We start from the raw sequence: 104,243 nt of genomic DNA, 5'->3' as shown, positions 1-104,243 counted from the left end.
CCAATGACAAGTCTTAGCTTTTATCTTTCTCTTTCTTCTGTTGAAAATAAATTTACATATTATTTAAAGAACTTTCCTTGTGCAAACATAGGATGACAAAAAGGAGCTTGTGGTTTTTTTATCTCGATAAATTAGAGCGTAATAAAGTAATTAAATTAATAATGAAACAATTTCTACTATTCACTATAAAAACAATAATTATATTCTTGCTATTAGCAGTCGTACTAGACGTACTATATACTTATGTTTTTTTACAATCTAAAAATCGCGGAAAGATAGAAACGGTTTTTAATTCTAAAGCTCAAAAATATGATGTAGTGATTTTAGGATCATCTCGCGCCAATAATCATTTTGTTACACCAATGTTTGAAGAGAAAGGATTAAAAGCATTTAATTACGGTATGAGTGGTGGACATTTATTTGAAGCTTCATTAATGCTCAAATTAATGATAGAAAGAAAATATGAAATTAAAAATCTCATTCTTGAAGCCGATTTAAACCTTGCCAACGATCATCAGGCCGAAGGAATTTCGGCTAAGTTTTTACCGTATATTCATAATTCAGATGTTGTAAAAAAGCATTTCGAATCTCAGGAAGATTTTAAAGAGTTATATTATATTCCGTTTTACAGGTATATAAAGTATGACAGTAAGATTGGTTTTAGAGAGACATTTTTTACTCTGATTCATAAAAAAACAAGTTTATTGGATAACCAGGGATATTATCCATTATTAAAACATAAAAAGGGTAATATGAAAAACAATATTGTCAATCTGAATCCTTTAGTTCATAATAAATATTACGAAGAAATTAAAGCAATTTGCAAAGCCAATAATATTAATTTTATTGCCGTAATGACTCCGATGTGTGAAAATGTCGTTGGCATGAATTATTTTGATAAAGTAAAAAAAGCCTATCCTGAAATCCATAATTACGAGAATGCCGTAGTGGAGAATAACTATTTTTCGTCTTGTGGTCACATGAATGATGAAGGAGCTAAATTTTTTACTGCTAGAATTCTAAAAGATTTTTTTTAAAGTACCGAATTTAGATTGTGGATATTTAATTCACAATTCACAATTCACAATTCACAATTTTATGAAAATAGCTTTTCTAACTCCGGAATATCCTCATCCAAGAACAGGAAATTCAGGAGGTATTGGTACCAGTATAAAGAATTTAGCAAAAGGCCTTTTGCAGCAAGGTTGTGAAATTAGAATTTTGGTTTATGCACAAAAAGAAGAGGCTGTTTTTGATGATGATGGAGTTATTATTCAGCAAATTCAAAATATAAAATTCAAAGGAATTTCCTGGTATTTGACTCGTAAAAAAATAGAAAGACTGATTAACCAACTATATAATGAAAAAAAAATAGATTTGGTGGAAGCTCCGGACTGGACAGGAATTACCTCTTTTATTCAGCCAAAAGATTGTCCGGTTATAATAAGACTAAATGGATCAGATACTTATTTTTGCGACTTAGATCAGAGATCTGTAAAGTGGAAAAATAAGTTTCATGAAAAGAGAGCGTTGCAAAAAGCAGATGCGTTATTGTCGGTAAGTCAGTTTACGGCAGACAAAACCAATGAAGTCTTTGGTCTGAAAAAAGATTTTACAATTATTCCGAACTCAATTGATGTGACTTCTTTTGAAAGAAATATAGAAATAGCAGAAGTAAATAATACAATTTTATATTTCGGAAGTCTGATTCGAAAAAAAGGGCTTTTAGAATTGCCTTTGATTTTTAATGAGGTTATTGAAAAGAATCCAAATGCCAAATTAATTTTAGTGGGCAAAGATGTACCTGACATTGTTTCTGGTTCAAAATCTACTTGGAAAATGATGAAATCTTTGTTTACTGAACAAGCTTTATTGAATGTAAACTATTTAGGAAGTGTTCCTTATCACGAAATTCAGAAATACATTAACGAAGCAATAGTTTGTGTATTCCCTTCTTTTGCCGAAGCCTTACCTGTTTCCTGGATTGAGGCAATGGCAATGCAAAAAGCAATTGTGGCTTCTAATATTGGTTGGGCAACTGATGTGATTGATGATACAGTGAATGGTTTTTTGGTTAATCCAAAAGAGCATAAAGAATATGCAGCTGCAATTTTGAAGTTACTTGCTGATGAAAGTTTAAGAGAAGAAATGGGAAAAGCAGCACGACAAAAAGTGATAAACAAATTTTCTATAGCCATGGTAGCAAAACAGAGTTTGGATTTTTATAAACGAATACAGAAGTAAATTGTGATTGTAATCTATCATTCCGAAGCTAAAATTAAAGAAGTACTAAAAGATAGAAATCAAAGAATTGATTTTGGTTCTCAGTGGAGCCTTGCAAAAGGGATGTGTACTATTGCGAAACAGTTTCCAACTGAAAAAATAGTATGGTGTCATATAGATTTAAAACAAAATTTGAATTTTTCAAAATTTGAAGCCATTTTTCACCATAATCAATTAATGCTTTCGTTTAATCCTGATGTATCTTCTTTTTTAGGGAAAAAGATAGGATATGTAGAAGAATCGCTTTGTATTTCAGTCAATAAAAAAGTGACCTATCCTACCTGGCAAATGAGTAGTGCGGTAGGAGTAATTCATGCTTCGGTAATTATAGCCTTAAAAGAGCAAATACCATTAGATACAGATTTTGACTACTATTTGAATTCTATTGCTAAACTGGCAATGCCATTAGGGTTAATTTGTTATTCAGAACCTCAGTTACTATTGGGTACAGTTCATTGGGCATCTCCTAAAACTAATATGTTTGGCCTTTTTAAATTTGTAAAACAGCATTATAAAACCGTATGGGTATTTTTATTGGGTTTAAATTTGGCGATATACGAACGTAAATGGATGGTTTTTCCTTTTTTCTATGCCTTGTTTTTTAAAAGGAGAAAAGCAGTTATAGAATTCAATTCGCAATCAATTTCTTCTTCGAAAGCGGTAGTAGATAAAGGAACTATAGATGTGATTATACCTACTATAGGGCGTAAGCAATATTTGTATGATGTATTGTGCGATTTACGATCTCAAACACAGTTGCCTGAAAAAGTGATTATTGTAGAACAGAATCCAATTTTTGGAAGTACATCTGAATTGGATTATCTTACAACAGAATCTTGGCCATTCGAAATAAAAGCAATTTTTACACAGCAGCCAGGTGCTTGTAATGCCAGAAATTTGGCATTGGCAGAAGTAACAAGCGAATGGGTATTTTTGGCGGATGATGATATTAGAATTGAAAAAGATTTTAATTGTAAAGTATTGGAAGTGATAAATAGAATGGGAGCTGAAGCAGTTTCTATTTGTTGTACTCAAAAAGAAGAAGAGCCTAAATATAAAAATATTTTTCAATGGGGGAGTTTTGGGTCTGGTTGTAGTTTTTTGAAACGAAAAATTCTAAAAGAATGTAAATTCAATATGAGGTATGAATTTGGCTATGGTGAAGACAGCGACTTTGGAATGCAATTACGCAATCAGGGTATTGATGTTTTATATATTCCAGAGCCTCAGATTCGACATCTTAAAGCACTTATGGGAGGTTTTAGAACCAAACCTGTGCTACAATGGCACCATGAAAGTGTTCAGCCTAAGCCTTCACCTACTGTGATGTTATATCAGTTATTGCATCAAACTCAGGAACAGCGATTAGGTTATAAAACCACCTTGTTTTTTAAATATTACAGTAAACAAAATATTAAAAATCCATTGAAGTATTTAAGTTATTTTAAAAAGCAATGGAAACAAAGTGTGTTCTGGGCTAATAAATTGAATGAAAAAGCATAAAAAGTTAGTTCTATTAAACAAAATTATCTTTAAAACTAGATGAATACTATTATTATAAAAAAACTATCTATTGTAATTCCAGCTTTTAATGAAGGCAGAACTATTCATAAGATTTTAAATAAAATTAAAACGGTTGAATTGCTAAATGGTATCGAAAAAGAGATCATTATTATTAATGATTGTAGTAGTGATGATACTTCGTTACAAATCAAGAAGTATATTTGTGAAAATAAGAATCTAAATATTTTGTATTTGGAACATCAGGTTAATAAAGGAAAAGGAGCGGCTTTACACACGGGAATTAAAAATGCAACAGGTGATGTAATCGTAATTCAAGATGCCGATTTAGAATATGATCCTAATGAATATAATTTACTTTTAAAACCAATTATTGATAGTCATGCTGATGTGGTGTATGGAAGTCGATTTATGGGAGGGAATGCACATCGCATTTTGTTTTTTTGGCATAGTATAGGAAATAAAATTTTAACGTTTTTAAGTAATATGTTGACTAATCTCAATTTGACTGATATGGAAACTTGTTATAAAATGTTTAAATCAGATATTATTCAACCATTGGATTTAAAAGAAAAAAGATTTGGTTTTGAGCCAGAAGTTACGGCAAAAATAGCTAGAATTCCGGGTATAAGAATTTATGAAGTGGGGATTAGTTACTATGGTCGAACATTTGAAGAAGGAAAAAAAATTGGTTGGAAAGATGGTTTTAGAGCTTTGTATTGTATAATGAAATATAATTTATTTGTTAAGTGAATAAAATAGTAACCAATAAGTGTATTTATTTTTTGATCGTATTAGGACTAATTTTAGTCAAGTTTTATTATTTGTATTTGTCAAATTTAAATCACAATTACTCTAATGAAGTTGCTTATGGTGCCGGATCAGATGCATCACACTATTTAGTAATTGGAAAAAATATTGCTGACTTTAATGTATATTCAGATACAAATTCAGCAATTGTTTCTGAATCTGCCACTTGGCGTCCACCGTTTTGGCCTTTCATACTATCTCTATTTTTAAGAATTACAACAAGCCCTCTAGCCATAATTATTATTAAATCAATTTTAGAAGCATTTCTTTTGGGGTATATTTTGCTTAAATTTAAAAAAGATACAGCTGTTAATTTTCTTTGTCTGCTTCCCTTTTGTTTACTTTTTATTGAACCTCAGTATCTTAAATATTCGATAGCATTTTTATCAGAAAGTTTAACGGCTATATTGATTTTAATATTGACTATTTTTTTTATTTCAACAAACAATGCAAAAAGGTGTCATATTGCGATCCCTTTTTTGTTAGCACTTATTGTTTTATGTCATCCTGTTTCAGCTTTTTTTGTGGGTTCGTTAGGATTAATTTATTTCATTTACAATTTTAATTTTAATAGAAATAAAGTGATTTTTCATTGCTTATTATTTTTGTTTATTTTGTTATCATGGCCTTGCCGTAATGCAATTACTTTTAGGAAGGGATTTTATTTAACGGCTTCACAAGGTACTACATTAGCTAAGGGATGGAATGAAAAAGTAGCTGCTGAATTTACTAACTCCAAAGGAGATTTAGCTGATGAAGGTTTAAATTTGAAATATGTTGACCCTAAATTAATAGAAAGGTCTCAAAATAGTGTTTTAGATTTGAGTCATTTATACACTATAGGAACTAAAAAATTTATAAATGGAATTGGTGCTGCTGAAATAATGAAAATTGCTTTAAAAAAACTAAAATCAAATTTTAATCCTTTTCCAGAAAGTCCAAAGCCGGGAGTTTTAGAAACATTATCTATTGGTTTTAGAATTATTTACCTGTTTGTTTTTATCCAAATGATTGTTAGATTTTGTCGAAAAAGAAAAATAGATTTTAATACGATTAATGATCGAATTTATTTAGTAGTTCTGGCTATTTTTATGGGGCAATCAATAATGGCAGTTTATATTTACACTGGTTTAAGATTTAATACGATTTATTCACTTTCGCTACTTTTTTGTTTTCTTTATTTGAACACAGATTTTTTGAGGAATAGACTAAATAAGAAACAAATACATAGTAAGAAATGAAATTCTCTTTAATCGTTTGCACCTACATGCGTCCGGAATCATTGTTACAATTATTACAATCGGTTCAAAAACAATCATTATATCCTGATGAGATTTTGATTATAGATGGTTCAACTAATAAGGAAACGGAAAAGGTTTTAAATCAAAATCAGTTTCAAAGTCTAAAATACTTTTTGGTTGATAGTAATCATCGCGGATTGACAAGACAAAGAAATTTTGGAATTTCAAAAGTTGTCGAATCTTCAGAAGTAGTTTGTTTTTTAGATGATGACACGGTATTGGAATCGGATTATTTTAAGAATTTATTAAGTACATATAAAATTTTTCCTGACGCTCTGGGAGTAGGAGGTTATATCTATAATGAAGTGAAATGGGGAAAAGTAGAACCTAATTATATTCCAAATAGTAATGAATTCTATTTTGATGGATGGAAACGTAAAGACGGAAGCCGTTTTGTGTTACGGAAAAAATTAGGCTTAGATAGTAATTGTCCTCCTGGATATTCCTCAGCGTATTCTCACGGAAGAAGTGTTGGTTTCCTTCCTCCAAGTGGAAAAATATATGAAGTAGAACAACTAATGGGAGGGGTTTCGTCTTTTAAGAAATCAGTTTTCGAAAATTTTTCATTTTCGACTTATTTTGAAGGTTATGGCTTATATGAAGATGCTGATTTTACATTAAGACTTGCAAAAACAGGAAAACTATATTTAAATACAAGAGCAAAAATAAGTCATTTTCACGAAAGTTCAGGAAGACCTAATCAATACCATTATGGTAAAATGGTAGTTCGAAATGGCTGGTATGTATGGAGAGTGAAAAATCCGAATCCTGTATTTATAGACAAATTAAAATGGCATGCGATAACGATACTGTTAACAGCTATCCGATTTTCCAATGTCTTAACAACTAAAAATAGAAAAGAAGCTTTTACTGAGGCACTAGGTCGATTTGTAGGTTGGTGGAGTTTGGTTTTTGATAAACCTAAAAAAGTATAAGTTATGAATACAAAAACAAAAGTATACATCTATGGACTTTGTAACGTTTTTTATGATGGGTATTATATTTTAGGATTAAAAGCAGTCTATGGTAATTTTGAATTTAATATTTCTAAATTTCCTAATTTCAATCAAGGTACTTTTGCTGTTATTATCGAAGATAATAATGAATTGAAAAATATAATTATAGATTCTAGAGATTCAAATGAAATTGATACTAATTGGCTGGAGTGGTGTGATATTTATGGAAAAATAAATTACAATAAAGAAAAATTATTTGTAACTAATGAAAATAAAATTATAGCTATTGGGCCAAGTTTTGGAATAAAAATTTGGGATCTCTTTTATACTTTGTATTATTTAATTTTAAATTTTTTTAGATTTAAAAATACAATCTCAAATAAAAAAGAATTTATTGCAAATTATTGGCGGCAGTATAAAAGATTTAGGATAGACTGTTACACTCCATCCATTTCTTCTGAAAACGGAGTTTTTTTTATAAGTAGTATTTGGAAAAAAGAAGAGGTAACAAATAAAAATCGAGCACTATTTATTGAATGCTGTAAAAGTAATTTGAATATTAATTTTGAAGGAGGCTTTGCAGCAAGGACGGATGGTGATAACTTAGGATTTGAAAAGTATGTATATTCAAAGAAGATACATCTTAAACTTTATATTAAGAAAATAAAAAATTCAGCTTTTGTTTTTAATACACCAGCTGTTTTAAATTGTCACGGTTGGAAATTAGCTGAATATTTAGCTTTAGGTAAAGCTATTATTTCGACTTCTCATATTAATACATTGCCAAATGATTTAATTAATGGCAAACATTTAATTTATGCTGATAGTGCTAATAAGATTAAATTAGCTACTGAGGAATTAATTATGGATAGGAATCTAAAATTTAAACTAGAGTTTAATAGTAGAAAATATTTTGAGAAATATTTGGCTCCAAGAGTTGTTGTTCAAAAATTAATTGAAGACAAAAACTAAAATAAATGTTAGTCTGTTGCATCATGACAATTGAGGGGGCTATTTGAAAAAAGTATTGATTTTACGGATAACTCTTTTTTAACAACAGAAAATATTTTGATGAATGCTTAAGAAATTTTCTACCTTTTAGGGAGAGGGAAAGAAAAATTTAAACATGTTCTTAGTGCAAGAATAAAAAGATTTTCAAAATTAAAATAAAAAATCCCGCTCTACAGCGGGATTTTCAAAAAATAAAAACAATAATTAAACAATGTCTATCAGGTTAAGGACATTGTAGTGTCCACTACGCAATGGATACTGGATTCCATTAACTTCCTGGTAAAATTCAACCAATAGCAAATAAAGCTGAAAACCACTGCCTGTCGGTACAGTAGTAGGAGTCAATGTAACACTAATGGCTGTATTGTCAAGTGCAATAATGTTTTCAGGACTATAGCTGTTTGCAAAAAGTCCCGTTTCAAAATCCAGATGAACCACACCACAGCGCAAACTCACATGCGTAGCACCCTCAGGAAAAAGAAGCTGTTGGTCAGGAACAAAATTAGCAATGTTAATAACCCCTGTTGCAGTATCTAGCGTATACGGCGCATGCAATACAGCAGCGAGAGAGGCTTTAACATTAAAATCAAAACCTTTTAAAAGTGCTTTTCCTTCCGGAGTATTCAATCCATTAACTACCTGCCGTTTTCCTCGCCTTGAGGTACTGTCTAAGTCCTTAATCTTATTCAGTAATTGTAGCATTCGGCTTGACAATTTTGAATCTTTAGCCCGGTTTAGCAAAATCCCAATAGAATCCCGTAACAACTTACCTGATTTGGCATTAGAGCTAAATTCCATAAGGTTTTCTCTTGTTCTGACAAAAGCTGGATCAGTCATAATCCTTTTTTTACTAACACCTCCTTTGGTTCTTACCATGTAACCTCCTTGAGATTTGTAGAAAGTTAAGCCATCCAGAGTACCTTCTAACTTGATAAAACTGCTTAGTTTACCCATAATAAAATGTTTTTAGAATTAATAAGTACCGAAAGTAGAACAGAGTTTTTTGATAATCAAAGTATTGGTGCTGTTGGCGCGAAATAGCAAACATTTAATTCTTTTGGTTTAAAAAAACGAAAAGAAGCAGTTAATACTCTTGAGTATTGATAATAATAAAAATGTGATTAAGTGTGATTTTGTATAATTAGTACTGAAAACATAGCTTTTGCATCAATAATTAGGGGAGAAGATATCCCATAGATACTCCATAGATACTCCATACATAACCGTAATAAAGCATATCTTATAACAAACAGCATAAAAAAGACAAACAACCAGAGACTAAGAGCTTGTTTTAAAAAGAAAAATTTCTTTACCCCGCTCTCTATAAAGTTGGAAAAGATTCTTGAAAATTCATCAAAATTACACTCTTTAGGTGTTGGGGAAGTTAATTTGGATGAATTTTAAACAAGCCCTAAAAAGAAATTAAATTCTGAATTAGAATTGAATATGGTAAAGATATTAGGTTGATTATGAGTTGTTAAAAAGAATTAGTTTTCAAATAGACTAAACCATTTTTAGGAAAATATTTATAATTATTCAAAAAATAATTTTACATTTGTAAGTAAAGTAGTCGATTGTTGAATAATTAAAATATTTGTTATGATAAGAATTGTAATTTATCCCAGTGATATTATGGCGCTTACTAATAAAAGTAATAGTTATGCGCGAAAAGAAATCCAACGTATTAAAAAAGCTCTAAATAAGCTGGAGCATCAAAAAGTAACAATCAAAGAATACTGTGAATACTATGCATTTGATCTCAATGAAGTAACTACTTTATTAGATAAATTCGAAAGAAAATAGAGTATGCCATAACTTATAACCCATCCCGATAGCTATCGGGACTCATATCTATTTTATAACTATATTTGTTAGGCTAAAAAAAGCGAATAAATCAAGTTAATGAAATTTATAATTGTTACACATGTACCTCATTTTGTAGAACAAGATCAATATTTTGGCTATGCTCCTTATGTTCGGGAAATGAATATTTGGTTGAAATATAATGATGAAGTAACCATTGTAGCTCCTGTATCAAAATCGACAAAATCCCCCATTGATTTAGCTTACCGGCATCATAAAATTAATTTTAAAAAAGTTCCTAATTTTAGTTTTACAGGCTTAAATGATAGTTTACTGTCATTGTTTAAATTACCACTATTGTTTTGTAAAATAGCTTGGGCAATGAAACAAGCAGATCATATCCATTTACGTTGTCCTGGAAATATGGGATTGCTAGGATGTATCATTCAGATATTTTTTCCTTCCAAAACAAAGACAGCAAAATATGCAGGCAATTGGGATCCAAAAAGCAATCAGCCTTGGACATACAAATTACAAAAATACATTTTGAATAACACCTTCTTAACCCGTAATATGCAGGTTTTAGTCTATGGCAATTGGGAAAATCAGTCTAAAAACATCAGACATTTTTTTACTGCAACGTATTCGGAAGCAGATAAAATTAATATCCAAAAAACAATAAATTCTAGTGTCAAAATAAAGTTCGTTTTTGTAGGGGGTTTAGTCGAAGGAAAAAATCCAATGTATGCTATCCAATTTGTTGAAAAATTACTTCAACTAAATAAAAATGTATCTTTGGATTTGTATGGAGATGGAGTCCTTAAAGTGACTTTAGAAAAATATATCGAAACAAATAATCTAAAAGATAATGTTGTTTTGCATGGAAATAAAAATCAGGAAGTGGTAAAAAAAGCCTATCAGCAAGGTCATTTTGTTATGCTGCCATCTAAGAGCGAAGGCTGGCCAAAAGCCATTGCCGAAGGCATGTTTTGGGGATGCGTTCCTGTGGCTACCAAAGTTTCCTGCGTACCTTATATGTTAGATTTTGGCAATCGTGGCCTTTTATTACAGATGGATATAGATAAAGATACTATAACAATTAATGAGTTAATTGAGAACTCAGTTAATTTTGAAAAGAAAAGCGTGGCGGCATCAAACTGGTCTCAAAACTATACTTTAGAATATTTTGAAAGTGAAATTCAAAAATTATTGCAATGAGAATTGTACAACTAATAGATTCTCTGGAAGCAGGTGGAGCCGAACGTATGGCGGTGAATTATGCTAATGTACTTGCTAACCAACTTGAATTTTCAGGATTGATAGCTACTCGAAAAGAAGGACTATTAAAAGAGCAGTTAGTTGAAAAAGTAGATTATCTGTTTTTAAATAAAAAAAAGCTGGTAGATTTTAAGGCTGTTTTTAAACTTAGAAAATACGTCCGTAAGCATAAAGTTCAAATTATTCAGGCTCATAGTTCTTCTTTCTTTTTAGCTGTATTGGTCAAATTAACTTTACCGGGTTTGAAAATAATTTGGCATGATCATTATGGAAATAGAATTCATGAAACTAAAAAAAAACATTACACACTATTTTTAGCTTCTTTTTTCTTTTCAGCTTGTTTCGCTGTAAATCTGGAATTACAAACATGGATTCTTAAAAATTTAAAAGCTGCAAAAGTATTTTTTATACCTAATTTTACAATAGAGAGTAATAGTATTGTTAATAAAACATATCTAAAGGGTGAGATAAATAAAAGAATTATTTGTTTAGCTAATTTAAAGAATCCTAAAAATCATATTACAATACTTAAAGCTTTTAATAATACTAAATTGAATGATTTTTCATGGTCTTTACATTTTGTAGGTAAAATTTATAAAGATGATTATTTTTACCAATTAAAGTCTTTTATAGATGAAAACGATTTGGAAGAAAGTGTATTCTTTTATGATTCAATAGAGGATATTTCATTTGTATTATCTCAGGCGAGTATTGGAGTTTTGGCTTCAAAATATGAAGGTTTTCCTGTTTCCCTGCTAGAATATGGTAATGCTGGCTTAGCAACAATTAGTACGGATGTTGGATTCTGTTCTTCGATGATTAAGGATGGATATAATGGATTACTATTCAATCCTGAAGATTCAGAAGTATTAAAAGAACATTTTTTAAAATTAGCTTTTAATGATGAGTTACAAAAAAAAGTAGGAATGAATTTAAAAGCAGATGTTTTAAAGCAATACTCTTATGTTGAAATTATAAAAGTGATCATTACAAAGTATAATTATATTATAAATGAATAAATCGGAAATCAATTATGTAAATCTGGCGCTACTACATGTGGGTATAGCGCTAATTCTTTTTTACATTCCTTTTTTGTCTAAGGTTTATGCTGTATTAATTGCTGTTTTTGGATTTTATTATGTTGTTAGTAATGATAATAGAAATAATGAGGTGCTTTATGTTTCAGCATATTTAGTGGGAGCTGAGGTTTTTTTGAGGATGACAGGAGGAAATTTGAATAATGAATACATTAAGGTGATGGTTTCATTGTTGATGTTGTTAGGCTTTGTTTTAAGCGGTTTTTCGAAAGCGAATATAGTGTATTGGTTATTTCTTATGTTATTATTACCGGCTGTTTTTATTACAATGACTACACAGGATCTTAATTTAGAAATTAAAAAAGCGATTGTATTTAATATTTCAGGACCAGTGTGTTTAGGTTTGTGTGCTTTGTATTGTTATAAAAGAGTTGTGATTTATACTCAAATGCAAAATATGGTTGTTCTTTTAGGCTTACCTATCATTGCTACTTTAACATATTTGGTTCTCTATAGTCCAAGTGTTCGTGAAGTGATAACTGGTACGCAATCAAGCTTTGCAACTTCAGGAGGTTTTGGGCCTAACCAGGTATCTACTATTTTAGGATTAGGAATGTTTGTGTTTTTTAGCCAGCTGGTTTTGATGTCGAAATCAAAAGTAATAATGATACTAAATGGTTTTCTTTTAGTACTAACCAGTTATAGAGCTATTGTAACTTTTTCTCGTGGTGGTGTAATTACAGGTTTTGCAATGATTATATTAGTGCTTATTACAGCTTATCTGTTAACTAATAATTCAGGAAAGAGAAAATTAAAATGGATTATTGTTCTAAGTGGTATTCTTGGTATGAGTATTTGGGGATATTCTGTTATCCAAACCAGAGGATTGATTACTAAAAGATACGCTAATCAAAACGCAGCTGGACAAGTTAAACAAGATCGTTTAGGAGGACGTGAAATAATAATGGGAACAGAATTAGAACTTTTTACAGAAAATCCTGTGTTAGGAGTTGGTATCGGTATGGGGAAATCTTACAGGGAACAAATGCTGGGCCAGGAAGTAGCATCGCATAATGAAATTACAAGGCTGCTAGCGGAACACGGAATGTTTGGTATTTGTATTCTGCTAATTTTAATTATTACGCCTCTTATTTTGTTTTTTTATAATTATCAAAATGTATATCTTTTATCTTTTTATGCCTTTTGGTTATTGACAATTAATCATGCGGCTATGCGAACAGCTGCTCCGGCTTTTGTATATGCGTTAACACTATTAAATATAAGAGTCAAACCAATTCACAAAGAGGAATCAGCTTAAACTTATATGAATTTAAACCTGTTGAAAGCGTGTCCAGAGCCTCTGGGTAGTTTGTGAAATTCTATAAAAAAATCTTTTTTTAAATTCATTCGGGTTGTCTTTTTTCGGGATAAGAGCTATATTGCCAAAAAAAGCAGCATGTCCAAAAGCAAAATCCATTTTGAGATTTCTGAGAGAAAAATGATGCTACATTTAGTAGATGTTCTCAGTATTGTTACAACATTGTATGTAGTGGGCTGCTTTTTTGAGTTAGATTATTTAAAAGCTTCGGTCTCTAATATTGTTTATCTGACGGTTCTGGTACTTTATTTAAAAGTTATTGGAACGATTTTCGAACTTTATAATCTTCAGGTTGCCAGTAATGAATTTCAGGTCTCCAGAAGTTGTATTCTTACCGTAACTACGACAGTTTTAGCTTATTTTTTGACACCAATTTATGCGCCAGAATTACCTTCAAATCGGCTTCAGATTTTAACTTTCTTATTGGTAGTTTTCTTTTCATTGGTATTATGGAGGGTTTTTTATGTGCGGTTTTTGGCTTCAAATCGTTTTCATCAAAATGTTTTACTAATTTGTGAAGAAGAACAATTAGACGAACTTATTTCTGGTTTAGCTAATATCGATCCTCATTATAAAATCACAGCTTATGTGAATGATTTTAAAAGTAAAGCAGTAGAGAATTTGTTTTATGCTAATATTGAGCGTGTTGTTTCTTCTGATTTAGTGACTTATGTCAAAGAAAGGTATATTACTGAAATTGTTGTTGCTTCTCAAAAAACCGAAAGTATTACTACCGAATTATACCAACAATTATTAAAATTGTTGGAGTCAGGAAAAGTTATTCGGGAATATTCACAGGTATATGAAGCTAAAACCCAACGCATACCAATGCAATATGTAGAGCGGGATTTTTATCTTTTTTTTCCTTTCAGTAGTAATAATCAAAATAGGTTGTATTTGGCTATTGTGAGAGTGTTAGAAATTGTTCTTTCGATTATTGGTTTACTGATCACTTTGGTTTTAATTCCTTTTATCTTTTTAGTAAATGCTTTCGCCAATAAAGGAAGTTTATTCTATACTCAGGAACGCGTTGGTAAAGACGGAGCGGTATTTAATATTTTGAAATTTCGAACAATGATTGCAAATGCCGAAAAAGAAAATGCTCAGTTTGCAACTGCTCAGGATAATAGAATTACGGCTTTTGGAAAATTCATGAGAAAAACGAGAATGGATGAGTTTCCTCAGTTTGTCAATATTTTAAAAGGAGAAATGGCCGTAATAGGCCCGCGTCCGGAAAGACCTTTTTTTGTAAAAGAAATTGCCGAAAGAATGCCTTTTTATGAAACCAGACACGTTATAAAACCAGGACTTACTGGCTGGGCACAGGTAAATTACAGCTACGGAGAATCTATTGAAGAAAGTCTGATAAAATTACAATACGACTTGTATTATATCAAACACCGAAGCTTTTATCTGGATTTTAATATCACATTAAAAACTATAACAACCATTTTATTTTATAGGGGACAATAAGTTTTTTAAATTATTTTCGGAATCGTTTTTTTACTTTTTAATGTCAATTGAATTAAAAAATATGCTGATGTTAATAGCAAAGGAAGCACGATGAATAAATGTGCTTTGTTGACTAAAATAACCAAATAAATTAGAAGAGTAAAAAGATTGAATACAGCTAATTTATAGATCCAGTTTTTATTGTTTTTAGCATAGAAAAAACATAGAATTAACAATGTAGGATTAAATAAAAGTACATTGTAATTGTTAGCTAATTCTAAATGATTAGAATAAAATCCCATGAAAATAAAAAACAATCCTAATATTCCAAACAAAGAAAAATAAGCAATATGTAAGCTTTTTTTATTCCATGCTACTAATACAGCAATCACAATCAAATAAGAATAAATAGTATTCCACCAGGAGTTAGCTTGTATGGGTTCAAAATGAAGGATAGTAGTATTTTTTGGAGCTAATGGCTGATTCTTATATTGCGTTAAGCTTAGGTTTTTTTGCAATTCTGATGGAAGAAAAATTTTATTTGCCAGAGCATCTACTTTTGTTCCAAAGATGATACTCGTTCCTAATTTTTCGTAGAAATGATTGTCAAAATAAGGGAATAAAATACTTCTATAGCTTAAATCAGTGTCAATTTTCTTTGTGATAACAGTACTTCCTAAAGTTTTATTGATAATGTCAACTATCATTGTAGTACAGTTTCTGTCAATAAATTTATAGGTATAATGACTATCTCCAGATGCTAGTGAAGTATTTAAATTTTCGAAAAGCTGTTGTTTTAATTCAAGAGGAATGTTCAGTTCTTGTTCATCAACAGAACGATTTTCATAGGTGTATTGGCTAATAAAATCAGTATAAGGATGTACAACTGCAAAGTATTGCAAATCGCCTTTAGCAAATTTGGCAACAAAATTAGGAGTACTAAAATCGAATGCTCCATAATTATAAACGGCATCAACAAAATTAGTACTGTCTTTAATTCGGATGGCAGTATGACCAAAAAGTGAATAAGACTCATTCCCAACACCACAGGTAATTACGCTTACTGTAGCATCTTTCGATAACTGAATATTTTGTGCCCAAAAAGAACCGAAAAAACTAAGAAAGAATACAAGAAATATTGTTTTTTTCGAAAGGAAAATAGATGTCATAATTGATGTCTTTGCAATTTTTTTTCAAAAGTATCATTTTTTCATGAGCTAATTTCTTTCTTTTAAATTATAATTAATAAAACAATCTGTTGAAAATTGGTCTTCAGGAAAAGCGGACACATTCAGTTATTATATTAAATTTGCGAAGCCATTCTAAAAGAAAATCAAAAAATGAATATTAAGAAACATATCCCAAACAGCATTACGTTACTGAATCTTTTTTGTGGTTGTATTGCCCTAGTTTTTGTGAGTAATAAAGATTTTGAAACGGCCTTTTTCTTTGTGTTTTTAGGGATTTTCTTTGACTTTTTTGATGGTTTTTTTGCCCGATTATTCAAAGTTACGGGCGAATTAGGGTTGCAGCTGGATTCATTGGCAGATATGGTGACTAGTGGCGTAGTTCCGGGTTATGTGATGTATTTTCTATTAGCGAATAGTCAACAGGAAATTTCAAGTCATCTGTATTTTCCTTTTTTAGGATTTATTATCACTTTGGGTTCTTGTTATCGTTTGGCATTCTTCAATATTGATACACGACAATCTGAATCTTTTATTGGTTTACCCACTCCGGCCAACTCTTTATTCATGCTAAGTTTACCTTTAGTAATACAATATTCTGATTCTATAGTGGTTTTCGAAATCTTAACCAGTCAGTCGGTTTTGTTATTGATTACGGGTTTTAGTGCTTATATTTTAAATGCCGAAATTCCTTTATTCTCTTTAAAAATAAAGAAGTTTACATTGAAAGATAATGTACTTCAAATCGTTTTTTTAACGCTTTCAGTTTTGTTATTAGTATTTTTTCAATACGCCGGAGTGCCATTGGTAATTATCAGTTATGTATTGTTGTCGGTTATTAATAATAGGTTTTCGTTAGATGGCAAAACAAAATAATCGACGCAAGACAACTACATATCGAAAGCCAAAAAAGAAAGCTTCAACTTTTCGAAAAAAGCTAATCAAGAATGCAATTTTAGTTTTTTTTATTTTGCTGTTCTTTGGAATTACGTATCATTACAGAGACGGATTGGCTTATTATTTTAGCTTCAAAACCGATAAACTTTTAGATAAAGAAGCTCGTGAAAAACGCCTTTCGGATGTACGGAATTTTCAGGTTTTAGAAAAAAATGAATCGAAAGCCATAGGAATTGATGTTTCTGAATATCAGGGTGAAGTGGAGTGGGATGAGGTAGAAACGCTGGATGGTGATTACCAATTGTCATTTGTTTTTATTCGTGCTACGGTGGGAAACGACCGATTGGATAAGCGATTTAAGGAAAATTGGCGTAATGCCAAAGAGAATAAAATCATTCGTGGTGCTTATCATTATTATCGTCCTAATGAGAATTCGATAGAACAAGCGGAACTTTTTATAAAAACCGTTCGTTTAGAGCAAGGTGATTTGCCTCCTGTTTTGGATATTGAAAGATTACCCGAAAACCAATCTGTTGAGCGTTTAAAAATTGGGCTGAGACGCTGGTTAACCAAAGTTGAAGAGCATTATCAGGTGAAACCGATAATTTATACCGGAGAGCGTTATTATGATGATTTTTTAAAAGAAGAATTTTCAGATTATCTTTTTTGGATAGCCAATTATAATTTTTATCGTGAAAAAATGAAAGAAGATTGGCTCTTTTGGCAATTTACCGAAAAAGCTTCTGTTTCAGGAATAAAAGGAAATGTGGATGTCAATATCTTTAATGGCGATTTACAGCAATTACAATTTATTACCAAAGAATAATTATTTTATCTTTTGAATTATTATTGAAAACAAAGCAAGGAATAATAAGATTCCAATTAAAGTAAGCACCGATTTTGGGTTGGCGAAATTAGTTGTAAATCCCATCCAGGCCTCTTTTTTAGGAGGGAAAATGCGTTTGTCTTTTGGGTTGTAATAGAATATTCCATAAATCCAATTTTTAGGATCTTTAGACCATCTATCTAAGGTTTCTTTGCTTGGGTTATTTGGATCTTCCATTTTTATAAGTGTTAGTTTAAAAATGATTTACCCAAATAACGTAATTTTTTTCCTAAAATTCTAATTTCTTTTTTCTTAATTCGAAATTTTGTCCTAAATAAACTCTACGTACCATTTCGTCTTCTACTAATTCTTCAGGTTTTCCGGCTTTAAGAATTCCACCTTCAAACATTAAATAAGTTTTATCAGTAATGGCTAAAGTTTCCTGAACGTTGTGGTCTGTAATAAGGATTCCGATGTTTTTGTTTTTTAGCTGAGCCACAATTCTTTGGATGTCCTCAACAGCTACCGGGTCAACTCCTGCAAAAGGTTCGTCAAGCAAAATAAATTTCGGATCAGTAGCTAAACAACGTGCAATTTCAGTTCTACGACGTTCTCCTCCTGAAAGCAAATCTCCTCGGTTGGTTCGAATGTGTTCCAAACTAAATTCGGCAATCAAACTTTCCATTTTTGCAATTTGAGCTTCTTTCGAAAGTTTGGTCAATTGCAAAACACTCAAAATGTTATCTTCAATACTCAATTTTCTAAATACCGAAGCTTCCTGAGCCAAATAACCGATACCTTGTTGTGCTCTTTTGTACATTGGGAAATGAGTAATGTCAGTATCGTCAAGATAAATAGTTCCTGAATTTGGTTTTACTAATCCAACGATCATGTAGAAAGAAGTTGTTTTTCCGGCTCCGTTTGGACCTAATAAACCAACAATTTCTCCTTGATTTACTTCTACCGAAATGCCTTTTACAACACTTCTTCCTTTGTAGGTTTTAATTAAATTATCGGCTCTTAAAATCATCAGGTGTTCAGTTATTTGAATATTTGTTGATTGGATTATTAAACAAATTAACGAATTACCAAATAAACAAATAGTGAGATTAACAATTAATTATTCTTTTTCGATTTTCTTTGTTGTTTCTTTTTCTGCTGCTACTTCTTTTTTAGCTACAAAAACAGCAATAAAAATACTGGCTTCATAAATTAATAACATCGGAATGGCAACAATAGTCTGGCTCACAACATCTGGTGGAGTTACAATTGCAGCTACGATTAATACAATTACAATGGCGTATTTACGGTAAGTTCTTAAAAAGTTAGCTGTTACAAGTCCAAGTTTTGTTAAGAAATAAATGATTATCGGTAATTCGAAAAATAATCCACTGGCAAGTACAGAAGTTTTTACCATTCCGATATAAGAATCTAAGGTGAATTGGTTAAGAACCATGTCACTAACTGTAAAAGTTGCCACGAAGTTAACTGACATGGGTACAACTACAAAGTAGCCAAAAATAACTCCTAAAAAGAATAATAGCGAAGAGAAAAAGATGAAAACTTTAGCATTCTTTTTTTCGTTTGTATAAAGCGCAGGGCTAATAAATTTCCAAACTTCCCATAAAATATAAGGGAAACTCAGAATAAAACCAAAGAGTAAACATATCCAGATAAATACATTTACCTGTCCTTCCATTTCGGTATTTTGGATAATAAAAGGCATTTCGGTAATACAGATACTATCGGCAAAACCAAGGCTGTGTGATAATTCGCAGAAATAAACGTAGGTAAAAAAAGTTGGCCGGGTAGGACCAAAAATTACTACGTCAAATAAATAATCACTAATAAAATAAGTTAATATTGCTGTTATAACAACTGCTATGCTGCTTCGAACTAATAACCATCTTAAATCTTCAAGATGATCTAGAAACGACATTTCGTTTATGTTTTTTTTTGCCATTATAGGATTCCTTCTTTTAATATATCATGTAGGTGTAGAACACCTTTGTATTCGTTGTTGTCAATGACTATAAGTTGTGTAATAGAATGATTTTCTAATATTTGTAATGCATCAATTGCCATCATTTCAGATTGCACTGATTTTGGATTTTTAGTCATGATATCTTTGGCAGACAAATCAGTAAAAGTATCTCTGTCGTTTAACATTCTACGTATATCTCCATCGGTAATAATTCCAACCACTTCATTGTTTTCTATTACGGCTGTTACACCCAGTCTTTTTTCAGATATTTCGAAAATAACTTTTTTAATTGGAGTGTCAGGACTTACTGTTGGTTTTTGGCTGTGCTCAATCATATCTTTTACTCGCAGTAAAAGTTTTTTGCCTAAAGCGCCTCCGGGATGGTATTTAGCAAAATCTTCGGCTTTAAAATCACGCATTTCCATTAAACAAATAGCAAGTGCATCGCCCATTACTAACTGCGCAGTAGTGCTGTTTGTAGGAGCTAGATTGATTGGGCAGGCTTCGGCATCTACTGTGGTATTTAAAACACAATCAGAACCCTGAGCTAAGAACGAACTGCTGTTTCCGCTGATTCCAATTAATGGATTTCCATCTCTTTTTAATAAAGGAACAAGCGCTTTAATTTCAGGGCTGTTTCCACTTTTTGAAATACAAATGATTACATCGTCTTTTTGAATCATTCCTAAATCGCCATGAATAGCCTCGGCAGCATGAAGAAACATAGACGGTGTCCCAGTAGAATTGAAAGTAGCAACCATTTTTTGTCCAATAATTGCGCTTTTTCCAATTCCGGTAACTACTAATCGGCCTTTGGATTGAAAGATAATTTCTACGGCTTTTGAAAAGTTGTCATCCAGATAATCAATTAATTTTACAATTGCCTCACTTTCAGATAATATGGTTTTCTTGGCAATTGCCAATATATTTTCTTTGGATACCAAAACAGATAGGTTTAAAATTTGTGTGTATAAAAGAAATGTGTATCTTTATGTAATGCAAATTTATACAAAATACCAGATAATAAAGAATGAATTCAAACGAAATTGATATCCATAAAGAATTAAAGAAATATTTTGGCTTTAGTCAATTTAAGGGATTACAAGAGCAGGTGATTACAAGCTTAATGAATAAGCAAAATACATTTGTGATAATGCCTACAGGTGGAGGGAAATCATTGTGTTATCAACTACCTGCTTTAATTCAGGAAGGAACTGCAGTAGTAGTTTCGCCATTAATTGCTTTAATGAAAAATCAGGTTGATGCTATAAGGAGTTTGTCTTCAGAAAATGGTATTGCCCATGTTTTAAATTCTTCACTAACCAAAACAGAAACGGCTCAGGTAAAAAAAGACATTACTTCAGGATTAACGAAGTTATTGTATGTTGCTCCCGAATCGTTAACGAAAGAAGAGAATATCAATTTCTTAAAAAGTGTTACTATTTCATTTGTTGCTATCGATGAAGCGCATTGTATCTCTGAATGGGGACATGATTTTAGACCGGAATATAGAAATCTAAAAAACATTATAAAACAGCTGGGTAATGTTCCTGTTATAGGACTTACTGCTACAGCAACGCCAAAAGTACAGGAAGACATTCTTAAAAATTTAGAAATGTCGAATGCTGTAACTTTTAAAGCTTCGTTCAACAGACCTAATTTGTATTACGAAGTACGTACAAAAACTAAAAACGTAGAATCAGATATTATTCGATTTATTAAGCAACATAAAGGAAAATCAGGTGTAATTTACTGTTTAAGCCGAAAAAAGGTGGAGGCTGTTGCCGAAGTTTTACAGGTAAACGGAATCAGCGCTGTTCCTTATCACGCAGGTTTAGATGCTAAAACCCGAGCCAAACATCAGGATATGTTCCTGATGGAAGATGTAGAAGTGGTTGTTGCGACGATTGCTTTTGGTATGGGAATAGACAAACCGGATGTTCGTTTTGTAATTCATCATGATATTCCTAAATCGTTAGAAAGTTATTATCAGGAAACAGGTCGTGCTGGTCGTGATGGAGGCGAAGGACATTGTTTAGCTTATTACTCCTATAAAGATGTAGAGAAATTAGAAAAATTCATGTCGGGCAAACCGGTGGCTGAACAGGAAATTGGTTTTGCTTTGTTGCAGGAAGTGGTGGCTTATGCAGAAACTTCGATGTCCAGACGTAAATTTTTACTGCATTATTTTGGTGAAGAATTCGATAGCGAAACTGGGGAAGGAGCTGATATGGATGATAATGTTCGAAATCCAAAAACCAAAGTCGAAGCCAAAGATGAGGTTGTCAAATTACTGGAAGTAGTTCGTGATACCAAACATTTATATAAGTCCAAAGAAATCGTTTTTACTTTAATAGGTCGTGTCAATGCGGTAATAAAAGCGCATAGAACTGATTCGCAATCTTTCTTTGGTTGTGGAGTAGCCCATGACGAAAAATACTGGATGGCATTGTTAAGACAAGTTTTGGTAGAAGGTTTTTTGTCAAAAGATATTGAGACTTACGGAATTGTAAAAATTACTCAAAAAGGATTAGATTTTATTGCTAATCCAACTTCGTTTATGATGTCTGAAGATCATGAATATAGTGATGCCGATGATGAGGCAATTGTAACTGCTGCAAAATCATCTGTTACTGCTGATGAAGCTTTGATGGAAATGCTACGTGATTTACGTAAAAAAGTAGCTAAAAAATTAGGTGTTCCTCCGTTTGTGGTTTTTCAGGAGCCTTCTCTTGAAGATATGGCGTTGAAATATCCAATTTCGCAAGCAGAATTGATTAATATTCATGGAGTAGGTGAAGGAAAAGCTAAGAAATATGGAGCTGAATTTATCGCATTAATCAATAGGTATGTTGAGGATAATGATATTATCAGACCAGATGATTTGGTGGTGAAATCTACCGGAACAAATTCGGCTAATAAATTGTATATCATTCAAAACATTGATAGAAAGTTATCTCTTGAGGATATTGCTAAGGCAAAAGGATTAACAATGGACGCTTTGATAAAAGAGATGGAGCAAATTGTTTATTCAGGTACTAAGCTGAATATCAAATATTGGATTGACGATATGCTTGACGAAGATCAACAGGAAGAAATTCATGATTATTTTATGGAATCAAAAACCGATAAAATAGAAGAAGCTTTAAAAGAATTTGAAGGCGATTATGATATCGATGAATTGCGCTTGATGCGTATTAAATTTATTAGCGAAGTAGCAAACTAAAGTTAAATCTCAATATTTTAAATTCCAAATTCCATATTATTTTACGTAATTGGAATTTGGAATTTTTTTATTGAAATTTACTCAGTATAAAGTACGCCACGATGTGGTTTCAAAGCATCTCTTACCTGAATCATGTGTTCGTCAGTTACTACCATAAAAGCGATAGCCTGCATTTCGCCCTGAATTTCAAATCCGGTGATGTTTAATGGTAATTTTTCAATAGCGATATATTCTTTTAGGTGAATTTCGTGATGCTCGGCTGTTTTTGCCGAAGCCGGACCACGAAAATCCCAAATCAATTTTATTTTTCTAGACATTTTTATAGGTACAAAGTTTCTAATAAAAACAAAGGTACAAAGTCTTTCTTAATGGGGCTAAGTTTCTGAGAAACTAAGGTGCAGAGTTTTTTTCTGTAAAGAAACACTGCGGTGTGTTTTTACGGCAAGCTTTGTGATGGAAATCTGTTTAGATCTGTCTTAATCTGCGTGCAAATTTTTTAGTAAAGATAAAATCTCATTTCAAAATAGTACTTTTGCATGTTCTTTTCATAGAAAGAAAAGCTAATAGAATAAAAACGAAAAAATGCCAAAAGAACTTTTACTTCAGGTAACGCCCGAAATTGCAGCTAATGAATTATTGCTTAAAGATTATTTGTCTAAACAGATAAAAGTTGCTTCAGCAGAAATTCAGCATGTTTCAATTTTAAAACGTTCGATTGATGCGCGTCAAAAAGCGATAAAAATCAATTTGAAAGTACTTATTTATCTAAAAGGAGAAGTTTTTCAGGAAAATATATTGCAGCTTCCGGATTATCCTAATGTAACAAATGCTCAGGAAGTGATTGTTGTTGGGGCCGGTCCAGCCGGGCTTTTTGCAGCTTTGCAATTGATAGAATTAGGTTTGAAACCAATACTTATTGAGCGAGGAAAAGATGTTCGTGGTCGTCGTCGTGATTTAAAAGCAATTAACCGAGATCATATTGTTGATGAAGATTCGAATTATTGTTTTGGTGAAGGCGGAGCAGGAACTTATTCGGATGGGAAATTATATACACGCTCTAAAAAAAGAGGTGATGTTAACCGAATTTTAGAATTATTAGTAGCTTATGGTGCAACTCTTGATATTCTGGTTGATGCACATCCGCATATTGGTACAAATAAATTACCTAAAATTATCGAAGACATTCGTGAAAAAATAAAAGAATGTGGTGGTCAGGTTTTGTTTGAAACCAGAGTGATTGATATTTTGATAAAAAATAATGAAGTCGAAGGAATTGTGACTCAAAACGGAGATAGAATTCTCGCTAATAAATTAATTTTAGCAACAGGGCATTCTGCCAGAGATATTTTCGAATTATTAGACAGAAAAAAAATATTAATAGAGGCTAAACCATTTGCTTTAGGTGTTCGTGCCGAGCATCCACAGTCTTTAATTGATAGTATTCAATACAGTTGCGATTATCGTGGCGAATTGTTGCCACCCGCGCCTTACAGTATTGTGAAGCAGGTAGCAGGAAGAGGAATGTATTCTTTTTGTATGTGTCCTGGAGGTGTTATTGCACCTTGTGCTACGAGTCCTGGCGAAGTGGTTACTAATGGCTGGTCGCCTTCTAAAAGAGATCAGGTTACGGCCAATTCAGGGATTGTAGTCGAATTGAAATTAGAAGATTTTAAACCTTTTGCTAAGTTTGGAGCTTTGGCAGGAATGGAATTTCAAAAAAGTATTGAACAAAAAGCATGGCATTTGGCAGGGAAAACTCAAAAAGTTCCGGCTCAAAAAATGATTGATTTTACGCAGTCTAAAGTTTCTAAAGAAATTCCCAAAACTTCTTATGTTCCAGGAACGACTTCGATAGAATTAGGACAGGTTTTTCCTGGTTTTTTAACCCAGATTTTACGTCAGGGATTTACTGAGTTTGGAAAATCGATGCGAGGTTATTTAACAAATGAAGCGATACTTCATGCTCCAGAATCCAGAACATCATCGCCAGTGCGAATTCCGAGAGATGGAATCACATTAGAACATTTGCAAATAAAAGGTTTATATCCTTGTGGGGAAGGAGCAGGATATGCAGGTGGAATTATTTCGGCAGCAATTGATGGTGAAAAATGTGCTTTAATGGTTGGTGAAGCCTTAAATAAAAAGCCCCGAATTATAACTTAATTCGAGGCTTGGGAATTATTTTTTCTTTTTCAAACGGTCTTTAAAAACCTTTTCAAATTTTTCCAGTTTGGGTTGGATTACTAATCTGCAATAAGGTTTGTTTTTGTTGTATTCGTAATAATCCTGATGCTCATCTTCCGCTTCGTAAAAGCGGGTAAAAGGTTCGACTTTGGTAACAATTGGACTATTGTAAACCTTATTTGCATTCAAAGTGTTAATGATATCTTGAGCGGTTTTTCTTTGTTGTTCGTTTCTGTAAAAAATAACCGAACGATATTGTGTGCCAACATCAGCTCCCTGACGATTCAACGTTGTGGGATCATGAACGGTAAAAAATACTTTTAGAACTTCATCTAAGTTGGTAATATTTTTGTCGAAAGTAATTTGAACAACTTCAGCATGCCCTGTTTTTCCTGTGCAAACGGCTTCATAAGTTGGATTAGCGACTTTTCCTCCGGAAAAACCTGAAACTACAGTTTTTACTCCTGTAAGATTTTCGTAAATAGCTTCAATACACCAGTAACAACCGCCTCCAAGAGTTATGGTTTCCAGATTAGAATTGCTTTTCTTGGAATTATTTTGCCCTACAGCGCTTAATGAAAGCGAGAGTAAAAGGGTTAATAAAAATGATTTTTTCATAATTTTATTTTTGAGTACTAGTATTGTTGTCAGGAACAAAGTCAAGAGCAATAGAATTCATGCAGTATCTTTTCCCTGTAGGCGGTGGTCCATCATCAAAAAGATGTCCTAAATGACCGTCGCATCTTCCGCAAAGTGCTTCTATACGTTCCATATTGTAAGAGTGGTCATTTTTAAAAATAATGCTTTTTTTGTTTTCCTGTTCAAAAAAACTTGGCCAACCGCAACTACTGGAAAATTTGGCGGTAGAACGGAATAATAAATTGCCACAAGAAGCACAATAATAAGTTCCTTTTTGATCAGTATTCCAATATTTTCCGGTAAAAGCTCTTTCGGTTTCTGCTTTTCGCATGACTAAATAAACGTCTTTAGGGAGTACTTTTTTCCATTCGGCATCGCTTACATTTAGTTTTTTTGTGTCAGTATTAGAATAATACGGATTTTTAGGTTTGTCAATTTTGTTTTCTGGTGTTGTTTTTTCTATTTCTGAATATTTTGTTGTTTGTCCGCATGCGGTAAAAATAAAAAAAGGCAATAGAAAGAGCCAATTAAAAAGAGGGTTGATTTTCATTAGATAGTTTTTTAGGGTTTTAGGTAACTCAGTAATCTTTTGGTTAACACAAAGATAACGGGGGATTGTTATTTTTAAATTTGTCGGGTTTGTAATTTAACAGCTATTTATAGGTTGTTTAACTAATAATATTTACGAACGAAAATGTTTTTCGGTTTTACAAAAGTTTGTTTATTATCGTTTATACTCATATAGTTAATGTTTTTTCAGAAAATATTGGCAAATTTAAGTTTGCGGTTATAAAAAGAACAGTTGTTTCTTTATCTTTTTCGTATTTTTGTCTTGCTATAGAAAATTATGATAGAAGAAAAAGTAATACTGGTTAATGAACAAGATCAGCAGATAGGTTTAATGCCTAAATTAGAGGCTCATGAAAAAGCGGTATTACACCGTGCCTTTTCGGTTTTTATTTTGAATGATAAAAACCAATTGATGTTGCAGCAAAGAGCACATCATAAATACCATTCGCCATTGTTATGGACAAATACTTGCTGTAGTCATCAGCGCGAGGGAGAAACTAACCTTCAGGCGGGAAACAGAAGACTTGAGGAAGAAATGGGATTTCAAACTGTATTGAAAGAGTTGTTTCATTTTATATACAAAGCACCTTTTGATAATGGCTTGACAGAACATGAATTAGATCATGTAATGATTGGTTATTATAATGAAGAACCACTGATTAATCCTGAAGAAGTAGAATCATGGAAATGGATGGACATCGAAGCTGTGAAAGAAGATATTCAATTGAATCCGGATATTTATACAGTATGGTTTAAGATTATTTTTGATGAATTCTATCATTATCTGGAAGCACATAAACTTTAAACAAAAAGCTAATTTTTGAACTTAAAATTGCACTATGAGAGTAACAATAAGTAGAAAAGCACATTTTAATGCAGCGCATCGTTTGTATCGCAAGGATTGGACTTTTGAGCAAAATGATAAAGTTTTTGGTAAGTGCAATAATCCTAATTTTCACGGACATAATTATGAATTAATTGTTAGTGTTACCGGAGCAATTGATCCTGAGACGGGATATGTGATGGATGCTAAAATCTTAGCAGATATTATCAAAGAGGAAGTTGAAGATGCTTTTGATCATAAAAATTTGAATTTGGATGTTCCAGAATTTGAAAATCTAAATCCAACGGCTGAGAATATTGTGGTTGTAATTTGGAACAAAATAAGAAAACGTATCGATGCTCAGTTTGATTTAGAGGTTGTGCTCTATGAAACGCCTCGCAATTTTGTAACCTATAAAGGAGAATAATGGGGTTGAAAGTAGGAGATGTAATTCCAAAATTTTCTGCCAAAGATGCTAATGGAAATCTTTTTGAGAGCCAATCTATAATTGGTAAAAAAGCCGTTATTATTTATTTTTATCCCAAAGACAATACGTCACAATGTACAGCTCAGGCTTGTGGTTTTAGAGATAATTACACTGATTTTGTAAATCTCGGTGTTGAGATTATCGGAATTAGTTCAGATGATGTTCATTCGCATCAGGAATTTATTCGAAAATACAATTTACCATTTTTATTATTATCTGATTCTGATAAGGCTATTCGAAAACTCTTCGGAGTGCCTTCGGATTTCTTTGGTTTGCTTCCTGGAAGAGTGACTTATTTAGTTGATCAAAACGGAGTAATACAACTGGTCTTTAATAGTATGAGAGGAATGAAGCATGTTACAAAAATGATTGAAAAATTGACTAAATAATCTATAGAAATGAATAATTAGTACTTGTCTTAATACTTGTGCTGTAATTATTTTTGTTTCGAATAATATAAAGTAAAAAAAACAAAGAAATGATAAAGAATATATATCCTTTACAGTTTACGCCTATTTTGAAAGAAAGAATTTGGGGTGGTGAAAAATTAAAGACAGTTTTAGGGAAGTCGATTGAATCTTCTACAACAGGTGAAAGCTGGGAATTATCAACTGTAGAAGGCGATATTAGTGTAGTCGCTAACGGAGAGCTGAAAGGAAAATCATTGATGGAAATTATAGATGAATCTCCAAATGAAATTTTAGGAACTGCTGTTTATGATAAATTCGGGAAGCAATTTCCGTTACTTTTTAAATATTTAGATGCCCGCGAAGATTTGTCTATTCAGGTACATCCTAATGATGCTTTGGCTAAAGAACGTCACAATTCTTTTGGTAAAACCGAAATGTGGTACATCATGCAGGCGGATGATGATGCGCGAATTATTGTTGGTTTCAAGGAAAAATCGAATGCTGAAGAGTATGTCGAAAATTTGAAAAATAAAAGTTTGCTTTCGATTCTTGATGATGTAAAAGTAAAATCAGGTGATGTATTTTTTCTGGAAACAGGAACAGTTCATGCAATTGGTGCAGGTTTAGTAGTTGCTGAAATTCAGCAGACATCGGATATTACGTATCGAATTTATGATTTTGACAGAGTTGACGCTCAGGGGAACGGAAGAGAATTACATATTGATTTGGCATTAGATGCTATTAATTATGAAAAAGTAGATACATATAAAAAATATAGTAAAGAAGTTAATGAATCGAATGTTGTTGTAGATTGTCCTTATTTTACGACTAATTTTATTCCGTTAGATGGAAGTACTTCTGTTGAACAAACCGGAGAAAGTTTTACCGTTTATATGTGTGTAGAAGGAAGTTTTGAATTAGAATATAATGGTGAAAAGTATCATTATAAAAAAGGGGATACAGTGTTAATTCCTGCTGCAATTAAATCATTTGTTTTAAGCGGAAAAGCTTCAATTTTAGAAATTTACATTTCATAGTAGTTAATAGAAAGTTTATATGTACTTTTGCAAACGCAAATTAAAATTAAATAAAAATGGCAAACGTTAAGAATTTAAAGAAAGACATCAACTACGTTTTAGGAGATATTATTGAAGCAGTTTACTTATTTGAACTTTCAACTACAGGAAAACCTTCTGATGAAACGAATGCATTAATCGACGAAGCTATTGCTGCTTTTGATTCTTTAATCGTAAAAGTGAATGCTAAAAACGTTGAAAACAAAAAAGCACACTTCAAACAAATCAATGTTGAATTGGAACAAACTGCAAATCAATTGATTGGTAAAATAAACGAATTGTAGTCAAAAAAAAGCGAAAAAACTGCAAATTTCTTTTGGAAAATTAAAATTCAGATGTATCTTTGCACTCGTAATAATGACGCCGATGTAGCTCAGCTGGCTAGAGCAGCTGATTTGTAATCAGCAGGTCGTGGGTTCGAGTCCCTCTATCGGCTCTTAGAAAAACCACTTAAGGGATTAGGTGGTTTTTTATTGAAATTGACATTATTACAAGCCGATGTAGCTCAGCTGGCTAGAGCAGCTGATTTGTAATCAGCAGGTCGTGGGTTCGAGTCCCTCTATCGGCTCTTAAGTAAAACCATTTAAGAAATTAGATGGTTTTTTGCTTTTATGAAATATTGTAATCTAAAAAGCTTACGTAAAAAAAAATGCCGTCTAATAATTTTAGACGGCATTTTTTATGCGGTAAAAAAAGATTATATTTTTACAGGTTTCTCTGCTGTAAATATAAAATAGAAGCCAATTAAGATAAACGGAATACTTAGCCATTGACCAGTAGAAAGTAAACCTAATGCATTTTCAAATCCTCCCTGGCTTTCTTTTACTGATTCTACGACCATTCGCACTGAGAATAATAATACAAGGAAAAGTCCAAATAAGAAACCTGATTTCTTTCTGGCTTCGGTTTTCCAATACAGGAAAAACAAGATAGCAAAGACAAAAACATAACATACTGCTTCGTATAGCTGAGTAGGGTGTTTTACAGGAACCTGAGCTAATAAATTAGCAAATTTTGGATCAGTAGCTATCGCTGTGTATGCTTCTTTTGGATTTGGAATTTGTGTAGCATTCACGGCATCAGCTTTGCTGAAATAATCATGAATAAATTTTATACCAAAAGGAGAATTAGTAGTTTTTCCAACAATTTCCGAATTGAAAAAATTTCCTAATCTCACAAAAATAGCTCCACTTGCAACGGCAATAACTACACGGTCTAAAATCCAAAGTAAAGGTCTTTTAAGAACTTTTTTGCTGTAATAATACATGGCAATGATTATCGAAATTGCAGCACCGTGGCTGGCTAATCCCTGATAACCTGTGAATTCAAATTTCGGGCTAAGTCTAAATGGAAGGAATATTTCCAGTAAATGATTTCTAAAATACTCCCAGTCATAGAAAAATACATGTCCTAGTCTGGCGCCAATTAATGTAGCTAAAACGGTCCATACGAATAAAGAATCTAGTTTTTCTAAAGATTCGTTTTCGCGTTCGAAAATATTTTTCATAATGTACCACCCAAGACCAAAGGCAACTACAAACATTAGGCTGTAGTATCTAATTACAAAAAAACCTAAATCTATACCTTCGGATGGATCCCATACGATGTTTAAAGCTTGTGTCATATATAGTTATTTATGATTGTAAAAATAAATATTAAAAGTAAAACGAGTACTAATTAAAGGTTAATGTTTATGATTGCATTTTTTCTCAGGAACTGGGTCGTAGCCGCTTTTTCCCCAAGGATGACAACTCAGGATTCGTTTTAATCCTAAGTATCCGCCATAAAATAAACCGTGAATCCGTAATGCATCAATCATGTAGGCAGAGCATGTTGGAGTAAATCTGCAGCTTGCTGGTGTTAATGGTGAGATTACTAATTGGTAGAAACGCACCAGTACAATAAACGGAAATATGATTATCTTTGAAAACATTTTTATTTGTTTATAATGTAGTTTTTAAGCTCATAAAAATGTTTTCAATTGATTAGATGCTAAAACTAGTCCCTTCTTTACTGTCTTTAAGTTGGATTCCTAAAGCAAGTAATTGATCTCTGATATGGTCTGACATAGCAAAATCTTTATCGGCGCGGGCTTTGTTTCGCATACCAATTAACATGTTAATTGTACCTTCCAGTTTGTCATTACTGCTATCTGCTGCTTTTTGATTTTCCAAACCTAAAACATTGAAAACAAAAGAAGTCATTGTTGTAGAAAGTGTTTTGAGATCAACAGCGTTGATGGTTTCTTTGTTGTCTTTCAGTAGATTGATGAAACGAACTCCTTCGAATAATTGTGCGATTAAAATAGGCGTGTTAAAATCGTCATTCATTGCATCATAACAAAGTTGCTTCCAGCTAGCTATATCCAAACTGCTGCTTGAACTTGTTTTTATTTGACCTAACGAATCAATGGCTTCCATTAATCTTTTATATCCTTTTTCGGCAGCTACGATAGCTTCGTCTGAAAAGTCAAGAATACTTCTATAATGTGCCTGTAACATAAAAAAACGTGCTACTGAAGCCGGAAAAGCTTTGCTTAAAATGCTGTTTTTTCCAGTTAAAATTTCTCTTGGTAAGATATTGTTGCCTGTTGATTTTGCCATTTTTTTACCATTCAAGGTAAGCATATTGGCATGCATCCAGTAATTTACCGGAGTTTGTCCGGTGCAGGCTTCGTTTTGAGCAATTTCGCATTCGTGATGCGGGAATTTTAAATCCATTCCGCCGCCATGGATATCAAAATGATTACCAAGATATTTAGTGCTCATCGCTGTACATTCTAAGTGCCATCCAGGAAAACCATCGCTCCATGGTGAAGGCCAACGCATAATATGCTGTGGTTCGGCTTTTTTCCATAAAGCAAAATCCTGAGGATTTCTCTTGTCAGATTGTCCGTCAAGATCTCTGGTGTTGGCAAGCATATCTTCAATGTTGCGACCGCTTAATCTTCCGTAATGATTGGTTTTATTGAATTTTACAACGTCAAAATAAACTGATCCGTTGGCTTCGTAACCAATTCCGGAATCAATTATTTTTTTGATAATTTCGATTTGTTCAATAATATGACCTGTTGCAGTAGGCTCAATACTTGGAGGTAAAAAGTTGAATGCTTTCAGGATTTCATGAAAATCTACAGTATAACGCTGTACAACTTCCATTGGTTCTAATTGTTCTAAGCGGGCTTTTTTTGCAATTTTGTCCTCTCCCTCGTCAACATCATCTACAATATGTCCTACATCAGTAATGTTTCTAACATATCTGACTTTATATCCTAAATGAATAAAATATCTAAAGATTACATCAAAAGACATAAAAGTTCTTAGGTTTCCAAGGTGTACATTACTATAAACTGTTGGTCCGCAAACATACATTCCAATACTGCCTTCGTTTATAGGTGTAAAGGTTTCTTTTTCTCCAGAAAGTGAATTGTATATTTTTAGTGTTTGAGTATTGTAAATTGACATAAAAGAATATTGTTTAATCGTTTATTTGTTTAATCGTTTATCTGACTAACGATTAAGTGAATAAACTATTCAATTGTTTGTTGTTGTGAAAGATAGTATTTCTTTAAGCTGTTTATTTGATTACATATTTTTTCTAGATTTTCTCTGCAATGAAAATATTCTTCTTCTGTAATGTAATCAAGGTCTTTTGAAATTATTAAGTGATTTAATGTTTCTGTTGCAGATGAAAATGAAATCGTAAGAAAATGCGCTTTATCTTTATTTGTATTCCTCGAAGTTCCTTCAGCGATATTGGTTGCGATAGATGAAGCGCTTCTTTTTATTTGAGAAGTGATTCCGTATATCTCAGATGATGGAAATTTAGCAGTCAATTTATAAATTATTAATATTAATTCTCTTGAATTTTGCCAAACATCGAGTTTTTCAAATGAAAAAATGTACATATTTAATTCGATTTAACAATTAAACAGTTATCGATTAAACCTGAAAATTAGAATTTAGTTTCTAATTTAATGTAATCTAAAAACTCTCTTCTTACTTTGTCTTCTTTGAATTTTCCTCCAAATTCAGAAGTTACGGTACTACTTTCAATATCGCTGATTCCTCTAGAATTTACGCAAAGGTGTTTAGCATCAATAACACAAGCTACGTCTTCAGTTCCTAAGGCTTTTTGTAACTCTTGTACAATTTGCATAGTAAGACGTTCCTGAACCTGAGGTCTTTTAGAATAATACTCTACAATACGGTTCATTTTTGATAAACCAATTACAGTTCCGTTAGAAATGTAAGCCACGTGAGCTCTACCAATAATTGGTAATAAATGATGCTCGCAAGTAGAATAAACAATAATGTTTTTTTCAACTAGCATTTCGCCGTATTTGTAATTATTGTCAAAAGTAGAAGCTTTTGGTTTTTTTACAGGGTTTAATCCGCCAAAAATCTCCTTTACAAACATTTTTGCAACACGATTAGGCGTGCCTTTTAAACTATCGTCAGTTAAATCCATTCCTAAGGTTAGAAGGATATTTTCGACGTCTTTTTTTATTTTTTCAATTTTTTCATCATCCGAGATGGCAAAAGCATCGTCTCTTAGAGGGTTTTTTGCACTAGAACCAATATGATTGTCTCCTATTTCGTCGTGCAGGTCTTCGTTGTGTATCATTAAATACTACTATTATAGTGGGTGTATATTTTTAAGGCTGTAAAGATAATTAATATAAACTAAAGAATTTCTATAGCTTTTGATAAAAAAATAGTTCTTTTTCGCTGCTAATTTAGAGACTGTTTTAAATAACAAAGACAATAACTTTGAATGTTATTGCCTTTGTTATTTAGTGATAAAAAGAAAATTCAGTTTTTATCTTGCATTATAAGTTGCAATTGCATCTTTTAGAATAGAAACTGCCTTTGTTAAGTCTTCTTTATTAAGTACATAAGCAATACGTACTTGTTTTAATCCCATTCCAGGAGTCGAATAAAATCCTGCTGCGGGAGCTACCATAACTGTCTCGCCGTTTAAATTGTAACTCTCTAAAAGCCATTGTGCAAAAGTTTCTGTGTTGTCAACAGGAAGTTCAGCAATGCAATAAAAAGCAGCTTTAGGCAATGTTACTTTTACGCCTTCGATTTTATTTAATTCAGAAATCAGTGTGTTTCTTCTCTCTTTGTATTCTACAATTACTTCGTCAAAATAACTTTGAGGTGTATTAATAGCTGCTTCGCAGGCAATTTGTTCAATTGTAGGCGGACACAAACGCGCTTGTGCAAATTTCATCGCTGCAGCAATAACTTGTTTGTTTTTGGTAACCATACAGCCAATTCTAGCGCCGCACATACTGTAACGTTTAGAAACCGAATCAATCATGATTACATTTTGTTCTAAACCAATAAGATTCATCACTGAATAATGAATGTCTTTTTCGTCATATATGAATTCACGATACACTTCGTCAGCAATTAAAAACAAATCGTGTTTTTTTACCAATTCACCCAGTTGTTGAATTTCTGTTTCAGAATATAAATTTCCTGTTGGATTACTTGGGTTACAAATTAAAATTGCCTTAGTTTTTGGTGTAATTAATTTTTCGAAAGCTTCAATAGAAGGTAAGGTAAAACCACTTTCAAAACTTGAATTTACAGGAACAACCGTAGCACTTGATTCTTCAGAAAAAGCGTGATAATTTGCATAAAAAGGCTCAGGAATAATGACTTCATCTCCTGGATCCATAATACTTCCTAAGGCAAACAACAAGGCTTCAGATCCACCAGTAGTAATCATGATATCAGTATAATCAACCCTTACGTTTTGATTAGTGTAAAACTGGGCTAATTTTTTTCGATAACTTTCATAACCAGCCGAAGGACCATATTCGATAATATTCATATCGATATTCTTAATGGCTTGGATGGCTATTTCTGGACTTTTTATATCTGGTTGACCTATATTTAAGTGGTATACTTTTAGGCCTTTCTTGTTCGCTATCTCAGCAAATGGCGCCAATTTACGAATTGGCGATTCAGGCATCCTACGGCCTCTTATTGAAATCTCAGGCATCTTAATGAAAATTTGATGCAAATTTGCGATTTTTTTTTTGAACTAAGCTAGCGATATTTTACTATTTGATAATATATTACTTTAAAAGCAGGATTTTTATTAACTTTATGGAAACTCTCATTCATGAAAAAAATATTCCTAATTTTTTTTCTCTTTGGTTTTGCGATTTCGGTTTATTCGCAAGAGAAGTTTGAATTTGTAAAAACGAAAAGTTACCGAATTAAAGTCCCTGTTCAATTAATTAATAATCTGGTTTTTATTCCCGTTACGGTAAATGGAGTAGAACTCTTGTTTTTATTAGATACAGGAGTGAAAGAAACCATTTTATTTGGTTTTGATGATTCGAAAAAAATAATCCTGAATACATTACAAGAAATAAAATTTAAAGGTTTTGGAGGTAGCGAAGCGGTAAAAGGCTTTAAATCTTCAGGAAATATTTTGTCAATTGGCGAAATGCAGTCTAAGAATCATTTGCTGTATTTAATTATGGATTCATCATCCGATTTGTCGGGTTTTATAGGTGTTTCAGTAAATGGAATTATAGGTACGGCAGCTTTTAAAGATTATTTGGTCGAAATTGACTATGCTAAAAAAGTGGTTTATTTCAATAAATTGGATTCTAAATTCCATAAAAAAATAGAAAAAAAATATGCCAAAGTTCCTATTACCATCGAAAGAGGAAAACCTTATGTGGTTTCGAAAGTAAAAATAAAATCATCAGAAGTGCCTGTGAAATTACTGATTGATTCCGGAAATAGTGATGCTGTCTGGCTTTTTGATGAGCTTTCGGATAAAATTGAAGTACCTGAAAAATCATTTGATGATTATTTAGGGCAAAGTCTTAGTGGTGCTGTAGAAGGTAAAAGAGCCAGAATTGCCGAATTTTCAATAGCCAATTTTAAGTTTGATTTGCCTATTGTTGCTTTTCCTGATTCAGTTTCGGTGCAAAATATTAGTTCGCATTCGGGTCGTTTAGGGTCATTGGGAGGCGAGATATTAAAACGTTTTTCGGTTGCCTTTGATTATACAAATGGTCAGTTGTTTTTAAAGAAAAATAAATTGTATCCCGCTTCGTTTTTTTATAATAAAAGCGGAATTGAAGTATTGTATATCGGGATGCAAATGGTAAGGCAAATAGTTGCAATTCCTGATAATTCAATTGCTATTACGGCTGATGAACAAAAAATAGAATCTGAGAGTTCTAACCGTAAATCTAAAGTTGAGCTAAAACCAATTTACGAGATTGGTCATGTTAGACAAAGTTCTAATGCGGCAAAAAGTGGTTTGCAGGAAGGTGATATTCTGGTTGCGATTGATGGAAAATCAGTTGCTGACTATTCATTACAGGAAATTAATGCTCATTTATGGTCAGAAAATGAAATTTGGATAGAATTGAAAATTCTGAGAAAAGAACAGGAAATGACTTTTAAATTTCAATTGCAGAATATTCTTTAAAAAAAAATGCTTCTTAGAATATAAGAAGCATTTTTGTGTAGATTTTAAGAGCCAACTTCGCCTTTTATTTTTAAAGCAATTCGCCCTTCGTCATAATTAATAGCGTTTGATTCTACCGTAATTGTTTTTCTAATTGGCCCGGGAACCATATTGTATTTAATGTCTATTTTACTTGATTTTCCAGGTAATACTGTTTCGTTTTGTTTAGATAAAATAGTACAGCTTGTTGTAGATTGAATTGAATAGATTATTAACGGTGCATCACCAGTATTAGTGTATTCAAAAGAACGGATTCCGTTGTCATTTTGCTTGGTAATGGTGCCGTAATCAATAGTGTTGTTTTTAGCTTTGAATTCTATCTTAGCTCCCCTTTGAGCAAATCCAATACTGCTAAATAATAAAATTGTTATTAATGTAGTAAAGTTTTTCATGGTGATTGGTCTTGTTGGAAAGTAAATATACTTTGTTTTAATTAGTACACAAATTTTTATTTCTCTTTTTATAGTGTACTTAATTATTTACTTTTGTTCCCAATTATAAATTACAAAAATCGAACCAATTTTTTGGTTTATTTGTTTAACTGTATAATCGTTTAACTGAAAGATTTAAAAACGATTAACAGATAACAAATAACGATTAAACAAATTAACGATTAAACAAACCTAGTAAATGGCAATTCCCGCACAATTTGACGCTAAGACGATCGAAAACAAATGGTATGATTACTGGATGAAAAACAATTATTTTCACTCAGAACCAGATCATAGAACACCTTACACAATTGTAATTCCGCCGCCAAACGTCACTGGTGTTCTTCACATGGGACACATGTTGAATAATACCATTCAGGATGTTTTAATTCGTCGCGCTCGTCTTAAAGGATTCAACGCTTGCTGGGTTCCGGGAACGGATCATGCCTCTATTGCTACTGAGGCAAAAGTTGTGGCGAAATTAAAACAGGAGGGAATCAATAAAAACGATTTAACTCGCGAAGAATTCCTAAAACACGCTTGGGAATGGACCGATAAATACGGTGGCACCATCTTAGAGCAACTTAAAAAATTAGGTGCTTCCTGTGATTGGGAACGCACCAAATTCACAATGGATCCAGATATGTCTGCATCTGTAATCAAATCGTTTGTTGATTTATACAACAAAGGTTTAATCTACAGAGGGTACCGTATGGTAAACTGGGATCCAGAAGCAAAAACTACTCTTTCTGACGAAGAAGTAATTTACGAAGAACAACAAGGAAAATTATTTTTCTTAAAATATAAAATTGAAGGTTCAGAAGATTTTTTGACTATCGCTACAACACGTCCGGAAACTATTTTTGGAGATACTGCGATCTGTATAAACCCGAATGATGAGCGTTTTACACATTTAAAAGGTAAAAAAGCGATCGTTCCAATTTGCGGAAGAGTGATTCCAATTATTGAAGACGAATATGTAGATGTAGAATTCGGTACAGGATGTTTGAAAGTAACGCCTGCACACGATATGAACGATAAAACGTTGGGAGAAAAACACAATCTTGAAATCGTTGATATTTTTAATGAAGATGCTACGTTAAACAGCTTTGGATTGCATTATCAGGGAAAAGATCGTTTTGTGGTTCGTAAGGAAATTGAAAAAGAACTTCAGGAAATTGGAGCTTTAGCAAAAACAGAGATTCACTTAAATAAAGTAGGAACTTCTGAAAGAACAAAAGCCGTAATCGAACCAAGATTATCAGATCAATGGTTCCTGAAAATGGAAGAATTAGTAAAACCGGCAATTAAGTCAGTTTTAGAAACGGGAGATATTAAATTACATCCAAAACGTTTTGAGAACACTTATGCACACTGGTTAAACAATATTCGCGATTGGAATATTTCTCGTCAATTATGGTGGGGACAACAAATCCCGGCGTATTATTACGGAGACGGAAAAGAAGATTTCGTTGTTGCTGAAAACATCGAAGACGCATTAAAATTAGCACAAGAAAAAACTAACAATTCACAATTAACCATTAACAATTTAACTCAAGATGTTGATGCGTTAGATACATGGTTTTCTTCTTGGTTATGGCCAATGTCTGTTTTTGGTGGAATTATGGATCCGGAAAGTCCAGATTTTAAATACTATTATCCAACAAATGACTTGGTTACAGGTCCGGATATTTTATTTTTCTGGGTTGCCAGAATGATTATTGCGGGTTATGAATATGCTGGTGAAAAACCATTTACAAATGTATATTTAACTGGGTTAGTTCGTGATAAACAACGTCGTAAAATGTCTAAATCATTAGGGAATTCTCCTGATCCTTTAGATTTGATTGATAAATTCAGTGCCGATGGAGTTCGTGTAGGATTGCTTTTAAGTGCTTCTGCAGGAAATGACATCATGTTTGATGAAGAATTATGTAGTCAGGGAAAAGCTTTTTCGAATAAAATATGGAATGCTTTCAAATTGATTAAAGGATGGGAAGTTTTAGAAACTATTCCACAGCCAGAATCATCAAAAGTGGCAATCGAATGGTTCGAAGCGAAATTACAGCAGACTTTAGTTGATATTGAAGATAATTTTGAGAAATACAGAATTTCAGATTCGTTGATGGCAATCTATAAATTGGTTTGGGATGATTTCTGTTCTTGGTTTTTAGAAATGATCAAACCGGCTTATCAACAGCCAATTGACAGCGTAACTTTTGCGAAAGCGATCGAAATGTTAGAAAGCAACTTGAAATTGCTTCATCCGTTTATGCCTTTCTTAACGGAAGAAATTTGGCAATTAATTGCTGAAAGAACCCCGGAAGAAGCTTTAATCGTTTCAACCTGGCCAGAATTAAAACCGTTTGATGCAAAATTAATTGCTGATTTTGAAAACTCAATTGAAGTAATTTCTGGAATCAGAACGATCAGAAAAGACAAAAATATTCCGTTTAAAGATGCTATCGAATTGAAAGCCATTAATAGCGAGAATATTTCAACTTATTTTGATTCTATAGTAACGAAATTAGGAAACGTTTCTGCTTTCGAATATGTTTCTGAAAAAGTGGATGGCGCATTATCTTTCCGAGTAAAATCAAATGAATATTTCATTCCGATTACAGGAAATATCGATGTTGAAGCTGAGATTAAAAAACTGACAGAAGAATTAAATTACGTAAAAGGATTCTTGAAATCAGTAGAAGCAAAACTTTCAAACGAGAAATTTGTAAACGGAGCTCCGGAAAAAGTTTTAAATATCGAAAAACAAAAACAAGCTGATGCTTTAGCTAAAATTGCTACAATCGAGCAGAGTTTAGCTGGTTTGAAGTAATTTGAAATAATTTTTTATATTAGAGATCAAAAAAAGAATTAATTATTTTGGTCTCTTTTTTTTTGTCAAATAATTTTTGGCACAATTAATGAATACTAGATCTTATAACTTAACCATTTAAAAATTTATGTCATGAAAAAAATATTCGCACTTTTCGCTTTTGTTAGCTTTTTAGCTATTTCGGGTTGTTCTTCTGATGATGATTTTCGAGAAGATAGAGATACTATTAGTGAAGTTTTTCAATTAACTAATGTTAATTTCGCTTATAATGCCAACGATGGGTATAATATTTATCGAGATTTAGATCCTTTAATTTTTAATGAAGATGTTGTTTTGATTTATAGGAGAGTGGGTTCTATTACTGATACTGGTGCTCCAATATGGCAACAAATACCTAGAACTATTTACACAGATGATGGAGAAATCGATTATGATTTCGATTTTAGTGTTGAGCATTTTATAATTTATGCGCGAGCAACTTATAATTTAGCATTGACTCCAAGTTATTTGAATAATCAAACGTTTAGAATTGTTATTGTGCCTGGTTCTCCTGATGGATCAACATCAGCAAAACTAGCTAATAAAACTAAAGAAGATTACTCAGATTATAATGCTGTTATCAAAAAATATAATATTGATGATACTAATGTTATAGAGCTAAATTAATCTTTTAGAAATTGAAATGTAAAAAAAGGAAATCTCTCGATTTCCTTTTTTTGTTTTTATACTTTATTGTTTCGTTTTTCTTTTTGCAGGGAAGCAATTATTCCAGCCAGTAAAGAAACTGCAATGAATGCTAGTGAAGCCCATTCTGGCAGGTGAATGAATTTATGTAGCATCATTTTTAGTCCTACAAAGGTTAAAATAGCAATTAAACTATATTCTAGGTAACTGAATTTTTCCAGCATGTTCGCTAAAAAGAAATACATAGAACGCAGTCCGAGAATGGCAAAAATATTCGAACTAAATACTAAAAAAGGATCAGAAGTAATGGCTAAAATAGCGGGTACACTATCTAATGCAAAAATAACGTCCATTACTTCAATAAGAATTAAGGCTACAAATAAAGGCGTTGCTGTGCTAACATTATCGATTTTTACAAAAAAATGTTCGCCTTCTATTTTTGGAGTAATCGGAGTTAGTTTTCTCAAGTACTTATAGATAACCGAATTTTGAGGATCGTATTCATGATCTTCTTTGGTGAAAAACATTTTGATAGCAGTATAAATCAGGAAAGCACCGAATAGGTAAGTTGTCCAGGCAAATTTATTGATAATCAAAACACCAAAATAAATCATAAGTCCTCTAAAGATGATAGCACCAATGATTCCCCAAAACAATACGCGGTGCTGGTATTTTTTAGGAATTCTAAATGAAGAAAAGATAATTGCAATTACAAAAATATTATCGATGCTAAGCGAAAGTTCAATAAGATATCCTGTAATGTACTTCATTGAAGCAGCCATTGGTTTTAAGCTGTCAGGGTTTTCGACAAAGTTGTTTTGGTATAACCAATACACTACAGCTGAGAATAAGAAAGATAAAGAAACCCAGATTCCGGTCCATTTTCCGGCTTCTTTCGAACTGATTTCGTGTGGGGTTTTGTTGAAAATTCCTAAATCTAAAGCAAGGAATAATAAAATAGCGCTAATAAAGCAAATCCAGACTATCATGATATTTATTTTATGTTATTGCAAATATAGTTTATTGTGATGTATGATTGATTTAAGATTTTGATTTTAAAGCATAAAAAAATGCCTCCATTGCTGAAGGCATTTTTATTTTATAATTAAGAAATTACAATGCAGATTTAACTGTTTTGATAATTCTTGCAGCGATTTTGTATGGATCACCATTAGAAGCTGGTCTTCTGTCTTCTAACCATCCTTTCCATCCTTTTTGAACAGTCATTAAAGGAATACGGATAGAACATCCTCTGTCAGATACTCCGTAAGAGAAGTCGTTGATAGAAGCAGTTTCGTGTTTACCAGTTAAACGTTGCTCGTTGTAAGCTCCGTAAACAGCAATGTGCTCTTTAGTTACAGGACGGAAAGCCTCACAGATTCTTTCGTAAGTTTCTTGAGAACCACACGTTCTTAAAACTTCGTTAGAGAAGTTAGCGTGCATACCAGAACCATTCCAGTCAGTATCACCTAGTGGTTTTGGGTGGTATTCAATATAGTAACCATATTTCTCAGTCAAACGGTCTAATAAATATCTAGCAACCCAGATTTCATCACCTGCTTTTTTAGCTCCTTTAGCAAATAATTGGAATTCCCATTGTCCACAAGCAACCTCTTGGTTGATTCCTTCAAAGTTGATTCCAGCATCGATACATAAGTTAGCGTGCTCTTCAACTAAAGCTCTTCCGTGAGTGTTTTTTCCACCTACTGAACAGTAGTACATACCTTGTGGTGCAGGGTATCCACCTACTGGGAAACCTAATGGTAATAAAGTTTTAGTATCCATGATGAAGTATTCTTGTTCGAAACCAAACCAGAAATCATCATTGTCATCATCGATAGTAGCTCTACCGTTTGATGGGTGTGGAGTACCGTCAGCATACATAACTTCACACATTACTAAGTATCCGTTGATTCTTTCTGGATCTGGATAGATAGCAACTGGTACTAAAAGACAGTCAGAAGATCCTCCTTCAGCTTGTCTTGTAGACGAACCGTCAAATGACCAGTTTCCGATCTCTTCTAGAGTTCCTTTAAAGTTTTCATGCTCTTCAACTTTTGTTTTACTTCTAAGATTTTGAGTTGGTTCGTATCCATCTAACCAAAGGTACTCTAACTTTATTTTTGCCATAATAATATAAATTAATTTTCTTGATTTAAACTCTGGTGCAAATATATAATATTTTTTTTAGTGCTGAAAACCTTGGGGTATCTTTTGTTTGAATGAGTGTTATTTTTCACATTACTATATTTTGGTAGGGGGTATATTTAAAAAAAAGCAATTTTGAAGCTAAATAAAAACCAAATTGACAATGCTTTGTCTGGCTGTTTTTAGCCTGATATTTTCTATATTTGTGTTTTTAATTATAAAATTGATTATTAACAGTTTAAAAAATAGTCCATAATGTCAACATTACGTTTTCAAGCGTTGAAGGAAGCTTCTAATAGAAAAGCAATACATTTTGAAGAGACAAATAGAAAGTCAAGCATTTTTGGCTCTAATGTATTTAATGAAAAAGCCATGAAACAATATTTAACTTCAGATGCTTTTAAGGCGGTGCAGGGTGCTATTGAAAATGGAACGAAAATAGATAGAAAACTAGCCGATTATATTGCAATGGGTATGAAAGAGTGGGCACTTGCTAAAGGAGTTACTCATTATACACACTGGTTTCAACCTTTAACAGGAACTACTGCTGAAAAACACGATGCTTTTTTTGAAACTTCTTATGATGGAAGTGATCCGGTAGAAAAATTTGGAGGAGCACAATTAGTACAGCAGGAACCTGATGCTTCTAGTTTTCCTAACGGAGGAATTAGAAATACATTTGAAGCTCGTGGATATACAGCCTGGGATCCAACTTCTCCGGCATTTATATATGGTACCACTTTATGTATTCCTACCGTTTTTATTTCATATACAGGCGAAGCTTTAGATAATAAAATACCTTTATTAAGAGCTTTGGCAGTAATGGACGAAGCCGCTACTGAGGTTTGTCGTTATTTTGATAAAAATGTCAAAAAGGTTACTGCAACCTTAGGTTGGGAGCAGGAATATTTCCTTGTAGATAAATCTTTGGCACATTCCCGTCCTGACTTAATGATGACAGGAAGAACATTATTAGGACATACTTCGGCAAAAGGACAGCAGTTAGATGATCATTATTTTGGATCGATTCCTACGCGTGCTTTAATCTATATGCGTGATTTGGAGCAAGAGTGTATGCTATTAGGAATTCCGGTTAAAACCCGTCATAATGAGGTAGCGCCAAACCAATTTGAGTTGGCTCCAATTTTCGAAGAAACAAATCTGGCTGTAGATCATAACTGTCTTTTGATGGATATTATGCAAAAAGTAGCCGAGCGTCATGACTTTAAAGTATTGTTACACGAAAAACCATTTAAAGGAGTAAATGGTTCCGGAAAGCATAATAACTGGTCATTAGCAACTGATACTGGAGTAAATTTGTTGAGCCCAAGCAAAACGCCAATGAGTAATTTACAGTTTTTGACTTTCTTTATTAATACAATTAAAGCGGTAAATGATTACGAAGAATTACTACGCGCTTCGATTGCAACAGCTAGCAATGATCACCGTTTAGGTGCGAATGAAGCGCCGCCTGCAATTATTTCGGTATTTATTGGAGAGCAATTAACGAAAGTTTTGGCCGAATTAGAAAGTGTGACTACAGGGAAATTATCGCCAGAAGAAAAAACCGATTTAAAACTAAATGTAGTTGGTAAAATTCCGGAAGTAATTTTAGATAATACCGATAGAAACAGAACTTCGCCTTTTGCATTTACCGGAAATAAATTTGAATTTAGAGCGGTTGGATCTTCGGCAAACTGTTCGAATGCAATGACTACTTTAAATACGATTGTTGCAAAACAATTAAGAGATTTTAAAGTAGAAGTTGATGCTTTGATTGATTCGAAAGCAATGAAAAAAGACGATGCTATTTTTAATGTGTTGAGAGAATATATTAAGGTGTCGAAAGATATTCTTTTCGAAGGTGATGGTTATAGTGAAGCCTGGGAAAAAGAAGCTAAGAAAAGAGGCTTGAGTAACTTTAAAACTACTCCTGAAGCTTTGAAAGCAAGAGCTTCACAACGCGCATTGGATTTATTTTCTGAATTAGGAATTATGAATCATGTAGAGGTGGAAGCACGTTACGAAATAGAATTAGAAGAATATACTAAGAAAATCCAGATTGAAAGCAGGGTTTTAGGTGATATTTCGAAAAATCATGTGATTCCAACGGCTATTCGTTACCAAAATACTTTAATCGAAAATGTAAAAGGTTTGAAAGATATTTTCGGAAAAGAATTCGAATCAATTGCAAAAGAACAAATAGGATTGATTAAAGAAATTTCGACTCATATTGAAGGTATCAATGCCAAAGAGGAAGAAATGCGTAACGAAAGAAAAAATGCAAATGCTTTAGGAAATGCACAAAAAACTGCCGAAGCCTATTGCAATAAAGTAAAACCTTATTTTGAAGTAATTAGAAATCACTGTGATAAATTAGAATTGTTAGTAGATAATGAATTATGGACGCTAACTAAATACAGAGAGTTGTTGTTTACCAAATAATTATAAGTTAATGGTTGTGAGTTAGAGGTTATGGGCTGAGGGCTCCTGGCTTCTAACTTCTAACTTTTAATCTCTAACTTCTAAAAAATAATTATCTTTGCCGCAAAACCAAGTTGCTCTATTGCAGCTACACAATTACAATTCATGAGTTCAGATACTTCAAAAAGATATGCACAACGCGGTGTTTCGGCATCCAAAGAAGATGTACACAATGCTATAAAAAATATAGATAAAGGATTGTTTCCTCAGGCATTTTGTAAAATTGTCCCTGATTATCTAACCCAAGACGAAGATTATTGTCTTATTATGCATGCCGATGGAGCAGGAACCAAGTCTTCATTAGCATATATGTATTGGAAAGAAACAGGAGATATTTCTGTTTGGAAAGGTATCGCTCAGGATGCATTAATCATGAATATTGATGATTTATTGTGTGTAGGAGCAACTGATAATATCTTGCTTTCATCAACTATCGGAAGAAATAAAAATCTAATTCCTGCCGAAGTTATCTCAGCGATTATCAACGGAACCGAAGAATTAATTCAGGAATTGGCTTCTTTTGGCGTAAGCATTCATTCTACAGGTGGAGAAACTGCCGATGTAGGCGATATAGTTCGTACAATCATTGTGGATTCTACCGTTACGGCTCGCATGAAACGTTCTAAGGTAATCGATAATGCTAATATTCAGTCTGGTGATGTAATCGTTGGATTAGAATCTTTCGGTCAGGCTTCTTATGAAAAAAGCTATAATGGCGGAATGGGAAGTAACGGATTAACATCGGCTCGTCATGATGTTTTCGGTAAATATTTGGCAACAAAATACCCGGAAAGTTATGATGCTGCTGTTCCTGAAGAATTGATTTATTCAGGTCAGGTACAATTAACTGATGCGGTGGAAAATTCACCAATTGATGCCGGACAATTAGTGCTTTCTCCAACAAGAACTTATGCGCCAATTATCAAGAAAATTTTAGATAAATATTCGTCGAATGAAATTCACGGAATGGTTCACTGTAGTGGTGGAGCACAGACTAAAATTTTACATTTTGTAGACAATTTACATATTATAAAAGATAATTTGTTTCCGGTTCCTCCATTGTTCCAATTAATTCAGGAGCAATCAAAAACCGATTGGAAAGAAATGTATCAGGTTTTTAACTGCGGACATCGTATGGAATTATACGTTCCTGCTGAAGTTGCTGAAGATATTATTGCTATTTCAAAATCGTTCAATGTTAATGCACAAATTGTTGGTCGCGTTGAAGCTGCAGACAGTAAGAAATTAACAATTACCAGCGAATACGGAACTTACGAATATTAATTTTTTAGAGTTTCTAAGTTCCTAAGAAACTAAGTTGCTGAGATTTTTTATTTCAGTTGTATAGAATCTTAGTAACTCAGAACCTCAGAACCTTTGTAACTTAAAAAATGTACGAATTACTTTTTTGGAAATATTTAGAAGGTGTTTATTTAAACCATCAGGAGGTTTATGAAGCTATTGATGAGCAGAAAACTATTGAAGGTTTAGAAGAACTTCCTGTTACGGTTATAATGAACAGAATTGCTTCGGTATTTTCTAAATGGGAAAGAGTAGATGAGAACAGTTGGAAAAACAATAATGGAGTAGGAGCTTTTCAGGTAAAAACAACTCCTCAAACGGTTCAAATAGATTGTTACGGAACTGAAGGTAAAACAATGGATAAATTAGTAGATATTATGGAAGAATTCAAATGTCCACTTTTTGATCCACAAGTTCCAGCTCGTTACGACGAAATGTACGAAGAAGAATAAAATAAAAAAGCGTTAAGATATAAATGTTAACGCTTTTGTTTTATAAGAGAAAATTAATTTTTTACTTTTTCGAATCGCATTAAATTCAAACTAAATAAAATTACAATTAAGGTAACACCAACATCGGCAGCGATGGCTAAAGCTAAATTGCTATATCCAAAAAATGCAAGCAGAATAAATACTATTTTAGTGGCTATAGCTCCAAAAGTGTTGAACTTTATTTGTTTCATCGTTTTTTTACTCAATCGAATAAGAAACGGAATTAATGAAAGTTGGTCATTCATCAGGGCAATATTAGCCGTTTCTATAGCAGTGTCACTTCCTGCCGCTCCCATAGCTATTCCTACGGTGCTTAATGCCAGAGCAGGAGCATCATTGATTCCGTCACCTACCATAGCTACTTTGTCATATTGTTGTAAAAGTGCTTTTATTTCCTCTGATTTTTGTTCAGGAAGTAAGCCTCCAAAAACTTTTGAAATACCAACCTGTTTTGCCACATAATGAGCAGCTTTTTCGCTATCACCGGTAAGCATAATCACATCAATATTTTGTTCTTCCAATTCTTGTATTGCTACATAACTATCAGGTTTAATTTGGTCAGTTAAACCAATAATTCCTGCGACACCTTTTCCAAAACTGACAACCACACTCGTTTTTCCTTCGGTAGATAATTGTGCTACAATTTTTTCTACTTCGGGAGTTATTTCATGGTATTCTCTAATGAATTCCAGTTTTCCCACATGAACTGTATCTATTTCACAAACTGTACATTTTGCTGTTGCTCCTTTTCCTAAAATACTTTTGAAATCTTTAGCAGCATGAGGTTCGAAACCTTCTGCTTTACTGGCTGTAATAATGGCTTGTGCCAGGGGATGTTCTGAAAACATTTCGGCACCTGCGGTACAGGAGAGTAATTCTTTACGGCTGGTTCCTACAAGAGGAAAAACATCTGAAACTACTGGAGTTCCATAAGTAATTGTTCTGGTTTTGTCTACGGCGATAGCCTGAATTTCGGCTAAGGCTTCAATGTATTTTCCTCCTTTTACCAGAACACCTTTTGCGGAAGCGTTACCTATCGCAGCGTAAATCGCAACAGGAGTTGAGATAACTAAGGCACAAGGACAGGCAATAACTAAAAGTGTAACGGCCTGATTTAACCAATGATTAAAATCCTGACCCATCACAAAAACCGGAATGCTAAAAATTAAGATGGCTAATACAATAATAAGTGGAGTGTATAATCTTGAAAAGCGTTGGATAAATTTTTGGGTATCACTTTTGGCCGCATTGGCTTCAAAAGTGAGCTGGATGATTTTTGCAAAAGTGGTGTCGTTAGCAAGTTTAGTTGTGGCAATTTCGATAAAACCATTCGTATTTAATGTACCGGCAAAAACTTTATCTCCAACTTGCTTTTCTTTAGCAATAGGTTCACCAGTAATGGCAGATTCGTCAATTAGGGTTTCGCCAAAAGTAATTTTTCCGTCAAGAGGAATAATACTCCCCGGTTTGATTTGAATAATAGTATCTATTTCTATTTCGTCAAGTGGAATTTCTTTATTTACTGATTTTACAAGTGCTGTTTTAGGAACACTTTGGATTAACTTATCTAATGCTGATTTTGAATTTTCCAGTCCAATATCTTCCAGTCTTTCGCCTAAAACATATAGCACAATAACCACCGCAGCTTCAGAATATTGGCCTAAATACAAAGCAGCAATAACAGCAATGGTCATCAACAAATTGATACTGCTAAAATTGAATTTAATAAGTGATTGAAATCCGTTAAAAATTACCTCATGACCAATTCCGATAATGAATAAACAAAAAATATAAGGGGCATAAGACATAGGAAGATGAATTCCTAAAAGTGATAATATTTCTAATGTAACTACTATACTAACTGACAGCAATAAAAAAAGAAATTTTTTGTCTTTGAAAGGTAAGTCCATGATAATGATGGTTTTATTCGAAAAAATGTTTTAATATATTTTTATTTCGAATTTTTAGAGCAAAATCGCTTGTAATACTAGCATTGACATTATACACTAATTTACTAAAAAACCATCTTAACTAACGTGACTTTAATAAAACCTTAAGATTATATAGGCTAAAATGGTTCATGTTGTAAAAAAGTTTGCGAACTTTACCCAAAAATTAGAGACATGAAAATAAACCTTAAAAACGGAATTGATAAACTCATATTCGGGATGAAACAAAAAGATGTTGAGTCAGTTTATGGAAAGCCCGATAGAAATTATAAAGACGAAGATGAGAATGTAATTTTTGTTTATAATAAATTTAAAATGCGTTTGACTTTTTACAAAGACGAAGATTTTAAATTAGGATATGTTGTTGTTTCGAGTGCCAATTTAGAGTTATTTGGCAATAAATTAATTGGCAGAAATATTAAAGACGTTAAAAAAGATTTGGCTCAAAAGAGTATTTCTAAATTTACTCAGGAAGAATTTGATACTTTTGAAAATTATTTTAACGAAGACAATTGGCTATTATTTCAAACTGAATTTGAAGAAGTAGTAAAAGTTGAAGTTGGCGCCATAATTAATGATAAAGACGAATTTGAATGGAAATTTGGGAAGAAATAATTCCTGAATACTGATTATAAAATTAGAAGCCCTTTCACTATAATAAGACTGAAAGGGCTTTTTATTTGGTTAATAAATCATTTTATACTAATTTTTTTCAAGATCGATTTTTGATAAATCAACCAGATTTAGAAATGATTTGGTGTATTTATTAGCTATAGGCTCTAAGATTTCTTCTACGTTTGTTTTTCTGTTTTTCTTTATAAGTTTTGTTAAGTTCAAACTTATTTGTCTTTGAAAGCGCTTAAATTCACGATCAAATTTAGGATAATCTTCGGCTTTTAAGTTGTTTTTTTTCTCATTGAATGAGGTTTTTTCAATTAAACTTGCTTTGTGAATTAAGAATAGTTTTTCGCATTCTTCAGAAAAGAATTCTTGAATATTCATGCCTTAGTTTTTTTAAAAATATTTTGTAAACGATTAGTAAATAAGCTGAAAGAAGTTTGATCTTTTAAAAAGGATTCTGTTTCTTCTAAATTTGTTTTTTCGTTTTCTTTCTTCTTTTTCAAATGTTCAAACCAACCACCGTTTTCAGCAATTTTTTTTCCAAATTCGGTTAGATTACATTTGTTGTGTTCTATTTTGATGAGATTTTTTTTCTCCATGAGTTGGAAAAATTCGGTTATTTTTCCAAGTTTCTTTCCGTCTTTATCTTTAAATTCTGAGAATTTTAAAGAATGATTTTTCGATAAAAACAGTAACTCTAAATTAAGATCTATTATTTCATTAATGTGATAAAACATGGATTTATAAATTTGATATTTATAATTAGCTGTTTTTTCAGTGTTTAGGAAAATTGATAGTCAGCCTAAGTTTCTGAATGAATTAGTTTGTTTTTCAAATGTATAAAAATAAGTTTACTTAAAATAAGAAAAATTGTATTTTTTACAATTAATGTTGTGAGAAAATTTCTGGTGGGTGTTTTTTAGAATATCAGTAAGAACTTATAAAAAAAATCCGACTGCTCAGGACAGTCGGATTAGTATTTTGAATTTTATGTCTTTTAGTTTTGCTTGTCGAAAATTTCGATTTCGAAAATTAAGGTGGCATTTGGAGGAATTACTCCGCCAGCTCCAGCTTCGCCATAGGCTAATTTAGCAGGAATAAAAGCAATGATTTTATCTCCAAAAGAAAGTAAATTGATAGCTTCTATAAATCCCGGAATCATACCGTCTTTTTTACCTATTTCAAAAGGAAAAGGATTATAACCACCTTGTACAAATCGTCTTTCGTCATATTTTCCATAAGATTTAGCAACTTCAGTAAGACTACTGTCAAATAAATTACCATCTTCGAAAAAACCTGAATAATGAAAATATACTGTAGTTCCGGCAGCAGGTTTAACAGCCATTCCTTTTTTTACTATTTTGTAAACTAATCCAGATGGAGTGGTGGTTGCAGTTGCTTTTTCATTACTGAAATAAGCCATTTTTTCAGCAACTAAAGCGGCTGTTTTTTCTTTTTGAATTCGCTCGGCTTCAGCTTTTGCTTCCGCTTCTTTTTTCTCTTCTTGCTCTTTATTGTTGTAATAGTTAGCAAAAACTTTCTCGGCTTTGAATTTTTTAGCCATTGTACCTTTTTGAGTAATGGTAATATTTTTAATTACATCATCTTGTGCAATTTTGTTCACTACGTCCATTCCTTCAACAACATGTCCAAAAATAGTGTGTTTCCCATTTAACCAAGGAGTTTCTTTGTGTGTAATAAAAAATTGACTTCCATTGGTTTTTGGACCGGAATTAGCCATTGCTAAAATTCCTCTCTTGTCAAATTTAAGTTCAGGAATAAACTCGTCTTTAAAACTATAACCTGGTCCTCCGGCTCCTGTTCCTTGCGGATCTCCACCTTGTATCATAAAATCACTAATTACCCTATGAAATTTTAATCCATCGTAAAAAGGTTTTTTTTGTAATTTTTTATCGGTAACAAATTCGTTTTTACCCTGAGCAAGACTAATAAAATTGGCTACTGTAACAGGTGCTTTTTGAAAATCTAACGCTAGTACAATTGCTCCTTTATTAGTAGTAATAGTAGCAAAAATTCCGTCTTGTTTAATTGAGGTTTTAGGAGTTGCTTTTTTGACTGTTTTTTTTGAAGTTTCTTGTGCCTGAACTGTCAGCAAAGCAAAAAAGGCTAAAAATAATATTCTGAATTTCATTTTTATAATATATTCTAAGGTTATTTAATAAACTATTGTGGCTGGATTAATTCGATTTCGAAAATGATATTTGCATAAGGAGGAACCACATTTCCGGCTCCGCCTGCTCCATAAGCTAAATGCGAAGGAATAAATAATACTGCTTTGTCTCCAAAAGACATTTTATCAAGACCTTCAATAAATCCAGGAATTAAACCATCTCTTTTTCCTATTTGAAAAGGAATAGTTTGATAACCTCCTTGTTGCGCTCTGTTAGAATCAAATTTTCCAAAAGTTTGTGCAACACTTTCTAAACTGGTGTCAAAAAGCTGTCCGTTTTCAAGAAAGCCTGCGTAATGAATGTTCACAATAGTGCCATTTGCTGGTTTTTTTCCACTTCCTTTTTTTGTAATACTATATTTTAATCCGGAAGCTGTTTTGGTACTTTTATCTTTTAGACTTTCAAAAAATGCTAATTTATCCTGAATTACTTTCGCATATTTAGCATCATATTCCTGTTGCTTTTTTGCTTCAAGTGCTAGTGCTGCTTTCTTGTTTTTTGCTTCAACAGAAAAATAATCAAAGAAAGTTTTTACAGCATTGAATTTTTTAGCAGCTTCGCCTTTTCGAATAATAGTAATCGATTTGATAACATCATCCTGCTCAATTTTATTTACCACTTCCATTCCGTTGTCAACCACATGACCAAAAATAGTATGTTTATTATCTAACCATGGTGTAGGTACATGGGTAATGAAAAACTGACTGCTATTTGTTGCCGGACCATTATTAGCCATTGCTAAAAGTCCGCCTTTGTCAAAAATTAAATCACTAAACTCATCTTTAAATTTATAGCCTGTATCTCCTGATCCTGTTCCTTCGGGATCTCCTGTTTGAATCATGAAATCTTTAATGACACGGTGAAATTTCAAGCCATCATAAAAAGGACGTCCTTTTAGATAATCTTCGGCAACAAATTCATTTTTTCCTTCGGCAAGTGTAACAAAGTTTGCTACTGTAATAGGAGCTTTTTTATAATCTAATTCCAGAAAAATGTTTCCTTTATTCGTTTCGATTTTAGCATACAAACCATCAGCTAAATTGCTGTTTTCTTCTTTACATGAATAAAGAGTAGTAATAAGAAGCAATACAAACAGAATATTTTTTTTCATAATTGTTTCAATGTTAAACTTATTGTTCTAAAGTGTCTTGAGTTGTAGTTTTAGGTTTCGAGAGAACTCTTTTTGTTTTTTTTACACTGTCCTGAACAGTTGTTCTATTTAATTCCAGTTCTTTCTTATAAACACTTTCGGGTTTAAAATCATTTAGAGTTATTGTACAAATTAAAGGCTGGTTAGGACCAATTTTTTTATTGTCACCATGATAACCATAAGCTATATGAGAAGGGAAATAGAAATTTACTCTTTCGTTTTTACGCATCAGTTTAATACCATCGCGTATTCCAGTCATGATTTCCTGTTTGTCTACCCGATACACCTGACTTCTTAATTCTACTTCAGAATAAATAGTGTTGCCATTAAGGTCTTTTAGTTCGTAGTTAAAGAAAGCTACATCTCCTTTTTTAGGTGTCAGTGTATCAATATCGTTTTTAATTTCATAAGAATACCAATAACCTTTTGGCGAAGCGAAATAGCTGATTTTTGGATTCTTTTTCATTAAGGCTTTGATTAAATCTTCATCAGAAGCATTCAATTTTTTGTTTCTTTCGACAGATTTCTTCATAAAAACTCCAGAAGTGTTCGAAACAGGACGGCGTGCTTCCTGGTGTTGTACACAACTTGTAAAAAGAAAACATAACAGACCACTTATAAGAATAAATCGGATGGTTTTCATGATGCTATAGCGTTAGATTTTTAACTAAAGTTTCAAATTTATTAATAGTTTCTTCCATCGAAGTTAGCGATTTTCCTCCGGCAGCATTACGATGTCCTCCGCCGTTAAAATGTTCTCTTGCAAATTCATTCACATCAAATCCACCTTGAGAACGGAAAGATATTTTGATGATTTTTTCGTCTTTATTTTCGATAAATATAGCCGTAAATAGAATTCCTTTAATGCTTAAACCATAATTTACAATGCCTTCAGTATCTCCTTTTACATAATTAAAACTATTTAGTTCCTCTTGCGTAAGTGTAATGTATGAGGTTTTGTGTTCTGGTATAACTTTTAAATTTTGCAATGCTTTACCTAATAATTGCAATCTGTTATAAGAACTATTGTCAAAAAGTAAATTAGGAATCTGAGTGTTTTCTACCCCTAAATCAATCAGTTCGGCTACAATTCTATGCGTGTTTCCTGTTGTATTTGGGAATCTGAAAGAACCTGAATCAGTTAAAATTCCGGTGTAAATACAAGTTCCAATAGTTTTGTCAATTTGGTCTTTTTTATCAAAAAATGAAATGAAATTATAGACCATTTCGCAGGTAGAACCAAAACTGGTATCAGAATAAATATAAGTTGCATAATCATCAGGTTTTTGATGATGATCAATCATTATATAAGTAGTTTCAAGAGTTTCTAATACTTTTTCCATTTCGCCTACGCGATGAAAAGCATTAAAATCAAGTGTAAAAACAATATCGGCTTCCTTTAATATTTTAGTACAGTTTTCCTGATCTTTTTCGAATACTTGAACTGTTTCTGATCCAGGAAGCCAGGCTAAAAAATCCGGAAATTCATTTGGAGAAATTACAGTAGTCTGATGATTATTTTTTATTAAAAAATGGTAAAGTCCTAAAGTAGACCCCATAGCATCACCGTCAGGATTTCTGTGAGGAATAATGGCAATTTTTTTTGGCGTAGCCAATAAGGATTGTATCGCTTGTATATCTTGTATTTTCATAGTTTGCGAATTTACATTTTTTTAGTGTAAACTATGAAATCATTTAAAAATTAACTTCTTTTTTACAACTTACAAATACCTGAGTTTAGCTGTTTTCAACTTTTCGTATAAATGGTATTTTACTCCTTTTACATTTTGCGAATGATAAATTCCTATGTAACCTGAAGATAAGTAGGCAATAAAACAGGCAATGCCAATGAAAACAGCACTTTCGATGCCAAAAAGTTCAATTCCCATAATAGTACAGGCAATTGGTGTGTGTGTCGCTCCCGAAAATACAGCTACAAATCCCATTCCTGTTAAAAGCGCAATGGGCAACGGAATAAAAACAGATAAAGCACTTCCTAATGTAGCACCAACGAAAAATAATGGAGTTACTTCGCCTCCTTTAAAGCCTGCTCCTAAAATAAAACCCGTAGCAAGAATTTTAAGTAGGAAATCGTAATATTCGCTTGGTTTATGAAAAGCTTCTACTATTGAGGGAATTCCTAATCCCATAAATTGAGTTGCACTAAAAGGATAAACGATTAATGCAAAAATGATTCCGCCTACATAAGGTCGTAACGGAGGATAGGATATGTGTTTTTTGAATAATGAAGCCCAAAAATGCGTGCTTTTTGAGAAGAGCATTGCTGCTAAACCAAATAAAATTCCAGATGGGATAATCCAGAATAAATTTTCGAAACTTAGTTTAGGTACCCAATTAATAACATAAACGGTATGATTGACTCCCCAAATTTCAACAGTATAATAAGCGAAAAAAGCCGCTACGAAAGATAAAATGCTGCTTTTAAAGCTGATTTTCGAACAATAAAGAACTTCCAGCGCAAAAACAGCTCCGGCTAATGGTGTCCCAAAAACAGATGCAAACCCAGCGCTGATTCCTAAAATGATTAGTGTTTTTCTATCTGTTGGATTTAGTTTGAATATATTAGTAAATTGATCTGCAATTGCGCCACCCATTTGCACTGCTGTTCCTTCACGACCAGCCGAACCTCCAAAAAGATGGGTAATAATAGTTCCAAAAAGTACTAATGGAGCCATTTTAAACGGAATTGTTTTTTTAGGATTTTGGTATTCGTCTAATAAAAGATTGTTTCCTTTAACAACATCTTTTCCATAATACTGGTAGAGAAATCCTATTACTAATCCGCCTACAGGTAAAAACCAAATAAGCCAAATTTGCTGTGCTCTAAGTTTTGCAGCCCATTCGAGAGCAACTAATAAAAAAGCGGAAGCTGATCCTGAAAAAAAGCCTATTAAAGTACAAATTAGAATCCATTTACAGGATAATAGTATTATTTTTTTTAAATCCATAGGGGCGTGTAGGATAATTGTATGCTATTCGAGCGCAACAAAAGCTATTTAATGACTTTTATTGCGCTCGAAAAAATAATTTCAAGAATTAAAATTATTCTGCAAGAACTGCAGTCAATTCAATTTCAACAAGGTATTCTGGGGCTACTAATTGATTGATTCCGTAAAAACCAGTTGTAGGTTTTACATCTTTAAAAAAATGTGCGTGAGCTGTTGCAACTGCTTCAAATGTAGTAACATCAGTGGTGAAAATACGAGTACGAATTACATCTTTCATACTTGCATTTAAATCTTCAAGTACTTTTTCTACTCTTTCTAAAATGTTTAAAGTTTGAGCATGAGCGTCATCTGCTTTTACTTTATCACCGTCAACGATAGCTACAGTTCCTGAAACTTCAATAATATTTCCAATACGGACAGCACGACAATATCCCATTTTGTCTTCCCATGGCGATCCTGTTAAGATGTTTTCTCTTTTCATTTTTATGTAATTAATTGTATTATAGAGGAGTGAGCCTCTGTTTTAGTTCTTAAAAAATTTTTTGCAATTTATAAAAAATACCACAATAAAAAACATCGATTAGGATAAACTCAAATTGTATTTTTTTGATTTTTGACAGCTGCTTTTTTACAATAAAATCATAACTTTATTGTTATCTATTAGGAATAAGTTTGAAAAAGTCGTTTTTTTGAACATAGTTTTTTAATTAAAAAGATACAAAGATGAATAAATATTTAAATTTTAAAGGTCAGGTTTTTATTTTAGGTTTAATGTTTGGAATGCTGTCTACAGCACATTCTCAGGAAGAATTTAAAACTGATATTAAGGTAAAAGCAGCTCCTGCAAAAAAGAAAGAAGTAAAAGAAGTTAAGGTGAAAGATGTTAAATTTTCTAACGAAGATTTTAATAAAATTAAAGCCTATGAAGTACAAGGATTAGATAAAAACGATTATGTAGTTCCTAAAAAAGAAGATTATGATGCTGAAAAATTAGCCAAAAGAGATCAGGATTTAGGTACTTTTAAAACAAGTTCAGGAACAGCTAAAGTAAGTTACCGTGATGCCGCTTATGTTGATGGTGATAAGGTTAGAGTATATGTAAACTATGTAATTGTTGAACCGGAAGTACTTTTAAGTGGCGAAGAGCAAGGATTCAATATTCCATTGCAAAAAGGGATCAATCGTATTGATTTTGAAGCACTAAATGAAGGTTTTGCCGCACCCAATACAGCCGAATTTAAAATTTTTGATGATAACGGAGCGGTGATTTCTTCTAATCAATGGAATATTGCTCAGGGATATAAGGCAACAGTTATATTAGAGAAAGAATAATTTGAGGTTTTAGATTTTCTTTTTGGTTAAAATTTCTTTAATCTTCATTTAGGGTTTTGTTTTATAAAATGAAAGCTTGGTATATTTGTTGATACTTAGGATTATTAATAAAACAAAATGAAATTAATATGAAGCAGTTTTTGTTATTTATAATGATGTGTTTTGGATTTAGCAGCTATGCTCAGAGTGAGTTTGGTGGCACTAAATTCACGCCAATCGCACCATTAAATACGAATAAAGTTGCACCTAAGAAAGTAACGCCTGCAACTACTACAGAAGCTCCTTTGATTAAAGCACCGGATCTTTTTAAAAAGCCAGATGTTGTTTTGCCTTCGAGTTCAAAATATCACATTGGAGAAGAAACAAAGTCTTTTTCGATGGAACAAACAAATGATTTTGTTAATCCGGGAGACAGAGTTAGGGATAAGATGAATGAAAGTGTGAGCAGGTCGTTGATTGCAAATGGACTAAAAGAAGATGACTCTTATATTAGTAAAAAAGACGTCGATTTTGGTGTTATTCGAACAAAGTCCGATTTTTTAATAGTTAAGATTCGTGATTATGGCGCTATCGATGGCGATTTAATTCAGGCGAATTCAATACATGATTACCATACTACAATTTTGGCTCACAGTTTAATGCTTGGAGCTGGTTTTGATGATATTAGGGTAAATTTGAAAGACGGCTTGAATTATTTAGAATTAATTGCGCTAAACAGAGGCCGTTTAGGGGGAAATACAGGAAATTTTGAAATATATGATCAACAGGGCAAATTGTTGATTACTAATTATTGGGATAATATTGATAAAGGTGTAAAATCAAAATTTACCTTTATAAAGGAATAAAAACTAATACGTTGACTGTGCTGTTTTTTGAAAATAAAAAGGACTAAAAATGGAGCGTAAAAAAAATGAAAAATTTCAAAAATCCATTTTTCCATTTCAAATTTAAAAAGTAATTTTGCGCCCATGCAACACAACGTACTTATTTTAGATTTCGGATCGCAATACACTCAGCTTATTGCGCGTAGAGTTCGCGAATTAAATATATTCTGCGAAATTTTCCCATACAATAATATCCCTTCGGATTTATCAAGTTATAAAGCCGTTATTTTAGGAGGAAGTCCATTTTCTGTTCGTGCAGAAGATGCTCCACATCCTGATTTATCTCAAATTAGAGGGAAATTGCCAATGCTTGCCGTGTGTTACGGAGCGCAATATTTATCTCACTTTAGTGGAGGAGAAGTTGCGGCGTCTAACACTAGAGAATACGGTAGAGCCAACTTGTCTTTTATTAAAGAAGGTGAGGTTTTCTTTGAAGGAGTTTCTCCAAACAGTCAGGTTTGGATGAGTCATAGTGATAGTATAAAGTCTTTGCCAACTAATGGTGTAAAACTAGCAAGTACACACGATGTGGAATTTGCAGCTTACAAAATTGAAGGCGAAACAACTTATGCAATTCAATACCACCCGGAAGTATATCATTCTACTGATGGGAAACAAATGTTAGAGAACTTTTTAGTGAAAATCGCTCAGGTTCCTCAAAATTTTACGCCAAATGCTTTCGTTGAAGAAATCGTGGCTGAAATGAAAGAGAAAATAGGAAACGACAAAGTAGTTCTTGGACTTTCTGGAGGAGTAGATTCGACTGTGGCGGCAGTTTTATTGAACAAAGCAATCGGGAAAAACCTGTATTGTATTTTTGTAAATAATGGTTTGCTTCGTAAAAATGAGTTCGAAAGTGTATTGAATCAATACGAAGGAATGGGCTTGAATGTAAAAGGAGTAGATGCTTCTCAACGTTTTTACGATGCCTTAGCCGGAGTTACTGATCCGGAGAAAAAAAGAAAAGCCATCGGAAATGCTTTTATCGAAGTTTTTGATGATGAGTCACATAAAATTGAAGACGTAACCTGGTTAGCTCAGGGAACCATTTATCCTGATGTTATCGAATCAGTTTCTGTAAAAGGACCATCGGCAACCATTAAATCACATCACAATGTGGGAGGTTTGCCTGATTATATGAAATTAAAAATTGTGGAGCCTTTGCGTATGCTTTTTAAAGATGAAGTACGTAGAGTAGGAGCAAGTTTAGGAATTGATCCGGAATTATTAGGAAGACATCCTTTCCCAGGACCAGGATTGTCAATTAGAATTTTAGGAGATATTACGTTAGAAAAAGTACAAATTTTACAAGATGTGGATAAAGTTTTTATCGACGGATTAAAATCTTGGGGATTGTATGATAAAGTTTGGCAGGCGGGAGCAATTTTGCTTCCTGTAAATAGTGTTGGGGTTATGGGTGACGAGCGTACTTATGAAAAAGTAGTGGCACTTCGTGCTGTAGAATCTACTGACGGTATGACTGCTGACTGGGTTCATTTGCCTTATGATTTCTTAATGAAAGTATCTAATGATATTATCAACAAAGTAAAAGGTGTGAATCGTGTTGTTTATGATATTAGTTCAAAACCACCTGCAACAATTGAGTGGGAATAATAGAAACTTTGTAATAAATGTTTCTTAGTTATTATAAAAACGGTATCAGATTTTAGAATAAAATTTGGTACCGTTTTCTTATCTTTAGTATATAATTTTTTAAATAAAAATAATCGAATGAAGTATTTTTTTGCAATTTGGATTCCTGTTTTACTGTTTGCCAATGTCATTTTTGCGCAAGAAACAATAACTCATAAAGTAGAGCGAGGAGAAACAATTACTGAGATAGCTAAAAAATATCAGGTGACTCCGTATGATATTTATAAACTGAATCCTGATGCTCAGGAAAAATTAAAACCCAGAATGGTGCTTTTAATTCCTTCAAAAGTCGGAGCTAAAGTAGTTAGTCAAAGTCAGACAGAAATTACACATAAGGTTTTGCCTAAAGAAACCTTATACGGAATTGAAAAAAAATACAATGTTAGTGATGCTGATTTGAAAAAAGCAAATCCGTTTTTAGAGACAGATGGTTTACAGATTGATCAGATTTTGGTTATCCCATCAAAGAATAAAAAAGTATTTTCATCAGAAAAAGCAGTTTACCATGATGTTGTTGCTAAAGAAACAAAGTATTCAATTGCTAAAAAATACGGAATTACTATTGCTGAATTAGAAAAGAAAAATCCGGAAATTGTTCCTGGTTTAACGCAGGGGTCTCGTTTGTTGATTAAAGGAAAACCAGAAGTGTCTCAAAAAGAATCTACTGCTACGGTTAAAAAATATGCGACTTATGAAGTGAAGCCTAAAGAAACTTTATATAGTTTGTCTAAAATGTTTAATCTGAGTCAGGATGATTTAGTGATTTTGAATCCAGAACTTAAAAACGGTGTTGAGATAGGAATGCTTTTAAAAGTTCCTACTGATAAAGTATTTACAAATGTTTCTGAGAACAAAGTTTATTCTGATTTGTCTGCAAAAAATAATTCTGGTGATCGTAAAAAAATAGCCTTGCTTTTACCTTTTAATGTTTCTCGAGTAGAAAAAGATACGGTTAATTCAGTAGTAGCACGATTAAAAAAGGACAAGTTTTTAAACATGACTTTAGACTTTTATTCTGGCGCATTAATGGCTATAGATTCGGCTAAAACGTTAGGATTGCCTATTGATGTTAGTATTTTTGATTCGCAGGAAACAAAATACAATTCGAATATTGCTGCTATTGTAAATGATAATAAATTACAAACGGCAGATGTGGTTATTGGACCTTTTTATCAGAATAATGCTGAGGCAGCTGCCCGTTTACTGACCAATTATAAAGTTCCTGTGATTTCGCCTTTATCGAAAGATGAAGGAAATCCGATAGCTAATTTATATGAAGCTGTTCCAACTAATGATTTTCTGAAAAATAAAATGTTTGATTTCATGCGTTCTAAAAAAGGAAATATACTAGCTGTTGTTGATAAAAAGAAAGGTTCTTCTATTCAGTATTTAAAACAAAATCAGCCGGATGTTAAATTGGTTCCGTTGACAGATGCTGGAACTCTTTCGGCAGAAAGTTTAAAAAGTATGCTGGTTTCGGGTAAAATGAATTATGTAGTGATGGAAACTGGAAATACCTTGATGATTAAAACAACTATTGCTGCAATGATAAGCGCGATGTCAAGTTATCAGGTGCAATTAGTGATATTGGAACCAAATGAAACATTAGATACTGATGAAATTAGTTTTGCTAATTTGGTAAAACTAAAATTAATGTATCCTTCGGTTAGCAAAGAAGATAATTCTGCAGAAACAAATGCTTTTGAAAATAAATTCAGAAAAATAAATTCGATTACTCCAAGTGATTACGCTGTGAGAGGATTTGATGTTACATTTGATACGATGATGCGTTTAATGCAAAATAAATCATTCGAAGAAACAATTAATTCTACCTCTACGCAACAAGTTAGGAGCAAGTTTGAATACTATAAAAAAGAGGGTGGAGGATATGCAAATAAAGGTGTGTATATCTTATACTACGATAGTGATTTGACTGTAAAAGTAGCCAACTAAGTTTTTGTTTTTAATGGATAATAATCAAAAACAACTTATAAAATTAGCGCATACTAAAATGCCTTTTGGGAAATATGAAGGCCGATTCCTGATTGATTTACCTGAATATTATGTGGTTTGGTATCACAATAAAGGATTTCCAAAAGGGGAATTAGGTGAGCAATTAAAACTAGTTTATGAATTAAAACTAAATGGTTTAGAAGAATTGATAAGAAATATCAAAAAAAGATACCCAAAACCTCATTGAATTATAAATTTAATGAGGTTTTTATTTAGGGATTAACAAAAGTCAATTTTAGAAATTATCTCATTTCCAAATTAGCATAATCCCAATTTATAATCGTATTTTTGCATCGTTTTTTATACAATTACAATACAAATCATAACAGCATGAATCAAACAAAATATATTTTTGTTACTGGCGGTGTGACTTCTTCATTAGGAAAAGGAATTATCGCGGCATCATTAGCAAAATTGTTACAAGCCAGAGGATACAGAACAACCATTCAAAAGTTCGACCCTTATTTAAATGTTGATCCGGGGACATTAAACCCTTATGAGCACGGCGAATGTTATGTAACAGATGATGGAGCTGAAACCGATTTGGATTTAGGTCACTACGAGCGTTTTCTTGACGTTCCTACTTCTCAGGCTAATAACGTTACTACAGGAAGAATCTATCTTTCGGTTATTGAAAAGGAGAGAAGAGGAGAGTTTTTAGGGAAAACAGTTCAGGTAGTACCTCATATTACCAATGAAATTAAAGACAGAATGCAATTGCTTGGTCAATCAGGTGATTATGATATTGTTATTACTGAAATTGGTGGAACCGTTGGAGATATTGAATCATTACCATACATTGAATCTGTTCGTCAATTAGTTTGGGATTTGGGCGAAAATAATGCTATTGTAATTCATTTAACATTAGTTCCTTACTTAGCAGCAGCGGGTGAATTAAAAACAAAACCAACACAGCACTCAGTAAAAGCTTTAATGGAAAGCGGTATCAAAGCTGATATTTTAGTTTGTAGAACAGAACACGAAATTTCGAATGATATTCGTGCTAAATTAGCTTTGTTTTGTAATGTAAAAAGAGAAGCAGTTATTCAATCTATTGATGCATCTACTATTTATGAAGTACCTAATTTAATGCTTGAAGAAGGTTTGGATGTAGTAGCACTTAGAAAACTAGACTTACCTAAAAAAGCAGCTCCGGATTTAAAACACTGGAATACCTTCTTAAAAAGAATCAAAAGTCCAAAACATACTGTAAATATTGGTCTTGTTGGAAAATATGTTGAAATGCAGGACTGTTACAAGTCTATTTTAGAAGCTTTTATTCATGCAGGAGCGGCTAATGAAACAAAAGTAAATGTCATTTCAATTCACTCAGAATATATTGACGAAATAAACGTAGCCGAAAAATTCAAAGATTTAGATGCAGTTCTTGTAGCTCCGGGATTTGGAGAAAGAGGAATTGAAGGAAAAATTGCTGCAGTGCGTTATGTTCGTGAAAACAAAATCCCATTCTTTGGTATTTGTTTAGGAATGCAAATGTCGGTTATCGAATATTCAAGAAACGTATTAGGATTAACGGAAGCCAATTCGACTGAAATGAATCCAGAGACTAAAAATCCGGTAGTGAACTTGATGGAAAGTCAAAAAACAGTTACTGATAAAGGAGGAACAATGCGTCTTGGAGCCTGGAAATGTGAAATCAAACCAGACACTTTGGCTTATAAAATTTATGGGCAAACTACTATTTCTGAGCGTCACCGTCATCGTTATGAATACAATAACGAATACCTTGATGCGCTTCAAAATGCAGGATTGAAAGCTTCAGGAATCAATCCGGATACTGGTTTAGTAGAAATTGTAGAAGTTGAAGATCATCCATTCTTCATTGGTGTACAATACCATCCGGAATACAAGAGTACAGTAGTTAATCCGCATCCTCTTTTTGTAAACTTTGTGGCAGCAGCTGTAAAAACAAGAAAAAAATAGTCATCTATTGTTAAAAAATAGAACCCAATAATTTGACACAATAAGTCAGAAAAATAATTTGTATAAAAATGGAAGAAAAAAAGTTTGACCCCAATTCACTGATTGGTTTTATATTGATTTTCGGTATATTACTTTGGATAATGTATCAAAACAAACCTTCTGAGGCAGAACTTGCTGCAGAAAAAGCCAAAAAAGAATTGGTTGCTCAAGAAGCTAAAGTTAAAGAGAATGCTGCAAAATTAACTGCGGCTCCAGTTGCAACTAATGATACTTTACAATTAGCAAAATTGCAAAAAACTTTAGGAAGTTTTGCTTATTCAGCTACTTTACCTTCAGCAAAAGAAGGATTCACAACTATCGAAAACAAATTAGTAATCTTAAAAATAGCTAATAAAGGTGGATACATTGCCGAAGCTACTTTAAAGAATTTTGAGCGATCTAAAAAAGGATCTGGGGATTTAGTAAAATTGATTAAAGATAATAATGCGCAATTCAACTTAGAATTGGCAACAGTTGATAATCATACTTTAAATACTAAAGATCTTTATTTCGAGCCAACTTTAACAAAAAATGGTGAAGATCAAATTTTGACAATGCGATTGAAAGCTTCGCCAACAGCTTATTTAGAATATAAATATGTGTTGAAAGCTGATGATTATATGTTGGATTTCGACATTCAGTCACAAGGTTTGAATACGGTTTTAAAAACTGCAAAACCGATACAATTAGAATGGGATTTTAAAACCTATACTAATGAAAAAAGTATTTCTTACGAAAACCGTTATTCAGAAGTTTATTTCGAATACGAAGATGGTAAGACTGACTATTTAGGTCAGGGAAATGATAAAACTGAAACAGCTGAAGAGGTTAGTTATGTAGCTTACAAGCAGCATTTCTTTTCTTCTATTTTATTGTCTTCAACTCCGTTTAAAACTGCCGAATTGTATTCTAACAATTTAGTGAAAGATGATAAGGTTGATACTACTTTTACAAAACAATTCAAAGCTACTTTACCATTAGCATTCAAAAACGGAGAAATAGACCAAAAAATGAATTGGTACTATGGGCCTACTGATTATAAGTTATTAAAATCTTATGATAGAAATTTAGAAGACATCGTAGCTTTAGGTTGGGGGATTTTCGGTTGGATAAACCGTCATGCTTTCATTCCTATGTACGGATTTTTAAGTATGTTTATTTCTCAGGGATGGGCTATTGTATTGTTTACTATTTTGGTAAAATTATTGATGTCTCCTGTTACTTATAAATCATTTTTGTCTCAGGCTAAAATGAAAGTGTTGCGTCCTGAAATTACTGAAATTGCTGAGAAGTATAAGGATGAACCAATGAAAAAACAGCAGGAAACAATGAAGCTTTACAACAAAGCAGGCGTGAATCCTATGGCGGGTTGTGTTCCCGGTTTGCTGCAAATGCCCGTCTTTTATGCTTTGTTCCAATTTTTCCCAGCTGCAATTGAGTTAAGACAACAAGGATTCTTATGGGCAGATGATTTATCATCATTCGATTCAGTTTATAAATTGCCTTTCCATATTCCGGCTTATGGAGATCATATTAGTTTATTCCCTATTTTAGCTTCTATCGCTATTTTCTTCTATATGAAAATGACAACAGGAGATCAACAAATGGCAGCACCGCAACAAGAAGGAATGCCAGATATGGCTAAAATGATGAAAATAATGGTGTATATTTCGCCATTAATGATGTTGTTGTTCTTTAATAGTTATGCATCAGGATTGAGTTTGTATTATTTTATTTCGAATACAATTACAATCGGAATCATGTTAGTAATTAAAAACTACATTATCGATAGCGATAAGATTCATGCTCAAATTCAGGAAAACAAAAAGAAAGAGCCTAAGAAACAAAGTAAGTTCCAACAAAAATTGCAAGAAGCAATGGAACAACAAGAAGCTATGAGAGCTCAAAAGAAAAAGAAATAATACAAATCAAAAAATCTCGAATTATCGGGATTTTTTGGTTTTAGAGATAATTTATAATTCGATTAATACGTTTAGTTTAAAAAGTATTTTTTATGAAAATGAAATATTGTTTTAGTTTGATTGTATTTGTGTTTTTTGGGTTCGCTACTGTTCAGGCGCAGAATGCTTTTAATAATTTGGATGCCAACGGAAAAAAAGACGGATTATGGAAAGGTGTTTATCCGGAGTCTAAAAGACCGCGTTATGAAGGAACTTTTTCGCATGGAAAAGAAATAGGTGAGTTTAAATTTTTTGATGATACCAAAGCAGGAACAATCATTGCTACCCGAACTTTTAATGCTAACGACAATGTTGCTTACACTGTTTTTTATGACCAGCGAAAGAATAAAGTGAGCGAAGGAAAAGTAATCAATAAATTGTTTGAAGGCGAGTGGAAATATTACCATTTAGGCGCAACAACAATTATGACAACCGAAAATTACAAAAACGGTAAATTGGAAGGCTTACGTTCGGTATATTTTCCAAGTGGAAAAATAGCTGAAGAAACTTATTATAAGGATGGTTTGAAAAATGGCAGTTCTAAAAAATATTCCGAAAAAGGATTTGTACTGGAAGAAGCTACTTTTAAAAATAATCAGTACGACGGAATGGTTATTTTTAAAGATGTTGATGATAAAATTGTTTCTAAAGGGAAATTCACCAATGGTAAAAAAACAGGAATTTGGCAGTTCTTTGAAAATGGCAAATTAACGCAAGAAGTCAACATGAGTAATCCTAAAAAATAAAACTTGATTTTGATTGTAAACAGCTTTAGAATTAACAATAGTTAGGCATAAGATTCGGTTGAAAACTTTGTACCTTTGCATCCTCATAAAATAAATTTTAGAATGAAACGTGTTGTAGTTGGACTTTCGGGTGGTGTAGATTCAAGTGTTGCAGCTTATTTGTTGCAGCAACAAGGTTATGAAGTGATAGGTCTTTTTATGAAAAACTGGCATGATGATTCGGTTACTATTTCGAATGATTGTCCGTGGCTAGAAGATAGTAATGACGCTTTGTTAGTGGCTGAAAAATTAGGAATACCATTTCAAACCGTAGATTTAAGCGAACAATACAAAGAAAAAATCGTTGATTATATGTTCAACGAATATGAAAAAGGACGAACTCCAAATCCTGATGTATTGTGTAATCGTGAGATAAAATTTGATGTTTTCATGAAAATCGCTCTAAGTCTTGGTGCCGATTATGTGGCAACAGGACATTATTGTCGCAAAAGCGAAATTGAAGTTGACGGAAAAGCAGTATATCAATTGCTAGCCGGAGTAGATAATAATAAGGATCAGTCTTATTTTTTGTGCCAATTATCACAAGAGCAGTTAGCAAAATCACTTTTCCCAATTGGTGAGTTAACAAAGCCTCAGGTTCGTGAAATTGCTGCCGAAATGGAATTAGTAACGGCAGAAAAGAAAGATTCACAAGGTTTGTGTTTCATAGGAAAAGTACGTTTGCCTGAATTTTTACAGCAAAAATTACAGCCTAAAGACGGAATTATTGTCCAAATTGACAAAGATAATCCGGTTTATAATACTACAGTTTCAGACGACTTAAATACTGAAGAAGCTTTGGCATTAGCAGCAAAACCTATTCAATATACACCTGAAATGGGTAAAAAAGTAGGCAAGCATCAAGGTGCTCATTATTTTACTATTGGTCAACGAAAAGGATTGAATGTGGGCGGTACAGCCGAAGGTTTGTTTGTAATTGCAACCGATGTTGTCTCGAATACAATTTATACCGGAATGGGAAGTCATCATCCGGGGTTGTTTAGAAAAGCCTTGTTTATCGAAAAATCAGAAGTGCATTGGATTCGTAAAGATTTGGCTTTAGCCAATGGAGAAACGATGAAAGTAATGGCTAGAATTCGTTACAGACAGCCTTTACAAGAAGCTACTTTGCATCAATTTGAAGATGGGATGTATGTTTCTTTTAAAGAACCACAATCCGCCATTACCGAAGGACAATTTGTAGCCTGGCATTTAGGCGAGGAATTAGTTGGCTCTGGTGTGATTTCTTAGTGTAGCTTTCGAAAATAAATAATATATTTAAGTGATTAATTCTTTTAGTAATTAGTCACTTTTTTTATAAAATGAAATCTGAAAAAGAAATTGCTATGAATAGAATAACCACACTTTTTGATATCAAATATCCTATAGTTCAAGCCGGAATGGTTTGGGTTAGTGGTTATAAACTAGCCAGTGCAGTGAGTAATGCAGGCGGTTTGGGTTTGATAGGTGCAGGGTCAATGTATCCTGAAGTTCTGAGAGAGCACATTCAGAAATGTAAAAAAGCTACTTCGAAACCTTTTGGAGTAAATATTCCTATGTTATATCCCAATATTGAGGAAATTATGCAGATTATTGTAGAAGAGAAAGTAAAAATCGTTTTTACATCAGCAGGAAATCCAATGACCTGGACCTCTTATTTAAAAAAACATGGTATTACTGTTGTTCATGTGGTGAGTAGTACCAAATTTGCTCTAAAAGCACAAACAGCAGGTGTAGATGCTATTGTTGCCGAAGGTTTTGAAGCAGGTGGTCATAATGGGCGTGATGAAACCACTACTTTTACTTTGATACCAATGGTGAAAGAACAAATAAAAATTCCTATTATTGCAGCCGGTGGAATTGCTACCGGAAACGGAATGCTTGCAGCAATGATTCTTGGTGCCGATGGAGTTCAAATAGGAAGTCGTTTTGCTGCTTCGACAGAATCTTCAGCACATGAAAATTTTAAACAAATTGTTTTAGATACTAAAGAAGGCGGAACGCAGTTAACATTAAAAGAGTTAGCTCCGGTTCGTTTGATTAAGAATAAATTTTTTGAAGATATTCAGGAACTGTATGCACAATGTCCAACTAAAGAAGATTTAGAAAAATTATTAGGAAGGGCTCGTGCCAAAAAAGGAATTTTTGAAGGGGATTTGGTTGAAGGTGAATTAGAAATAGGTCAGATTGCAGGATTAATTCACGAAATAAAACCAGCGGAATCGATTGTTAAAGATCTCATGAAAGAATACCAAATAGCTAAAAAAGAAGTTGTCCATTTTTTATACTAAAGAAATTGTAATGACACGAATAAAATGCTTTTACATAAGCTTACTATTTTTAGGAATTGGCCTGCAGCAATCCTATAGTCAAACCTATAAATTCCGGACTTCTGGTTTTAGCGTTTTAGAAAAAAACGAAAAAGGGAAATGGGGCAAATGGTCTGATTTGAGTCTGGTGAATATTTCAGTTACTTTAGATACTGATAAAAACAGAATTGTTGTTTATTCCCGAAATATTCAATTGTACAACATATTGACTTACCAACCGGAATCTGAATCAGAAACTGATTTAGTGTATTCATTTATTTGTAAAGACAACGATGGTGTAGATTGTACTGTTTCCATCATCACCCGAAAAAAACAGGAAAACCGAAAGCAATTATACATTACTTACAGCGATCACGTAATTGTGTATAATATTTTTACGATGTAGCTTTCTCAGAGTTGAAAAAAAATACCGCAAATTCGCGAATTATAGCATCTTTAAGATGTTTTGAAATTTGCGAATTTGCGGTTGAAACTTAATTTATTCCTTGAAGATACTATTTCAAAAAGAGTGTTATTACTCACTTTCAATATCTTTTATAAATTCATCATATTCCAGATAAAAACGCTCTAAAGCATCCATTTTTTCATTGTAAAAGTCAAAAATGGCATCCCAATAGTTGCGATTACTAAAGCCTACACCTAATTTTTCAACCCAAATTCGGCTAATTGTTTTTCCGTTTTCTAAAACATAATCTTTTTCGAAAACTAAATCACTAATAAATTCTTCTTCTAAAATACCTTTTAAAGCTTCCAATTTTTCGAAGTAACCCAATCTTTTTTCGTTATTGCGATGTTCAATGTCAATAAGAACCTGTGCTTTTTTATTGTCAACAAAAAATTTAAAAGAGAAATCTTTGATTTTAGTGTCATATAACATCCATTTTCTGGGATATTTTTCAGCAAAAGTAACCCAGAATTCTCGTTTTAATTTTTGTGTTTCTTCTTTACTATACATTGTGAAAATTTTGGCTTTAGAAAAATTGTGCAAGCTTGCTTTCTAAAGTATATTTATGTTTTTATTTGCAAAAGTAAACTTTGATTATGGATTTTCAATATTTTTTAAATTATATACCTAAAATAGTTCAATCCTCTCTTTCGGGAGAAGTTTCGCATGAAAAAATGATGCCTTTAGAACGGAAAAAACTTTTGGAAAAAGTAAATTTAAAAGAAAATCCAGCTAGAGAAGCTGCTGTAACCATGTTGTTTTATCCTAAAAATAACGAAACTTATTTGGCTCTGATTGTTCGAAATTCATATAACGGAATTCATTCGGCTCAAATTGCTTTCCCCGGAGGAAAAATCGAAACCGAAGATGTTGATTTTAGTGCTACCGCTTTACGTGAAACCGAAGAAGAAATAGGAGTAAGCCGCAATAAAATTGAAATTGTAAAAGCATTTACTCCGGTTTACATTCCGCCAAGTAATTTTATGGTGTATCCTTTTTTAGGGATTTGTAGTGAAGAAATTGATTTTGTTTTGGATCCAAAAGAAGTTGCTGCCCTTATCGAATTGCCTTTGGATTTATTTAGAAGTAATGCAATTATCACGGTCGAAAATTTATCAACTTCCTATGCTTCTTTTATCGAAGTTCCTGCTTTTAAAATCGGAGAGCATATTGTTTGGGGAGCCACAGCAATGATGTTGAGCGAATTGAGAGATGTTTTGAATAATGTTTTGCCAGACAACTATTAAACTTCTCCAATAATATTTTTGTAATTTTGTAGATTAATTTTTAAAGCACAATACAAGTTTATGGGACTTATTAAAAGAAATCCTTTTGGACATATCTTATTTCTAAAAAAATGGTTAATCCGTGTTTTTGGAAGCTGTACTCATAGGCGATATCATGGTTTTAATGATTTGCAAATTGAAGGTTCGGAAATTATTCGAAATTTACCTGATACTAATGTACTTTTCATTTCTAATCATCAAACTTATTTTGCCGATGTTGTGGCAATGTTCCATGTTTTTAATGCCAGTTTAAGTGGTCGAATTGATTCTATAAAAAACATTGGTTATTTATGGCAGCCAAAAATGAATATTTATTATGTAGCTGCCAAAGAGACGATGCGTTCGGGCTTGTTACCCAAAATATTGTCTTATGCAGGGGCAATTCCGGTAGAAAGAACCTGGCGTTCTGAGGGAGTTGATGCTGTCGAAAAAAAAGCAGTCAATCCTAATGATACCGAAAACATAAAAAAAGCGCTTGATGATGGCTGGGTAATAACTTTTCCGCAAGGAACGACCCGTTCTTTTAAACCTGTTCGAAAAGGAACCGCGCATATTATTAAACAACATCGACCTATTGTAGTTCCTATTGTAATTGATGGATTTCGCCGTTCTTTTGATCGAAAGGGAATTCGAATGAAAAAAAAAGGAATTTTACAGTCTTTTATTATCAAAGAGCCACTTCAAATTGATTATGAAAACGAGTCGATTGAAGAAATTGTTGAAAAAATAGAATATGCTATTGAGCAGCATCCTTCTTTTTTAAAGGTAATTCCAGCCGAAGAGTTAGAAGAACAAGAGCAATTAAATAAACTGCGTCAATGGGAAATAGAATAATAAAAGAGAGTTAAATAAACTCTCTTTTTTGATTTAATTGGGTTCTAAACTTTATACTTTGTATCTTTAAGAAAATGTAATAAAGTTGTTGTTTATGAATATTCCCCATACTGATTTACCCAGAATTGTAATTATAGGCGGCGGTTTTGCCGGAATCGAAGTTGCCAAAGAATTGAAAAATAAAAAAGTTCAGGTTGTTCTTCTGGATAAACATAACTACAATACGTTTCAGCCTTTATTGTATCAGGTAGCAACTGGCGGACTCGAAGCGGGCTCTATTGCATTTCCTATTCGAAAAATAATTCATGAATGTGATGATTTCTATTTTAGGCTCACCACAGTTCAGGAAATTGATACAGTAAATAAAAGAGTCATTGCCGAAATAGGAACTTTAGATTATGATTATTTGGTCATCGCTACAGGTTCTAAGACAAACTATTTTGGCAATAAAGAAATTAAACGCAATAGTATGGCAATGAAAACCATACCGCAGTCGCTTAACATTCGCAGTTTTGTCTTAGAAAATTTTGAACAAGCAGTTTTGACTAAGGATTGTGAAGAAAAAAACAGTCTTATCAATTTTGTAATTGTGGGAGCAGGACCCACAGGAGTGGAATTAGCAGGTGCATTGGCCGAAATGAAAAAAGCTATTCTACAAAAAGATTATCCGGATCTGGATATTACCAGAATGGAAATCAATTTGATTCAAAGCGGTGATAGAATCCTGAATACAATGAGTGAGAAATCATCGGCAGCTGCTGAGAAATTTCTATTAAAATTGGGTGTGAAAATCTGGAAAAACGTCAGAGTTACTAATTATGATGGCCGCACGATTACTACTAATTCTGATTTAAGTTTTGAAACCGCAACTCTTATTTGGACAGCCGGTGTTCAGGGATCTTTGGTTTCGGGTTTAAGCGCTGATGCTTTGGTAGAAAGGGTAGAGCGTATTCGGGTGAATCAATACAATCAGGTAAAAGGTTATGATACGATTTTTGCCATTGGCGATATTGCTTCTATGGAAACAGAAAATTATCCCGAAGGACATCCTATGATGGCACAGCCTGCTTTACAACAAGGAAAATTACTGGGTAAGAATATTATAAAATTAATCCAGAATCAAGAGATGAAACCTTTTGAATACAAAGACAAAGGTTCAATGGCTACTATCGGACGCAACAAAGCAGTTGTCGATTTGCCTAATTATCATTTTAATGGTGTTTTTGCCTGGTTTGTCTGGATGTTTATACACCTGTTTTCATTGATTGGTTTCAAAAATAAAGCAGTGGTATTTCTGACCTGGGTTTATAATTATATCCATTTTGACCGTGAAGGACGCCTGATTATCCGACCTTATAAAAAGAGAACTTTTACTAGTTTTACCAGTGACGAAATTTAATTAGCTAAAATTACAAAGGTTTGTTATGGTAATAATTCACTAATAAATTTACAAATTTACTATAGCTGTACATTCCATCTTTTTGCTGATTTAACTTTAAATAGTGGTCATAAAAAAAGTGAAAACCTTTTTCTATTGGGGTTTCATATTGCCTCCAGAATTCCCGACTTTCGGCATAATTTTTTAGAATACCGGGATGAACCGTTTTTAGTAACTGAGTATATAATTTTTCGTTTCGAATGTACCAATTGTTCAAGCAATAGCGTAATGCAAAACTATATCCGGAATATTTAAAATACAAATCGTTGTTGTGTACCGACGCCAGAAAACCAATAAAATTGCATTCGCTTTCACTGGCATATCCCATTTGATGCGCCATTTCATGACAACTTGTGGTTGGGAAATTATGCATTGGCATCAAATAATTTACCTGAGCTTCATTAGTAAAAGGATTTAAATAGCCACCAAAACCCATATAAGTTAGCGGTAAACTAAACAGGGATTTTTTTATACTAAGATTCGAATAAGCGAAAAAAGGATATTGCGTTCCTAAAGCTTTATAACCGTCCATGTTTTTTACAAAAGCAACTTCTTTTGAGTACGGAAAAACAACTTTCAGGCTGTCATTTTGAGTTATTTCACTATGAATTTCGTTTGTTTTTGCAATTATTTTTTGGGTGAAATCTAATAAATCAGCATCCGAATAATCGCGTTCAATTTTCATTTTTTCGAAAAGAGGAACTCTGTGATAATTCACTGCCCAAAGAAAATAAAAGAAAAAATGAAAGATGGAAATAACACTCAAAACCGATAATAATTGATTTTTCCAGTTCAGTTTCCTCCCGAAGCTTCGGGATCTGTTGTTCCAAAACCATTTTATGGCTAATAAAATTAGTATGAAATAAAGTATATCACCTATTGAAAACGGAATCCATCCAAAAATGATTCTCGAAAAATTCGAAATTATCGGATAGATGCCATTGCTGTAAAATGCCTCGACAGTTTCTGGAAAAAACGGAATTATTTTAAGAATTATAATCTGAAAAATCAGAAATAAAGGAAGGATGTATTTACGTTTCAAAGCAGCATTTTTATAAACGTAAATATAATTACAATAATCAATTTAATACCTAAAATGGATTTTAAACTTTGTAACTTTGAGTTTTTAATCGAAAAAACAGCACAAAATATGAGTCAGGAAATACGAAATTTAGAGCCTAAAGAATTGTGGAATAATTTTGCCAATTTGAATGCAGTGCCCCGACCTTCTAAAAAAGAAGAGCGTGTGGTTGCCTTTATAAAAGACTTTGGTAAAAGTTTAGGATTAGAAGTTTTTGAAGATGAAGTTCATAATGTAATTATCCGAAAACCCGCCACATCAGGGATGGAAAATCGTAAACCGATTGTATTACAAGGTCATTTAGATATGGTGCATCAAAAAAATGCCGATACCATTTTTGATTTTGAAAAACAAGGAATCGAAATGTATGTGGATGGTGACTGGGTGCGCGCCAGAGGAACAACTCTTGGAGCAGATAATGGATTAGGAGTTGCGGCAATTATGGCTGTTTTAGAAAGTAAAACTATTGCGCATCCTGCAATTGAAGCTTTGTTTACAATTGATGAAGAAACGGGAATGACAGGCGCAATGAATTTGAAAGGCGGTTTGCTTCATGGAGAAATTCTATTGAATTTAGATACCGAAGAAGATGACGAAATAGACATTGGATGTGCTGGTGGAATCGATGTTACAGCTGAAGCAGAATATGATGAAGAGGAAACGCCTGATTATTCTGTTGGATATTCGATTACTGTAAAAGGATTGAATGGCGGTCATTCAGGAATTGATATTCATAAAGGTTTAGGAAATGCTAATAAAATCATGAACCGATTGCTGTATGATGGTTTCGATAATTTTGGCTTGCAAATTTCAGAAATTCAGGGAGGAAGTTTGCGTAATGCTATTCCGCGTGAAAGTGTTGCCAAAGTAATTATTGCTTCGGTTTATGATGAAGCTTTTGTTTTTGATATGCAGCAAATTGTTAGCGAAATTAAAAATGAGTTAAAAACCACCGAACCGAATTTAGAAATTGTTTTCGAAAAATTGAAAACAACACCAGCAAAGGTAATGCCTTCCATTGCGCAATATTATTTTGTACGTTCCATGGCGACAGCTGCAAATGGTGTTCACAGAATGAGTGCTGATTTTGAAAATTTGGTTGAAACATCTAATAATATTGCCAAAGTGATTCTTGGGAAAGGAAAATTATCTGTACAATGTTTAACGCGTTCTTCGGTTGAATCAGCTAAGTTTGATTTGGCTAACGATTTGCGTTCTGCTTTCGAATTGATGGGGTGTGAAGTCGAAATTTCAGGTTCTTATCCGGGCTGGACGCCAAATCCTGATTCGGAGATTTTAGCAACTTTAGTTCCGATTTATGAAAAACTAAATGGAGAAAAACCAAAAGTAGTAGCTTGCCATGCAGGATTAGAATGTGGAATTTTAGGCGCTAATTATCCTGATATGGATATGATTTCTTTTGGGCCAACTATTCATGGAGCGCATTCGCCAGATGAAAGAGCAAGTATTAGTTCCTCTCAAAAATTCTGGAAGTTTTTAATCGAGATTTTGGCGAATATTCCGGTGAAGTAATTAGTATTCAGTGTTCAGTTTTTAGTGTTCAACGTTTGGTAACTGAATACTAAAAACTGAACACTGAGTACTTTTTTTATTTCTTTTTCAAGACTTTGTATTGTTCATAACAGCCGCTGATAGCATCCATAATTTGGAGGTCATTTGCGGTTTGAATAAAAGATTCTGAATAATTACATCGCTGTAATATTTCTGGAATTTCGTCTTTGCTTATACCAAGAAGTACGGCAATGGTTTCACGGTCAAATTTAGATTCTAAAAGAGTACGAACCGTGTCGTCCTTTTTCATATCTTTCATTTTCTTGAGTTCGTTTCCTTTTTTTCCAAAAACATTGTACAGCATATCGGCAGGATTAAAGATAGAACCCAAGACTTTTCCAAAGGCTCCAGGCGAATATTCTCCTGCTTCATAACCGTTATTTAAGCCTGATATATTATAGCGGTAATTGTTATTTGTAGGGATGGTTTTAGAATCAACTTCGAGATAGCCTGTTAGATTAAATGGTCGGATAACGACTTCTTCCAGTGCTATGGCTTTTTCTGTCAGGAAAATTTTAGCCACCCTATTTTTTATCCAGTCATTAGTTACTTTTACTCTTAAAGATTGGAATCCAAGAAGAGAAAAATGTAAGGTATCAGTAGGATGGACATCGATTTCAAAGTAACCGTTTAAGTCAGTTTTTGAGCCTCTTACTTTGTTTATGTTGATGATGTTAACTCCTGATAGTGGCGTTTTTCCGTTATCATTATAAACGTAACCTGTTACCTTTTGAGAAGCAATTTTTTCTTGAGCAAAAGTCGGTACGATTAGTACCAAAAAAAAGAAAACTACAAAATATTTCATAAACTGTTTTAAAACTCTAAAAGTAGTAAAACGGCTTTAAATATTTTGTAGTTTATTATTTTAATTATAAGAAAATTAACTAAAGGGTTTTAGTCTCTTCTTGGTCTTCTTGGTCTTGATGAATCTCCAAAACTTTCAGAACGTCTAGGAGCTCTGTCAGATGAACCTTCTCTTCTGGAAGAACCTCTTTCGCTTCTGAAACCGCCTTCTCTTGGAGCTGAGTTTCTTTCACTTCTAAATCCTCCACCAGAACCTTCTCTTCTTGGAGCAAAACTACCTTCACGTCTTCCGCCTTCGCGTCTTCCTCCAGAATTTCTTCCGTTATGATCACGTCTTCCGCCACCATCATTTTTAGAAATCTCAACATTGATACGACGTCCTTCTAGTTGAACGTTGTTCAATATATCCATTACTTTATCAGTATGTTCTGGATCAGTATTAAAGAAAGAGAAACCTTCTTTTACATCTACTTTGAAAACATCATCACGACCTAAGTCTAATGTTTCTTTCAGGTAATCTTTTAATGACATCCAGTCGAAGTTATCTCTTGAACCAATGTTTACAAAATATCTTGTAGCGCCGCCATTGTTGTTTTCTCTTGGAGCGCGATCGTCACCACGTTCACGTCTGTCAGAACCTGAAGCTGAGATATCTCTTGTTTTCTTGTAATAATTGATGAAACGGTTAAATTCAACAGAAACCATTTTCTTAATCAATTCTTCTTTAGTTAAACCTTCAAGAACGTCATTGATAGCTGGTAAATAGTTGTCAATTTCGTGATCAACCTCAGTATCTTTGATTTTATTAGCTAAGTGCAATAATTGAATTTCGCAAATTTCGATTCCAGAAGGAATTGTTTTCTCTTCAAATTTTTGTTTGATGATTCTTTCGATAGACGAAATTTTACGCAATTCACTTTTAGTTACAATTACGATCGAAGTTCCTAATTTACCAGCACGACCAGTTCTTCCTGAACGGTGGTTATAAGTTTCAATTTCGTCAGGTAATTGATAGTTTACTACGTGAGTTACGTTATCAACATCGATTCCACGGGCAGCAACGTCAGTTGCAACAAGCATCTGGATTTGTCTTCCACGGAAAGATTTCATTACACCATCACGTTGTGCCTGAGATAAATCTCCGTGTAAAGCTGCAGCGCTGTATCCGTCTTCGATTAATTTTTCAGCAATAGCCTGAGTATCACGTTTTGTTCTACAAAAAACTACTGAGAAAATGTCCGGGTTAGCATCGGCTAAACGTTTCAAAGCTTCGTAACGGTCACGTGCATTTACTAAGTAAAATTCGTGAGAAACTGTTGCTGAACCTGAGTTTTTAGTTCCAACAGTGATTTCCTCCGGATTACTCATGAATTGTTTTCCAATTCTGGCAACTTCTGCCGGCATAGTTGCAGAAAACAACCAGGTGTTTTTCTCGTCTGGGGTAGTTGAAAGGATGTTTACGATATCATCATAGAATCCCATGTTCAACATTTCGTCTGCCTCATCAAGGATACAGTAATTAATCTGAGTGATGTTTACTAATCCTCTGTTAATCATATCCTGCATTCTTCCTGGAGTAGCCACAATAATTTGTGCTCCTCTTTTAATGTCTCTCGCTTGTTCTGTAATACTAGCTCCTCCGTAAACTGCTACCACATTAATACCTTTTTCGTATTTAGAGTAGTTTTTAAGTTCGTTGGCAATCTGTAAGCAAAGTTCGCGCGTTGGAGATAAAATCAACGCCTGCGTATTCCTGTTGTCGGCATCAATTTTTTGGATAACTGGAAAACCAAAAGCTGCCGTTTTCCCTGTCCCAGTCTGAGCCAACGCAACTAAATCTGTATCTTTTTCCAATAATAGGGGAATCGCTTTCTCCTGTACTTCTGACGGATTCTCAAATCCTAGATCAACAATCGCCTTCAGTAACGATTCACTTAATCCTAATTGTTCAAATTTATTCATATGTATTTTTAAAATAGGGTGCAAAATTACTGTTAATAATCCATATAAACTAATGCAATTCTAAGTTTTAATGATTTAATATCTTTTGATTATCAGAAAGTTATGTTTTGAAACTGAAAACACAACTTTAATTTTTCGAATTTTAGCAGCAAACTATGGTGTTCTTTGTAATAAAAATGAATAAAAATATTGAATTTCAACAGATTATTTTATTTCGTTTAAATAAGAAATAAGTAATTGAGTAGCTTTTCCTCTATGACTGATTTCGTTTTTGGTTTCTAATGAAATTTCGGCAAAAGTTTCCTGATAACCTTCCGGCTGAAAGATAGGATCATATCCAAAACCTTGATTTCCTGATTTTTCGGTAGTGATCTTTCCTTTGGCAATTCCAGTGAATAGCTGTTGAGTTCCGTTAATGTTTAAGGCAATTACGGTTTTGAATTGCGCATTTCTGTCTGTAGTATTTTTTAAAGCTTCCAAAAGTTTATTCATGTTATCATTGGAATCTTTTTGTTCTCCTGCATATCTTGCAGAATATACTCCTGGTTCTCCATTTAAAGCTTCTACTTCAAGACCGGTATCATCAGCAAAACAATCGTAACCGTATTTTTCAGTAACATAATTGGCTTTTAAAATAGCATTTCCTTCAATAGTATCAGCAGTTTCTGGAATTTCTTCATGACAGCCAATAGCTTCCAGACTTAAAATTTCTATACCGTTAGGTAGTAATTGCTGAATTTCTTTGATTTTGTTTTTATTATTAGAAGCGAAGACTAGCTGCATAGTGTTTTGTTTAACTTGTTGTTTTTGAGTTAATTAGTTGTTAAATTAAGGTTTTTTAAATATCTTTTTAGATAAAAGTTGTATCTTTACACTGTGGTTTTGATTCATTAATGAGCTGTGTATGTTAATTAGGAAGAAGAATGAAAGCACAGCCATTGTACATTTAGTTAATTATAAGTTGAGATAAATCAAAACCAAATTTGGGAGGGCTTTAATAGCCCTCCTTTTTTTTCAAATGGGTAGTAACATTCGTTAGATTATTTGGGAAATATAAATCTGAAAGATGAGTAAATTCGTCACCACGCATAAAAATAGAAACATCTACCTCTTCATAGTTTGATTTTCCGGCAGCAGCAAGCAATTCATTCGCAGCGTGTAGTGTGTTTTTATGAAAATTATATACTCTTTCGAACTTATCAGATACTACTAAGCCTTTTTCGAGCATTCGATCCTGAGTTGCGACTCCTACAGGACATTTGTTAGTATTGCAGCGCAAAGCCTGAATACAGCCTAGTGAAAACATAAAGCCACGTGCACTGTTGCATAAGTCAGCGCCTAAAGCAATTGCTTTAAGAATAGCGTGTCCTGAAATGATTTTTCCACTACAAATAATTCGCATTTTATCACGAATATTCAATCGGATTAGAGTCTTGTTTACAAATATAAGTGCAGGTTCTAAAGGCATTCCTACACCATCTGAAAATTCCAGCGGAGCTGCTCCGGTTCCGCCTTCGGCACCATCGACTGTTATGAAGTCAGGATAGCAATTTTGATCCATCATTTCCTGACAAATGGCTTCAAATTCTTCAGTTTGTCCAATACAAAGTTTGAATCCAACGGGTTTTCCATTCGATAATTCCCGCAGACGGGCAATAAATTGAACTAATCCTTTAGGCGAATCAAAAGCAGAATGACTTGGCGGTGAAAGAATCTCAATATGAGGTAGAACTCCTCTGATTTTAGCAATTTCTTCGGTGTTTTTTGCTGCAGGTAAAACTCCTCCGTGTCCTGGTTTGGCACCTTGAGATAGTTTGAGCTCAATCATTTTAACTTCTGGAAAGTTAGCTTTTTCGGCAAATTTGCCGCCATCAAAATCGCCTCTGTCATCCCTGCATCCAAAATATCCAGTTCCTATTTGCCAGCAAACATCAGCTCCTTGTAGATGGTATTCAGTTAATCCACCTTCGCCGGTATTATGATAGAAATTTCCTTTTTGAGCGCCTTTATTTAATGCGACAATTGCATTTTCGCTTAAAGAACCAAAGCTCATTGCCGAAATATTTAACAAAGAAGCAGAGTATGGTTGTTTACAATCTTCGCCACCAATCATAACACGAGGTAATTCGGGATTTACTTTGGTAGGGAAAATGGAATGTTTTAAACCTTCGTAAGAAGAATTGTTAATGTCTAATTGCGTTCCAAAAGGCGTAGTGTCACTAACATTTTTAGCGCGTCGGTAGGCTAATGAACGTTCGTTTCTTGAGAAAGGTTTTCCGTCAGTTGTTCTTTCGATAAAATATTGCTGAATTTCGGGAGCAATTTCTTCAAACATGTATCTGAAATAACCTAAAACAGGAAAATTTCTAAGAATGGTGTGTTTGTGCTGACGGCTGTTGAAGAAGCCAATAATTAGTAAAAAGAATATAAAAAGAGCTATTAATAAGCTGGTTTTGAATAAAAAATGAGCGGCAAGACTCAAGATGAAGAGTATTACGCCATAAATGAAAAATTCTTTTCTCATGATAAAAAATGTTGTGTGTATCTAAAATAAGAAGAATAACTAACATTTAAATCAATACAAAGGGTTTAATATTTATTTAAATGTTTTACTTAATCCGATGAAATGATTTATATGTTTTTAACTGAAAAATAAACGGACATAAACGTGTTTGATTCCTTTTTTATCGGAATCTCGTTCGTCAATTTCAAGGATATCAGTTAGTGATTTTAGCATAGGAGTTAGTTTTGAAAAGCCATAATTTCTTGGGTCAAATTCTGGTTTTTTCTTGACAATCAGGTTTCCTACATCGCCCAGAAATGCCCAGCCATCATCATCGCCTAAATCCTCAATAGTAGATTCTATTAATTCTATGGTAGGTTCGTCAATTTTATTGAGCGGTTTTTGTGTTGGTTTTTCAGGAGTTTTAGCCGATGTTTTTTCAACAGCTTTCTTAGTATCAATAATCGTTTTAGGCGCTTTTTTCTTGATAGCTCCATCTAAAACTTCGATAAATACAAAACGATCACAGGCACTTATAAAGGGTTTTGGTGTTTTTTGTTCGCCAATTCCTATCACTTTCATTCCGGATTCTCTTAACCGAATAGCTAAACGTGTAAAATCACTATCGCTGGAAACAATACAAAAACCGTCGAGTTTTCCCGAATATAACAAATCCATTGCATCAATAATTAATGCCGAATCAGAGGAGTTTTTTCCTGTAGTGTAACTGTATTGTTGGATAGGAGTAATGGCATGTTCTAATAAAACCGATTTCCAACCGTTAGCATTTGGTTTTGTCCAGTCGGCGTAAATACGTTTTGTGGTTGGTGTTCCGTATTTAGTGATTTCTTCCATCATTCCTTTTACATTACTGTACGGAACATTATCGGCATCAATTAATACGGCAAGTTTGAGTTCTTTAGTATTTTGTGGCATTACAATCTTTTTAAGTGAGCTAAAGATACTTATTTTCCTTAGTAGTTCTTGTTAATTTGCTGTTATTTCATAATACTCTTTCTTAAAATAGAAAAGGAGAAGTTTTTAGCTTCTCCTTTGTTGATTTGTATTTACTTTTAAGAAATTTGTCTTATTAAATATTTAAATTTCCTTCTACGCCATCGCTGTTGTCCGTTGTTTTTCCTGTTAATGCAGCGCCAATAAAACTTAGCATTGTAATAAATTTTCCGGCTTTGGTATCCCAATAATATGTTTCTTCAGGAGTTACTCTAATTATGGTTACTTTTGGATCATCTTTTCCTTCTTCAAACCAAGCATTAGCTAGCGAACTCCATTTTTCTTCAATGGTATGTCTGTCTTTATAAATAAAAGCTTTACCGTAAATAGAAAGGTATTCGGCATTTCCGTTATTCATGAAATACAGCTGTACTTTATTTTCTTCTTTTATTTCGAAATTTTTATTGCTTTCGGCGCTGCTAATGAACCAAAGATTTCCTTCCTGATCGCATTCCTGCAGACTCATTGGTCGGGAATTCATTGGGAGTTCTGTCAAATTGGTACAGAACATACAAATTCGGGCACTTTCTGATAATTCTTTTAACTTCTCAATCGCTTTTCTATGTGTTAAATTTTCTACTGACATCTTTTTCGTTTTTAAAAATTAATCTTTTTTTTCGTCTCCATTGGCACACCAAAAAATAGCTTCTTCCAGTTTTTCTTTTGGAAAAGGTCTAAATTCTCCTGGCATCAGGATGCTAAATATTTCGGTGAAGTTTTGTACTGTATTATTATCCGTAATGATAGCACAACGGTTCCATTTTGTGAGATTTTTTATTCCCAGAAGTAAATCTTGCAACCAGGCTTTAAAGGTAAAATCTTCGATTCCTGTGTTTAAATACAAGAGATAATTTAGTTCGTCAAAAACTTTTACTTTTTCTGCAACAGTGGGAAAAACCACGTTTTCAAAATCAGCTTGTGTTACAGTTCCGCTAGCTTCAAAAGCGGCAACATTGTCTGGGATATTTTGTAGAGTAGTAATCATGATACTTTTGTTTTTCTCAAAAATATCATTCATTTGTTTTTTGTATGTTACAGATTTTTAGTGAATTATTATATGATTTCGGTCTGTTCCTAATTTTTGATTTGAAGATGTTCTAATGTTTTTCCAACTAACATTTTTCTGCCAACGATTTGAAAACCTAATTTTAGATATAATTTTTTGGCTTTCGGATTATCTTTTTCTACCAATAAGCCTAAAGTTTGTTGATTCCTGATAACAAATTCTTCTATTAAAAAATGCAACATTTTTGATCCGATACCTTTTCCTTGCTGATTAGCAGCAACTCCTAGAGAATCAATGTAGATTTCTCCTGATTGGGTTTCGTTTTCAGGATTAAAATCGGGATTAAATTTTGTTTTTATGTATTGAATAATTGGGCTTCTTAGTTCAATTAATTTAGCTCCGTCATAAATATTTACTGCAGCTATAATTTGGTTATCCTCTTCTGCAACAAAGCAATTTTGATAGGAATATTGGTTGTTTTCCTGTTCAATAAAATGTAACAAAAAGTTTCTTGCATTATCATAATCTCGCAGGTTGATAAAATTAAAAATAATATCTTCCATTGCTAATAATAGCAAATTAGCAATACTTTCGGCGTCTTTTAAAGTTGCTTTTCGAATGATCATTAGAAGGTTTTTAAAGTTGGTAATTCTATTTCCTTAAAATTTTCTCCATTGCTTTTCCTTTGGCTAATTCATCAATTAATTTGTCTAAATAACGAATTTGCTGCATCAGTTTGTCTTCGATTTCTTCAACACGGTAGCCACAAATAACTCCCGTGATTTTAGATGCATTCGGGTTGATTTGTGGTGCCTGAGCAAAGAAAGTTTCAAAGTCAGTTTTGTTGTCAAGCAGTTCTTGTAAACTTTGTTCATTATATCCTGTGAGCCAAAATATAATTTCATCGACTTCTTGTTTAGTGCGTGATTTTTTCTCCGCTTTAGCAATATAATGCGGATATACCGAGGCAAATGCCATTTTATAAACTCTGGTGTTATTCATCTTGTTATTGTTCTTCGATTATGGATTGTCCTTTTGATTGATCGCCCGAAGTCCATTGCCAGTTTTCATGGAGTCTTATTTTTCCGTTTGCGAGTATTTCGGGTTTTGAAATACAAATTCCAGTCATTAATTCGCCTTTGTCATTTACTTGATGGTAGCGCATTTCGATAGTTCCATTTGGATCTACTAAACCTATCAAATGACCATATTTGATTTTTCCACCCGAATATTCCGAAGTTACAATATTCCCTGTTTGTTTGTAATGAAAAACAGTTTCGTTTGAGGTTTCTCCGTTTTCGGAATTGCTAACGGGTTTGAAAAATTTGTTGTCGTAATTTAGCATTGATTGTTCATTTTTAATTTTACCAAAGATAGTTTGAACTTTTCCAAGGACAATTGTAACTTATCCAAGGACAGTTTGAATTTTTCCAGAGGCAGTTTGAACTTCTCAGTTACCATTTGCAAAGTTGCAGTTGTCAGTTTAAACTTCCCAGTTGTTCGTTTTAACTTTACAGTAGGCTGTTTTTTATTTCCAGTTGTTACGTTTTTTAGTTTCGGTTATGTGTGCCAAATGATGGTTGCCATGCCAGGCATAGACTCCAATATTTTCGTCTATTCGAAATGTTTTTCCGTGTTCAGGATGGATAAATATTCTTTCGTATTGTTCTTCGGTTAGATTATTTAGTAAAATGCTCCATCTTTCATGAATGCCTTCCAGCATTTTAATGGAAGGTGCAATTGGCATGTTTTTACTGTCTAAAAGTTCGGCCCAGCGTTCTTCATAATAGGGTTTTATTGTGGGTTGGTCTTCAGTTAAAGCAAGTTTAAAACGGGTTAGACTGTTCATGTGACTGTCGGCGCAATGGTGAATAACCTGCCTGATAGTCCAGCCTTCAGGTCTGTATTGTGTATCTAATTGCTCATCAGTTAGATGGTTGACTTCGTTTTGTAATCTTGTAGGAAAGGATGAAATATCAGCAATCCATTGTGATAAAATGTCTTTTGTAATGTTTGCTGGTGACTCAAATTGTCCTATGGGATATTTTAATTGTTCTAATGTCATGTTAGTTTGTGTTGCTTGTTTTTGTAAAGTACCACACGAAAGGATTCGTGCGGCAGCTGTGTTGTAGTCTATTTTAGCTAGTGAGAGCGTCACGCTTGTACCCATTCCTTATTTCTAAAATTTTCTTTCTTATTCATTATCTTTCTTAAAAGCTAAATTTTCTTTTTCTAATGCCGACAGTAGTTTAGGGATTGAACTTTTTCCAAAACCGTGTAAGTTTAAAATTTCTTTGATGCTAAACTTTGAAAGTTCTTCCAATGTGAGGATTCCTTTGTTTTCTAAAGCACGTCTGGCTGGAGCAGATAATAAAGATAAAAAACCTTGCTGAGGTTTTCTTTCAGATTCACAAATTGGACAAACCGGACAATCGCTACTCTTGAAGTATTGATGGCCTTTTTCGCAGCTTCGTAAAGTTTGTTTTGGGCTTTGTTTCATTGTTATGTTGTATCATTTGCACGAGCGTGACGCTCGCGCTAGCTGGGGGTTATAGTGATTTAAAGGTCAAAAATGCGTAATCTGTATTTGTGTTATTTGTCCAATCGTCTTTTTGGAAAAATGAATTTGAGCAAGTAAGACTGAATTTGTATACTTCATTATATTTTTTACCTGCTATGTCTTCGTAAGAAATTGTCAATTTGGGTTTTGGGAAATCTTTAAAATCTTCAAAATCAAATTTTTTACATATTTCATCGTTCATTTTGTTTTTTATTAAAACATAGTCCATGTGAATAGTTGTGATTATCATTGGTATAATAGATGGCTTTTTATTAAAGTCTAAAGTCTCAGGTTTTATGAAATCGATTTTAATTTCGTTTTCCAAATCGTCAAAATTATAATTACTCAAAAACTCTCCATTTTTAGACATGAGAATTGATTTGTCTTTTTTTATTTCAAACTGTATGTTGTTATCCAATCGAACTAACTTTTTTAATGCTTTTCTATAATCAAAATCCCAGCGATATTTTACTTTATTAGCAATTCCATAACCAATATTTTGAAAAAAAACTTGAGAACTAATTGAATGTTTGGTTAAATCATTTTTGTTTTCAGCCTCATGTAATAAATGCAGTTTGAAATAATAAAAGTTTTTACTATTAAAAAGAGGATTTCCTTTTACTGATAAAGTAAATTCATTTAAAAATAATCTAGGTCTATACATAGCTCTCCTTTGTTTAATCAATTCTTTTAAAGCGTAAAGGGCTATAATACTTGATATAAATGTTCCGATTCCAGAAAGATTATTTATTAATTTGTCGATGTTCATAAATTAGGTTTTAGAATATTGTGCATAACTAATTTATACCAGCTATCTAGTGATTCCAATTCAGTTAAAAGTAGTTTTTGCGTAAAATTATCTTTTCTAAGTTTCCCAAATATATTCATTAATTCCTTACAAAGATTCTACTTTTTATTGTTTTGGAAAGGAGTCGTTGTTTTCTAGCCCCGATGGTAGCGGCATCCTTTATGTTCTTTCTTTAAGAACATAAAGATAGAGCGAACAGCGGGTGAAAAAGTAAATGGATACGAAGGTGTTTTGCTGCTAAAAATAAATTTAGCTTTAAAAGGTGGTAGTAAAGTTTAAATAATTATTTTTGCAAACTGTTAAAATTAATGTTATTACATCACAATAAGTATGGTAAAAGATTTATTCGAAAGAATTCAAAGCAATAAAGGACCGTTAGGAAAATGGGCTTCGCAAGCAGAAGGATATTTTGTGTTTCCAAAATTAGAAGGAGAACTAGGACCTAGAATGAAGTTTGGTGGAAAGGATATTTTGAACTGGAGTTTGAATGACTATTTAGGTTTAGCTAATCATCCTGAGGTGCGTAAGGCAGATACTGATGCTGCTATTCAGTTTGGTGCTGCTTACCCAATGGGTGCGCGTATGATGAGTGGTCACACTACTTACCATGAGCAATTAGAAAAGGAATTGGCTGAATTTGTAATGAAAGAATCGGCTTATTTATTGAATTTTGGTTACCAGGGGATGGTGTCTATCATTGATGCTTTGGTTACTAAAAACGATATTATTGTATATGATGTAGATTCGCACGCTTGTATTATTGATGGTGTTCGTTTACATATGGGTAAGCGTTTTACGTATAAGCACAATGATTTAGAGAGCATGGAGAAAAACCTGCAACGTGCTACTAAAATGGCTACTGAAACCGGAGGTGGAATTTTATTTATTACCGAAGGTGTTTTTGGAATGCGTGGGCAACAAGGAAAATTGAAAGAAATTGTTGCTATGAAAGAAAAATACAATTTCCGTTTATTAGTTGATGATGCACACGGTTTTGGTACACTTGGAAAAACAGGTGCCGGAGCAGGTGAGGAGCAAGGTTGTCAGGACGGAATTGATGTTTACTTCTCGACTTTTGCAAAATCGATGGCTAATATCGGAGCATTTGTAGCTGCTGATAAAGATGTGATTGATTATTTAAAATACAACTTACGTTCTCAAATGTTTGCTAAAGCATTGCCAATGATTCAGACAATTGGTTCTTTGAAGCGTTTGGAATTATTGCGTCAGTCATCTGAGATTAAAGATAAACTTTGGGTAAATGTAAATGCGTTGCAAAACGGATTAAAAGAAAAAGGATTCAACATTGGTGATACTAATACTTGTATTACTCCTGTATATCTTGAAGGAAGTATTCCGGAAGCTATGGTGATGGTAAACGACTTGAGAGAGAACTACGGTATTTTCCTTTCTATTGTAGTTTATCCTGTGATTCCAAAAGGAATTATCCTGTTGAGAATGATTCCTACAGCTTCTCATACTATCGAAGATATCAATGAAACATTGACAGCTTTTGAAGCTATTCGTGAGAAATTAGTAAACGGAACTTACAAATCTATTGCTGAGAAAACAACCGTAGATATGGAAGCGCAAGCTTAATTAGATATTAAGTAAGCTCCCTTAAAATGGGAATTATATAAGAAAAATCCATTCACTATATGAATGGATTTTTTTTGCTTTAAAATATCTTTACATTCTATAAACCTAACACCATAATGATTTATGAAAGCAATATACTTACTTAGTAATGTTATTTTACTTGCCATTATTACCTCTTCTTGTATGGGTAATAAAAACAAAGAAGCTGTAATTCCTCCTGCAGAAGTTGAAGCACCAATGGAAACACCTAAAAAAGAGTGTTATCAGGCTGTGATAGAAAAAGACACGATAACATTGTCTGTTGACGTGAATAGTGTAAACGAATTTACGGGAGAATTAAATTATTCTTATTTTGAAAAGGATAAAAGTTTTGGTACAATTTTAGGAAATGTAAAAGGCGATACTATTTTTGCCGATTATAAATTTGAATCAGAAGGAGTGACTTCAATTCGGGAATTAGTTTTCCTTAAAAAAGATGCCAATAGTTATGTTGAAGGCCATGGTGAAATGATTGATGCTAACGGAAAAATGACTTTTAAAGACAAAAAGAAAATTAAATTTGACAGTAATGTCGTTTTTAATAAAATAGATTGTAAGCCCTAAATTTCAAATATGTTGCAGTAATAAGCCCCATTTTGTTTAACAAAATGGGGCTTATTCATTATTATGTTTTTATAATTCTTTTCTAAATGTTTTTCTTCGGCAATGTACTTTTGGATCAAAATGTTTCCAAAGGTTGTGTACCGCAATATTATCGGCAAGTTCAGGAGTTCTAAAACAGTTTTCTACTCCTTTTTCTTTGAAAGTTTCGTAATATTCGTTGAAAATAATAGCAGTTACAGCTTTATTTTGAAAATCAGGATGAACACCTATTAAATAGAAAAGCATGTCTTTGCTTTGTTTTTTTGCTTTTAGCAAATGAAATAATCCAAACGGAAATAATTTCCCTTTGGCTTTTTGTAATGCTCTGGAAAAAGAAGGCATTACAATACTGAAAGCAACAATGTTTTGATCTTTGTCTTCGACAAACTTAATGTATTCAGGATTAATAAAACTGATGTATTTTTTCTTGAAATATTCTTTTTGAACGTCAGAAACAGCTACAAATGAAGATAAATTAGCATAAGAAGTGTTGAATAAATCAAACATTTTGTCAACATACGGCATGACTTCCTTCGTTGATTTAAAATTGAGCGGTTTTAATTGGTATCTCTTTTTTACCAATTCATTTGCTTTTTGGAAAAACTCAGGCTGTACATTCGAAAAAGGAAATTTACTCTCTACATATTCTTTTTCTACTACGTAACCCAGTTGTTCAAAATGATTCGCATAATACGGATGATTGTACCAGGTTACCATGGTTCCTAATTGATCAAAACCTTCGGTTAAAACCCCAACTTTGTCCAGGTTTGAAAATCCCATTGGACCTTCAACATATTCTAAGTTGTTTTTTCGACCTAATTCGTATACTTTTTCTAATAATGCTTCGGTTACATTAATATCGTTAATCACATCAAACCAACCGAAACGCACTTTTTTCTTTTGTTGTCCGTTTACTTCAGCCCAATTGATAATAGCGGTAATTCGACCTGCAATTTCGTTGTTTTTGTATGCCAGATAAAAATAAGCTTCGGCATTTTCAAAAGCAGGATTTTTAGTTTTGTCGAATGTTTCTAATTCGTCGGCAATCAATGGCGGAACCCAAAATTCATTGTCTTTGTATAAAGAGAAAGGAAATTTAATATATTCGGTAAGTTCTTTTTTTGTTTTTACTTCTTTTACTGTAATCATTATTTTATTTCTTTATTCAATTGCGTCTTTTCGTTTCTGATCTTTTTTGGCTGCTTTTCGAACGGATCTTGGTTGCGAAGGAGCATCGTCTAAGTTGATTCTGACTTCTTTATAATTGGCATCATAACACCATGAAAATCCTACGCCGCCATAAAAAACAGTAGGTGTGTCTTTTAAATTATGGCTTACAGAAGCGTCTATTTGCATGCTTTTGTTTAATAAAAAAGCAGCTCCGCCACGTAAAATAGCGTCGCTGTAAAAATCACTTTTATAGCCTTGATTTTCTACAAATCCTGACCATTTTCGGCTAAAACCTTTGGTTAAAGTAAGCACGTAGCCGTAGCTTGGATAATCTGTTCCAATATAATCGGCAATAATATTAGTTACAAAAACCCATGAACCGTCTCCAAGATGATTTTGTGTAATAATCATCGCTTTTGGCGAAATCATCGCATCGGGTGAAAATGCATACGGATTGTTTTTCATTGTAAAATTAGCTCCTGCAAAAACAGAAACAGCCGGAATTAATTGGTGCCAGTTGAATGAGTGGTTTGCTTTCCAGCTATAGATGTTTATTTTCTTTTCGTAATTTTTATAAGGATCGTAGATGAGGTATTTAGCTCCTAAAACCGTCTGCTTTAAATCGGATTTATTGTATTGCAGAAAACCATTTACAAAATCTTCATTTTGATATTGAATATCGGCAATAACTTCTAGTTTTTCCATCAAAAAGCCATAGCGTAAAGTAAGATCAAGACCATATCCGTTAGCATCATATCCTAACAAACGATGTTTTTCCTGAATGCCATAAATACCGGTTTCTACCTGAATTACTGATTTTCCAACAGCATAAGCTGACATGGTTTCGCCCGGACGATTAGAGTTAATCTCATCAGTGTGTTGTCCGTAATTGTAATTTGCTAATAGACTTATAACTAAGGCTAATGTAATTTTAAATTGAGACATGTTTTTTTGGATTTTTAAAGTAATAGGCTTTCCAAATGTACTATATTTTATTATTTATTTAAGAATGATATTCTAATTTTGAACGTAGTATTTGTTAATTTTGCTAAAAAACTATTTGATTATGCAAGAGGCATCATTTTCAGGATTTATAAAAACACTTTTTTACATTATAGCTTTCTATTATATTTTTAGATTTTTGGCAAAATTATTTTTACCATTATTAATTAAAAAAGTAGTCGAAAAAGCGGGTGAAAATATTCACCAGCAACAGCAGCGTCAGTATCAGGATTCCTGGCAAAATACTAAAAATGGAGAGACTACAATTTTTAATACGCCAAATGAAAAAAGACCTCGAGAAACCAAAAAAGTAGGAGATTATGTGGATTATGAAGAAATAGACTAAATTTGCCACACTATTAACCTAATGTTTTAATAAAATTCTCGAAAATTGAAAATAATAAATAAGTTATACCCGCACGCAATTGCCATTTTTGGTTTCCTTTTAGTTTCATTAATTTATTTTTATCCTGTACTTCAGGGGAAGCAAATTTTTCAATCGGATATTGCGCAATATACCGGTATGGCTAAGGAGCAAAACGATTTCCGAGCTGCTCAGCATGTAGAACCTTATTGGACTAATTCAGCTTTTGGCGGAATGCCAACCTATCAGTTAGGTGCAAAATATCCCTATGATTTTATAGGAGCTGTAGATGATGTTTTACGTTTTTTACCTCGTCCGGCTGATTATTTATTTTTATACTTTTTAGGTTTTTATGGTTTACTTTTAGTTTTAAAAGTGGATTCGTTAAAAGCTTTTTTTGGAGCTATTGCTTTTGGCTTTTCAACATATCTGATTATTATTTTGGGAGTTGGACATAATGCTAAAGCACATGCAATTGCCTATATGCCGCTTGTGATTGCTGGATTTATATTGGTTTACAGGAAAAAATATGTTCTGGGAGGTTTGCTCACCATGATAGCAACAGCATTAGAAATTAATGCAAATCACTTCCAGATGACGTATTATTTGTTGATTTTCTTGCTGATTCTATCAGGGTATTTTGCATTTCATTTTATAAAACAAAAAGAATACAAAGCACTTTTTACTTCGTTAGGAGTATTAGCTATTGCAGGGATTTTTGCCATTGGAGCCAATGCGACTAATTTATTGACTACAGCCGAATATGCTAATTTTAGTACTCGTGGAAAAAGCGAATTAACTTTTAATCCTGATGGTTCCAGAAGTACTGATACCAGTGCTATGACCCGCGATTATATTACTGAATACAGCTACGGTATTGCCGAAAGTTTTAATCTAATAGCACCACGATTATTTGGAGGTTCTAATAGCGAAGCTTTAGGTAAGGATAGCAGTATGTACAATTTTATGATTAGTCAGGGTGTACCCGAAGCTCAAGCTGCTGATTTTGTTACAGGAATGCCAACTTATTGGGGAGATCAGCCTATTGTGGCGGCTCCGGCTTACATTGGTGTGATTGTTTTCTTCTTAGGGATTTTAGCGTTAATTATTGATGACCGAAAAATAAAATATGTTTTTCTTTCGGGAGCTATTGTGGCCTTATTGCTTTCCTGGGGTAAGAATTTCTCTTTATTGACTGATTTCTTTATTGATTATGTACCAATGTACAATAAGTTTAGAGCAGTTTCTTCAATACAAGTCATCTTAGAATTGTGTTTTCCGGTATTAGCCGTAATGGGATTACAATCTTTTTTCAAAGTTGATAAAGACAAGCAATGGGAAGGATTATGGCAAACCGCCGCTATAAGTTTAGGAACTATTGTGATTCTATTTTTATGTAAAAGTATGTTTAGCTTCTCTGGTGCCAGCGATAGTTATTTTAACGAAAGTTACGGACCAAGTTTTGTTGATGCGCTTAAAAGCGATAGAAAGAGTTTATACAGTGCCGATTTATTACGTTCAGGATTTTTAATTGTCCTGACAGCAGGAGTTTTATGGTTGTTTTTTAAGAACAGAATAGCACAAAGTACAGCCATCATTTTGGTAGGTTTGTTTATGGTATCTGATTTGTTTTTTGTTGACAAAAAATACGTTTCGGCTAAAGATTTTGTGGGTAAAAGAGAAGTCGAAGTTCCTTTTCAGGAAACAACTTCAGATGCTCAAATATTAAAAGATACTACACATTACCGAGTTTTTGAAATAAACGGAAATTTCTCCAGCGCCAGAGCTTCCTATTTTCATAAATCAATTGGTGGATATCATGCAGCAAAACCGCGTAGAATGCAACAATTATTCGATTACCAAATTGCCAAAAACAATATGGAAATGTTGAATATGCTGAATGTAAAATATGTTATCCAAACGGATAAAGAAGGAAAAGAATTTCCAGTTTACAATCCGGATGCTAATGGTAACGCCTGGTTTGTTAGTGATATAAAGTTAGTAAACAAGGCAGATGATGAGATGAAAGCGCTGAATAAAATAAATACCAAAAAAATAGCGGTATTTAATATACAGCTGCATAGAGATAAATTTAAAAGCGCACGTTTAAAACGCAATATGGATACTACAGGATCAATTCAATTGCGTACTTATAAACCTAATTATATTAAATATATTTCAGATAGTAAAAACGAAGGTTTGGCCGTTTTTTCTGAAATTTATTATGAAAACGGCTGGAATGCTTATGTTGATGGTGTAAAAACAGATTATTTCCCTGTAGATTATGTTCTAAGAGCGATGATACTTCCAAAAGGAGTACATACGGTAGAATTTAAATTCGAGCCCGAAGTTATTAAAACCGGAAGTACTATTACAATTATTAGTGGTATTGGAATGTTATTGCTGTTAATAGGTGGAATTTATTACGAAAGGAAAAAAAGCTCTAAAGCTATAGTTTAATAATTTTTAGATTGCAATTAATCTGTTCAATTTATTAATTCAGGTATAAGATTTTGGATTCAAAAAAACTTTTAATTATTACCTATTATTGGCCGCCAGCTGGAGGTCCGGGAGTGCAACGATGGTTGAAATTTGTTAAGTATTTACCTGATTTTGGTGTTCAGCCTATAGTTTATATTCCTGAAAATCCTACTTATCCTATTGTTGACGAAAATTTGATAAAGGAGGTTTCGGATAAAGCTATTATTCTAAAACAAAAAATATTCGAACCTTATCAATTAGCTTCTTTTTTTTCGAAGAATAAAACCAAGAAAATGAATTCGGGGATTATCCCTAATCAAAAAAAACAATCGTTTTTAGATAAGGTTTTTTTATGGATTAGAGGTAATTTATTCATTCCTGATGCCCGTTTTTTCTGGGTAAAACCATCTGTTTCTTATTTAGAGAAACACATTGTCGAAAATAATATTGATACGATAGTAACTTCTGGTCCACCGCATAGTTTGCACCTTATTGGATTAGAATTAAAACAGAAATTAAATATAAAATGGTTTGCCGATTTTAGAGATCCTTGGACAACAATAGGTTATCATAAATCATTGCGGCTTTCTGATTTTGCAGCTCAAAAACACAAAGAATTAGAATCGCAGGTTTTAAATACTGCCGATACGATTATTGTGACCAGTAAAACTACTAAATCAGAATTTGAGTTACTTACTACAAAACCTATTGCTGTTATTACAAATGGTTTTGATGTGGAGAAAGTTGAGAAACAAACTTTAGATGCTAAATTTTCTTTGGCACATATTGGTTCTTTTCTTTCAGCAAGAAACCCGATAATTTTATGGGAATCTTTAGTCGAATTAGCCGCTGAAATTCCTGATTTTAAATCTCATTTGGAGATTAAATTAATTGGCGCAGTGAGTCAGGAAGTTTTAGATGCGATTGCTCATTTCGGTTTGAATGAATATCTGAATAATTTGGGTTACGTTTCGCACGAAGAAGCGATTGCACATCAAAGAAAATCACAGGTTTTATTACTTATCGAAATTGATTCTGAAGAAACAAAGAGTATTATTCCTGGGAAATTGTTTGAATATATGGTTTCAAACCGGCCAATTATAGCCTTAGGACCTCAAGGTTCTGATTTTGCCGAAATTATTACCGAGACAAATACCGGAGTGTTTTTTGATTATTCTGAAAAAGAAAGATTGAAAAAGTTAATTTTGGATTTATATAATCAATATTTAGAAGGGAAATTACAATCTAATGGTGTAGGTTTGCAAAAATATTCCAGAAAGAAATTAACGGAACAATTGGTACAACTTTTAACATCTAACTCCTAAGCTCATCAATGGGAATCGTTTTAAATCAGTCCTTAAAAAACACCATAATTACATATATCGGCTTTGCCATTGGAGGTTTTAATACCATTTATTTATACCCTGTTTTTCTAGGTGCGGCTTATTATGGTTTGACCAATTATATTGTTTCGAGTGCTAATGTTATCATGCCTTTGTTTGCCATTGGAATGCAAAATACTTTGGTTAAATTCTATTCACAATACAAAACACATGAGGAGCGTTCCCGATTTTTATCTTTCACAGTACTTTTCCCGTTACTTTTTATTATTCCTTTGTGTTTGTTTGGATTCATTTTCTTTGATGAAATTGTAGCGTTTTTATCGAAAAAGAATCTGATTGTTAAAAATTACATTTGGCTTATTCCATTTATTGGAGTGAGTATGGCTTATTTCGAAATTTTCTATGCCTGGCTGCGGGTTCACATGCATTCGGTTTTTGGAAATTTTATTAAAGAAGTCGCTTTACGATTGGCTTCTTTGGTTTTATTAATTGCTGTTTATTATGGCTGGATGTCTGTTGAAGGATTTGTTTATGCAACGGCTATTGTGTATTTCTTAGCGCTTTTAGTTACTATGTTTTATGCTTTTAGTATTCAGGCGCCTAATTTTCAATTCTCAATTCCTGATAATACAAAAGAGGTTTTAGTATATTCTTTTTATATTATTTTGTCAGGAAGTGTGGCTAATTTGTTATTGGATGGAGACAAGATGATTTTGAATCAATATATGAAAATTGATAATATTGCTTTCTATTCGGTGGCTACTTATATTGCTTTAGTAATTTCGGTTCCAAGTAGAGCAATGCACCAGATTGTTTATCCAATTACGGCAAAATTAATGCATGAAAACAATCATGATGAAATGAATAGTCTTTACAAGAAAACTTCAATTAATTTGCAGGTTGTAGGCGGTTTAGTGATGCTGGGGATTTTTGTAAATATCAATATGTTGTATGAAATAATTACAGCAGGTCTTAAAGATCCAGCCGAAAAAGAACTTTACCTTAGCGGAATTACAGTGGTTTTTATGATAGGACTATCTAAATATTTTGATTTGATTTTAGGTAATAATAATGCAATTATTTTTAATACAAAATATTACCGTGCTGTATTGTTTTTAGGAGTATTATTAGTTGTTTTAACTGTGGGTTTAAATATGATTTTTATTCCTATTTATGGAATCATAGGATCTGCTTTTGCAACTTTATTATCAATTACTTTGTATAGTTTGGCTAAATTGTTATTTGTTGTCAAGCGTTTGCATTTGTATCCGTTTACTAAGCAAACCTTATATTCCATTTATCTTACTGCTGTTTTATTTGTGGTGTTTTACTTTTGGGATTTTCCTTTTCATCCCATCGTTTCCATTAGTTTAAAATCTATTTTAGTCACTATCGCTTATGTTTATTTGAATTATAAGTTTGTAATTTCTCTTCAGATTAATGAATTTATAGATGTTTTATTGAAAAAATTTAAAATTGTAAGATAGATTTTATATTTAACTGTTTTTAATAACTGTTAATCACTAAAAGTGGGTATTGTGCATCTTGATTTGTGGTATTAAATTTGTGGTAAGTTAAATCTTTATAATAAAGAATTAACTTGTTTAAATCCCTCAAACAAATGAATAACATACCTTTAATTAAGAATGAGAATTCGAGGAAATTATCTCGTGTTCTCGCCCAGAAAGTCAAGAAAGGTTTTGTAGTGGAAGAAGTAAATGAAAAATTACCTTTTGTAGTATTATCTAAAAAACCAGCAAAGGTAAATCATCGTTTGAATTTTTTAATTTCCTGTGCTACTTTTGGTTTGTGGTCTATTCCTTGGGCTTATAAATGGTTAGACGCAAAAAAAGAACGAAAAATTATTATCGCTATTGATGAGAATGGAATGCCATTCGAAGATAAATGTTATTGTTGATAGTGTAGAATAAAATAAAAAACTCCGTCTTGTTAAGATAAACAGACGGAGTTTTTTTGTTTTTACAGCTTTTCTTTTAAATACTTAGCAGTAATTGATTTTTTGTTTTTTACAATTTCTTCGGGTGTTCCTACGGCTAATAATTGTCCTCCATTTTCGCCTCCTTCAGGGCCTAAATCAATAATCCAGTCGGCACATTTAATCAGGTCGAGATTGTGTTCGATAACTAATAAAGAATGTCCTTTTTCGATTAAAGCATCGAATGAAGCTAAAAGCTTTTTGATATCATGAAAATGTAATCCAGTGGTAGGTTCGTCAAAAACAAATAAGGCTTTTTCTTTAGTAGCTCCTTTTACGAGGAAAGAAGCCAGTTTGATACGCTGTGCTTCACCGCCAGAAAGGGTAGATGAAGATTGACCTAATTGTACATAACCTAAACCAACATCCTGCAAAGGTTTTAGTTTTTGAGTAATTTTATTTTGTTTATTTTTTTCAAAGAAAGCCAGAGCATCATCAATAGTCATTGTTAAAATATCATTGATGTTTTTGCCTTCAAAAGCTACTTCAAGGACTTCTTTTTTAAAGCGTTTTCCATTACAGGTTTCGCATGGTAATTGTACATCGGCCATAAAAACCATTTCTACATTGATAGTTCCTTCACCGCTGCAGGTTTCGCAACGACCGCCATCAACATTAAAAGAAAAATGTTTGGCCTGGTAACCTCTTATTTTAGATAGTTTTTCTTTTGCAAATAAATCTCTAATGTCATCATAAGCTTTAATGTAAGTTACCGGATTAGATCGCGAACTTCTTCCTATCGGGTTTTGATCTACATATTCAATATGCTTGATATGAGAAAATGAACCAGTTATTTCGGTAAACTGACCTGCTTTTTCTCCTGCATTATCCAGCTTTTTCTGCATGGCTGGAAACAGGATTTTTTTGATTAATGTACTTTTTCCACTTCCGGAAACTCCTGTAATTACTGTTAACACATCTAGTGGAAATGTAACATCAATATTTTGAAGATTATTTTCTCTGGCGCCTTTTATTTCAATATGATTTTTAAAAGCACGACGTTTTTTAGGAACCGCAATTTCTAAATCTCCGCTAAGGTATTTTGAAGTTAAAGAATTCGATTTTAATATTTCTTTAAAATTTCCCTGAGCGACCAATTCTCCTCCAAAAGTTCCTGCTTCAGGACCAATGTCAATAATCATATCGGCAGCTTTCATGATGTCTTCGTCGTGTTCTACAACAATTACAGTATTGCCTAAATCACGTAATGAAAGTAACACTTTTATTAAACGCTCACTGTCTTTTGGGTGTAAACCAATACTCGGTTCATCCAGAATATACATCGAACCAACCAAACTACTTCCAAGTGAAGTTGCTAAATTAATACGCTGTGATTCTCCTCCTGAAAGTGTGGAAGAATTTCGATTCAAAGTCAAATAATCTAAACCCACCTCGGTTAAAAAAGACAAACGATTATTGATTTCGACTAATAATCTTTTAGCAATTTGTTTTTCGTATTCGTTTAAATCTAAATTTTTAAAGAAATCAACTAAATGTTTAATAGGTAAATCAACAAGATCAGAAACCGTTTTACCATTTATTTTTACATAAGAAGCTTCCGGACGAAGGCGTCGTCCTTTACAACTTTGGCATTTGGTTTTTCCTCGGTAACGTGATAACATCACGCGGTTTTGTATCTTATAGTTTTTCTCTTCCAGCTCTGCAAAAAAATCATTTAAACCCTGAAAATAAGAATTTCCAGTCCAGATTAATTCTTTTTGTTCTTCGGTTAACTGAAAGAAAGGTTTATGAATAGGGAAATCAAATTTGTAAGCGCTATTCACTAATTGGTCACGATACCAACTCATACTTTCCCCACGCCATGGGAAAATAGCATTTTCAAAAATTGATAAACTCGTATTAGGAACTACTAATTCGGCATCGATACCAATAATATTTCCGTAACCTTCACAACTTGGGCAGGCTCCATAAGGATTGTTAAAGCTGAATAAATGTAAGTTGGGCTCTAAAAAAGTAATACCATCCAATTCGAAATTATTCGAATAATCAAATCTTTTATCTGAATTTAATTCCTGCAAATAACAGATTCCTTTTCCTTCATAAAATGCAGTTTGTACCGCATCGGCAAGGCGATTATAAAATTCTTCTTCGTCCTTAACTACAATTCGGTCAACAATTAAAGTAACATCTTTATTGTCTAATGAATGTTGGTCAATTTCATCTAAACGAACGGTTTCATTATTGACTAATATTCTTGAAAATCCTTGCTGAAGTAATACTTTCAGTTTGTCTTCCAATTGTCTTCCTTCTTCAAGATGAATAGGAGCAAGCAATAACCATTTGCTGTTAAGTTCTAAAGTTTTTACATCAGCAACAACATCTGTAACCGTATTTTTTTTGGCTTCACGACCTGAAACTGGAGAAAAAGTTCTTCCTATTCGCGCATACAACAATTTCATGTAGTCGTAAATTTCAGTCGAAGTTCCTACCGTTGAACGCGCATTTGTAGTATTAACTTTTTGTTCAATTGCAATCGCTGGAGCAATTCCTTTGATGTATTCTACTTTAGGTTTGTCTAATCTTCCAAGAAATTGCCTCGCATACGAAGATAAACTTTCTACATAACGGCGCTGTCCTTCGGCATACAAAGTATCAAAGGCTAAACTGGATTTTCCAGACCCTGAAAGACCAGTTATTACCACTAATTTATTGCGCGGAATTACAACATCAAGATTCTTTAAATTATGAACCTGAGCTCCTTTGATTATTATGTTTTTCTTTGGATCTATTTTAGAAAAGTCAACTTGCATAAACGATATTGGATTTCTACAAAAGTAATCATTTTCCAGAAGACAATAAACTTAGGTTTCTTCTAAGTTAGAATAGTGTTTCTTAATCTTTAGCGTCAATATTGCTGTTAAATGAGTCAAAAATTAATAAATAATTATTTTTATGCAATTTTTCATCCTTTTATTTGTTGGTCGAAACAATTATTTGTTAAATTTGAAAAATCGAATAATCTTTTTAAAATAAAAGCGCCTATAGTATACAACTACTTTTTAGAAAAATAACCCAAATTAACTTATACTAAAAAGTATTACTATGATAGCTGATATTCAAATTCCCGACGCTTTGTTGGTACAGGATTATGTAGCGGGCAAAGAAGAAGCCTTGGCTACCCTAATAAAAAGACACGAATCAAAAATTTACGGTTTTATATATTCAAAAGTATCTGACAGAGATGTTGCTAATGATATTTTTCAGGACACTTTTATAAAAGTGATTAAAACTTTAAAATCCAATTCTTATAACGAAGAAGGTAAATTTCTTCCTTGGGTGATGCGAATTGCACACAATTTAATCATCGATTTTTTTAGAAAAAACAAGAAAATGCCATTGTATCGGGAGACCGAAGAATTCTCGGTTTTTTCGATTATGACAGATGATGCGTTAACTATCGAAAATCAGTTAATTGCAAATCAGGTAGAATTAGATATTCAGAAACTGATTGAAGAACTTCCGGAAGATCAAAAGGAAGTTTTAATCATGCGTATGTATAAAGACATGAGTTTTAAAGAAATTTCAGAGCTGACAGGTGTAAGTATTAATACTTCTTTAGGCAGAATGCGTTATGCTTTGATGAATTTGAGAAAAGTAATTGATAAACATCAAATTATTTTGACCAATTAAGCAATATTTAAATACTTGTCACGTTGTATTCTAACATATAAAAATATAAATACAGCATGGCAAAAATTTACTCTAAAAAAAATCAACTTACGACAAAGATGAAACCTAAAAAAGAAGTTGTTTCTTTTCTTTTGAATTATTCAAAAGCACTGCACATGATTAATGTAGCAAATAAAAGTTTTGAAATCGTTGCGAATTAATTAAGCTAGTAATAGCTGTTTTGGTAAATCTCACTAATTGTTATAAAATTAGTGAGATTTACTTTTTATAGCCATCTAAGGCTGTTTTTCTTCCAATGGTCCTGGTAATAACATCTTTTTCTAAACTCCAGCCACGAGCGGGCGAATATTCTCTACCGTACCAAATAATCTGCAAATGTAAATCGTTCCAAATTTCTTCAGGAAAAATACGTTTGGCATCTTTTTCGGTTTGGGCAACACTTTTTCCATTGGATAAATTCCATTTGTACATTAATCGGTGAATATGAGTATCTACAGGAAATGCCGGAACTCCAAAAGCCTGCGACATCACTACGCTTGCCGTTTTATGTCCTACAGCAGGTAATTCTTCCAGAGCTTCAAAACTCTGCGGTACAATACCATTGTGTTTTTCGATTAGAATTTGTGATAAGCCATGAATTCCTTTCGATTTCATTGGCGATAATCCACAAGGTCGAATGATTTCCTTGATTTCTTCCACTGTCATTTTTACCATATCATATGGATTATCGGCTTTTGCAAAAAGCAAAGGCGTAATTTGGTTTACACGTACATCGGTGCATTGAGCCGAAAGCAAAACCGCAATTAACAGCGTGTATGGATCTTTATGGTCTAAGGGAACCGGAATAGTAGGATAGAGTTCTTTTAATGTATTTATAACAAAAGTTACCCTTTCTTGTTTGGTCATTTTAGTTTAATTTTGAATCGTAAAGAAAAGGAATTTCAATGGCAATGGCAAAAAATCAATGACAATGTCAATATCAAAAACAATTAAAAAATAAAACTTAGTGAACTTAGCGGAAGCTTTGCGAACTTTGTGGTTAAATAGAAAAAACATGACAACATTAAAAAAAGGCGATAAAGCTCCCGATTTTTTTGGCGTAGACCAGGACGGAAAGCCACATCAATTAGAAGATTATAAAGGGAAAAAACTAGTGGTTTTCTTTTATCCAAAAGCCAATACGCCGGGCTGTACTGCCGAAGCCTGTGATTTAAGAGATAATTTCGAGCGTTTTCAGGCCAATAATTATGCTTTGTTAGGTGTAAGTGCTGATTCGGCAAAAGCGCAGGCTAAATTCAAAGATAAATACGAATTTCCTTTTCCATTATTGGCTGACGAAGAAAAAGAAGTTATTCAGGCATTTGGCGTATGGGGACCAAAAAAGTTCATGGGACGCGAATATGACGGAATTCACAGGACTACTTTTGTAATCGACGAAAACGGAATCATCGACGAAGTAATTGAAAACGTAAAAACCAAAGAGCACGCTGCTCAAATTTTAAAGTAAATGAAAACGCCACAAGAGAATTTCTTTGTGGCGTTTTTAGTTTAGTAAAGTTTTATACTTTTTTAAGAAATCTGTTTCTGATTGAAACTGCTATTTCTATTAAAGAAATGTAAATCCGATTCTTTTGTTTAATCCGATTTCAAAAATTCGGATTAGTGTTGAAAGCTGAATATTTCCTTTTGCGTTTTCAATTTTAGAAATGTAGCTTTTCTTTGTTCCGGTTTTCTCTGCTAATTGTTCTTGCGTAAGATTAGCATTTTTTCTGGCTTCTTTAAGCATTTCGCTAATGATGAACATTTGAGAGTTTTCTTCATATTTATTTCGGTTTTCTGTCCCGATGTTTCCGTGCTCTAATTCTATTAGCTCATCAAATGTTTTTATGTTATCGTAATTTTTCATAATTATTTTTCTTGAAAATACTCGTTCATTAATTCAATTGCTTTTTCGATTTCATTTTTTGGTGTCTTTTGAGTTTTCTTTTGAAAACCGTTAAAAAGTACAACCAATTTTCCGTCGTCAAAACAGCAGAATATTCTATAAATATTCGATTGATATTCCACTCTAATTTCATAAAGTCCATCTGTTCCAGTTAAATGTTTTAAAAATTTTTCAGGAACCCGATCGACTTGTTTGATCAATTCAAGAACATATTGAATTTTGCCTTTCACTTTTATATCTTGTTCACGATAGAAATCGATGAAGTAATTTTTATGAAAAATGATTGTTCTTGTCATAAAGCAAAGTTATCTTAAAAGAGAACTAAAACAAAATATTCTAATGATTTTTTGTTGCAATTCACAGAACCACTTTTGTAATCGACGAAAACGGAATCATCAAGGAAGTAATTGAAAATGTAAAAACCAAAGAGCACGCTGCTCAGATTTTAAAGTAAATAAAAACACCACAAGAGAATTTCTTTGTGGCGTTTTTTTATGATTAAAATGTCCCGTCCTGAAATAACGATACACAAAAAAGATCGTTATGGAATTACAAACTAATTATGTTAAGCGTACACAAAAAGACTATAGTATGTCTTTTAAACTTCAGGTTGTCCAAGAAATAGAGCAAGGAGGACTATCTACTCATTCCGCCTGCCGAAAATATGGCATTCAGGCACGTTCAACTGTTGTTCAATGGTTACGAAAATTTGGTAATTTTGATTGGGAAAGCCAAACACCTTCTAATATGCCAAAATCACCAGAACAAAAAATAATGGAACTTGAAGCCCAAGTTAAATTATTAGAAAAACAAAAAGCTTTTTTAGAGCGACAAGCTTATGTTGCAGACAAAAAAGTTATCCTTTTTGATATGATGATTGATTTAGCTGAAAAAGAATATCATATTGATATTCGAAAAAACTTACCACCCGAACAATCGACCAATTTAAAGAACAACAACAAGAAACAATAAAGTTTACCTGTTATTTGTTCGGGGTAAATAGACAGGTTTATTATCGAAAAATCAAAAGGAAAACACACAAACAACATATTGCTCAGGAAGTAGTTTCCATGGTTAATGATATTAGAAAAATAATGCCTAGAATTGGTACCCGAAAGCTGTATTTTCTTTTGTTTGACAAACTTGAATTAAAGAAAATAGGCAGGGATAAATTCTTTGATATTCTCAGAGCTAATCATTTATTAATACAACCTAAACGGAGTTATCATCTTACAACTAACTCACATCATCGATTTAGAAAACATCAAAATTGGGTTTTAGATTTAAAAATTAACAGACCCGAACAAGTTTGGGTATCTGATATTACCTATATTGGAAAGAGAGATGCTCCTTGTTATTTAAGTTTAGTCACAGATGCTTATTCTAAAAAAATAATGGGCTATTATGTTGCTGACAATCTAAATACAAAAAGTAGTTTATTCGCTTTAAAAATGGCTCTTAAGCAACGTAAAAACAAGAAACAGACACTAATACATCATTCTGATAGAGGATTGCAATATTGCGCTGAAGAATATCAAAAAGTACTCTGTAAAAATAAAGTAAAATGCAGTATGACCCAAAATTCGGATCCTTATGAAAATGTAGTTGCAGAAAGAATTAATGGTATCCTAAAACAGGAATTTATGATTGATAAATACAACCAAAAAAAACAAATCATGCAGAAAGTAGTTAAAGAAGCAATTGATATTTACAATCAATTTAGACCTCATTATTCCAATTATATGTTAACACCTAACCAGATGCATAATCAAAATTCAATTCAAATGAGAACTTATAGAACTAAAAACAGTAGCAAACCTGAACTTGCTACTGTTTAAAATTGTACTTTTATTTTTTATTAATCCTGTATCACTTTTTCAGGACTAGACAA

At 32.8% G+C, this 104,243-nt stretch carries 103 protein-coding genes, 2 tRNA genes and 1 pseudogene; 58 read left to right on the top strand and 48 right to left on the bottom strand.

What is annotated here, in order from left to right:
- Positions 1–161: 161 nt before the first annotated feature.
- From FEM21_RS04675 to FEM21_RS04645, 7 genes are all read left to right on the top strand, one after another.
- On the top strand, positions 162–1,037 hold the full coding sequence (locus tag FEM21_RS04675) for a hypothetical protein (RefSeq protein ID WP_035658417.1): 876 nt from the start codon (positions 162–164) through the stop codon (positions 1,035–1,037).
- A 61-nt stretch (positions 1,038–1,098) separates the two neighbouring features.
- The gene (locus tag FEM21_RS04670; RefSeq protein ID WP_035658400.1) at positions 1,099–2,244 is read left to right on the top strand and encodes a glycosyltransferase family 4 protein; all 1,146 of its coding nucleotides are present in this window, start codon (positions 1,099–1,101) and stop codon (positions 2,242–2,244) included.
- Positions 2,245–2,247: 3 nt separating this feature from the next.
- The gene (locus FEM21_RS04665; RefSeq protein ID WP_035658394.1) at positions 2,248–3,786 is read left to right on the top strand and encodes a glycosyltransferase family 2 protein; all 1,539 of its coding nucleotides are present in this window, start codon (positions 2,248–2,250) and stop codon (positions 3,784–3,786) included.
- Between the two features lie 39 nt (positions 3,787–3,825).
- A complete protein-coding gene (locus FEM21_RS04660; RefSeq protein ID WP_035658391.1) occupies positions 3,826–4,557 on the top strand; it encodes a glycosyltransferase family 2 protein in 732 nt (243 codons plus the stop codon).
- A 77-nt stretch (positions 4,558–4,634) separates the two neighbouring features.
- Positions 4,635–5,855, top strand: a complete 1,221-nt coding sequence (locus FEM21_RS04655) for a hypothetical protein (RefSeq protein WP_035658389.1) — start codon at positions 4,635–4,637, stop codon at positions 5,853–5,855.
- A complete protein-coding gene (locus FEM21_RS04650) occupies positions 5,852–6,850 on the top strand; it encodes a glycosyltransferase family 2 protein (protein WP_035658386.1) in 999 nt (332 codons plus the stop codon). Before FEM21_RS04655 ends, FEM21_RS04650 begins: the two co-directional genes overlap by 4 nt.
- Positions 6,851–6,853: 3 nt before the next feature.
- Positions 6,854–7,843, top strand: a complete 990-nt coding sequence (locus FEM21_RS04645; RefSeq protein ID WP_035658383.1) for a glycosyltransferase — start codon at positions 6,854–6,856, stop codon at positions 7,841–7,843.
- Between the two features lie 243 nt (positions 7,844–8,086).
- Here FEM21_RS04645 and FEM21_RS04640 read toward each other — a convergent pair whose 3' ends face one another.
- On the bottom strand, positions 8,087–8,836 hold the full coding sequence (locus tag FEM21_RS04640) for a hypothetical protein (RefSeq protein WP_035658381.1): 750 nt from the start codon (positions 8,834–8,836) through the stop codon (positions 8,087–8,089).
- A 645-nt stretch (positions 8,837–9,481) separates the two neighbouring features.
- Between FEM21_RS04640 and FEM21_RS04635 the strand changes: the two genes are divergently transcribed.
- The 5 genes from FEM21_RS04635 to FEM21_RS04615 all read left to right on the top strand — a co-directional run bounded on the left by FEM21_RS04635 (position 9,482) and on the right by FEM21_RS04615 (position 14,851).
- Positions 9,482–9,685, top strand: a complete 204-nt coding sequence (locus FEM21_RS04635) for a hypothetical protein (RefSeq protein ID WP_035658379.1) — start codon at positions 9,482–9,484, stop codon at positions 9,683–9,685.
- Positions 9,686–9,784: 99 nt separating this feature from the next.
- A complete protein-coding gene (locus FEM21_RS04630; protein ID WP_035658377.1) occupies positions 9,785–10,903 on the top strand; it encodes a glycosyltransferase in 1,119 nt (372 codons plus the stop codon).
- Positions 10,900–11,982: a glycosyltransferase gene (locus FEM21_RS04625; RefSeq protein WP_035658375.1), complete on the top strand. Its 1,083-nt coding sequence runs from the start codon at positions 10,900–10,902 to the stop codon at positions 11,980–11,982. Before FEM21_RS04630 ends, FEM21_RS04625 begins: the two co-directional genes overlap by 4 nt.
- Positions 11,975–13,318, top strand: a complete 1,344-nt coding sequence (locus tag FEM21_RS04620; RefSeq protein ID WP_035658372.1) for an O-antigen ligase family protein — start codon at positions 11,975–11,977, stop codon at positions 13,316–13,318. Before FEM21_RS04625 ends, FEM21_RS04620 begins: the two co-directional genes overlap by 8 nt.
- A 138-nt stretch (positions 13,319–13,456) precedes the next feature.
- A complete protein-coding gene (locus tag FEM21_RS04615; RefSeq protein ID WP_035658369.1) occupies positions 13,457–14,851 on the top strand; it encodes an exopolysaccharide biosynthesis polyprenyl glycosylphosphotransferase in 1,395 nt (464 codons plus the stop codon).
- A 5-nt stretch (positions 14,852–14,856) separates the two neighbouring features.
- Here FEM21_RS04615 and FEM21_RS04610 read toward each other — a convergent pair whose 3' ends face one another.
- Positions 14,857–15,999, bottom strand: coding sequence for a lipoprotein N-acyltransferase Lnb domain-containing protein (locus FEM21_RS04610; RefSeq protein ID WP_035658367.1), 1,143 nt, complete (start codon positions 15,997–15,999; stop codon positions 14,857–14,859).
- A 171-nt stretch (positions 16,000–16,170) separates the two neighbouring features.
- Between FEM21_RS04610 and FEM21_RS04605 the strand changes: the two genes are divergently transcribed.
- Together FEM21_RS04605 and FEM21_RS04600 are read left to right on the top strand one after the other, a co-directional pair.
- Positions 16,171–16,893, top strand: a complete 723-nt coding sequence (locus FEM21_RS04605) for a CDP-alcohol phosphatidyltransferase family protein (RefSeq protein ID WP_035658365.1) — start codon at positions 16,171–16,173, stop codon at positions 16,891–16,893.
- Entirely contained in the window at positions 16,877–17,740 is an 864-nt protein-coding gene (locus FEM21_RS04600) for a glycoside hydrolase family 25 protein (protein WP_035658363.1), read from the top strand. The genes FEM21_RS04605 and FEM21_RS04600 overlap by 17 nt, the downstream gene beginning before the upstream one ends.
- Here the strand turns inward: FEM21_RS04600 and FEM21_RS04595 are convergent, their stop codons facing one another.
- The 4 genes from FEM21_RS04595 to FEM21_RS04580 all read right to left on the bottom strand — a co-directional run bounded on the left by FEM21_RS04595 (position 17,741) and on the right by FEM21_RS04580 (position 20,668).
- Entirely contained in the window at positions 17,741–17,977 is a 237-nt protein-coding gene (locus tag FEM21_RS04595; protein ID WP_035658360.1) for a DUF5808 domain-containing protein, read from the bottom strand. It lies immediately after the preceding gene.
- A 52-nt stretch (positions 17,978–18,029) separates the two neighbouring features.
- Complete coding sequence (lptB, locus tag FEM21_RS04590; RefSeq protein WP_035658358.1) at positions 18,030–18,770, bottom strand: LPS export ABC transporter ATP-binding protein; 741 nt, start codon at positions 18,768–18,770, stop codon at positions 18,030–18,032.
- A 90-nt stretch (positions 18,771–18,860) separates the two neighbouring features.
- Positions 18,861–19,703, bottom strand: a complete 843-nt coding sequence (tatC, locus tag FEM21_RS04585) for a twin-arginine translocase subunit TatC (RefSeq protein ID WP_035658356.1) — start codon at positions 19,701–19,703, stop codon at positions 18,861–18,863.
- Positions 19,703–20,668, bottom strand: a complete 966-nt coding sequence (locus tag FEM21_RS04580; RefSeq protein ID WP_035658353.1) for a KpsF/GutQ family sugar-phosphate isomerase — start codon at positions 20,666–20,668, stop codon at positions 19,703–19,705. The genes tatC and FEM21_RS04580 overlap by 1 nt, the downstream gene beginning before the upstream one ends.
- Positions 20,669–20,754: 86 nt before the next feature.
- Between FEM21_RS04580 and FEM21_RS04575 the strand changes: the two genes are divergently transcribed.
- Positions 20,755–22,950, top strand: a complete 2,196-nt coding sequence (locus FEM21_RS04575) for an ATP-dependent DNA helicase RecQ (RefSeq protein WP_035658351.1) — start codon at positions 20,755–20,757, stop codon at positions 22,948–22,950.
- Positions 22,951–23,027: 77 nt separating this feature from the next.
- Here FEM21_RS04575 and FEM21_RS04570 read toward each other — a convergent pair whose 3' ends face one another.
- Positions 23,028–23,267 carry a hypothetical protein gene (locus FEM21_RS04570; RefSeq protein ID WP_035658349.1) on the bottom strand — a complete coding sequence of 80 codons (240 nt, stop codon included), beginning with the start codon at positions 23,265–23,267 and terminating at the stop codon, positions 23,028–23,030.
- 265 nt (positions 23,268–23,532) lie between these two features.
- Between FEM21_RS04570 and FEM21_RS04565 the strand changes: the two genes are divergently transcribed.
- Positions 23,533–25,113: an NAD(P)/FAD-dependent oxidoreductase gene (locus FEM21_RS04565; RefSeq protein WP_035658347.1), complete on the top strand. Its 1,581-nt coding sequence runs from the start codon at positions 23,533–23,535 to the stop codon at positions 25,111–25,113.
- Positions 25,114–25,128: 15 nt separating this feature from the next.
- Here FEM21_RS04565 and msrA read toward each other — a convergent pair whose 3' ends face one another.
- Entirely contained in the window at positions 25,129–25,752 is a 624-nt protein-coding gene (msrA, locus tag FEM21_RS04560) for a peptide-methionine (S)-S-oxide reductase MsrA (RefSeq protein WP_035658344.1), read from the bottom strand.
- Between the two features lie 4 nt (positions 25,753–25,756).
- Positions 25,757–26,323, bottom strand: coding sequence for a peptide-methionine (R)-S-oxide reductase MsrB (msrB, locus tag FEM21_RS04555; RefSeq protein WP_035658342.1), 567 nt, complete (start codon positions 26,321–26,323; stop codon positions 25,757–25,759).
- A 297-nt stretch (positions 26,324–26,620) separates the two neighbouring features.
- Here msrB and idi point away from each other — a divergent pair, with 297 nt between their 5' ends.
- The 7 genes from idi to FEM21_RS04520 all read left to right on the top strand — a co-directional run bounded on the left by idi (position 26,621) and on the right by FEM21_RS04520 (position 29,707).
- Entirely contained in the window at positions 26,621–27,148 is a 528-nt protein-coding gene (gene idi, locus FEM21_RS04550; RefSeq protein ID WP_035658339.1) for an isopentenyl-diphosphate Delta-isomerase, read from the top strand.
- A gap of 34 nt (positions 27,149–27,182) precedes the next feature.
- Positions 27,183–27,593, top strand: a complete 411-nt coding sequence (locus FEM21_RS04545) for a 6-pyruvoyl trahydropterin synthase family protein (protein WP_035658337.1) — start codon at positions 27,183–27,185, stop codon at positions 27,591–27,593.
- Positions 27,593–28,042 (top strand): peroxiredoxin, encoded by a 450-nt coding sequence (locus FEM21_RS04540; RefSeq protein ID WP_035658336.1) that lies wholly within the window; start codon positions 27,593–27,595, stop codon positions 28,040–28,042. Before FEM21_RS04545 ends, FEM21_RS04540 begins: the two co-directional genes overlap by 1 nt.
- A gap of 89 nt (positions 28,043–28,131) precedes the next feature.
- A complete protein-coding gene (locus FEM21_RS04535) occupies positions 28,132–29,100 on the top strand; it encodes a type I phosphomannose isomerase catalytic subunit (protein WP_035658334.1) in 969 nt (322 codons plus the stop codon).
- 56 nt (positions 29,101–29,156) lie between these two features.
- Positions 29,157–29,423, top strand: a complete 267-nt coding sequence (locus FEM21_RS04530; protein ID WP_035658331.1) for a hypothetical protein — start codon at positions 29,157–29,159, stop codon at positions 29,421–29,423.
- Between the two features lie 78 nt (positions 29,424–29,501).
- Positions 29,502–29,575 (top strand) — tRNA-Thr (locus tag FEM21_RS04525).
- Positions 29,576–29,633: 58 nt separating this feature from the next.
- Positions 29,634–29,707 (top strand) — tRNA-Thr (locus tag FEM21_RS04520).
- 129 nt (positions 29,708–29,836) lie between these two features.
- On the opposite strand, the gene lgt is transcribed toward FEM21_RS04520, so the two are convergent.
- The 6 genes from lgt to FEM21_RS04495 form a co-directional block, all read right to left on the bottom strand.
- Positions 29,837–30,763, bottom strand: coding sequence for a prolipoprotein diacylglyceryl transferase (lgt, locus tag FEM21_RS04515; RefSeq protein WP_035658329.1), 927 nt, complete (start codon positions 30,761–30,763; stop codon positions 29,837–29,839).
- Between the two features lie 60 nt (positions 30,764–30,823).
- Complete coding sequence (gene yidD, locus FEM21_RS16380) at positions 30,824–31,072, bottom strand: membrane protein insertion efficiency factor YidD (RefSeq protein ID WP_081824632.1); 249 nt, start codon at positions 31,070–31,072, stop codon at positions 30,824–30,826.
- Positions 31,073–31,124: 52 nt separating this feature from the next.
- A complete protein-coding gene (gene cysS, locus FEM21_RS04510) occupies positions 31,125–32,603 on the bottom strand; it encodes a cysteine--tRNA ligase (RefSeq protein ID WP_035658327.1) in 1,479 nt (492 codons plus the stop codon).
- A gap of 65 nt (positions 32,604–32,668) precedes the next feature.
- Positions 32,669–33,046: a four helix bundle protein gene (locus FEM21_RS04505; RefSeq protein ID WP_035658325.1), complete on the bottom strand. Its 378-nt coding sequence runs from the start codon at positions 33,044–33,046 to the stop codon at positions 32,669–32,671.
- A gap of 47 nt (positions 33,047–33,093) precedes the next feature.
- Entirely contained in the window at positions 33,094–33,765 is a 672-nt protein-coding gene (gene folE / locus FEM21_RS04500) for a GTP cyclohydrolase I FolE (protein ID WP_035658323.1), read from the bottom strand.
- A gap of 195 nt (positions 33,766–33,960) precedes the next feature.
- On the bottom strand, positions 33,961–35,157 hold the full coding sequence (locus FEM21_RS04495) for a pyridoxal phosphate-dependent aminotransferase (RefSeq protein WP_035658321.1): 1,197 nt from the start codon (positions 35,155–35,157) through the stop codon (positions 33,961–33,963).
- Positions 35,158–35,280: 123 nt separating this feature from the next.
- On the opposite strand from FEM21_RS04495, the gene FEM21_RS04490 reads away from it, so the two are divergent.
- Entirely contained in the window at positions 35,281–36,612 is a 1,332-nt protein-coding gene (locus FEM21_RS04490; RefSeq protein WP_035658318.1) for a pepsin/retropepsin-like aspartic protease family protein, read from the top strand.
- 44 nt (positions 36,613–36,656) lie between these two features.
- Here the strand turns inward: FEM21_RS04490 and FEM21_RS04485 are convergent, their stop codons facing one another.
- The gene (locus tag FEM21_RS04485) at positions 36,657–37,043 is read right to left on the bottom strand and encodes a DUF1573 domain-containing protein (RefSeq protein ID WP_035658315.1); all 387 of its coding nucleotides are present in this window, start codon (positions 37,041–37,043) and stop codon (positions 36,657–36,659) included.
- A gap of 238 nt (positions 37,044–37,281) precedes the next feature.
- On the opposite strand from FEM21_RS04485, the gene FEM21_RS04480 reads away from it, so the two are divergent.
- Positions 37,282–39,915: a valine--tRNA ligase gene (locus FEM21_RS04480; RefSeq protein WP_035658312.1), complete on the top strand. Its 2,634-nt coding sequence runs from the start codon at positions 37,282–37,284 to the stop codon at positions 39,913–39,915.
- 132 nt (positions 39,916–40,047) lie between these two features.
- A complete protein-coding gene (locus FEM21_RS04475; RefSeq protein ID WP_035658310.1) occupies positions 40,048–40,581 on the top strand; it encodes a hypothetical protein in 534 nt (177 codons plus the stop codon).
- 56 nt (positions 40,582–40,637) lie between these two features.
- Here FEM21_RS04475 and FEM21_RS04470 read toward each other — a convergent pair whose 3' ends face one another.
- Entirely contained in the window at positions 40,638–41,588 is a 951-nt protein-coding gene (locus FEM21_RS04470; protein ID WP_035658308.1) for a TerC family protein, read from the bottom strand.
- 124 nt (positions 41,589–41,712) lie between these two features.
- A complete protein-coding gene (locus tag FEM21_RS04465; protein ID WP_035658306.1) occupies positions 41,713–42,729 on the bottom strand; it encodes a glutamine synthetase beta-grasp domain-containing protein in 1,017 nt (338 codons plus the stop codon).
- A 273-nt stretch (positions 42,730–43,002) separates the two neighbouring features.
- Between FEM21_RS04465 and FEM21_RS04460 the strand changes: the two genes are divergently transcribed.
- The 3 genes from FEM21_RS04460 to FEM21_RS04450 all read left to right on the top strand — a co-directional run bounded on the left by FEM21_RS04460 (position 43,003) and on the right by FEM21_RS04450 (position 46,985).
- Positions 43,003–45,192, top strand: a complete 2,190-nt coding sequence (locus FEM21_RS04460; protein WP_035658304.1) for a glutamine synthetase III family protein — start codon at positions 43,003–43,005, stop codon at positions 45,190–45,192.
- Between the two features lie 144 nt (positions 45,193–45,336).
- Positions 45,337–46,515: an AIR synthase related protein gene (locus FEM21_RS04455; RefSeq protein ID WP_035658302.1), complete on the top strand. Its 1,179-nt coding sequence runs from the start codon at positions 45,337–45,339 to the stop codon at positions 46,513–46,515.
- A 107-nt stretch (positions 46,516–46,622) separates the two neighbouring features.
- A complete protein-coding gene (locus FEM21_RS04450) occupies positions 46,623–46,985 on the top strand; it encodes a hypothetical protein (protein ID WP_035658300.1) in 363 nt (120 codons plus the stop codon).
- Positions 46,986–47,038: 53 nt separating this feature from the next.
- On the opposite strand, the gene FEM21_RS04445 is transcribed toward FEM21_RS04450, so the two are convergent.
- Complete coding sequence (locus FEM21_RS04445) at positions 47,039–48,934, bottom strand: heavy metal translocating P-type ATPase (RefSeq protein ID WP_035658297.1); 1,896 nt, start codon at positions 48,932–48,934, stop codon at positions 47,039–47,041.
- A gap of 213 nt (positions 48,935–49,147) precedes the next feature.
- Between FEM21_RS04445 and FEM21_RS04440 the strand changes: the two genes are divergently transcribed.
- A complete protein-coding gene (locus FEM21_RS04440; protein ID WP_035658296.1) occupies positions 49,148–49,588 on the top strand; it encodes a hypothetical protein in 441 nt (146 codons plus the stop codon).
- 87 nt (positions 49,589–49,675) lie between these two features.
- Here the strand turns inward: FEM21_RS04440 and FEM21_RS04435 are convergent, their stop codons facing one another.
- The 8 genes from FEM21_RS04435 to FEM21_RS04400 form a co-directional block, all read right to left on the bottom strand.
- Complete coding sequence (locus tag FEM21_RS04435; protein WP_035658293.1) at positions 49,676–49,975, bottom strand: hypothetical protein; 300 nt, start codon at positions 49,973–49,975, stop codon at positions 49,676–49,678.
- The gene (locus FEM21_RS04430) at positions 49,972–50,331 is read right to left on the bottom strand and encodes a hypothetical protein (RefSeq protein WP_035658291.1); all 360 of its coding nucleotides are present in this window, start codon (positions 50,329–50,331) and stop codon (positions 49,972–49,974) included. Before FEM21_RS04430 ends, FEM21_RS04435 begins: the two co-directional genes overlap by 4 nt.
- 260 nt (positions 50,332–50,591) lie before the next feature.
- Positions 50,592–51,746: a peptidylprolyl isomerase gene (locus FEM21_RS04425; RefSeq protein WP_035658288.1), complete on the bottom strand. Its 1,155-nt coding sequence runs from the start codon at positions 51,744–51,746 to the stop codon at positions 50,592–50,594.
- 32 nt (positions 51,747–51,778) lie between these two features.
- Positions 51,779–52,897 (bottom strand): peptidylprolyl isomerase, encoded by a 1,119-nt coding sequence (locus FEM21_RS04420; RefSeq protein WP_035658286.1) that lies wholly within the window; start codon positions 52,895–52,897, stop codon positions 51,779–51,781.
- Between the two features lie 19 nt (positions 52,898–52,916).
- Positions 52,917–53,579: a gliding motility-associated peptidyl-prolyl isomerase GldI gene (gldI, locus tag FEM21_RS04415; RefSeq protein WP_035658285.1), complete on the bottom strand. Its 663-nt coding sequence runs from the start codon at positions 53,577–53,579 to the stop codon at positions 52,917–52,919.
- Positions 53,580–53,583: 4 nt separating this feature from the next.
- Positions 53,584–54,588, bottom strand: a complete 1,005-nt coding sequence (locus tag FEM21_RS04410) for a DHH family phosphoesterase (RefSeq protein WP_035658281.1) — start codon at positions 54,586–54,588, stop codon at positions 53,584–53,586.
- A 69-nt stretch (positions 54,589–54,657) separates the two neighbouring features.
- Entirely contained in the window at positions 54,658–55,905 is a 1,248-nt protein-coding gene (locus tag FEM21_RS04405) for a voltage-gated chloride channel family protein (RefSeq protein WP_035658278.1), read from the bottom strand.
- A 94-nt stretch (positions 55,906–55,999) separates the two neighbouring features.
- Positions 56,000–56,386: a RidA family protein gene (locus FEM21_RS04400; RefSeq protein WP_035658276.1), complete on the bottom strand. Its 387-nt coding sequence runs from the start codon at positions 56,384–56,386 to the stop codon at positions 56,000–56,002.
- Between the two features lie 242 nt (positions 56,387–56,628).
- Between FEM21_RS04400 and FEM21_RS04395 the strand changes: the two genes are divergently transcribed.
- The 11 genes from FEM21_RS04395 to FEM21_RS04345 all read left to right on the top strand — a co-directional run bounded on the left by FEM21_RS04395 (position 56,629) and on the right by FEM21_RS04345 (position 69,231).
- Entirely contained in the window at positions 56,629–57,237 is a 609-nt protein-coding gene (locus FEM21_RS04395) for a hypothetical protein (protein ID WP_035658275.1), read from the top strand.
- A 128-nt stretch (positions 57,238–57,365) separates the two neighbouring features.
- Positions 57,366–58,082: a hypothetical protein gene (locus FEM21_RS04390; RefSeq protein ID WP_035658273.1), complete on the top strand. Its 717-nt coding sequence runs from the start codon at positions 57,366–57,368 to the stop codon at positions 58,080–58,082.
- A gap of 123 nt (positions 58,083–58,205) precedes the next feature.
- Complete coding sequence (gene guaA, locus FEM21_RS04385) at positions 58,206–59,735, top strand: glutamine-hydrolyzing GMP synthase (protein WP_035658270.1); 1,530 nt, start codon at positions 58,206–58,208, stop codon at positions 59,733–59,735.
- 117 nt (positions 59,736–59,852) lie between these two features.
- Positions 59,853–61,727 carry a PBP1 and LysM peptidoglycan-binding domain-containing protein gene (locus FEM21_RS04380; protein WP_035658268.1) on the top strand — a complete coding sequence of 625 codons (1,875 nt, stop codon included), beginning with the start codon at positions 59,853–59,855 and terminating at the stop codon, positions 61,725–61,727.
- 13 nt (positions 61,728–61,740) lie between these two features.
- The gene (locus FEM21_RS04375; RefSeq protein ID WP_035658266.1) at positions 61,741–61,974 is read left to right on the top strand and encodes a DUF3820 family protein; all 234 of its coding nucleotides are present in this window, start codon (positions 61,741–61,743) and stop codon (positions 61,972–61,974) included.
- Positions 61,975–62,117: 143 nt separating this feature from the next.
- Positions 62,118–63,731 (top strand): CTP synthase, encoded by a 1,614-nt coding sequence (locus FEM21_RS04370; RefSeq protein WP_035658264.1) that lies wholly within the window; start codon positions 62,118–62,120, stop codon positions 63,729–63,731.
- Between the two features lie 68 nt (positions 63,732–63,799).
- Positions 63,800–65,692 carry a membrane protein insertase YidC gene (gene yidC, locus FEM21_RS04365; protein ID WP_035658261.1) on the top strand — a complete coding sequence of 631 codons (1,893 nt, stop codon included), beginning with the start codon at positions 63,800–63,802 and terminating at the stop codon, positions 65,690–65,692.
- A 92-nt stretch (positions 65,693–65,784) separates the two neighbouring features.
- Complete coding sequence (locus tag FEM21_RS04360; RefSeq protein WP_316930338.1) at positions 65,785–66,477, top strand: toxin-antitoxin system YwqK family antitoxin; 693 nt, start codon at positions 65,785–65,787, stop codon at positions 66,475–66,477.
- Between the two features lie 102 nt (positions 66,478–66,579).
- Positions 66,580–67,767, top strand: coding sequence for a tRNA 2-thiouridine(34) synthase MnmA (gene mnmA, locus FEM21_RS04355; protein WP_035658259.1), 1,188 nt, complete (start codon positions 66,580–66,582; stop codon positions 67,765–67,767).
- A 95-nt stretch (positions 67,768–67,862) separates the two neighbouring features.
- Positions 67,863–68,807, top strand: coding sequence for an NAD(P)H-dependent flavin oxidoreductase (locus FEM21_RS04350; RefSeq protein WP_035658412.1), 945 nt, complete (start codon positions 67,863–67,865; stop codon positions 68,805–68,807).
- A 10-nt stretch (positions 68,808–68,817) separates the two neighbouring features.
- The gene (locus FEM21_RS04345) at positions 68,818–69,231 is read left to right on the top strand and encodes a hypothetical protein (protein WP_035658257.1); all 414 of its coding nucleotides are present in this window, start codon (positions 68,818–68,820) and stop codon (positions 69,229–69,231) included.
- Between the two features lie 129 nt (positions 69,232–69,360).
- Here the strand turns inward: FEM21_RS04345 and FEM21_RS04340 are convergent, their stop codons facing one another.
- Positions 69,361–69,801 (bottom strand): DUF4268 domain-containing protein, encoded by a 441-nt coding sequence (locus FEM21_RS04340; RefSeq protein WP_035658409.1) that lies wholly within the window; start codon positions 69,799–69,801, stop codon positions 69,361–69,363.
- An 86-nt stretch (positions 69,802–69,887) separates the two neighbouring features.
- Between FEM21_RS04340 and FEM21_RS04335 the strand changes: the two genes are divergently transcribed.
- The 3 genes from FEM21_RS04335 to FEM21_RS04325 all read left to right on the top strand — a co-directional run bounded on the left by FEM21_RS04335 (position 69,888) and on the right by FEM21_RS04325 (position 72,810).
- On the top strand, positions 69,888–70,538 hold the full coding sequence (locus tag FEM21_RS04335; protein ID WP_035658255.1) for an NUDIX hydrolase: 651 nt from the start codon (positions 69,888–69,890) through the stop codon (positions 70,536–70,538).
- Between the two features lie 60 nt (positions 70,539–70,598).
- Entirely contained in the window at positions 70,599–71,411 is an 813-nt protein-coding gene (locus FEM21_RS04330; protein WP_035658253.1) for a lysophospholipid acyltransferase family protein, read from the top strand.
- A 94-nt stretch (positions 71,412–71,505) separates the two neighbouring features.
- Positions 71,506–72,810 (top strand): NAD(P)/FAD-dependent oxidoreductase, encoded by a 1,305-nt coding sequence (locus tag FEM21_RS04325; protein WP_035658250.1) that lies wholly within the window; start codon positions 71,506–71,508, stop codon positions 72,808–72,810.
- 10 nt (positions 72,811–72,820) lie between these two features.
- Here the strand turns inward: FEM21_RS04325 and FEM21_RS04320 are convergent, their stop codons facing one another.
- Complete coding sequence (locus FEM21_RS04320; protein WP_035658248.1) at positions 72,821–73,891, bottom strand: DUF3810 domain-containing protein; 1,071 nt, start codon at positions 73,889–73,891, stop codon at positions 72,821–72,823.
- A 108-nt stretch (positions 73,892–73,999) separates the two neighbouring features.
- Between FEM21_RS04320 and FEM21_RS04315 the strand changes: the two genes are divergently transcribed.
- Complete coding sequence (locus tag FEM21_RS04315) at positions 74,000–75,463, top strand: aminoacyl-histidine dipeptidase (RefSeq protein WP_035658407.1); 1,464 nt, start codon at positions 74,000–74,002, stop codon at positions 75,461–75,463.
- Positions 75,464–75,539: 76 nt separating this feature from the next.
- Here FEM21_RS04315 and FEM21_RS04310 read toward each other — a convergent pair whose 3' ends face one another.
- From FEM21_RS04310 to FEM21_RS04250, 13 genes are all read right to left on the bottom strand, one after another.
- Positions 75,540–76,307, bottom strand: coding sequence for a carboxypeptidase-like regulatory domain-containing protein (locus FEM21_RS04310; RefSeq protein WP_035658246.1), 768 nt, complete (start codon positions 76,305–76,307; stop codon positions 75,540–75,542).
- 89 nt (positions 76,308–76,396) lie between these two features.
- Entirely contained in the window at positions 76,397–78,268 is a 1,872-nt protein-coding gene (locus FEM21_RS04305; RefSeq protein WP_035658244.1) for a DEAD/DEAH box helicase, read from the bottom strand.
- Positions 78,269–78,472: 204 nt separating this feature from the next.
- Positions 78,473–79,051 carry a non-canonical purine NTP diphosphatase gene (locus FEM21_RS04300; RefSeq protein WP_035658241.1) on the bottom strand — a complete coding sequence of 193 codons (579 nt, stop codon included), beginning with the start codon at positions 79,049–79,051 and terminating at the stop codon, positions 78,473–78,475.
- A gap of 211 nt (positions 79,052–79,262) precedes the next feature.
- Positions 79,263–80,792, bottom strand: coding sequence for an FMN-binding glutamate synthase family protein (locus tag FEM21_RS04295; RefSeq protein ID WP_035658239.1), 1,530 nt, complete (start codon positions 80,790–80,792; stop codon positions 79,263–79,265).
- A 117-nt stretch (positions 80,793–80,909) separates the two neighbouring features.
- The gene (locus tag FEM21_RS04290; protein WP_035658237.1) at positions 80,910–81,707 is read right to left on the bottom strand and encodes an NYN domain-containing protein; all 798 of its coding nucleotides are present in this window, start codon (positions 81,705–81,707) and stop codon (positions 80,910–80,912) included.
- 154 nt (positions 81,708–81,861) lie between these two features.
- Entirely contained in the window at positions 81,862–82,371 is a 510-nt protein-coding gene (locus FEM21_RS04285) for a pyridoxamine 5'-phosphate oxidase family protein (protein ID WP_035658235.1), read from the bottom strand.
- 18 nt (positions 82,372–82,389) lie between these two features.
- A complete protein-coding gene (locus FEM21_RS04280) occupies positions 82,390–82,803 on the bottom strand; it encodes a SpoIIAA family protein (protein WP_236353516.1) in 414 nt (137 codons plus the stop codon).
- 56 nt (positions 82,804–82,859) lie between these two features.
- Positions 82,860–83,417 carry a GNAT family N-acetyltransferase gene (locus FEM21_RS04275; protein ID WP_035658232.1) on the bottom strand — a complete coding sequence of 186 codons (558 nt, stop codon included), beginning with the start codon at positions 83,415–83,417 and terminating at the stop codon, positions 82,860–82,862.
- A gap of 25 nt (positions 83,418–83,442) precedes the next feature.
- Positions 83,443–83,793: a DUF2200 domain-containing protein gene (locus FEM21_RS04270; RefSeq protein ID WP_035658230.1), complete on the bottom strand. Its 351-nt coding sequence runs from the start codon at positions 83,791–83,793 to the stop codon at positions 83,443–83,445.
- 4 nt (positions 83,794–83,797) lie between these two features.
- Positions 83,798–84,136 (bottom strand): hypothetical protein, encoded by a 339-nt coding sequence (locus FEM21_RS04265; protein WP_035658227.1) that lies wholly within the window; start codon positions 84,134–84,136, stop codon positions 83,798–83,800.
- Between the two features lie 183 nt (positions 84,137–84,319).
- Positions 84,320–84,961 carry a YfiT family bacillithiol transferase gene (locus FEM21_RS04260; RefSeq protein ID WP_316930337.1) on the bottom strand — a complete coding sequence of 214 codons (642 nt, stop codon included), beginning with the start codon at positions 84,959–84,961 and terminating at the stop codon, positions 84,320–84,322.
- Positions 84,962–84,985: 24 nt separating this feature from the next.
- Positions 84,986–85,291 carry an RNA polymerase alpha subunit C-terminal domain-containing protein gene (locus tag FEM21_RS04255; RefSeq protein WP_035658221.1) on the bottom strand — a complete coding sequence of 102 codons (306 nt, stop codon included), beginning with the start codon at positions 85,289–85,291 and terminating at the stop codon, positions 84,986–84,988.
- Between the two features lie 49 nt (positions 85,292–85,340).
- Positions 85,341–86,120 (bottom strand): hypothetical protein, encoded by a 780-nt coding sequence (locus FEM21_RS04250; RefSeq protein ID WP_035658219.1) that lies wholly within the window; start codon positions 86,118–86,120, stop codon positions 85,341–85,343.
- Positions 86,121–86,489: 369 nt separating this feature from the next.
- Between FEM21_RS04250 and FEM21_RS04245 the strand changes: the two genes are divergently transcribed.
- Both FEM21_RS04245 and FEM21_RS04240 read left to right on the top strand, forming a co-directional pair.
- Entirely contained in the window at positions 86,490–87,758 is a 1,269-nt protein-coding gene (locus FEM21_RS04245) for an aminotransferase class I/II-fold pyridoxal phosphate-dependent enzyme (protein ID WP_035658218.1), read from the top strand.
- 123 nt (positions 87,759–87,881) lie between these two features.
- A complete protein-coding gene (locus FEM21_RS04240) occupies positions 87,882–88,361 on the top strand; it encodes a hypothetical protein (RefSeq protein ID WP_035658215.1) in 480 nt (159 codons plus the stop codon).
- A gap of 69 nt (positions 88,362–88,430) precedes the next feature.
- On the opposite strand, the gene FEM21_RS04235 is transcribed toward FEM21_RS04240, so the two are convergent.
- Entirely contained in the window at positions 88,431–89,549 is a 1,119-nt protein-coding gene (locus FEM21_RS04235) for a hypothetical protein (protein ID WP_035658213.1), read from the bottom strand.
- A gap of 12 nt (positions 89,550–89,561) precedes the next feature.
- Entirely contained in the window at positions 89,562–90,515 is a 954-nt protein-coding gene (locus tag FEM21_RS04230; protein WP_035658211.1) for a transporter, read from the bottom strand.
- Between the two features lie 121 nt (positions 90,516–90,636).
- Between FEM21_RS04230 and FEM21_RS04225 the strand changes: the two genes are divergently transcribed.
- The 5 genes from FEM21_RS04225 to FEM21_RS04205 all read left to right on the top strand — a co-directional run bounded on the left by FEM21_RS04225 (position 90,637) and on the right by FEM21_RS04205 (position 96,678).
- Positions 90,637–90,918 carry a DUF4834 family protein gene (locus FEM21_RS04225; protein ID WP_035658209.1) on the top strand — a complete coding sequence of 94 codons (282 nt, stop codon included), beginning with the start codon at positions 90,637–90,639 and terminating at the stop codon, positions 90,916–90,918.
- A gap of 45 nt (positions 90,919–90,963) precedes the next feature.
- Positions 90,964–93,396: a YfhO family protein gene (locus tag FEM21_RS04220; protein WP_035658206.1), complete on the top strand. Its 2,433-nt coding sequence runs from the start codon at positions 90,964–90,966 to the stop codon at positions 93,394–93,396.
- 53 nt (positions 93,397–93,449) lie between these two features.
- On the top strand, positions 93,450–94,742 hold the full coding sequence (locus tag FEM21_RS04215) for a glycosyltransferase family 4 protein (RefSeq protein ID WP_035658204.1): 1,293 nt from the start codon (positions 93,450–93,452) through the stop codon (positions 94,740–94,742).
- An 8-nt stretch (positions 94,743–94,750) separates the two neighbouring features.
- A complete protein-coding gene (locus FEM21_RS04210) occupies positions 94,751–96,247 on the top strand; it encodes an oligosaccharide flippase family protein (protein ID WP_035658201.1) in 1,497 nt (498 codons plus the stop codon).
- Between the two features lie 134 nt (positions 96,248–96,381).
- Positions 96,382–96,678 carry a hypothetical protein gene (locus FEM21_RS04205; RefSeq protein ID WP_035658199.1) on the top strand — a complete coding sequence of 99 codons (297 nt, stop codon included), beginning with the start codon at positions 96,382–96,384 and terminating at the stop codon, positions 96,676–96,678.
- Positions 96,679–96,740: 62 nt separating this feature from the next.
- Here FEM21_RS04205 and uvrA read toward each other — a convergent pair whose 3' ends face one another.
- Positions 96,741–99,527, bottom strand: a complete 2,787-nt coding sequence (uvrA, locus tag FEM21_RS04200; protein WP_035658197.1) for an excinuclease ABC subunit UvrA — start codon at positions 99,525–99,527, stop codon at positions 96,741–96,743.
- A gap of 295 nt (positions 99,528–99,822) precedes the next feature.
- On the opposite strand from uvrA, the gene FEM21_RS04195 reads away from it, so the two are divergent.
- Positions 99,823–100,407, top strand: coding sequence for an RNA polymerase sigma factor (locus FEM21_RS04195; RefSeq protein WP_035658403.1), 585 nt, complete (start codon positions 99,823–99,825; stop codon positions 100,405–100,407).
- Between the two features lie 56 nt (positions 100,408–100,463).
- Positions 100,464–100,607, top strand: coding sequence for a hypothetical protein (locus FEM21_RS16590; protein WP_201448268.1), 144 nt, complete (start codon positions 100,464–100,466; stop codon positions 100,605–100,607).
- Between the two features lie 58 nt (positions 100,608–100,665).
- Here FEM21_RS16590 and FEM21_RS04190 read toward each other — a convergent pair whose 3' ends face one another.
- Positions 100,666–101,313, bottom strand: coding sequence for an endonuclease III domain-containing protein (locus FEM21_RS04190; protein ID WP_035658194.1), 648 nt, complete (start codon positions 101,311–101,313; stop codon positions 100,666–100,668).
- Between the two features lie 148 nt (positions 101,314–101,461).
- On the opposite strand from FEM21_RS04190, the gene bcp reads away from it, so the two are divergent.
- Positions 101,462–101,914: a thioredoxin-dependent thiol peroxidase gene (gene bcp, locus FEM21_RS04185; protein WP_035658192.1), complete on the top strand. Its 453-nt coding sequence runs from the start codon at positions 101,462–101,464 to the stop codon at positions 101,912–101,914.
- Between the two features lie 99 nt (positions 101,915–102,013).
- Here the strand turns inward: bcp and FEM21_RS04180 are convergent, their stop codons facing one another.
- Together FEM21_RS04180 and FEM21_RS04175 are read right to left on the bottom strand one after the other, a co-directional pair.
- Positions 102,014–102,313 (bottom strand): helix-turn-helix domain-containing protein, encoded by a 300-nt coding sequence (locus tag FEM21_RS04180; RefSeq protein WP_035658189.1) that lies wholly within the window; start codon positions 102,311–102,313, stop codon positions 102,014–102,016.
- Positions 102,314–102,315: 2 nt separating this feature from the next.
- Positions 102,316–102,648 carry a type II toxin-antitoxin system RelE/ParE family toxin gene (locus FEM21_RS04175; protein ID WP_035658187.1) on the bottom strand — a complete coding sequence of 111 codons (333 nt, stop codon included), beginning with the start codon at positions 102,646–102,648 and terminating at the stop codon, positions 102,316–102,318.
- 59 nt (positions 102,649–102,707) lie between these two features.
- Here FEM21_RS04175 and FEM21_RS16675 point away from each other — a divergent pair.
- The 3 genes and pseudogenes from FEM21_RS16675 to FEM21_RS04165 all read left to right on the top strand — a co-directional run.
- Positions 102,708–102,806: pseudogene (locus FEM21_RS16675) on the top strand (peroxiredoxin); the annotation flags it as partial.
- Between the two features lie 89 nt (positions 102,807–102,895).
- Entirely contained in the window at positions 102,896–103,324 is a 429-nt protein-coding gene (locus tag FEM21_RS16585; RefSeq protein WP_035658185.1) for a transposase, read from the top strand.
- 14 nt (positions 103,325–103,338) lie between these two features.
- Positions 103,339–104,190: an IS3 family transposase gene (locus FEM21_RS04165; RefSeq protein WP_035658183.1), complete on the top strand. Its 852-nt coding sequence runs from the start codon at positions 103,339–103,341 to the stop codon at positions 104,188–104,190.
- Positions 104,191–104,243 lie beyond the last annotated feature (53 nt).

Source organism: Flavobacterium seoulense (assembly GCF_000695795.1).
Lineage (GTDB): Bacteria > Bacteroidota > Bacteroidia > Flavobacteriales > Flavobacteriaceae > Flavobacterium > Flavobacterium seoulense.
The sequence above is the reverse complement of the archived record's forward strand: the minus strand, read 5'-3'. Positions and strand labels throughout refer to the sequence as shown.

Bases quoted from the DNA above. Each gene is read 5' to 3' on its own strand.
- FEM21_RS04240 (WP_035658215.1), top strand. From the start codon at position 87,882: ATGAAAGCAATATACTTACTTAGTAATGTTATTTTACTTGCCATTATT.
- FEM21_RS04395 (WP_035658275.1), top strand. From the start codon at position 56,629: ATGAATAAATATTTAAATTTTAAAGGTCAGGTTTTTATTTTAGGTTTA.
- cysS (WP_035658327.1), bottom strand. From the start codon at position 32,603: ATGTCAATTTACAATACTCAAACACTAAAAATATACAATTCACTTTCT.
- FEM21_RS04390 (WP_035658273.1), top strand. From the start codon at position 57,366: ATGAAGCAGTTTTTGTTATTTATAATGATGTGTTTTGGATTTAGCAGC.
- FEM21_RS04370 (WP_035658264.1), top strand. From the start codon at position 62,118: ATGAATCAAACAAAATATATTTTTGTTACTGGCGGTGTGACTTCTTCA.
- FEM21_RS04635 (WP_035658379.1), top strand. From the start codon at position 9,482: ATGATAAGAATTGTAATTTATCCCAGTGATATTATGGCGCTTACTAAT.
- FEM21_RS04285 (WP_035658235.1), bottom strand. From the start codon at position 82,371: ATGTCAGTAGAAAATTTAACACATAGAAAAGCGATTGAGAAGTTAAAA.
- uvrA (WP_035658197.1), bottom strand. From the start codon at position 99,527: ATGCAAGTTGACTTTTCTAAAATAGATCCAAAGAAAAACATAATAATC.
- FEM21_RS04175 (WP_035658187.1), bottom strand. From the start codon at position 102,648: ATGACAAGAACAATCATTTTTCATAAAAATTACTTCATCGATTTCTAT.
- FEM21_RS04650 (WP_035658386.1), top strand. From the start codon at position 5,852: ATGAAATTCTCTTTAATCGTTTGCACCTACATGCGTCCGGAATCATTG.
- FEM21_RS04440 (WP_035658296.1), top strand. From the start codon at position 49,148: ATGAAAATAAACCTTAAAAACGGAATTGATAAACTCATATTCGGGATG.
- msrA (WP_035658344.1), bottom strand. From the start codon at position 25,752: ATGAAAAAATCATTTTTATTAACCCTTTTACTCTCGCTTTCATTAAGC.
- FEM21_RS04265 (WP_035658227.1), bottom strand. From the start codon at position 84,136: ATGCTAAATTACGACAACAAATTTTTCAAACCCGTTAGCAATTCCGAA.
- FEM21_RS04420 (WP_035658286.1), bottom strand. From the start codon at position 52,897: ATGAAAAAAAATATTCTGTTTGTATTGCTTCTTATTACTACTCTTTAT.
- FEM21_RS04430 (WP_035658291.1), bottom strand. From the start codon at position 50,331: ATGTTTTATCACATTAATGAAATAATAGATCTTAATTTAGAGTTACTG.
- FEM21_RS04475 (WP_035658310.1), top strand. From the start codon at position 40,048: ATGAAAAAAATATTCGCACTTTTCGCTTTTGTTAGCTTTTTAGCTATT.
- FEM21_RS04615 (WP_035658369.1), top strand. From the start codon at position 13,457: ATGTCCAAAAGCAAAATCCATTTTGAGATTTCTGAGAGAAAAATGATG.
- FEM21_RS04625 (WP_035658375.1), top strand. From the start codon at position 10,900: ATGAGAATTGTACAACTAATAGATTCTCTGGAAGCAGGTGGAGCCGAA.
- FEM21_RS04210 (WP_035658201.1), top strand. From the start codon at position 94,751: ATGGGAATCGTTTTAAATCAGTCCTTAAAAAACACCATAATTACATAT.
- FEM21_RS04595 (WP_035658360.1), bottom strand. From the start codon at position 17,977: ATGGAAGATCCAAATAACCCAAGCAAAGAAACCTTAGATAGATGGTCT.
- lgt (WP_035658329.1), bottom strand. From the start codon at position 30,763: ATGACACAAGCTTTAAACATCGTATGGGATCCATCCGAAGGTATAGAT.
- FEM21_RS04670 (WP_035658400.1), top strand. From the start codon at position 1,099: ATGAAAATAGCTTTTCTAACTCCGGAATATCCTCATCCAAGAACAGGA.
- FEM21_RS04505 (WP_035658325.1), bottom strand. From the start codon at position 33,046: ATGTACATTTTTTCATTTGAAAAACTCGATGTTTGGCAAAATTCAAGA.
- FEM21_RS04340 (WP_035658409.1), bottom strand. From the start codon at position 69,801: ATGTATAGTAAAGAAGAAACACAAAAATTAAAACGAGAATTCTGGGTT.
- FEM21_RS04255 (WP_035658221.1), bottom strand. From the start codon at position 85,291: ATGAAACAAAGCCCAAAACAAACTTTACGAAGCTGCGAAAAAGGCCAT.
- FEM21_RS04565 (WP_035658347.1), top strand. From the start codon at position 23,533: ATGCCAAAAGAACTTTTACTTCAGGTAACGCCCGAAATTGCAGCTAAT.
- FEM21_RS04620 (WP_035658372.1), top strand. From the start codon at position 11,975: ATGAATAAATCGGAAATCAATTATGTAAATCTGGCGCTACTACATGTG.
- guaA (WP_035658270.1), top strand. From the start codon at position 58,206: ATGCAACACAACGTACTTATTTTAGATTTCGGATCGCAATACACTCAG.
- FEM21_RS04230 (WP_035658211.1), bottom strand. From the start codon at position 90,515: ATGTCTCAATTTAAAATTACATTAGCCTTAGTTATAAGTCTATTAGCA.
- FEM21_RS04645 (WP_035658383.1), top strand. From the start codon at position 6,854: ATGAATACAAAAACAAAAGTATACATCTATGGACTTTGTAACGTTTTT.
- FEM21_RS04480 (WP_035658312.1), top strand. From the start codon at position 37,282: ATGGCAATTCCCGCACAATTTGACGCTAAGACGATCGAAAACAAATGG.
- FEM21_RS04380 (WP_035658268.1), top strand. From the start codon at position 59,853: ATGAAGTATTTTTTTGCAATTTGGATTCCTGTTTTACTGTTTGCCAAT.
- FEM21_RS04485 (WP_035658315.1), bottom strand. From the start codon at position 37,043: ATGAAAAACTTTACTACATTAATAACAATTTTATTATTTAGCAGTATT.
- lptB (WP_035658358.1), bottom strand. From the start codon at position 18,770: ATGATTTTAAGAGCCGATAATTTAATTAAAACCTACAAAGGAAGAAGT.
- FEM21_RS04530 (WP_035658331.1), top strand. From the start codon at position 29,157: ATGGCAAACGTTAAGAATTTAAAGAAAGACATCAACTACGTTTTAGGA.
- FEM21_RS04435 (WP_035658293.1), bottom strand. From the start codon at position 49,975: ATGAATATTCAAGAATTCTTTTCTGAAGAATGCGAAAAACTATTCTTA.
- folE (WP_035658323.1), bottom strand. From the start codon at position 33,765: ATGATACACAACGAAGACCTGCACGACGAAATAGGAGACAATCATATT.
- FEM21_RS04535 (WP_035658334.1), top strand. From the start codon at position 28,132: ATGATAAAGAATATATATCCTTTACAGTTTACGCCTATTTTGAAAGAA.
- FEM21_RS04345 (WP_035658257.1), top strand. From the start codon at position 68,818: ATGACACGAATAAAATGCTTTTACATAAGCTTACTATTTTTAGGAATT.
- FEM21_RS04335 (WP_035658255.1), top strand. From the start codon at position 69,888: ATGGATTTTCAATATTTTTTAAATTATATACCTAAAATAGTTCAATCC.
- FEM21_RS04490 (WP_035658318.1), top strand. From the start codon at position 35,281: ATGAAAAAAATATTCCTAATTTTTTTTCTCTTTGGTTTTGCGATTTCG.
- FEM21_RS04235 (WP_035658213.1), bottom strand. From the start codon at position 89,549: ATGATTACAGTAAAAGAAGTAAAAACAAAAAAAGAACTTACCGAATAT.
- FEM21_RS04570 (WP_035658349.1), bottom strand. From the start codon at position 23,267: ATGTCTAGAAAAATAAAATTGATTTGGGATTTTCGTGGTCCGGCTTCG.
- FEM21_RS04460 (WP_035658304.1), top strand. From the start codon at position 43,003: ATGTCAACATTACGTTTTCAAGCGTTGAAGGAAGCTTCTAATAGAAAA.
- FEM21_RS04465 (WP_035658306.1), bottom strand. From the start codon at position 42,729: ATGGCAAAAATAAAGTTAGAGTACCTTTGGTTAGATGGATACGAACCA.
- yidD (WP_081824632.1), bottom strand. From the start codon at position 31,072: ATGTTTTCAAAGATAATCATATTTCCGTTTATTGTACTGGTGCGTTTC.
- FEM21_RS04250 (WP_035658219.1), bottom strand. From the start codon at position 86,120: ATGAACATCGACAAATTAATAAATAATCTTTCTGGAATCGGAACATTT.
- FEM21_RS04610 (WP_035658367.1), bottom strand. From the start codon at position 15,999: ATGACATCTATTTTCCTTTCGAAAAAAACAATATTTCTTGTATTCTTT.
- FEM21_RS04325 (WP_035658250.1), top strand. From the start codon at position 71,506: ATGAATATTCCCCATACTGATTTACCCAGAATTGTAATTATAGGCGGC.
- FEM21_RS04540 (WP_035658336.1), top strand. From the start codon at position 27,593: ATGGGGTTGAAAGTAGGAGATGTAATTCCAAAATTTTCTGCCAAAGAT.
- FEM21_RS04290 (WP_035658237.1), bottom strand. From the start codon at position 81,707: ATGCCACAAAATACTAAAGAACTCAAACTTGCCGTATTAATTGATGCC.
- FEM21_RS04470 (WP_035658308.1), bottom strand. From the start codon at position 41,588: ATGATAGTCTGGATTTGCTTTATTAGCGCTATTTTATTATTCCTTGCT.
- FEM21_RS04425 (WP_035658288.1), bottom strand. From the start codon at position 51,746: ATGAAATTCAGAATATTATTTTTAGCCTTTTTTGCTTTGCTGACAGTT.
- FEM21_RS04350 (WP_035658412.1), top strand. From the start codon at position 67,863: ATGAATAGAATAACCACACTTTTTGATATCAAATATCCTATAGTTCAA.
- FEM21_RS04270 (WP_035658230.1), bottom strand. From the start codon at position 83,793: ATGAATAACACCAGAGTTTATAAAATGGCATTTGCCTCGGTATATCCG.
- yidC (WP_035658261.1), top strand. From the start codon at position 63,800: ATGGAAGAAAAAAAGTTTGACCCCAATTCACTGATTGGTTTTATATTG.
- FEM21_RS04450 (WP_035658300.1), top strand. From the start codon at position 46,623: ATGTACGAATTACTTTTTTGGAAATATTTAGAAGGTGTTTATTTAAAC.
- msrB (WP_035658342.1), bottom strand. From the start codon at position 26,323: ATGAAAATCAACCCTCTTTTTAATTGGCTCTTTCTATTGCCTTTTTTT.
- mnmA (WP_035658259.1), top strand. From the start codon at position 66,580: ATGAAACGTGTTGTAGTTGGACTTTCGGGTGGTGTAGATTCAAGTGTT.
- FEM21_RS04280 (WP_236353516.1), bottom strand. From the start codon at position 82,803: ATGAATGATATTTTTGAGAAAAACAAAAGTATCATGATTACTACTCTA.
- FEM21_RS04405 (WP_035658278.1), bottom strand. From the start codon at position 55,905: ATGGATTTAAAAAAAATAATACTATTATCCTGTAAATGGATTCTAATT.
- FEM21_RS04375 (WP_035658266.1), top strand. From the start codon at position 61,741: ATGGATAATAATCAAAAACAACTTATAAAATTAGCGCATACTAAAATG.
- FEM21_RS04330 (WP_035658253.1), top strand. From the start codon at position 70,599: ATGGGACTTATTAAAAGAAATCCTTTTGGACATATCTTATTTCTAAAA.
- idi (WP_035658339.1), top strand. From the start codon at position 26,621: ATGATAGAAGAAAAAGTAATACTGGTTAATGAACAAGATCAGCAGATA.
- FEM21_RS04310 (WP_035658246.1), bottom strand. From the start codon at position 76,307: ATGAAATATTTTGTAGTTTTCTTTTTTTTGGTACTAATCGTACCGACT.
- FEM21_RS04675 (WP_035658417.1), top strand. From the start codon at position 162: ATGAAACAATTTCTACTATTCACTATAAAAACAATAATTATATTCTTG.
- FEM21_RS04545 (WP_035658337.1), top strand. From the start codon at position 27,183: ATGAGAGTAACAATAAGTAGAAAAGCACATTTTAATGCAGCGCATCGT.
- FEM21_RS04605 (WP_035658365.1), top strand. From the start codon at position 16,171: ATGAATATTAAGAAACATATCCCAAACAGCATTACGTTACTGAATCTT.
- FEM21_RS04630 (WP_035658377.1), top strand. From the start codon at position 9,785: ATGAAATTTATAATTGTTACACATGTACCTCATTTTGTAGAACAAGAT.
- FEM21_RS04495 (WP_035658321.1), bottom strand. From the start codon at position 35,157: ATGCCTGAGATTTCAATAAGAGGCCGTAGGATGCCTGAATCGCCAATT.
- FEM21_RS04275 (WP_035658232.1), bottom strand. From the start codon at position 83,417: ATGATCATTCGAAAAGCAACTTTAAAAGACGCCGAAAGTATTGCTAAT.
- FEM21_RS04640 (WP_035658381.1), bottom strand. From the start codon at position 8,836: ATGGGTAAACTAAGCAGTTTTATCAAGTTAGAAGGTACTCTGGATGGC.
- FEM21_RS16590 (WP_201448268.1), top strand. From the start codon at position 100,464: ATGGCAAAAATTTACTCTAAAAAAAATCAACTTACGACAAAGATGAAA.
- gldI (WP_035658285.1), bottom strand. From the start codon at position 53,579: ATGAAAACCATCCGATTTATTCTTATAAGTGGTCTGTTATGTTTTCTT.
- FEM21_RS04225 (WP_035658209.1), top strand. From the start codon at position 90,637: ATGCAAGAGGCATCATTTTCAGGATTTATAAAAACACTTTTTTACATT.
- FEM21_RS04600 (WP_035658363.1), top strand. From the start codon at position 16,877: ATGGCAAAACAAAATAATCGACGCAAGACAACTACATATCGAAAGCCA.
- FEM21_RS04205 (WP_035658199.1), top strand. From the start codon at position 96,382: ATGAATAACATACCTTTAATTAAGAATGAGAATTCGAGGAAATTATCT.
- FEM21_RS16585 (WP_035658185.1), top strand. From the start codon at position 102,896: ATGGAATTACAAACTAATTATGTTAAGCGTACACAAAAAGACTATAGT.
- FEM21_RS04660 (WP_035658391.1), top strand. From the start codon at position 3,826: ATGAATACTATTATTATAAAAAAACTATCTATTGTAATTCCAGCTTTT.
- FEM21_RS04305 (WP_035658244.1), bottom strand. From the start codon at position 78,268: ATGAATAAATTTGAACAATTAGGATTAAGTGAATCGTTACTGAAGGCG.
- bcp (WP_035658192.1), top strand. From the start codon at position 101,462: ATGACAACATTAAAAAAAGGCGATAAAGCTCCCGATTTTTTTGGCGTA.
- FEM21_RS04575 (WP_035658351.1), top strand. From the start codon at position 20,755: ATGAATTCAAACGAAATTGATATCCATAAAGAATTAAAGAAATATTTT.
- FEM21_RS04360 (WP_316930338.1), top strand. From the start codon at position 65,785: ATGAAAATGAAATATTGTTTTAGTTTGATTGTATTTGTGTTTTTTGGG.
- FEM21_RS04295 (WP_035658239.1), bottom strand. From the start codon at position 80,792: ATGAGAAAAGAATTTTTCATTTATGGCGTAATACTCTTCATCTTGAGT.
- FEM21_RS04300 (WP_035658241.1), bottom strand. From the start codon at position 79,051: ATGCAGCTAGTCTTCGCTTCTAATAATAAAAACAAAATCAAAGAAATT.
- FEM21_RS04190 (WP_035658194.1), bottom strand. From the start codon at position 101,313: ATGACCAAACAAGAAAGGGTAACTTTTGTTATAAATACATTAAAAGAA.
- FEM21_RS04410 (WP_035658281.1), bottom strand. From the start codon at position 54,588: ATGAAAATACAAGATATACAAGCGATACAATCCTTATTGGCTACGCCA.
- FEM21_RS04245 (WP_035658218.1), top strand. From the start codon at position 86,490: ATGGTAAAAGATTTATTCGAAAGAATTCAAAGCAATAAAGGACCGTTA.
- FEM21_RS04315 (WP_035658407.1), top strand. From the start codon at position 74,000: ATGAGTCAGGAAATACGAAATTTAGAGCCTAAAGAATTGTGGAATAAT.
- FEM21_RS04260 (WP_316930337.1), bottom strand. From the start codon at position 84,961: ATGGGTACAAGCGTGACGCTCTCACTAGCTAAAATAGACTACAACACA.
- FEM21_RS04455 (WP_035658302.1), top strand. From the start codon at position 45,337: ATGAGTTCAGATACTTCAAAAAGATATGCACAACGCGGTGTTTCGGCA.
- FEM21_RS04445 (WP_035658297.1), bottom strand. From the start codon at position 48,934: ATGGACTTACCTTTCAAAGACAAAAAATTTCTTTTTTTATTGCTGTCA.
- tatC (WP_035658356.1), bottom strand. From the start codon at position 19,703: ATGGCAAAAAAAAACATAAACGAAATGTCGTTTCTAGATCATCTTGAA.
- FEM21_RS04400 (WP_035658276.1), bottom strand. From the start codon at position 56,386: ATGAAAAGAGAAAACATCTTAACAGGATCGCCATGGGAAGACAAAATG.
- FEM21_RS04180 (WP_035658189.1), bottom strand. From the start codon at position 102,313: ATGAAAAATTACGATAACATAAAAACATTTGATGAGCTAATAGAATTA.